The organism is Pseudomonas sp. 8 R 14, assembly GCF_900005955.1.
Classification (GTDB): Bacteria; Pseudomonadota; Gammaproteobacteria; order Pseudomonadales; family Pseudomonadaceae; genus Aquipseudomonas; species Aquipseudomonas marginalis.
Genome location: NZ_CVTH01000027.1, coordinates 55532 through 168637, shown reverse-complemented (window position 1 = coordinate 168637; position 113106 = coordinate 55532). Strand labels below are relative to the sequence as shown.

Sequence of the window (113106 nt, the reverse complement as noted above, 5' to 3'; positions counted from 1 at the left end):
ACTGGGCCAGAAGGTCACGCCCCTGGACCGTGCCGGCTTGTACGTGCCGGGTGGTAAGGCCTCGTACCCCTCGTCGGTGTTGATGAACGCGATTCCCGCCAAGGTGGCCGGCGTCACCGAAGTGGTCATGGTGGTACCGACCCCGCGCGGTGAAATCAACGAACTGGTACTGGCTGCCGCCTGCATTGCCGGTGTCGACCGCGTGTTCACCATCGGCGGTGCCCAAGCGGTTGCCGCCCTGGCTTATGGCACCGAAAGCGTGCCGAAGGTCGACAAGGTGGTCGGCCCCGGCAACATCTACGTGGCCACTGCCAAGCGCCACGTGTTCGGCCAGGTCGGTATCGACATGATCGCTGGCCCTTCGGAAATCCTCGTGGTGTGCGACGGCCAGACCGACCCGGACTGGATCGCCATGGACCTGTTCTCCCAGGCCGAGCACGATGAGGACGCCCAGGCGATCCTGGTCAGCCCGGACGCCGAGTTCCTCGACAAGGTCGCCGCCAGCATCAATAAGCTGCTGCCGACCATGGACCGTGCCGAGATCATCGAGAAATCGATCAATGGCCGTGGCGCGCTGATCCTGGTGCGTGACATGGAGCAGGCTATCGAAGTGGCCAACCGTATCGCGCCGGAGCACCTGGAGCTGTCCGTGGCCGATCCACAGGCCTGGCTGCCGTCGATTCGCCATGCGGGTGCGATCTTCATGGGCCGCCACACCAGCGAAGCCCTGGGCGACTACTGCGCCGGCCCCAACCACGTCTTGCCAACCTCTGGCACCGCGCGCTTCTCGTCGCCGCTGGGGGTGTATGACTTCCAGAAGCGTTCGTCGATCATCTTCTGCTCGCCACAAGGCGCGTCCGAGTTGGGCAAGACCGCCTCGGTGCTGGCCCGTGGTGAATCCCTGAGCGCCCACGCCCGTAGCGCTGAGTATCGAATCCTGGAAGAGGGGAAATAACACATGAGCAAATTCTGGAGCCCCTTCGTCAAGGACCTCGTGCCTTACGTGCCCGGCGAGCAACCGAAGCTGACCAGGCTGGTCAAGCTCAACACCAATGAAAACCCCTACGGCCCGTCGCCCAAGGCGCTGGCTGCGATGCAGGCCGAGTTGAACGACAACCTGCGCCTGTACCCGGACCCCAACAGCGACCTGCTCAAGCAGGCCGTGGCCAAGTACTACGGGATAGACGCCGGCAAGGTGTTCCTCGGTAACGGCTCCGATGAAGTCCTGGCACACATCTTCCACGGCCTGTTCCAGCACGAGCTGCCGTTGCTGTTCCCGGATATCAGCTACAGCTTCTATCCGGTGTACTGCGGCCTCTACGGCATCAAGTCCGACCCGGTGCCGTTGGACGAGCAGTTCCAGATCCGCGTAGCGGACTACACCAGGCCCAACGGCGGGATCATCTTCCCCAACCCGAACGCGCCCACCGGCTGTGTGCTGGCGCTGGACGCCGTGGAGCAGATTCTCAAGGCCAGCCCGGATTCGGTGGTGGTGGTCGATGAAGCCTATATCGACTTTGGCGGCGAAACAGCCATCAGCCTGGTGGACCGCTACCCGAACCTGCTGGTGACCCAGACCCTGTCCAAATCGCGCTCACTGGCCGGTTTGCGCGTGGGCCTGGCCGTGGGCCACCCGGACCTCATCGAGGCGCTGGAGCGGGTCAAGAACAGCTTCAACTCCTATCCGCTGGATCGCCTGGCGATTGTCGGCGCGGCGGCGGCGTTCGAGGACCGGGAGTACTTCGAGAAGACGTGCCGGTTGGTCATCGACAGTCGCGACCAATTGGTCGCGCAACTGGAAGGCAAGGGCTTTGAAGTGCTGCCGTCAGCAGCCAACTTCATCTTTGCCCGCCACCCACGGCACGACGCAGCCGGCCTGGCGGCCAAGCTGCGTGAGCAAGGGGTGATCGTGCGGCACTTCAAACAGGAGCGGATTGCCCAGTTCCTGCGGATCAGCATCGGTACGCCGGAGCAGAACCAGGCGCTGATCGATGGGTTGGGTGAGCTCTAAGCCACACTGAAGATCAAAAAATGTGGGAGGGGGCTTGCCCTAATGCCAGTCAGTTAAGCGTACATCGCCTCCTGTAGGAGCGAGCTTGCTCGCGAAAAACGTCAACGATAACGCGTGCTTCCTGAATGAACGCGGCGCCTGTGAGTTTTTCGCGAGCAAGCTCGCTCCTACAAAAAGCCTTAACTGACTGGCATTAGGGCTTGCCCCCTCCCACATTAGGTTCTGCCATATGTGTTAGATCAGCGGCTCATCCGGCTTCTTGTTCTTCCAGCCATCATTGCCCGGCAGCAACAGGTTCAGGCCAATCGCTACCACCGCACACAGGGCAATGCCTTTCAGGCCGAAGTCATCCGGACCGGTCCCGGTTCCCACCAGCACCCCACCAATCCCGAACACCAGGGTCACCGACACAATCACCAGATTGCGCGCTTCACCCAGGTCGATCCTGTGGCGGATCAAGGTGTTCATCCCCACCGCGGCAATCGAGCCGAACAGCAGGCACAGGATCCCGCCCATCACCGGCACCGGGATGCTTTGCAGCAGTGCGCCGAATTTGCCGATGAACGCCAGGCTGATGGCAAACACTGCCGCCCAGGTCATGATCTTTGGGTTGTAGTTCTTGGTCAGCATCACCGCGCCCGTCACTTCGGCGTAGGTGGTGTTCGGCGGGCCGCCAAACAGGCCGGCGGCCGTGGTGGCGATCCCGTCACCGAGCAGGGTGCGGTGAAGGCCAGGCTTCTTCAGGTAGTCGCGACCGGTCACGCTGCCCACCGCAATCACGCCGCCGATGTGTTCGATCGCCGGGGCCAGGGCCACTGGGACGATAAACAGGATCGCCTGCCAGTTGAACTCCGGCGCGGTGAAGTGGGGCAGGGCGAACCACGGGGCGGCGGCGATCTTCGCCGTGTCGACCACGCCGAAGTAGAACGCCATGGCAAAGCCCACCAGCACGCCGGAGATGATCGGCACCAGGCGGAAGATACCCTTGCCGAACACCGCGACGATCAACGTGGTCAGCAGCGCCGGCATCGAGATCATCATCGCCGTCTGGTAATGAATCAACTCGGCGCCATCGCCGGATTTACCCATCGCCATGTTCGCGGCAATCGGTGCCATGGCCAGGCCGATGGAAATGATCACCGGGCCGATCACCACGGGTGGCAGCAGGCGGTCGATGAAACCGGTGCCTTTGATCTTCACGGCCAGGCCGAGGAAGGTATAGACAAAACCGGCCGCCATCACCCCGCCCATGGTCGCTGCGAGGCCGAACTGGCCCTTGGCAAGAATGATCGGGGTAATGAAGGCAAAGCTCGACGCCAGGAAGACCGGCACCTGCCGCCCTGTCACCAGTTGGAACAACAGCGTGCCCAGGCCGGCGGTGAACAGGGCGACGTTTGGATCAAGACCTGTGATCAGTGGCATCAACACCAGCGCGCCAAATGCTACGAAGAGCATCTGTGCGCCAGACAGGATCTGGCGCCAAAGCGGGTCGTTGAATTCATCCTGCATGCTCACGCGTCCTTCTGCTTGGTGCCGAAGATCTTGTCACCGGCATCGCCCAGGCCTGGGATGATGTAACCGTGTTCGTTCAGGCGCTCATCGATGGAAGCGGTGTAGATCTGCACGTCCGGGTGGGCTTTCTCGACGGCGGCGATGCCTTCGGGCGCGGCCACCAGCACCATGGCGCGGATGTCCCGGCAACCGGCTTTTTTCAGCAGGTCGATGGTGGCAACCATGGAGCTGCCGGTAGCGAGCATCGGGTCGATGATCATGGCCAGGCGCTCGTTGATTTCCGGTACGAGTTTTTCCAGATAAGTGTGGGCCTGCAGGGTTTCTTCGTTGCGGGCGACGCCGACGGCGCTGACCTTGGCGCCCGGGATCAGGCTGAGCACGCCTTCGAGCATGCCGATACCGGCACGCAGGATCGGCACCACGGTAATTTTCTTACCGGCGATTTTCTCGACCTGGACAGTGCCTGCCCAACCTTCGATGTCGTAGGTTTCCAGGGGCAAATCTTTGGTGGCTTCGTAAGTGAGCAGCGCTCCAACTTCCTGAGCAAGCTCACGGAAATTCTTCGTGCTGATGTCGGCACGGCGCATAAGGCCGAGTTTGTGTCGGATCAGCGGGTGGCGGATCTCGCGAGTGGGCATGGGAAAGGCTCCGGCGGCGGGCAAAAAAACCGGCCTAGATTAATCTATCCGAGGGTGTTGTCCTATAGACATCTAGTACGTTAGTCCATTAAGGCTTGCTCGGAGCGCATGAGAAGCGTACCTTCGCCCGCTTTTCTTGCCACAGCACCCCTTGGAGAGCGCCATGTCCGCTGATCTCGAGCATATCCGTCAAATCATGCGCGAGGCTGACTGCCTGTACACCGAAGCGCAAGTCGAAGCAGCGATCGCTAAGGTTGGCGCACACATCACCCGCGAAATGGCCGACACCAACCCGGTGGTCTTCTGCGTGATGAACGGTGGCCTGATCTTCGCCGGCAAATTGCTGACTCACCTGCAGTTCCCGTTGGAAGCGTCCTACCTGCACGCCACCCGCTATCGCAACGAAACCAGCGGCGGTGACCTGTTCTGGAAAGCCAAGCCGGAAGTTTCGTTCATCGACCGCGATGTGCTGATCATCGACGACATCCTCGATGAGGGCCACACCCTGGGCGCGATCATCGACTTCTGCAAACACGCTGGCGCACGTAAGGTGCACACCGCCGTGCTGATCGACAAAGACCACGACCGCAAGGCCCGTCCCGAGTTGAAAGCCGATTTCGTCGGCCTGCCGTGCATCGATCGCTACATCTTCGGTTACGGTATGGATTACAAGGGCTACTGGCGCAACGCCAATGGAATCTACGCCGTCAAAGGTATGTAACCTATGACTCGCTTTCTTGATCAGACGCTGTTTGCCGAGTTGGCCGAGAAAGCGGGCGCCAGCCCCCGTGGCCGGCATCATCACAACTTTCATCAGATGGAAGAACCGTGCCATCGCCTGGCCGTGGGCCTGCAGCCCAGCACGTATGTGCCGCCACATCGGCACTTGAGCGCGGATAAGGCGGAAACCTTGCTGGTCCTCCAGGGTCGCTTGGGCTTGCTGGTGTTCAGCGACACCGGCGAGGTGCTCGCCAAGCGCGTGATGCAGGCCGGCGGCGAATGCTCGGGCGTCGACCTGCCGCCCGGCGTGTTCCATGGCCTGGTGGTGCTCGCCCCCGACACGGTGATGTTCGAGTGCAAGGCCGGGCCTTATCGGCCGGTGGGCGAAGGCGAACTGGCCGATTGGGCGCCCCGTGAAGGCGACGCCAATGTGGCCGAGTATCAACGCTGGATGCTTGCCCAGTTCGATTGAGCTACAGTGCTGGGCCACCTCTTGCGGAGCGGCCCATGAGCCTGTTGATACGCACCTGCGCCGCCCTGGCGTTGACCCTCAGTCTGCCGCTGGCTGCGGCGCCTGCGCCGATGCATGCGCAGTTCCTGCCGCCGGACGATCTGACCCTGCGCGCCGAAACCCCTGACCAGCAGCAACTGCTGCAAGTCACCGAGTATGCGGTGGTGGTGGGCAACCAGCGTCAATCCACGCAACAACCGATCCCGGTGACCTCGCCGCTGATGATCCGTCTCAAGGGCAAGTCCCTGAACAAAGGCGCGACTATCAGCCAGGTGGTGCTCAACTTCGATGCCGAAAGCAAAAGCTTGAAAAAGCCGGTCTACGATGACAAGAGCAAAACCTTGACCCTGTCCTACCCGGTGGCCCAGTACCGAGTGATTGTCGACCTGCTGCGCAATGACGCGGTGTATGTGCAGTTCCTCAGTTACGCCAACGGGCATGTCTGGGCGGATTTGCATACCGGTGCTGTTCGTAGCAAATAGCAAAAACACTGAAGAACCAATGTGGGAAGGGCTTGCCCCCGTCCACATTGGTTCTTCACCGCTTTCGAAGCCTGCGCCTCGCAGGTAGACTTCAAACCCCGTGTAAATGTCTGCTGGCTGGAGTCGGTAATGCGTAAAGATAAGAAACAGGTGATTGGTGACGAGATCGGCGACGACCAGATCAAGTTGTTCCTGGACTTCGAGCCGGTTGACGCGACTTCCCCGTCCCTGCACAAACTGATCAAGGCCTACCGTGGCCTGCGTATCGACGACTTCGAACGCTTCCTGGTTTTCTTCAAGGCGGCCGGTTTGGACCTGGATGGCAAGGATGAGCACGGCCAGACCTTTGTCGACCTGATCAAGGACCAGCGCAACGCCGCCGACTATATCGAGCTGATCGACAACGCCCGCGGCTGATTATTCCCGGCCACAAAAAGCGCCCCGTTCTCATCGCGAGAACGGGGCGTTTTTGCTTTTTACTGTAGGAGCGAGCTTGCTCGCGAAAAAACAGAGAACGCCGCGTTAAACCAGATGCGCTGCGTTATCGTTAACGATCTTCGCGAGCAAGCTCGCTCCTACCGGTCTCGGCGGCAGATTCAACCAGTTCGAGGCTGATGTTGTTCTGCGTATTGATCTTGCGATACAGCTCGGCATCAGTCTCCAGGACCTTCTCCCGTGCCGGGAAGATCTCGTGCAGCTTGGTCGCCCACTCACCGGCAGTTTTCTGCGGGAAGCACCGCTCGATCAGTTCCAGCATGATCGACACGGTCACCGAAGCGCCTGGGGACGCACCCAGCAGTGCTGCCAGTGAGCCATCTTTAGCCGCGACCAGCTCGGTGCCAAATTGCAGCACGCCGCCTTTCTTCGGGTCTTTCTTGATGATCTGCACCCGTTGGCCGGCCACTTCCAGGCGCCAGTCTTCGGCTTTCGCTTCAGGGTAGAAGCGACGCAGGGATTCCAGGCGCTGCTCCATGGACTGCATCACTTCGCTGACCAGGTACTTGGTCAGGTCCATGTTGTCGCGGGCCACGGCCAGCATCGGGCCAATGTTGCCGGCGCGAACCGACAGCGGCAGGTCGAGGAACGAGCCGTGCTTGAGGAACTTGGTGGTGAAGCCGGCGTAGGGCCCGAACAGCAGGGATTTCTTGCCGTCGACTACGCGGGTGTCCAGGTGCGGCACGGACATCGGCGGCGAGCCCACAGCGGCCTGGCTGTAGACCTTGGCCTGGTGGTGCTTGACCACTTCCGGGTTGTCGCAACGCAGCCACTGGCCGCTGACCGGGAAACCGCCAAACCCTTTGCTTTCTTCGATACCCGAGGCCTGCAGCAGCGGCAGGGCCGCGCCACCGGCGCCGAGGAACACGAACTTGGCGTCCACTTCGCGGCTGTTGCCGCTGTTGACGTCCTTGATGCTCACGGTCCAGCCTGCGCCGTTACGCTTGAGGCCGGTCACGCGCTTGCTGTACTTGACCTGAGCGCCCGGGGAGCTGGTCAGGTGAGTGAGCAACTGGTTGGTCAGGGCGCCGAAGTTGACGTCGGTGCCGTTCATCACACGGGTGGCCGCGATTTTTTCGTCGAGCGGGCGCCCCGGCATCATCAGCGGCATCCACTCGGCCATTTCGCTGCGGTCTTCGGTGTAGTGCATGTCCGAGAACGCATGGTGCTGGCTGAGGGTTTCAAAGCGCTTCCTGAGGAACTCCACGCCTTTTTCGCCCTGCACGAAGCTCAGGTGCGGCACCGGGCTGATAAAGGACTTGGACGAGCCAAAGGTGCCCTTCCTGGTCAGGTAGGCCCAGAACTGCTTCGACACCTCGAACTGGGTGTTGATGTGCACGGCTTTCTTTATGTCGATGGAGCCATCGGCGGCCTGGGGCGTGTAGTTCAGCTCACACAGCCCGGCGTGGCCGGTACCGGCGTTGTTCCACGGGTTGGAACTTTCCGCGGCACCCGAGTCCATCAGCTCAACGACTTCCAGCTTGAGGCCGGGGTCGAGCTCTTTGAGCAGTACGGCCAGGGTGGCACTCATGATGCCGGCCCCTACCAGTACTACGTCGACTGCTTCGTTATGCGCCATTTAACGCGTCTCCAAAATCTGCAGCACCAAATTGACGGCATGGCTGCCAGGAGTGACGGGGCGTTTCACGTGTTGCCCCAGGTTACCCATGGCCAGGATCGCCATGTCCGTTTCGCAATTCCTTGCACATTCAGCACACGCTTCCTGCCCGGCCTGATCTGCCTATGAACGCATTCATGGGCGCCTGTGGCAATTCGACTTATGGTCAAAGCGTGCGATTCGTGCAATCAATCCGTAGCGGACAGGCTCAAGCTCCGGTGTTTGCGGAGTACTCGGGCCTGTGTGGTTGGGCTGTTCCAGACGCTGATGGTGCTTGTACAAACGCCAAACTATTCATTTGCTCGCCACACTCTTGTGAAGTTGTGAAAACCCGTTTTTTTCACGCTCTTTTGAAGACGTGAACCTCAAAAAAGGGCTGCCCCGGCCTGGCACCTGGCCCGCAAACCTCTGCCGACACGCGGCAAAACGGGCAAACAACTCAAGTGGCCGAGCGCAATGGCAGCTCTGGCAGATTCGGTAAAGGCGGGTGGATTGCAAAGGAAACAGCAAGCGCGCCAGCTTCACAGGATCTGTGTGGGCGGCTCTCTGTGGGCGATTCTTGGGGTTAATACCGAGGCATTAACGATGCTGCGAGGCCCGATCAGGAGACGTCCTTATAATCGGGGGGAGATTGTAGCGAAGAACGCCGGGGAAATGGGCGGGTTTTATGACTTTTATTAGGCGTTCGGTCAGGCGGCCAACGCCTGGTGACGTAGCGACCGCGCAGGGCGTGGGCTTACACGGGCGCGAGCCGGCAACGGATGATGCATCCAGCTCAGGCGAATTTCTTCGATTTCCACCCAGCCTTCGCCGACGGGAGGCTGGCAGCACGCTTTGAACGCCTGGCAACGGCCTTGCGCATCGAGCAGGGCGAACTGGCGAAGGGCGGGCTTGCGCGTAAACAGCGACCAGAGAAAATGCATGGCGATCAACCTCCTGAGATTGAGGCCAAGCATGCCAGCCCGGGATGACGAGCCCATGTAACGGCTATGACATATCGGTGACATCGAACCGCAGGCGAAGCCCCGGGTCACAGGTTGTAACTGACGCTAGTTCCCTGCAGGGGCGCCCCGCTATACTGCCGGCCTGTCGGTACCTGATTTCTGGAGAGAAGCGCATGTTGCAACGCCTGTTGTTCGGTTTGATCACTGTGACCAGCTTGACCCTGGTTGGCTGCGCCAACAGCCCGCAGCAACTGACCCCGGAACCGAAAATCACCACGCAGCTGGCCCCGGTGGGCCATGGCCAGCCGGTGTCGGTACGGGTGGTGGACGGTCGTCCGTCGCCGACACTCGGTTCGCGCGGTGGCCTGTACCCGGAAACCGCCCTGGTGTCGGTGAACGCTCAAGACGTGCTGCCCAAGCTGCAAGCCCAGGCGGAAGCGGCCGTGCGCCTGCTGGGTTTCACCCCCAGCCCCAACGCGCCGGGCGCTCCGCAGTTGACGATCACCCTGGCCGAGTTGAAGTATCAGTCGCCTAAAGACGGTCTTTACGTGACCGAGGCGTCCATTGGCGCCACCTTCAAGTCCGACGTCACCGCCGGCACCCGTCGCTACAGCGGCCGTTACGGTGCGTCGCTGAACCAGCGCTTCGGCATGTCGCCTAACCAGGAAACCAACACCAGGCTGGTCAGCGACGTCCTGAGCGATGCCTTGACCCGCCTGTTCAAGGACCCAAGCATCGGTTCATTGCTCAGCTCGCAGTAATCGCTCAAACAAAAAAACCGGGCTCAGCGATGAGTCCGGTTTTTTTATGCCTTCAGTTTCACGCGGCCGTGTCGATACAAAAGTCCAGCATGCTCACCCCCGTCAACAGATCGGCCTCGGGCAAGTCCGCATGCTGGTGCCCGCCAAGGGCGCAATACACCAGCCAGTGGCGGTCCTGCACGTTGAACGCCAGGCCGCCGATCAGCGCCTCCTGCTCGTCGCTTTGGGCAATCAGATACAGCCGATCCTGGTTGTGCGCGTGCAGCATGACAAGCTCCTGAATGTTCGAAGGGCAACAGAGTGGCTTGTTAAGGTGACGTTCAGGTGACGGCGTAAATTACTGGATACATTAGCCGTCCATGGGAGATGGAGCGGTTTTGGTGCTCGAGGCCACTACCGTCAAGGTTTGTATCTGAACCGATACCCACAGACTGTTTCATCGAGGTTTGCGATGGCGCTGCCCGCACTATTGATCAATGCCGTGGCTTTATCAGTGGCCTGCCCAGGCGCTGCGCTGCTGTTCATCACCCGCCTGCGCGAGCAACGCGCCATGGCTGAACTGACGGCGCAAAGTGAAGATCGCGCAATCGACCAGCCCATGCTGTTCCTGGATGTGCGCACCGAGCGGGCGCACCGTGTGGCTTACCGCATCGGGTTCGCCTGCCTTGGACTGGCGCTGGCTACTTCCTGGCTCAGCACCCGAATCTAAAAAAACGCAGAACCAATGTGGGAGGGGGCTTGCCTCCTCCCATATTTTCTTGATCGGTGGTTACAGCGGGATTCCAGCCTTGACCCGATACTGATTGCGCACTGGCGTCGCGTATTGCACCACCAGGAAAGGCCGGTGCTCGGCCGGGCATTCGTTCAAGCGCCGCTCCCACTCCGCCTTCGCCTTGGCCAGTTCATCCGCCGGGAACACGTCGGCCGCCTTCGGCACCTGCAACTGCGGGTCGGCATCGCTCCACTGGGCGTACGCCAGGTAGTGCACCGGGAACAGCCGGTAGCCGCCGAGAATCTGCCGATCCATTTCCACGGCCAGGACCTTGGTGTCTTCGAAACGCTCGGTAATCGGCGGCGCGAAGTTGATATGTACGCGGCCTTTGTAGCCGGTGATGCCCAGGGCAATGCTGACGTCATCCTCGCCTTGCGCCTTGACGTAGGTGCCGGTGGTGGCGCGGATATACAGTTCGCGGGCCTTGGCGGCATCGCACGGGTCGTACTCGTAGCTGATGGACACCGGCGTCAGGTTGAGTGACTGGATCACTTCGGCAAACGGCTCGTCCTTGCGGCTGACATGGAACATCTTGAGGATCGCCGACTCGGTGCGGTCATCCCCGTCCTTGGCGCGGCCTTCGGCCTGGGCGATCCAGATCGACTGGCAGTCGTTGCGGATCGAATGGTTGATATAGGCCGACAGCAGGTTGAACGCCGCCATCTTCTCCTTTCGCCCGGTGATCGAACGGTGCACGATGAAGCTCTTGTTCAGGCGCATCAGGTCACTGACAAACGGCTTTTGCAGCAGGTTATCGCCGATGGCGATGCGTGGCGTCGGCAGGCCGGCGTGGTAGACGGCATAGTTGACGAAGGCCGGGTCCATCACGATGTCGCGGTGGTTGGCCAGGAACAGGTAGGCGGTGCCGGATTTGAGCTGTTCGACGCCGGTGTAGGTCACGCCGTCGGTCGCCCGGTCAATGGTGTGGTCGACGTAATACTCGACTTTGTCCTGAAGCGTGGCCACGGTGGTGACACCGGCGAACTCGCGGCGCAGTTTGCGCGCGATCATCGGCTTGAGCAGCCAGCCCAGGGCGCCGGCAAAGCGCGGGAAGCGGAAGTGGGTCAGGATGTCCAGAAAGGCCTTGTCACTGAACAGCCGGGCCAGCACTGCCGGGACTTCGCTGTCGTTGTAAGGTCGGATGGTATCGAATTCGCCCATCATGCTCTCTTGTTAGAAACGGCTAGGGTAAGTAAAGGAAATACCAGGGAGCGTCCGGGCAATTGGCCCGGCCGGAAAATAGCCCTGTAAATAGACCGGCGATTATACGCACAAGTCACCTGGGAGACTGCGATGCTGGAAACTGCTCTGTACGATTGTCCTTATTGTGGTGAGGCGGTAGAGACCGCGGTGGATTTATCCGGCGGTGATCAGACATACATCGAGGACTGTCAGGTGTGTTGCCGACCGATCATTTTCAACCTGCAGGTCCATGGTGAAGAGTGGATGCTCGAAACCCGCAGTGAAAACGAATAACAGGTACGCCCATGCAGCGAATCTACGAACCGGAAAACCTGATGGAAGGCGAGTTGCTGCAGCAAATGCTCGCCAGCGAGGGCATCGAGGCGCACCTGGTAGGGCGCCATTTGCTCGGCGGCACGGGGGAGTTGCCGATCTTCGGCCTGCTGGGGCTGGAAGTGGACAACGACCTGGCGGCTGAAGCCCGCGAGCTGATTACCGCCTATATCGGTGCGCAACCCCTGCCCGGCGACGAACCCGACAGCTTCCCCGACGTATTGGTCTGTTAGGCTGTCGGTCGGTTTACCCAAGAGTCGTGTTGCCCCATGTGTGGACGTTATGCCCTGTTTCGCTGGAACCCTACCTTTGCTGCCCTGCCGGGCTTTCCGACCGACCAGCAGGCCCAGTGGAACATCTCCCCGAATGATTCGGTGCTGATCCAGCGCCTAAATGACGGCCAGCGCACCCTGGCACGGGCGCGCTGGGGCCTGACGCCGCCCTGGCTGACTGACCTTTCCCGCACCCCGGCCCATTCCCGTGCCGAAACCCTGGCCGAGCAACCGATGTTTCGCGAAGCATTTCGCCAGCGCCGTTGCCTGCTGCCCGCCAACGGCTTTTACGAATGGCGCGGCACCCAGCGCAAGCGTCCGTACTGGCTGACGCCGGGGGAGGGCTCGACCCTGTTTTTTGCAGCGATCTGGGAGGCGTACCCGGTGCAGGAGCAGGTGTGGCTGAGTACGGCAGTGGTGACCCAGGCCGCCCAGAATCAGCGCCGGCCGTTGATTCTGGACGCGGCGGGTCAGGCCGCCTGGCTCGATCCCGAGACGCCCTTGCATGTGTTGCAAGGCTTGCTGGCCAGTGAGCCGGTCCCATTGCGTGAGCGAGTCCTGGCCAACATGGTCAATGATCCCAAGCTCAACGGGCCGGAGTGCCTGACCCCGGCCTGAGCCTGAGGCCGGTTGCTCACTGAAGTTGCCGGGCGTGTGAGATGTGTCCGAAATTCATCGGTTACACGTCTGTTGTATCTGGCGCCGATACAAATGAGCGCCTACGATACGCGCCATGTTTTCAGGGCGTCTTTTCAGGGAGAGTGTATTGATGAAGAAATCATTGGCCGTAAGTGTATTGGCGGCAGGCGTGTTGCTGGCCGGGTGTCAGTCGGTCAACACCACCAGCGGCGGCGCGGTCGGGGTTGAGCGCAAGCAATATATGTTCAGCATGCTGTCGAGCCAGGAAGTCGACCAGATGTATGCCCAGTCCTACCAGCAGACCCTGGGCGAGGCCAGCAGCAAAGGCCAGTTGGACAAGACCAGCGCCAATGCCAAGCGCGTGCAGGCGATCGCCAATCGCCTGATCGCCCAGGCGCCGACCTTCCGCCCGGATGCGGCGCAGTGGAAGTGGGAAGTGAACCTGATCAAGAGCGATGAGATGAACGCCAACTGCGGGCCTGGCGGCAAGATCTTCGTGTACAGCGCGTTGATCGACAACCTCAAGCTCACCGACGATGAACTGGCCGCGGTGATGGGCCATGAAATCGCCCACGCCTTGCGTGAGCATGGCCGCGAAGCCATGTCCAAGGCCTACGGCATCGAGATGGCCAAGCAGGGCGCCGGTGCGTTGTTCGGCCTGGGCCAGGACAGCCTGGCGCTGGCCGATACCGTGGCCAACTACGGCATGACCTTGCCCAACAGCCGCAGCAATGAAAACGAAGCGGACCTGATCGGCCTGGAACTGGCGGCCCGTGCCGGCTACAACCCGAACGCGGCGATCACGCTGTGGAACAAGATGGCCAAGGCTTCGGAAGGCGCACCGCCGGAGTTCATGAGCACTCACCCGGCTTCCGACAGCCGGATCGCCTCGTTGCAGGCAGCGATTCCGAAGGTGATGCCGCTCTACCAGCAGGCCAAGAAGTCCTGATCGACGCCGTGTAGGAGCGAGCTTGCTCGCGAAAAACGTCAACGATAACGCGTGTTGCCTGAATAAACGCGGCGCCGGTGAGTTTTTCGCGAGCAAGCTCGCTCCTACAGGCATCAGGGTAAACCATCTTCCGTGTTTGGCTTAGATCCAGCCACTGCTCTGCATGGCCTTGTACACCGCCACAATCGCCAGGACAAAGAACGCTGTAGCCGCCAATCGGCGAATCAATGTCAGCGGCAGTTTCTCCGCCGCAAAATTCCCCGCCAGAACCACCGGCACGTTGGCAATCAACATGCCCAGGGTGGTGCCGATAATCACCAGCCACAGTTCCGGGTACTGCGCCGCGAGCATCACCGTGGCGATCTGGGTCTTGTCCCCGATTTCCGCCAGGAAGAATGCAATCAGCGTGGTCAGGAACGGCCCGAACTTGCGCGTGGTGCTGGCTTCGTCGTCGTCGAGTTTGTCTGGCACCAGGGTCCACAGCGCGGTGGCGCAGAAGCTGGCCGCGAGAATCCAGTGCAATACCGCATCCGAGAAGAAACTCCCGAACCAGGCCCCCACGGCACCGGCGGCCGCATGGTTGGCCAGGGTTGCAGCGACGATGCCGGCGATGATCGGCCAGGGCTTGCGAAAGCGTGCAGCAAGGATGAGCGCGAGCAGTTGCGTCTTGTCGCCGATTTCGGCCAAGGCAACGATTGCGGTAGGAACGAGCAATGAATCCAGCATCAGGTAGGTTTCCAGGGGCGGGTCGACACGGCTATGACACGTACAGCCTTCCCGCCCCGGGTAAGGTGTGCGTGTCATAGGTCTTGTCAAACCCCGGTCCGTCTGTGCGGACTCCTGGGTCGCATACGCCATGGCCTGTTGACCAAGTATGTTGACGTATGCCGGACGAGCGTGGCGCTCGTGGGAGACTACTCCCCTAGGACGGAGCGGATTCTGCCTAGGCAAAATCCATTCGGCAAGCGTTCTTTTTCAAACCGCCATCAGCCGCGCTTGGCACGGTAGATGCGAAAACCATTGCCTTCGGCCTTGACCGCACACACGCCCAGATGCTCTTCGATCAACGGCTGGTACTTCAGGAAGCTGTTAGCCACCAGGCGAAGTTCGCCACCTTTTGCCAGGTGTTTCGCCGCTTTTCGCAGCAGGTTCTCCGTGGCGAAATAGTCGGTGTGCACGCCGACATGAAACGGTGGGTTGCTCAAGATTGCATTCAACCCCATCGGCGCAGCGTCAATGCCATCACCGGTCAGCACATCGGCTTCCAGGCCGTTGGCGGCCAGGGTCAGGCGACTGCTGGCGGCGGCGAAAGCATCCACATCCAGCATCGTTACGCTGTTGTGCGGGTAGCGACGTTTGACCGCCGCCCCCAACACGCCGGCGCCGCAACCGAAGTCGAGCAAATGGCCGCTCGGCAGTTTGTCCAAGTGTTCCAGCAACAGCTCGGTGCCGCGATCCAGACGGCCGTGGCTGAATACACCCGGCAGGCTCACCACCTTGAGCGGGCCTTCGGCCAGCGGCACATCGAACACCTGCGCCAGGCTTTCCAGCTCGACCGCTTGCGGGGCGTTGGCCACGGTGATTTGCCACAGCTGGCAATGCCGCGCGCTGTCGAGCTTGCGCGGTTTGCCATACGGGGCCATTTGCCTGGCGGCGCTTTCGATACCGCCTTTTTTCTCGCCTACCAGGAACAGCTCGGCGCCGGGCAGTCGCGCTGCCACTGCGTTGAGCAGGTAATCGGTGAGGTCCTTGGACTTGGGCAGGAAGATCACCGCCGCATCGAACCCGCGCTCGGGCGCATTCACCCCAAACTGGCTGCGCTCCGGGAAGCGCGCGTCGAGCGCCGCCTGGTCGCCGGCATGCCAGCACCAGCCGTGGGCGTTGGGCAGGCGACCCAGCAGGTCGTCGGCGGGCAAACCCACCAGCAGCAGGTTGCCTTGAAAAAGTTCGGCCTGACGAAGCAGTACTTCACTGCGCGGATCCATGGTCTGCTCCTTGAAAAGGAGCGCAGTTTATCAACTGACGACACGCAGCGGGGCGCCGCTGAAAAAGCCCCGGGCGTTTTCCGCCAGTTGGCCGACGATACGCTGCCGCGCTTCACGGCTGCCCCAGGCGTTGTGGGGTGTGACGATCAGTCGAGGAATATTGCCGGCCAGCAGCGGGTTGCCATTGACCGGTGGCTCAACACTCAGCACGTCGGTCGCTGCGCCGCCCAGGTGGCCGCCGCGCAACGCGTCAGCCAGGGCCTGCTCGTTGATCAAGCCACCGCGCGCGGTGTTAACGATGAACGCGCCGGGCTTGAGCAGCGCCAGTTCACGGGCGCCGATAAAGTCGCGGGTGTGTTCATTGAGCGGGCAGTGCAAGGTGAGTGCGTCCACCTGCGCGAGCAATTCATCCAGCGGCACGCGGTCGGCACGGGCGGGGCGCCCGGGAATCGCGCCGAGTAGCACGCGCATCCCGAAGGCTTCGGCCAGGCGCGCCACGGCACTGCCCAATTCGCCATGGCCCAGCAGGCCGAGGGTTTTGCCTTCCAGCTCGACAATCGGGTGGTCCAGCAGGCAGAACTGCTTGGCCTCTTGCCATTTGCCGGCGCTCACATCGCGTTGATAGTCCTTCAGGCGCGTCGCCAGGTTGAGCAACAGCATGATCGTGTGCTGCGCCACCGACGGTGTGCCGTAGCCCTGGCAGTTGCTCACGGTGATGCCATGGGCGCGGGCGGCTTCCAGGTCGATGTTGTTGGTGCCGGTGGCCGATACCAGGATCAACTTGAGTTCCGGGCAGGCCCCCAGGGTCTCGCTGTTGAGCGGGATTTTGTTACTGATCGCCACCTGCGCGCCTTGCAGGCGCTCGACCACATTCTGCGGCGTGGTGCCTGTCAACAACTGCAAGTCGCTGAAACTGTCTCGCAACTCGCTGAGATCGAGGTCGCCCAGATCCAGGGACGGGTGATCAAGGAAGACGGCGCGGCGATTGTTCGTCATCAACTGTACCTTTTGCGACAGGGTTCGAAGGCGTAATCTGCCGAGCCTACCAGATGAAATAATCCGTTACTTAATGGAGTGAGTATGTACGCCGCCGAGTTTTTGACCGTAGCCCTGATTCACCTGTTGGCGGTGGCCAGCCCCGGCCCGGATTTCGCGGTGGTGGTGCGTGAGAGCGTGACCCACGGCCGCCGCGCCGGAACCTGGACTGCGTTGGGCGTGGGCTCGGCGATTTTCCTGCACGTGGGCTATTCGTTGCTTGGCATCGGCCTGATCGTGTCCCAGTCCATCGTGTTGTTCAACGCACTGAAATGGGCCGCCGCCGCCTACCTGCTGTACATCGGCTTCAAGGCCCTGCGCGCCAAACCGGCCAAGCCTGCCGTCGAGGGCGAGTTGCACCGCGAAGCGGGCGAGCGTACCCCGCGTGGCGCGTTTACCGCAGGCTTCGTCACCAACGGCCTGAACCCCAAGGCGACGTTGTTCTTCCTGTCGCTGTTCACCGTGGTGATCAACCCGCACACACCGCTGGCGATCCAGGCCGGCTACGGCGTGTACCTGGCGGTGGCGACGGCGTTGTGGTTCTGCCTGGTGGCGATGTTGTTCAGCCAGCAGCGCGTGCGCGCCGGGTTTGCACGGATGGGGCATTGGTTTGATCGGACCATGGGAGCAGTGTTGATTGCGATTGGGGTGAAGTTGGCGTTTACCAGCGCGAAATAAACGCTGTTCTCAAGTAAACACAATCCAGTGTGGGAGGGAGCAAGCCCCCTCCCACATTTGACCTCCATTGTCCCTGAATAATGGCTCAAAGCTAGCATTCCCCAGCCTCTGCAAATCATTCCTTTGGCTGATTTAGCTGAAACATAACCTCTCTACAGTGCAGGTCTTCAAGCCAAGACCGTGCAGTCATAAAAGGGATTCGTATGTTGCAGACCCGTGTTATTCCGCCCGCCGAAGGTGCGTATCAATACCCGCTGTTGATCAAGCGCCTGTTGATGTCCGGTACCCGTTACGAGAAGACCCGGGAAATTGTCTATCGCGACAAGCTGCGCTACACCTACCCGACCTTGATCGAGCGCGTCGCGCGCCTGGCCAACGTGCTCACCGAAGCCGGGGTCAAGGCCGGTGACACTGTGGCGGTGATGGATTGGGACAGTCATCGTTACCTGGAATGCATGTTCGCCATCCCGATGATCGGCGCGGTGATCCACACCATCAATGTGCGCCTGTCGCCGGAACAGATTCTCTACACCATGAACCACGCCGAGGACCGCTTCGTGCTGGTCAACAGCGAGTTCGTGGGGCTCTACCAGGCCGTTGCCGAGCAGCTCACCACCGTGGACAAGACGCTGCTGCTCACCGACGGCGAAGCCAAGACCGCCGAGTTGCCCAACCTGGTCGGTGAGTATGAAACCCTGCTGGCCGCCGCCAGCCCGAAGTACGATTTCCAGGACTTCGACGAACACTCCGTCGCCACCACCTTCTACACCACCGGCACCACCGGCAACCCCAAGGGCGTGTACTTCACCCATCGCCAACTGGTGCTGCACACCATCGGCGTGGCGACCATCATGGGCAGCGTCGACAGCGTGCGCCTGCTGGGCACCAACGACGTGTACATGCCGATCACGCCGATGTTCCACGTGCATGCCTGGGGCCTGCCGTATGTGGCGACCATGCTTGGCCTGAAGCAGGTCTACCCCGGCCGCTACGACCCGGAATACCTGGTAGAGCTGTGGCGCAAGGAGAAGGTCACCTTTTCCCACTGCGTGCCGACCATCCTGCAAATGGTGCTCAACGCCAAGGCTGCCCAAGGCATCGATTTTGGCGGCTGGAAAATCGTCATCGGCGGCAGTGCGCTCAACCGCACGCTGTATGAGGCGGCAAAGGCCCGTGGGATTCAGCTCACCGCGGCGTACGGCATGTCCGAGACCGGCCCGCTGGTGTCCTGCGCCCACCTCAACGAAGAACTGATGGCCGGCACCGAGGACGAGCGCATCAGCTACCGCATCAAGGCCGGCGTGCCCGGGCCGTTGGTGGAAGCGGCGATCATGGACGCCGAGGGGAATTTCCTGCCCGCCGACGGCGAGTCCCAGGGTGAGTTGGTGCTGCGCGCGCCGTGGCTGACCGAGGGGTATTACAACGAGCCGCAGAAGGGCGCCGAGCTGTGGGCGGGTGGCTGGATGCACACCGGCGACGTGGCCACCCTCGATGCATTTGGGGTGATCGATATTCGCGACCGCATCAAGGATGTGATCAAGACCGGCGGCGAGTGGATCTCCTCCCTGGCCCTCGAAGATCTGGTCAGCCGTCACCCGGCGGTACGCGAAGTAGCGGTGGTGGGCATTGCCGACCCGCAGTGGGGCGAGCGCCCGTTTGCGTTGTTGGTGGTGCGTGATGGCCATGAGATTGGCGCCCGCGAGCTCAAGGAACACCTCAAGCCTTTTGTCGAACTGGGCCATCTGAGCAAGTGGGCGATTCCGAGCCAGATCGCCGTTGTTACGGAAATTCCCAAGACCAGTGTCGGCAAGCTCGACAAAAAACGTATCCGTATTGACATCATTGAATGGCAGGCCAACAACAGCACCTTCCTGTCCACCCTCTGAGCTGATTTGCCGTGCCCTCGTGGCACGGCGATGCTCTATCTCGCGCCTTCACTTGTGATTTGCCAATTTTCAGCCATCCTTGCCGCGTCGGCCTTCGCCGACATGGCGAAAGGGCTGTGGCAGACGGGTTGGTGATGCAAATCACACTTTAGAGGGATCAAGCGGTACCCCCTGCTGGCTATAGTCCCACCCAGAGTTTTTCAAGGATGCATCGCTTCGGGCCATGGAGGTTCAGTTGCCAGGCGGCATTGGAATCGTTGTATTCCGGCCGTTACAAGCATCACAGAACAAACTCACTGCCATAACAATAATGCACATGGAGTAGCGTCGATGACCTCAGTAAACCAGTTCTGGCGCCGGGCAAGACTGCCCCTGGCCGTCAGTCTCGCCTCTACGCTCGCCGGGCCCGCATTCGGCGTCAGTTTCAATATCGGTGAAATCGAAGGTAGTTTTGACTCGTCGCTTTCGGTGGGGGCGAGCTGGTCGACAGCCAAGCCCAACCAGGACCTGATCGGTGCCAACAACGGCGGCAACGGTCTGTCCCAGACCTCCGATGACGGCCACTTGAACTTCAAGCGTGGCGAAACGTTCTCGAAGATTTTCAAGGGCATTCATGACCTGGAGTTGAAATACGGCGACACCGGCGTGTTTGTGCGCGGCAAGTACTGGTATGACTTCGAACTGCAGGATGAGAGCCGCGAGTTCAAGGACATCAGCAACAACAACCGCAAAGAGGGCGCCAAGTCTTCTGGCGGGCAGATTCTCGATGCGTTTATCTACCACAACTACTCCATTGCCGATCAGCCCGGCAACGTGCGGTTCGGTAAGCAGGTAGTGAGCTGGGGTGAAAGTACTTTCATCGGTGGTGGCATCAACTCCATTAACCCGATCGATGTGTCTGCATTCCGTCGTCCGGGCGCCGAAATCAAGGAAGGTTTGATTCCGGTCAACATGTTCTACGTGTCGCAGACCCTGACCGATAACTTGTCGGCGGAAGCCTTTTATCAGTTGGAATGGGACCAGACCGTTACCGATAACTGCGGCACTTTCTTCTCTCAGCCTGATGTTATTTCCGATGGCTGCAGTGACAATTTGCGAGTATTGAACAGCCGTCGCTTCCTACCCGCCGGAGTACTGCCAGGGCTCGCCGCAAATGGCGTCGACGTTAACAACGAGGGCGTATTGGTGCGTCGCGGCCCGGATCGTGATGCGCGCGACAGTGGTCAGTTCGGTGTCGCGTTCCATTACAACTACGAGCCTCTGGATACAGAGTTCGGCGCTTACTTCATGAACTACCACAGCCGCGCTCCGATCTTCAGTGCCCAGGGCGCCCCGCAATCGAAATACACCGGCGCAACGCCAGGTGTGCCTGGTCAATTGCGTCCGCTGGTGGTCGCGGGTAACTCCAATTATTTCGTTGAGTACCCAGAGGATATTCGTCTCTATGGCTTGAGTTTCTCCACCACCCTGCCCACGGGGACTGCATGGAGCGGCGAGTTTAGCTACCGTCCTAATGCCCCGGTCCAACTGAGCACCACCGACATCCTGTTTGCCGGTGTGAAACCTATTGGTGGGCCGGTCCTCGGCAATGCGTCGTTGCTCAACGGGGCTCCGGGCCAGGACTTGCATGGTTATCGTCGTAAGGAAATCAGCCAGTTCCAAACGACATTTACCCACTTCTTCGACCAAGTCATGGGCGCTAGCCGTTTGACCCTGGTGGGTGAAGTAGGTGTAACCCATGTGGGTGGTCTGGAGAGCAAGTCGGATGTGCGCTACGGTCGTGACCCTGTCTTCGGCCCTGGTACGCTGCCGAATAATGCCTGTGCGGCGTTGAACACGTCTACGGCTCAAGGCGCCGGCCTGGCAAATGCCAACGGACTGAACACTAACTGCAACAACGATGGCTTCACCACTGCCACTTCCTGGGGGTATCGCGGTCGGGCTATCTGGGAATACCCGGACGTTTTCGCCGGCGTAAACCTCAAGCCAAACGTGGCATGGTCCCATGACGTCAAGGGGTACTCCCCGGGTCCTGGCGCCAACTTCGAAGAGGGCCGCAAAGCCGTCAGTCTGGGCCTGGATGCCGAATACCAGAACACCTACACCGCCAGCCTGAACTACACCAACTTTTTCGGTGGTGATTTCAGCACGGTGAATGACCGCGACTTCGTCGCCCTGAGCTTCGGCGCCAACTTCTAAGCACACTGTATTTTCAGGAAGACCAGAACATGAAAATAACCAAAAGTCTGTTGCACGTGGGTGTGCTTGGGCTGTCGATCCTGGCGAGCAATGTCATGGCGGCAGTGTCGGCGGATGAGGCCGCCAAGCTGGGCACGACCCTGACGCCGATGGGCGCGGAAATGGCCGGTAACGCGGCCGGCACCATCCCGAAATGGTCGCCGATGCCGACCAACGCCGGCGCTGTGGATGCCAAAGGTTTCCTCGCCAACCCGTACGCCAGTGAACAACCGCAATTCACCATCACCGCGCAGAACGTCGAGCAGTACAAAGACAAGCTGGCACCGGGGCAGTACGCGATGTTCAAGCGTTACCCGGAAACCTTCAAGATGCCGGTCTACCCGACCCATCGCGGCGCTACCGTACCGGCCGATGTGTTCGCCTCCATCAAGAAGAACGCCACCACCACCAACCTCGTGTCTGGCGGCAACGGCCTGGAAAACTTCGAAACCGCCATACCGTTCCCGATCCCGAAAAGCGGCGTGGAAGTCATCTGGAACCACATCACCCGTTATCGCGGTGGCAGCGTGACCCGCCTGGTGACCCAGGCCACGCCGCAAACCAACGGCTCCTACAGCCTGGTGTACTTCCGCGACCAGTTCGTGTTCCGCGACAAGATGAAGGACTTCGACCCGAAGAACCCGGGTAACGTGCTGTTCTACTTCAAGCAGCAAGTGACCGCCCCGGCACGTCTGGCCGGTGGTGTGCTGCTGGTGCACGAAACCCTGGACCAGGTGAAGGAGCCGCGTTCGGCGTGGGTCTACAACGCCGGCCAGCGCCGCGTGCGCCGGGCGCCGCAAGTGTCCTATGACGGGCCGGGTACCGCCGCCGACGGCCTGCGTACCTCCGACAACCTCGACATGTACAACGGTGCGCCGGACCGCTACGACTGGAAACTGGAAGGCAAGAAGGAAATCTACATCGCCTCCAACAGCTACAAGATCGATGATCCGAAGCTCAAGTACGCCGACATCATCAAGGCCGGCCACATCAACCAGGACCTGGCACGCTACGAGCTGCGCCGTGTCTGGCACGTGGTCGCGACCTTGAAGGAAGGCCAGCGCCACATCTACGCCAAGCGTGACTTCTACATCGACGAAGACACCTGGCAAGCCGCAGTGATCGACCACTACGACGGCCGTGGCCAACTGTGGCGTGTCGCCGAAGCCCATGCCGAGAACTACTACGACAAGCAAGTGCCGTGGTACGCCCTGGAAACCCTCTACGACCTGCAGTCCGGCCGCTACCTGGCCCTGGGCATGAAGAACGAAGAGAAGCAGGCCTATGACTTCGGCTTCACCGCCACCACCAGCGACTTCACCCCGGCGGCCCTGCGCCAGGACGGTGTTCGCTAAGTTGCACGAGTAACTCAAGGTGGGAGGGGGCTTGCCCCCGATAGCGATGTGACAGTCAGCGCAGCATTGACTGATCCGCCTCTATCGGGAGCAAGCCCCCTTCCACTTTTTGTTTGCGGCGATATTTCTTGTCTCAGTTCTTTTTCAGGCAAATGTTGCAAAGATCTACAAACCCGCCGCTTTTACCGCTAGTCTGCGGACATCTGCAATGCCGACAACAGCCTTCTACAAGAGCCCGGCGATGACTGATCTGTCCCGAATCCAAGGGCCTGCCAGCCGGGTAATCCCGACCCTGGAAGGTCGCTTCTACAGGCCCCCGCTGCCTGATGGCTACGTGCTGCGCCCGCGCCTGTGTGAACGGCTGGGCGCCGGCCTGGAGGGGCGGTTGCTGCTGGTCTGCGCACCGGCCGGGTTCGGCAAGAGTTCGTTGGCGGTGGAGTTCTGCCAGGGCCTGCCGGCTCAGTGGCACAGCCTGTGGCTGGGCCTGAGCCCACGGGACAACGACCCAGGGCGTTTTCTTGAGCGCCTTCTCGAAGGGTTGCAGCACTACTTCCCGGCACTCGGCACCCAATCCCTGGGCTTGCTGAAAATGCGCCAGCGCCATCAACCCTTTGCGTTTGAAGAGTGGCTCGACGGCCTGCTCGATGAGCTGACCGTTCACCTGTCCACCCGTGCGCCATTGTTGCTGGTGCTGGATGACTACCATCTGGCCCAGGGGCCGGTGCTGGACCGTTGCCTGCAATTCTTCCTCAACCATTTGCCCGATGGCCTGGTGGTGCTGGTCACCAGCCGCCAGCGCCCGGACTGGCATCTGGCGCGCTTGCGGTTGTCACGGCATTTGCTGGAGTTGCACGAGCAAGACCTGCGCCTGACCCATGCCGAATCCCAGGCGTTGCTGGATCGCCACAGCAGTTCCTTGAGTGGTGAAGCCCTCGACAACCTCATCCGCCGTAGCGAAGGCTGGGTGGCCGGCCTGCGCTTTTGGCTGCTGGCGGCTTCCGAAGCCGGCAGCGAGGACGCCTTGCCGCAAAGCCTGCACGGTGGGGAAGGGCTGATCCGCGACTACCTGCTGGAAGAAGTGATCGACTGCCTGCCACCCGAAGTGCAGGCGTTCCTGTTCGACACCGCGCCCCAGGAGCGTTTTTGCAGCGAGCTGTGCGATGCCGTGCGCGAAGCCCATGACAGCGCCGAGATCCTGCGCTACCTGCAAGCCCACCAAGTGTTCCTGGTGCCCCTGGACGAGCAGGGGCACTGGTACCGTTATCACCATTTGTTCTCCGACCTGCTGCGCACCCGCCGCGCGAGCAGCAATGTCTTGCCGGCCGCCAGCCTGCATCTGCGCGCGTGCCGCTGGTTCAACGCCCGGGGCTTGATCGACGAGGCGGTGGAGCAGGCATTGCGCGCCGGGCACCTCGACGTGGCGGCCAACCTGGTGCAGAACCTGTCCGAAGAACAACTGCTGGCCGAGCAGAATGTCGACATGTTGCTGCGCTGGAAAATGGACTTGCCCGACAGCCTGCTGATCAGCACGCCGCGCCTGATTGTGCTGTACAGCTGGGCGTTGGCACTGGCCTGCCAGTTGGATGCGGCGCAGGAGCTGTCCGCGTACCTCAGTCGCTTCCTGCCGGCGCCCTCGGCCACCGCACAGCGCTCGATGCTGGCCCAGTGGCTGGCGCTGAGCGGGATTATCGCCCGCGGTCGCGGCGACCGTGAATTGACGCAGCGCTATTGCAGCGAGGCGTTGGACAGCCTGCCGCAACGGCGTTACGGCCAGCGCCTGGTGTGCCTGTCGACCCTGTCCAACCTGGCCATTGCCGATGGCGATTTGTGGCGCGCCCGTGGCCTGAACCGCGAATCCCTGGAACTGGCGCAGCGGGTCGGCAACCCGCTGTTCGAAGCCCTGGCCCATTACGACCGTGCACGGGTGCTGCAGGCCCGTGGCGAAATCCTGCGCGCGCTCGATGAGGTGCGCCAGGGCCTGCAGCGCCTGCACGGCCTGGCACCGCAGCGACTGTATGCGGTGCGTGCGCGGCTGTCGCTTTACGAAGGCTATTTGCTGTTGATGCGCAACCAGCCCGAAACCGGCATTGCCCTCCTGCGCGCAGGCCTGGCCGAGGCGCGAGCCTGTCGCGATATCAGCGTGCTGATCGGCCATTGCGTGATCGCCAGCTTCGAAGGGCGGCGCCATGACTTTCCCAAAGCCTTCGCCGAACTCGCCGAAGCCGAGCGCCTGATGCATATCTGGGATGTGCCGCCGATCTACTACCTGGCGATGATTACCCTGATCAAATGCGAACTGTGGCTGGCCCAGGGTCGCACCGACCTGGCGGATGCCTGGCTGATGCGCCTGGGGCAGACTTACCACGGCGAACAGGCCGCTGCTGCACCGGAATTCCACCCGCACTTGCCGCAACATGTCGGGCTGCAACAAGCCGCCCTCGATGCCGTGCGCCATCAGCCCCAGGCGGCGCTGGAGCGGCTCGAAGCACTGGCGCAACAGGCCCACGACAGCGGGCGCCAGATGATTGCCCTGATGGCGCTGACCCAGCAGGCCCAGTTGCTGCTTGAGTGCGGTCAGGAAGCCAGGGCGCGGCCGGTGCTGGCCCAGGCGCTTGAGGCGGGCGCCGGGGGCGCGTTACAGCCGTTCCAGCGCTTGTTGGACGGGCATCCGGACTGGATGCGTGAGCAATTGGGCAAGGACCCGCAAGGTGTGTTGCACCAGAGCCTGCTCGCGCTTCTCCCGGCGGTCGTGACGCCCGAGGTCACGACTGGCCACGAAACCCTGAGCACGCGCGAGCTGGCGGTCCTGCAACTGATCGCCCAAGGCTGCTCCAACCAGGAAATCAGCAACCAGCTGTTTATCTCCCTGCACACCGTCAAGACCCACGCCAGCCACATCAACAGCAAACTTGGGGTCGAGCGACGCACCCAGGCCGTGGCGCGAGCCAAGGCGATGGGCTTGCTGGCGTAAGTGCCGGGCGGTTTACGGTGCCGGCGGGCACTGGCCGGTTGACCTGTCGACCGCCTGGCTGACCTGCGCGGCAAAGCGCTTGAGATTGTTTTGATGGGCGAGCACCACGTTGTCGATGCTCGGCCCGGCGGGCGACTGCAACGTGGTCCGGCAGGTCAGCGGTGGGCGCTCGGTGCCCCCGGCCGGGCGCAGGCGCCATTTGACGTCGAGCAGCGCGTACTGGCCGGGTACGGAGTCAAAGCGCTGCACTTCAAGACGCAACAACATCGATTGTCGAGGGTTGCTGTTGGCCAGTTGGTCCACCAGCGCACTCCTCAGCTCATCCGCGAGGCTCGCTGCCCACCACTGGGTTTCCAGGATCGCCACGCCACTGTCGCCCTGGCGGATCACAATCTGCGGTCGGTCGACCTGGGGGGGAACGGTGATGCTTTCAATCCGGATGCTGCCCGCGTCGGCCCCAGTGGCCGTATTCCAGTGCGCCGGTGTCAGCGTATGAAAGGTAATCGGAGTACTGCTGCACGCCGCCAGCAACAGCAGCATGCCGACCACTGTGATCTTCAACGGAAACGTCATGGCGTTTGCTCCAGGGGTCATTTGCGCGGTGGTCCTTGCAGGTCCAGGGGCGCGGCGTTGTCGGGACGGCCGCGAATCAGCGATTCCGGGTGACGGCCCAGGTAGTCCGACAGTTCGCGCAGGGAGCGCGACATGCGCCCCAGTTCATCCAGGGTCTGGGTCAACTGCTCGCGCTGCGGTGAATCCTCGGCCAGGGTGGAACTGGCCGATTGCAGGGTCTTGCTCACGTCAGCCAGGGTGTTCTGCACGCCGGGCAGGGTCTTGGCATTGAATTGGGTCAGGCCTTTGCGCAGCTCGACCAGGTTGCTGTCGAGGTTGCCGGCAATACGTTCGATCGGCAGTTGGTTGATCTTGTTGACGATGCTCTCGAGTTTTTCCTGCAGTTGCTCGAGGTTGCCGGGAATGGTTGGAATGCTGACCGGGCGCAGGCTGGGGTCAAATTTGACCTTCTCGGCTTTCGGGTAGAAGTCCAGCGCGATGTATAACTGGCCGGTCAACAGGTTGCCGCTGCGTGCCTGGGCGCGCAGGCCATTTTCGATGAACGAGCCGATCAGCCGTACGCCGGCGGCCTCATCGTTGGGGTCATGGTTCATGACCTTGAGCAGTTTGGTGTGGGCCTGTCCGAGCAACTGTGGATAGATCACGATACCGACGTTGAGTGGGAAGCTGCGTTTATTGGCATCGAAGTCGAGGTTGATCGATACCACTTTGCCAAACTCGACGCCGAGGAACTCCACCGGCGCCCCGACCTTGAGCCCGCGCAATGCCTGGTCGAAGCGCAGGGCCATGTATTGCCCCTCGCCATTGGGTGGGGCGAGGGCGCTGTCCTGGTCGTCGAAGAGCTCAAAGGTACGTGCCTCGTCGGCCGGTTTGTCGTTGGGGCTGTACGGCGGCGCCCGAAAGGCGATACCACCGACCAGCATGGACGAAAGCGATTCGGTCTTCAGCGCGAAGCCATTGGCGCCGACGCTCAGGTCAACCCCGCTGGCATTCCAGAAACGCGTGTTTTCGGTGACATAGGCATCATTGGGCGCATGCACGAACACCTCGACGTTGACACCCTTGCCTTCGGCATCCAACTCGTAGGCCACCACCTGGCCGACCTCGATTTTGCGGTAGTACACCGGTGAGCCGATATCCAGCGAACCGAGGGTCTGCGTGTGCAGCGTGAAACGCTTGCCCGGTTCGCCGTAGGTGATGGGCGGCGGGTTTTCCAGGCCTTTGAACTGCTTGGCACGGGTCTCCGATTGGCCGATGTCGGCACCTATGTAGTCGCCGGAGAGCAGGGTGTCGATGCCGGATACGCCGCCGGCGCCGATACGCGGGCGTACCACCCAGAACTGCGAATCGGCGCGGGTGAAGCTTTCGGCCTGCTTGGCCAGTTGAACCGTGGCGTTGACGCTTTTCTGGTCGTCGCTCAAGGCGACGTCGGTCACCTGGCCGATCACCACGTTGCGGTACTTGACCTCGGTTTTGTTCGCGATCAGACCGCTGCCGGTCTTGAAATTGAGGGTGATGGTCGGGCCCTGTTGGAGGACGCTGTGTACCACCAGCGAAATCCCCACCAGCACCGCGACGATCGGCACGATCCACACCAGCGAAACGCTGAAGCGCCGTGTCTTGATTGCAGGCGATCCTGGGGCTTGCGGGGTGTCAGTGGGATGTGACGTCATCCGCGGTCTCCTTGTTGTGTGGGGTTTCCCAGATCAGCCTCGGGTCGAAGCTCATGGCGGCCAGCATGGTAAACACCACCACCAGGCCGAAAAACAGGATACCCAGGCGCGGCTCGATGGTGCCCAGGGCCTGGAACTTCACCAGTGCGGCCACCAGCGCGACCACGATGACATCCAGCATCGACCAGTAGCCAATCAGTTCGACGAAGCGGAACAGCTTCGAACGTTCCTTGCGTGCCCAAAGGCTATTGCGCTGCACGGTGACCAGCAGCAGGGCCAGGGACACAAACTTGATGCCGGGCACTGCGATGCTGGCGATGAAAATAATCAGCGCAATGTCCCACGCGCCGTGCTGCCAGAACTCCAACACCCCACTCATGATAGTACTGTCCGCCCCCGAGCCGAGCATGGTGGTGTTCATCACCGGCAGGAGATTGGCCGGCACATAGAACGCCAGCGCGGTGAGCATGTAGGCCCAGGTGCGCGTCAGGGAACTGACCTTGCGCCGGTGCAAGGGCGCGCCGCAACGCTCGCATTCGTTCGGCCCGTCGCGCATGTCGCAGGACAATCCGCAGCTGTGACAGAGGCACAGGCCGAGCTCGCTGGCCGTCGGCGGTGTGCTCATACGCTGTCCCACAGGTCGCGCACATCACGCCCGGCAATGCGGATCAGCAACAGGCTGAGTACGGCCAGGGCAAACAGGCCGGTGCCGGGGATCACATCAAGCATGCCGGCCAGCTTGAACACCGCCACCATTGCCCCGAGCAGACACACCTCCAGCATGCTCCAGGGCCTGAGTGCCTCCAGCCAACGCATGCACAATCGGAACGCCGGTGAGCGCTTGCCCGCGAGGGCGAAGCTCAAGACCCACATCAGCAGCAGTAACTGGAACACTGGCGCGATGATGATGGAAATGGCCGCCACCAACGCGATAAACGTGATCGGCCCCAGGCTCAGCGCTACCACCGAGTCCCATAGCGTGGCGCTGCTTTTCAGGCCTTGCAGGCTGATACTCATCACGGGATAGAAATTGGCGAACGTCCACAGCACCGCAGCCGTCAGCGTCAGGGCGAGACGCTGTTGCACGGTCAGGCCGTTGTAGCGCTGGAGCACGCCTGCGCAACGTATGCAGTGGGCTTTTTGATGTTTGGCGAGCGTGACTTTTTCGTACACACAGTCGCAGTGCTCGCAGATGATCAGTTGATTCGCCATGGGGATCGCTCCAACGCGGCACGGTGGCGGGGGCCTGGGTTGTTTTTCGATGGCGTGGGCAAGCTTAGCAGTCGCTGCTCTTCAGGTCTGGCACCGCGTCAACCATACTGTGCGGAATATGCCATAGCGCCCGCAGGAGCATCGATGAATATTGAAAAAGCCGCGCTGATCCGCGAAACCTTCCCGGTCGGCCCGTTGCAGTGCAACTGCAATGACGAGTGACTGGCCCTCACGTTGATCTACAGAGGACCGGGTGGGTAATCCTCCTGCCGTGTTAACCACTTTTTTGACTTGTTAATCGCCATAGTTTACGGTGTAAAAAAGTGGTTAACAAGGTGGCGTGAAATGCCGGTTTTACTGGATGATATCAAGGGTTACCTCGAATCCACTGTGGGCTTGGAAGCGCACCTTCAAGCAGCCTCAGGCCTGAAGGTTCCCTTTCATATCAAGGATGCCTACAAACTCGTCTATCTGGCCCTTATGGTCGGGCCGAAGGCGAAACAAACGCTACCGATGCTCCTACTGCTTCCAGTGGAAAATAAGTACCCGGGAGCCGTAACGCTTGGGAAGCACATCGCTCAGGTACAAAAAACCACGGACAAGGTGGTTGTGTACGTATGCCAGTCACTGTCGGTGCCGGAGCGGCGTAGCCTGATCGCCAACAACATCAATTTCATCCAGCCTGGCTATCAGATGTTCATCCCAGAGTTGGCGATGGACCTGCGCGAGACCGTTCGGACGCGCCGAAACGAGGAAGACGTTTCAGCCCTTCTTCCTGCTGCACAAGCGATGGTCTTGGCTCGCCTGTATGAGGGATGGGACAGCGATACGATCTTCAACTCCAACGGCATCATGAACGGTTTCAAATACAGCCGCGTCACACTTGCCAAAGTGATCGATCAGTTGCTGAAGCTGGGCATCGTCCATCCTGCACAAAGTCAGGGGTTCAAAAATTGCTATTCGTTCGGTGCACCTCCGGCCAGCGTCTTCAAAAATGCTCGCCCCTTTATGCGCTCTCCCGTTAAACGGAAGGTTGCGATCGACCGAGTGCTTCATACAGGCGGCGGCGTATTTCTCGCGGGCGAGACCGCTCTGGCCAAATGCACGATGCTGGCGGGTCCCATACAACCGGTTTTTGGAATGACCAAAAAGCAGTTCGACGACATGGTCCAGGAACTGGCATTCAAGGTAACCGACTCGGTTGATGAGATCCGGGCATGGGTGGAGATATGGTCTTATCGAAGCCTAAAGGAAGGAAAAAACATCGCAGATGAAGCGTCATTGCTTCTGAGCTTGGAAAACGTCCCGGACGAACGTGTCCAGTTGGCTTTAGATGAACTTAAGGAGGCAGTGACTTGGCTGAAATCAGAGGACTAGACGTATTCGGACAACACTTCAGCGATTTTCGTGATCAGTATGTGCTGATTGGCGGTGTTGCCTCCTGGCTCACGATGGATGCGGCGGGCCAATCGTTCCGCGCAACCAAGGATCTCGATATCGTGCTGGTTATCGAAGCGCTCAATGCCGAGTTTGCCGGGGCGTTCTGGGCCTTCATACGTGCCGGACGGTACGCCATCCGGCAGGTTGGTGGGATTGACGGTCAGCGGCCTGTTTTCTATCGGTTCCAGCACCCCGAGGACGAGGCCTATCCCGTCCAGATCGAATTGTTCTCGCGTGCTCCCGAGGGTGTCGCGCTCCCGGCGGACGCGACGCTGACCCCTATTCCTACAGACGAATCGGTATCAAGCCTGTCCGCCATCTTGCTCGATGACCCCTACTACCATTTCCTCCTTGAGGGCCGGCAGCGCAATGACGTTCTGACCTTCATCGGCGCCGACCGGCTGATCCCACTCAAGGCGCACGCTTGGCTCAATTTGTCAGCGCGAAAGGAGGCTGGCGAACAGGTCGACAGCAAGAACCTCAAAAAACATCGAAATGACGTACTGAATCTGAGCGGCCAATTGACGGATGACCCCATCAACCTGCCGGAAAGCATTCAGACCGACATGAGGGCGTTTCTGGCGCTCTTGGCGAACGAAGAGATCGATCTCAAGTCCATCGGACTGAAAGGCGCCCTGGGGGACTATATCGAGCGTCTTACATTGAGCTTCGGATTACAGCCACCAATCCAATAGGAACACATTCTGAAAAACTGTCAGCCAACGATCATGACCGCGAGCACATGAACGCATTCCTCGGGCATGCGCTCGATGCTTACAAACAAAGCAGGTGACATCACTCGTCATCGCTTTTCACACAGTGCCAAAAATGTGCCGTTAACTTTATAGGAGCACCCATGGAAGCCGAAAAGCCCACGCTGATCCGCGAAACCTTCCCGGTCGGCCCGTTGCAGTGCAACTGCACGATCATTGGCGACCCCATCACCAAGAAGGCCATCGTGGTCGACCCGGGTGGCAATCATGAACTGATCCTGGCGCGCCTCGATGCCCTGGGCCTGAAAGTGGTGAGCATCATCCACACCCATGCCCATCTCGATCACTTCCTGGCCTCGGGGCAATTGAAGGAAAAGACCGGTGCAACCCTGCACCTGCACAAGGAAGACCAGTTTCTCTGGGACAACCTGGAGATGCAGTGCCAGATGTTTGGTGTGCCCTACACGCCGGTGCCGTCGCCGGATCGCTGGCTGGCCGATGATGAGGCGTTGGCTTGTGGGTGCGGTGTGGCGCTGCATACACCGGGGCACACGCCAGGCTCGATGAGCTTCTGGTTTGCCGATGCCAGGCTGCTGATTGCCGGGGACACGCTGTTTCGGCGCGGTGTTGGGCGTACGGATTTGTGGGGTGGGGACCAGGCGACGATCGTGCGTTCGATCAAGCAACGGCTCTACACGCTGGATGAAGGCGCGACGGTGGTGACCGGCCATGGCCCGGACACGCGCCTGGGTGACGAGATGCGTGAGAACCCATTTGTGCGGGCGTGAAGCAATGGTTCGAACGGCAACCCGCTGTAGCAAAAACTCAGGCCGCGTTCAGCATGTGTCTGCTACGGTTTCTGTAGCAACGCAAGACCCGAATGTTTTGTTACAGCTCTGGGCGCGCCCACGGAATTTTTACCGTTTGTCGCGTTCCAAACTCGGCACGGGTCCATTGCCAATGTCCTTTGCACCACAGAATGCAAAAGTAGGAGCTCCCTTCATGTTCACTCCGCGTCGTCTGCTTGTTGTCGCTACCGCCGTAGCCCTGTTGTCCGGCTGCGCTTCACCTAATCCTTATGGCGGTGGCAGCCAGGGACAGGCGAATAATGAATCCAGCGGTATGAGCAAGACCGCCAAGTACGGTGGCCTGGGTGCCCTGGCCGGTGCATTGGCGGGTGCTGCCATCGACCATAACAACCGTGGCAAGGGCGCGCTAATCGGCGCAGTGGTTGCGGGTGCCGGCGCCGCGGGTTACGGCTACTACGCCGACCAGCAGGAAAAGAAACTGCGTGAGAGCATGGCCAATACCGGGGTTGAAGTTCAGCGCCAGGGCGACCAGATCAAGCTGATCATGCCGGGTAACATCACCTTCGCCACCAACTCGGACGCGATCTCCAGCAGCTTCTACCAGCCGCTGAACAACCTGGCCAACTCCCTCAAGCAGTTCAACCAGAACACCATCCAGATCGTGGGTTACACCGACAGCACCGGCAGCCGCCAACTGAACATGGACCTGTCGCAGCGCCGTGCCCAGAGCGTGGCCAACTACCTGACCTCCCAAGGCGTTAATGGTGCCAACCTCAGCGCACGCGGTGCCGGCCCGGATAACCCGATAGCCAGCAACGCCGACGTGAACGGTCGTGCGCAGAACCGTCGCGTAGAAGTGAACCTCGGCCCGATCCCCGGCCAGCAGTACGGCCAGCCTGGCGCGCAGCAGCAAGCGCCGCAGCAGAACAACCAGTTCCAGGGCAACCCGTACCAGCAATACCAATAAACGCTGGCCACTAAAAAGGGCGCCATGCAGTGAATGCATGGCGCCCTTTTTTATGGCTGCCGCTTACATCAATCGATGTACTCGAACACCTTGACGATCTTCTGCACGCCGGACACGCCCTGCACCAGGTTGGCTGCGCGCGTGGCTTCCGCCTGGGTCAGCAGGCCCATCAGGTAAACGATACCGTTGTCGGTGACGACTTTGATCCGCGAACCGGGAATCGCGTTGTCGGTTAGCATCTGCGCCTTGATCTTGGTCGTCAGCAGGGCATCGTTGCTGATGGCCAGCAGGGTGATCGGGTCCATGACCTGCAATTCGTTGTGGACCTTCTTGACCCGCTGTACGGCCGAGGCTGCCTGTTCGGCCTGGGCCTTGAGGTCGGCGCGTGGCGTTTGGCCTGCGAGCAGTACCACGCCGTTGAAGCTGGTCACGACGATGCGTGAAGCACCGTTGCCCAGGTCCGTGGCGGCTTTGGCAATGTTGACTTCAACCTTGGTTTCGATCAGCGAGTCGTCAATCTTGCTGCCGAAGGTGCGGGTGCCCTTGTCATCCTGAATAGGGGTGTCACGTGTCGCAGTGATTGCCGTGCTGCAGCCGCTGATGCCGAGGCACAACGTAATGGCCAAAAGGCCGAGGCGGTTAACGGTCATTCTTCACTCCCAAACAGTTGGCTGTCGATCAGATCGCACAGGCAGTGGATCGCCAGCAGGTGGACTTCCTGAATACGTGCGGTGACATTGGCCGGGACGCGAATCTCCACATCTTCGGGCAGCAGTAGCGAGGCCATGCCGCCGCCGTCGCGTCCGGTCAATGCTACGACAATCATTTCGCGATCATGTGCGGCCTGGATCGCTTGAATAATATTCGCCGAGTTGCCGCTGGTGGAAATCGCCAGCAGCACATCGCCTGGTTGGCCCAGTGCGCGGATCTGCTTGGAGAAGATTTCGTTGTAGCTGTAGTCGTTGGCGATCGAGGTGATCGTTGACGAATCGGTGGTCAAGGCGATAGCCGGCAGACTCGGGCGCTCACGCTCGAAGCGGTTGAGCAGCTCGGACGAAAAATGCTGGGCATCGCCGGCCGAACCGCCGTTGCCGCACGAAAGCATTTTGCCCTCGTTGAGCAAGGCATTGACCATGACCTGACTGGCTTGCTCGATGTGCGGTGCAAGTACGTCCATCGCCTGTTGCTTGGTGTCGATGCTGGCCTGGAAAAGCTGGCGAATTCGGGATTGCATGTCCATCTGTGTGACCTTAAGTAGCGCGGCTGTTTGGCACAGGAATGTGCAGCCCGCAAAGCAAAGAGCAAAAGTGTGTGATGAAGGTGTCCGGCGAATCAGCTGTCGAAGGCATTTTGCAGCCAGTTCAGATCAACCTGACCAGACGGTGTGCTTTCCATGGCAACCACATCGAAACGGCAGGGGGCGTCGGCCCAGCGATGCTCTTCTTGCAGGAAAAACTGCGCAGCGAGTATCAGCTTCTGACGCTTGCGCCCGTCGATACTGGCGAGCGCGCCACCCCATTGTGCGTGTTTTCTGTAGCGGACTTCGACGAATACTACTGTATCGCCGTCAAGCATGACCAGATCAAGCTCGCCGCGTTTACACAACCAGTTCTGCGCCAGCAGGCGCAGACCCTGTTGTTGCAAGTGTTTCAATGCTTGAAGTTCGGCATCCTTGCCGCTTTGTGCAGTAGACCGCTCCGGCATCAGCGCGGGGTGTCCGGCAGGCGCTGGATCTCGCCACCAACGAACTTCGCCCATGGCATCTGGCGATCGACGCGCTGGTTGGTGCTGATGCCCAGGTTGCCCGAGAGGCCGTCAATGCGTGTATCCGGCAGTGCTTTCAACTGGCCCAGGCGCGGGGCCAGGCGGTAGGCGTCGACGCCCATCGCATACAGGCGGCCAAGGCTGCCATTGGCTTGCGGCCATTGTGCGGCAACCTGGTTACGCAGCGGGTCGGTGGTGTTGAGCAGCCAAGGGGTTTCGCAGAACATCACGTTGGTCATGTCCAGGTATTGGTTCTTGTCACCGCTGGCGCTGAATACGTGGGACGTGGCGTACACCGGCACATCACCGGCGTACTGGAAGTTCAGGGTCGGCTTGATCTGCTGGGCCAGTTGCGGGGTAACGGCCAGGAAGATGAACTCGATGTCCTGGCGACGTGACGGCTGTGCCGCTACGTCTGTGCCCACTGTGCTTTGCAGGCTCTTGGCGCGGCCTTCGCTTTTACGCAGTTGGAACAGGTCGGCAATTTGCTGGGCGAGGGCGACCGGCTGGTCGACATACTCGACACCGACAACCGTGCCACCGTTGGCTTCCCAATCCTGGCGGAAGGCCTTGTAGACACGCTCGCCCCACTCGCCACGGGGCACCATGGCAGCGGCGCGGTGCAGGCCATCGGCACGGGCGCGGCGCGACACTTCGCGGGCTTCGTCTTCAGCGGCCAGGCCGAACTGGAACAATTGCGCCGGGCCCTGATCGGTCTCGCTGTAGTTCAACGCCAGCGTGGTGATCGGTAGCTGAGGGCGCGTGCTGAGCTGCTTGACCAATGGCTTCTCCAGCGGACCAACTACCAATTGCACGCCTGCAGCCTGGGCCTTGGCATAGAAGTCGTCGATGGAGGCCAGGCGCGAGCTGTCATAGAACTCGATGACCGGTGGCTTCTGCCCGGCTTGTTCAGCCTGGTAGTGCGCCGCCATGAAACCTTCGCGCAGGGCCTTGCCGACGGAGGCCAGCGGGCCTTCCTGGGGCAGCAGCAGGGCGATCTTGTTCAAGGGCTGGCTGGCCAGCTCCTTGAGCTTGGTCAGCGGGGTTGGCAGTTGCACGGCGGCCGGGTGGCCCGGGTTCTGTGCGCGCCAGGTGTCTATGGCGGCCTGCTGTTGCTCAAGCGTACCGGCGCCCTTGACCGCTTGGGCCAGGGTAATCCAGCCGTCCAGGGTCGGGTTGCCGCTGGCTTGCAGTTGTTCCGCAGGCAGTGCGGCAATCAAGGTCCAGATGGCTTCGTGATTGCTTTTGGCGGCATCGCCGCTGAGCAGTGGCGCCATGGCGACGCGCTCACGAGCAGCGGCCAGGGTCTGGCCATCGGCTTCATAAGCGCGGGCGTGCACGGTGCCGGTGCGGATCTGCTGTTCGGTCGGCAGCTCCTTCAGGCTTTGCAGGCTCGGATGGTTCAAGGCGGTCAACGCGGCCTTGGGCTGGTTGCGCGTCATGGCCAATTCGGCAGCCAGGGTGCTGGCAAAGACTTGCGCGGCTGGCTTGAGGACATCCAGGGACACTTGCGCAAGAATCTGCGACGAGCGGCCAGGGTTGTTCTGGCGGTAGGCCATGTCTGCCGCACTCAGGCGCAGCAACGCGGCCTTTTCTGGCGTCTTGGCGGTGGTGGCCTGTTCGAGCAGTTGCTCGATACTGGCGTCCGGGGTCCGTGGAAGGTCGCCAAGGCTGGACGAGGGCGAGCTGGCGCAAGCGGCCAGTAAGGCAGCGAGGCAGAGGGCGGAGAGCAGCCGCAGGCAAGCGATCATGTAAGTGTTCCTGATACCGATCAAATTAGCGTGGAATTGTACCCAAGCACTGGCCCAGGCGCGATGTTACTGGCGTGAAACCTTTGATTTAGGTCGTGTAAATGTTGCTGTTGGCAATCGATGGCAGAAAAGGCATCGGCCGTGATGGCATATTTTCAAGGCGCCTACGCGCTACACTATGACTTTTGCCAACCATTGAGGTGTGCGTTTTGACTGCTCCAGGTCCTTTGAATTCCACTGCAGGCTCGCTTTTTGTCGTGGCGACGCCCATTGGCAACCTGGACGACATCAGTGCCCGAGCACTGAAAGTGTTGCGCGAGGTTAAATTGATCGCGGCCGAAGACACCCGGCACTCCCAACGGTTGATGCAGCATTTTGGCATCAGCACGCCATTAGCCGCCTGCCACGAACACAATGAGCGCGAAGAAGGCAGCCGCTTTATTGTCCGCCTGCTGGCCGGTGATGATGTAGCACTGATCTCCGATGCGGGCACGCCGCTGATCTCCGATCCGGGTTACCACCTGGTTCGCCAGGCGCGGGCCGCAGGTATCAATGTAGTACCTGTTCCCGGGGCGTGCGCGCTGATAGCGGCGTTGTCGGCGGCGGGCCTGCCCTCGGATCGCTTTATCTTCGAAGGTTTCCTGCCGGCCAAGGCGGTGGGGCGTCGCGCCCGTCTTCAGGCGGTAAAGGAAGAACCGCGTACCCTGATTTTCTACGAAGCCCCGCACCGTATCCTCGAATGCCTGCAGGACATGGAGCTGGTGTTTGGCGGCGAGCGCCTTGCGTTGCTGGCGCGTGAACTGACCAAGACGTTCGAAACCCTCAAGGGCTTGCCGTTGGAAGAGCTGCGCGCGTTTGTCGAAGGCGACAGCAATCAGCAGCGTGGAGAGTGCGTGGTGCTGGTGGCGGGTTGGACGGCACCGGAGGCGGAAGACGCGGTCGGCAGTGAGGCCATGCGTGTCCTCGACCTGCTGCTCAAGGAGGTGCCCCTCAAGCGCGCGGCGGCGTTGGCGGCGGAAATTACCGGTGTGCGCAAGAACGTGTTGTATCAAGTTGCGCTGGATAAACAGAAAGCTGAATAGTTCCGGGGTTAAACCGGTATTCCGTCCGAACGTGATGGCAATGCTGCACTTTTAATACTTGTCCTGAGGCCGCCGTGCCGTTAACCTGCGCGGCGGAGAGTCGATTGGACAGTCGCTGCCCTCTATGAAAATTAGGGGGGGGAGGAAAGTCCGGGCTCCATAGGGCGAAGTGCCAGGTAATGCCTGGGAGGCGTGAGCCTACGGAAAGTGCCACAGAAAATAACCGCCTAAGCACTTCGGTGCCGGTAAGGGTGAAAAGGTGCGGTAAGAGCGCACCGCACGACTGGCAACAGTTCGTGGCTAGGTAAACCCCACTTGGAGCAAGACCAAATAGGGTCCCAAGGCGTGGCCCGCGCTGGGACCGGGTAGGTTGCTAAAGATGTCCAGTGATGGCCATCGTAGACGAATGACTGTTCAAGACAGAACCCGGCTTACAGATCGACTCTCCACCTTTTTCCTTTTGCCCGAGTCTCGGGCAAAAAACCGGTAGTAACGCAAGAATCCCTCCCTGCCAAATCATTGGCAGATGCATCTTCGTAATACCAAAAAAATCTTACTCTTAACAAATTACTTTAACTTTGAGCTGTAGCTCTTTGAGCTATTTGTGCTTGTCGAGCCAAAAACACCGCCGAACTCTGGTTTCTCCTCCTTTTACGCTCGTAAATCTCCGATCTGTAAGGCTTTTCCTTGAATCCGCGCCTTGACGGTGTGGTGGGCGCATTCCTATAGTGTGCGCAAGTGGCGGAAAGTGGCACAAAGTGGGTTTTTTGAACGTAAAACGCTAAAATTTGGAGAAACGCATCTGTGTTTCGCGGAGCTAACGCTATCAGTCTCGATGCAAAAGGCCGTCTCGCCATGCCGAGCCGGTATCGTGACGAGCTGATTTCGCGAAGTTCCGGGCAACTGATCATCACGATCGATGCCGTTGACCCTTGTTTATGTGTTTACCCCCTCGATGAGTGGGAGTTGATCGAAACCAAATTGCGCGCCCTGCCTTCATTGCGTGAAGAAAACCGCCGCCTGCAGCGTTTGCTGATCGGTAATGCCGTCGACCTCGAGCTCGATGGCAGTGGTCGTTTCCTGGTGCCCCCGCGTTTGCGCGAGTACGCCAAGCTGGATAAGCGCGCAATGCTGGTCGGCCAACTGAACAAGTTCCAATTGTGGGACGAAGATGCCTGGGATGCTGTTTCTGCAGCTGACCTGGCTGCTATTCAACAACCGGGCGCCATGCCTGATGAACTGCGTGATTTGATCCTGTGACTATTGATAGCGGCTTTAACCACATCACCGTACTGCTTGACGAAGCCGTTGAGGCTCTCGCCGTACGCGCGGATGGCTGCTATCTGGACGGTACCTTTGGCAGGGGCGGGCATAGCCGGTTGATCCTCAGCCAGCTCGGGCCCGACGGCAAGCTCCTCGGGTTCGACAAAGACCCCCAAGCGATTGCCACCGGGCAAGCGCTAGCGGCCGAAGACGGCCGCTTTGTCGTTGTGCAGCGCAGCTTTGCCGAGCTCGGTGCCGAAGTCGCCGAGCGCGGCATGGCGGGCAAGGTGGCCGGGGTTTTGCTCGACCTGGGCGTGTCTTCGCCGCAGCTCGATGACCCGGAGCGCGGCTTCAGCTTCATGAACGACGGCCCCCTCGACATGCGCATGGACCCTACCCGTGGTGTCAGTGCCGCGCAGTTCATTGCCACTGCGCCGGTGGAAGAAATCGCCCGTGTGTTCAAGGAATACGGTGAAGAGCGCTTCGCCGGCCGCATGGCCCGTGCCGTGGTGGAGCGTCGCGAAATCCAGCCGTTCGAGCGCACCGCCGACCTGGCCGAAGTGCTGAAAGTCGCCAACCCCGCGTGGGAAAAGGGCAAGAACCCGGCGACCCGCGCGTTCCAGGGCCTGCGTATCCACGTCAACAACGAATTGGGCGACCTGGAGGCTGGCCTCGAGGCTGCCCTCGAGGCGCTGGAAGTAGGCGGTCGCCTGGTGGTGATCAGTTTCCACTCCCTGGAAGACCGCATCGTCAAGCTGTTCATGCGCCGCCTGGTCAAGGGCGAGTCCGACAACCTGCCGCGCAACCTGCCGGTACGTTTCGAAGCCTTTGTGCCGAAAATCAAAATCCATGGCAAAGTGCAGTTCGCTTCCGAAGCCGAACTCAAGGCCAACCCACGTTCCCGTAGCGCCGTCATGCGCGTCGCGGAGAAGCTGCGGTGAGCAAGCTTTTCGCCAAGCCCCTCCCGGGCGGCAGCTTCTTTATGTTGCTGCTGTTTGTCGGCGTGCTGGTGTCCGCAATTGCGGTGTCCTACAGCGCCCATTACAACCGCCAACTGCTCAATACCCTCTATGGGGAATTGAGCGTGCGTGACAAGGCGCAGGCGGAGTGGGGGCGGTTGATCCTCGAGCAAAGCACCTGGACGGCCCATAGCCGTATCGAAGTGCTGGCCACCGAACAGCTGAAAATGCACATCCCGGGCGCGGCCGAAGTGCGCATGGTGGCGCCATGATGAAGCTTGAAGGCGCACTCTACCCATGGCGCTTCCGCCTGATGCTCGGCTTGCTGGCATTGATGGTGGGTGCGATTGCCTGGCGGATCATCGACCTGCAAGTGGTCGACCGTGACTTCCTGATCGGCCAGGGCGATGCCCGTAGCCTGCGTCATATCCAGATCCCTGCGCACCGTGGCCTGATCACTGACCGTAACGGCGAGCCGTTGGCGGTGAGTACGCCGGTGACCACCCTGTGGGCCAACGCCAAGGAATTGCAGGTTGCCAAGGACAAGTGGCCGCAACTGGCTGCCGCCCTGGGCCAGGATCCCAAAGCCTTGGCTGAGCGCCTCGAGGCCCAGGCAAATAAAGAATTTATCTACCTCGTTCGCGGCCTTACCCCCGAACAAGGCCAGCAGGTGCTCGACCTTAAAGTCCCTGGTGTCTACGGCATCGAGGAGTTCCGTCGTTTCTACCCTGCCGGTGAAACCACTGCCCATATGGTCGGCTTTACCGACATTGATGATCATGGTCGTGAAGGTGTGGAACTCGCCTACGATGAATGGCTGGCCGGGGTACCGGGAAAACGACAGGTCATCAAGGATCGGCGCGGCAGGTTGATCAAGGATGTCCAAGTCACTAAAAACGCCAAGGCCGGAAAGCCCTTGGCGTTGTCGATTGACCTGCGCCTGCAATATTTGGCCAACCGTGAGCTGCGTAACGCGATCATCGAGAACGGTGCCAAGGCCGGCAGCCTGGTGATCATGGACGTGAAGACCGGCGAGATCCTCGCCATGGTCAACCAACCGACCTACAACCCGAACAACCGACGCAACCTGCAACCGGCGATGATGCGTAACCGCGCGATGATCGACGTGTTCGAGCCGGGCTCGACCATGAAAGCCATCTCCATGAGTGCCGCCCTGGAAACCGGACGCTGGAAACCCAGCGACAAGGTCGAGGTGTATCCGGGTACGTTGCAACTGGGCAAATACACCATTCGTGACGTGTCCCGTACTGAAGGCCCGGTGCTGGATTTGACAGGTATCCTGATCAACTCCAGTAACGTGGGCATGAGTAAGGTCGCCTTCGATATCGGTGGTGAAACCATCTACCACCTGGCGCAGAAGATCGGCCTGGGGCAACCCACCGGCCTGGATTTCCCGGGTGAGCGCGTCGGCAACCTGCCCAACTACCGCGACTGGAAAAAAGCCGAGACCGCCACGCTTTCCTACGGCTACGGCCTGTCGGTGACCGCCATCCAGCTGGCCCATGCCTTCTCCGTGCTGGCCAATAACGGACGCATGGTGCCGTTGAGCCTGATCCACGTCGATGAAGCGCCGAAAGCCACCCAGGTGATCCCGGAAAACGTCGCCAAGACCATGCAGGGCATGCTGCAACAAGTGATCGAAGCACCGCGCGGCGTATTCCGTGCCCAGGTGCCGGCGTATCACGTGGCGGGCAAGTCCGGTACCGCGCGTAAGACGTCGGTGGGCACCAAGGGCTACGCCGAAAACTCCTACCGCTCGCTGTTCGCCGGCTTCGGCCCAATGAGCGATCCGCGCTACGCCATCGTCGTTGTGATCGATGAGCCGAGCAAGGCCGGTTACTTCGGTGGCCTGGTATCGGCACCGGTGTTCAGCAAAGTAATGTCCGGCACCCTGCGCCTGATGAACATCACCCCGGATAACTTGCCGCCGACCCAACAAGCGAATGCCGGACCACCGGCCGCTGCAGTAAAAGCCAATGGAGGGCGCGGCTGATGTCTCTTAGCCTGAACAAGATTTTTGCCCACGCCGGCCGCGATCTGCTGATTCGCGAGTTGACCCTGGACAGCCGTAACGTGCGCGCTGGCGACCTGTTCCTGGCGGTGCCGGGCGGCAAGTACGATGGCCGTGCGCACATCGCCGACGCGCTGCAGCGCGGCGCGGCTGCCGTGGCCTATGAAGTCGAAGGCGCCACGGTGCTGCCGATCACCGACGTGCCGCTGATCCCGGTCAAGGGACTGGCCAAGCAACTGTCCGATATTGCCGGGCGTTTTTACGGCGATCCGAGCCGCCACCTCAATCTGGTGGGCGTGACGGGTACCAACGGCAAGACCAGCGTGACCCAATTGGTCGCCCAGGCCCTTGACCTGCTGGGCCAGCACTGCGGCATTGTCGGCACCCTGGGTACCGGTTTTTATGGCGCGCTGCAAAGCGGCCTGCACACCACGCCGAACCCCATCGCCGTGCAAGCGACCCTGGCCGACCTGAAAAAGGCCGGTGCCAAGGCGATTGCCATGGAAGTGTCGTCCCACGGTCTGGACCAGGGCCGCGTTACCGCCCTGGCCTTTGATGTGGCAGTGATGACCAACCTGTCCCGCGATCACCTGGATTATCACGGCACCATGGAGGCGTACGCCGCCGCCAAGGCCAAGCTGTTTGCCTGGAATGACCTCAAGTGCCGGGTGATCAACCTGGACGACGCTTTTGGTCGCCAACTGGCGGCCCAAGACAGCGAAGCGCGCCTGATCACCTACAGCCTGGAAGACGCCGGCGCGTACCTGTATTGCCGCGAAGCCCAATTCAATGACGAAGGCGTGCGCGCCACGCTGGTCACGCCTCAGGGCGAGCACCACTTGCGCAGCACCCTGCTCGGGCGTTTCAACCTGAGTAATGTACTTGCCGCCATCGGCGCGCTGCTCGGCCTGGATTACGCACTGGACGAGATTCTCAAGGTCCTGCCGAAGCTCGAAGGCCCGGCCGGTCGCATGCAGCGCCTGGGTGGCGGTACGCAGCCGCTGGTGGTGGTTGACTACGCCCATACCCCGGATGCGCTTGAAAAAGTCCTCGAAGCCTTGCGCCCTCACGCCAAGGGCAAGTTGCTCTGCCTGTTCGGCTGTGGCGGTGATCGTGATCGCGGCAAGCGGCCGTTGATGGCCGAGATCGTCGAACGCCTGGCCGATGGTGTGCTCGTCACCGACGACAACCCGCGCAGCGAAGACCCGAGCCGGATTTTCGATGACATTCGCACCGGCTTCAAAGACGCATCCAAGGCCACCTTCGTCGCCGGTCGCGGCGCGGCAATCGCCCAGTTGATCGCCAGCGCCAGCGCTGACGACGTGGTTGTGCTGGCTGGTAAGGGGCACGAGGATTACCAGGAAATCAACGGCGAGCGTCATGCCTTCTCCGATCTGGTCGAGGCCGATCATGCCTTGACCGCCTGGGAGGTCGCCCATGCTTAAGGCGATGACGTTCAGCGAACTGACCCAGGCCTTGTCGGCACGCGTACTGTCGAGCGATTGCAGCTTCAGGGGTGTGAGCATCGACAGCCGTGCGATCCAGCCGGGGCAACTGTTTGTCGCCCTGGCCGGTCCGCGTTTCGACGGTCACGACTACCTGAACGAAGTCGCCGCCAAAGGCGCCGCAGGTGCCTTGGTGCAGCGCGAAGTGGCTGATTCCACCTTGCCGCAACTGCTGGTCGCCGACACCCGCCTGGCCCTCGGCCAATTGGGGGCGCTGAACCGTGCCGCTTTCGATAAGCCCGTTGCCGCCATCACCGGCTCCAGCGGCAAGACCACGGTCAAGGAACTGCTCGCCGGTATCCTGCGTACGCGCGGTCCCGTGCTGGCCACCCGTGGCAACCTGAACAATGATTTCGGCGCTCCGCTGACCCTGCTCGAACTCGCCCCGGAACACACCGCGGCGGTGATCGAACTGGGTGCATCGCGCATCGGCGAAATCGCCTACACCGTGGCGCTGACCAAGCCCCACGTCGCCATTATCAATAACGCCGGTACGGCCCACGTCGGCGAGTTCGGTGGCCCGGAAAAAATCGTCGAGGCCAAGGGTGAAATCCTTGAGGGCCTTGATGCATCGGGCACCGCAGTCTTGAACCTGGACGACAAGGCCTTCGAGACCTGGCGTCTACGCGCCGCCGGTCGCAAGGTCCTGACGTTTGCCGTGCTTAACGCCGCAGCTGATTTCCATGCCTCCGACATCACCGTCGATGCCCGTGGCTGCCCGTCCTTCACGTTGCATACCCCGCAAGGTAGCGAGCACGTGCAACTGAATTTGCTCGGCAACCATAACGTCGCCAATGCCCTGGCTGCTGCGGCTGCGGCTGGCGCCTTGGGCGTGTCGCTGTTCGGTATCGCCACGGGCCTGGGCGCGGTGCAGCCGGTCAAGGGCCGTACCGTGGCGCAGTTGGCGACAAACGGCATGCGCGTGATTGATGACACCTACAATGCCAACCAGTCCTCGGTGTGCGCTGCCATTGATCTGCTCAAAGGCTTTGACGGTCGCAAGGTGCTGGTGCTGGGCGATATCGCCGAACTGGGCGACTGGGCCGAACAGTCCCATCGTGAAGTCGGCGCCTACGCCATCGGCAAGGCCGACGCGCTCTATGCGGTCGGCCCGAACATGGCCCATGCCGTGGCTGCCTTCGGCCCCGGTGCGCGACATTTCGCCACCCAGGCCGAGTTGATCCAGGCACTGGGCGTGGCAGAACAAGACAAACACACAACCATTTTGATCAAGGGATCGCGCAGCGCGGTGATGGAAAACGTCGTCGCGGCCTTGTGTGGCTCAAGTACGGAGAAACATTAATGCTGCTGCTGCTGGCTGAGTATCTGCAACAGTTCCACAAAGGCTTCGCGGTCTTTCAGTACCTGACCCTGCGCGGGATTCTGGGTGTGCTGACCGCGCTGTCTTTGTCGCTGTTTTTAGGGCCGTGGATGATCCGCACCCTGCAGAACCTGCAAATTGGTCAATCGGTTCGTAATGACGGCCCGCAGTCGCACCTGTCCAAGTCCGGCACCCCGACCATGGGCGGTGCGCTGATCCTGTCGTCCATCGGTATCAGCACCTTGCTGTGGGCCGACCTGCACAACCGCTACGTATGGGTGGTGCTGCTGGTGACCTTGCTGTTCGGCGCCATCGGCTGGGTCGATGACTACCGCAAGGTGATCGAGAAAAACTCCAAGGGGCTGCCAAGCCGCTGGAAGTATTTCTGGCAGTCGGTGTTCGGCCTTGCCGCCGCGATCTTCCTCTACACCACGGCGCCAAGCGCAGTGGAAACCACCTTGATCATCCCGATGCTCAAGGACGCCAGCATCCCGTTGGGCATCGGCTTCGTGGTGCTGACCTACTTCGTGATCGTCGGCTCCAGCAACGCGGTGAACCTGACCGACGGCCTCGACGGCCTGGCGATCATGCCGACGGTGATGGTAGGCGGCGCGCTGGGTATCTTCTGCTACCTGTCGGGTAACGTGAAATTCGCTGAATACCTGCTGATCCCCTACGTACCGGGCGCGGGTGAGCTGATCGTGTTCTGCGGCGCCTTGATCGGTGCCGGCCTGGGGTTCCTGTGGTTCAACACCTACCCCGCACAAGTCTTCATGGGCGACGTCGGCGCACTGGCGCTGGGCGCGGCCCTGGGCACCATCGCGGTGATCGTTCGCCAGGAAATCGTGTTGTTCATCATGGGCGGCGTGTTCGTGATGGAAACCCTGTCGGTGGTCATCCAGGTGGCGTCCTTCAAGTTGACCGGGCGCCGCGTGTTCCGCATGGCGCCGATTCACCACCACTTTGAACTCAAGGGCTGGCCTGAGCCGCGTGTGATTGTCCGTTTCTGGATCATCACCGTGATTCTGGTCCTGGTCGGCCTTGCCACCCTGAAACTGAGGTAGAAACGAGTGTCCCTGATCGCTTCAGACCACTTCCGCATCGTTGTCGGCCTCGGCAAGAGCGGCATGTCCCTGGTTCGCTTCCTGGCGAACCGGGGCACGTCGTTTGCCGTGGCCGATACGCGGGAAAATCCACCGGAGCTGGTCACGCTGCGCCGTGACTACCCGCACGTGGAAGTGCGTTGTGGCGAGCTGGATGTTGAGTTTCTGTGCCGCGCCGATGAGCTCTACGTGAGCCCCGGCCTGGCCCTGGCGACACCGGCCCTGCAAGCCGCAGCGGCCCGTGGCGTGAAGCTGTCCGGCGACATCGACCTGTTTGCACGCAATGCGAAGGCGCCGATCGTGGCCATCAGCGGTTCCAACGCGAAAAGCACCGTGACCACCCTGGTCGGCGAGATGGCGATGGCGGCCGGCAAGCGCGTGGCCGTGGGCGGTAACCTCGGCACGCCGGCGCTGGACCTGCTCAGCGACGACGTCGAGCTGTACGTGATGGAACTGTCGAGCTTCCAGCTGGAAACCACCCACGACCTGGGTGCTGAAGTGGCCACCGTGTTGAACGTCAGCGAAGACCACATGGACCGTTACAGCGGCCTGCCGGCGTACCACCTGGCCAAGCACCGGATCTTCCGCGGCGCCAAGCAATTTGTGGTCAATCGCCAGGATGCGCTGAGCCGTCCGCTGATGGGCGAGGGCATGCCGTGCTGGACCTTCGGCCTGGGCAAACCCGACTTCAAGGCCTTCGGCATTCGTGAAGAGAACGGCGAGAAGTACCTGGCCTTCGAATTCCAGAACCTGATGCCGGTGCGCGAGCTGAAAATCCGTGGCGCCCATAACCAATCCAACGCCTTGGCCGCATTGGCGTTGGGGCACGCCGTGGGCTTGCCGTTCGACGCCATGCTGTCGAGCCTGCGCACCTTCGGCGGCCTTGAGCATCGCTGTCAGTGGGTTCGCGACCTGGACGGCGTCAGCTATTACAACGACTCCAAGGCCACCAACGTGGGGGCCGCATTGGCCGCCATCGAAGGCCTGGGCGCCGATATCGAAGGCAAACTGGTGCTGATCGCCGGTGGCGACGGCAAGGGTGCCGATTTCAAGGACCTCAAGGCACCGGTGGCTGCCCATTGCCGCGCCGTGGTGTTGATGGGCCGCGACGCCGATTTGATCGCTGCCGCGCTGGGCGATGCCGTGCCACAGGTGCGCGCCACCTCCCTGGACGACGCCATTACCCAATGCAAAGCCCTGGCCCAGCCAGGCGATGCGGTGCTGCTGTCGCCGGCGTGCGCCAGTTTCGACATGTTCAAGAACTACGAAGAGCGCGGCCAGTTGTTCGCCCGCACCGTGGAGGGCTTGGCATGAGCATTGACTTCAGAAACATCATCAAGCCGTACCCGTCGCCGATCATTACCGGGCGCGGCATCGACCTTGATTTCCCGATGCTCGCCGGTTGCCTCGCGCTGCTGGGCCTGGGCCTGGTGATGATCACCTCGGCTTCTTCCGAAGTGGCCGCCGTGCAATCGGGCAATACCCTGTACATGATGATCCGTCACCTGGTCTACCTGATCATCGGCCTGGGCGCGTGCATCGTCACCATGATGATTCCCATCGCTACCTGGCAGCGCCTGGGCTGGCTGATGCTGATCGGCGCGTTCGGCTTGCTGATCATGGTGATCCTGCCCGGCATTGGCCGCGAGGTGAACGGCTCGATGCGCTGGATTGGCTTCGGTGCGTTCAACGTGCAGCCGTCGGAAATCGCCAAGGTGTTCGTGGTGATCTACCTGGCCGGTTACCTGGTGCGTCGCCAGAAGGAAGTGCGCGAAAGCTGGATGGGCTTCTTCAAGCCATTCATCGTGCTGCTGCCCATGGCCGGCCTGTTGCTGATGGAGCCTGACTTCGGCGCCACCGTGGTGATGATGGGCGCGGCGGCGGCGATGCTGTTCCTCGGCGGCGTGGGCTTGTTCCGCTTCAGCTTGATGGTGGTGCTGGCAGTGGCTGCGGTGACCATCCTGGTACAGGCGCAACCGTACCGGATGGCGCGTCTGATCACCTTTACCGACCCCTGGTCCGACCAGTTCGGTTCCGGCTACCAATTGACCCAGGCCTTGATCGCCTTCGGTCGCGGCGAATGGTTGGGCGTGGGCCTGGGCAACAGCGTGCAGAAGCAGTTCTACCTGCCGGAAGCGCACACCGACTTCGTGTTCTCCGTACTCGCCGAAGAACTCGGCGTGGTCGGCTCGCTGTGCACCGTCGCCCTGTTCGTGTTCGTGTGTGTACGCGGCATGTACATCGGCCTGTGGGCCGAGAAGGCCAAACAGTATTTCGCCGCCTATGTGGCCTACGGCTTGTCGTTCCTGTGGATCGGCCAGTTCCTGATCAACATCGGGGTGAACGTCGGCCTGCTGCCGACCAAGGGCCTGACCTTGCCGTTCCTCAGTTACGGCGGCAGTTCGTTGGTGATCTGCTGCGCCTGTCTTGGCTTGTTGCTGCGTATCGAGTGGGAGAGTCGAACCCACCTGGGCAGCGAAGAGATGGAGTTCAGCGAAAGCGACTTCGCCGAGGAGCCGACCCATGGGCGCTAACGTGCTGATCATGGCCGGCGGCACCGGGGGCCATGTGTTCCCGGCCCTGGCGTGCGCCCGGGAATTCCAGAACCGTGGCTACACCGTGCACTGGCTGGGTACACCGCGCGGCATCGAAAACGAGTTGGTGCCGAATGCGGGCTTGCCGTTGCACCTGATCAACGTCACGGGCCTGCGCGGCAAGGGCAAGTTGTCCCTGCTCAAGGCACCGTTCGTGTTGCTCAAGGCGGTGTGGCAGGCGCGCAAGGTCATCCGTGAATTGCAGCCGGTGTGTGTGCTCGGCTTCGGTGGTTATGTGACCGGCCCCGGTGGCGTCGCCGCCAGGCTTGCCGGCGTGCCGGTGATCGTGCACGAGCAGAACGCCGTGGCCGGTACCGCCAACCGTCTGCTGGTGCCGTTGGCTGCACGGGTGTGCGAGGCGTTCCCCAACACCTTCAGTGTGTCGGATAAGCGCCGTACCACCGGCAACCCGGTGCGCACCGAGCTGTTTATGGATATCGCCCGCGAAGCACTCGCAGGGCGCAAGGCGCACCTGCTGATCCTGGGCGGAAGCCTGGGGGCCGAGCCGCTGAATAAATTGCTGCCGGAAGCCGTGGCGCAACTCCCTGTGGAATTGCGCCCGGAGATCTTCCACCAGGCCGGCAAGAACCACGATGAAGTCACCGCCACGCGTTATCGCGACGCCGGTGTGGCGGCCAATGTGCAGCCCTTTATCAAAGACATGGCCCATGCCTATGGCTGGGCCGACCTGGTGGTCTGTCGCGCGGGTGCGTTGACCGTCAGTGAACTGGCTGCTGCCGGTCTGCCGTCCTTGCTGGTGCCCTTGCCCCACGCCATCGACGATCACCAGACCCGCAACGCCGAATATTTGGCCGGGGAGGGCGCTGCCTTCCTGCTGCCGCAAAGAACGACTGGCCCCGCCGATTTGGCCGCACGCCTGACCGAGGTTTTGATGCAACCGGAACGACTCAACAACATGGCGAGCACCGCAAGCCGCCTGGCCAAACCTGACGCAACCCGCACCGTGGTCGATATCTGCCTGGAGGTGGCCCATGGTTGAGAATCAGAAAGCCATGCCACAACCGGAAATGCGCCGCATCCGTCGCATCCACTTCGTCGGTATCGGCGGCGTGGGCATGTGCGGCATCGCCGAAGTGTTGCTGAACCTGGGCTACCAGGTGTCCGGCTCGGATTTGAAAGAGTCGCCGGTCACCGAGCGCCTGAAGTCGTTTGGCGCGCAGATCTTTATCGGTCACCGCGCCGAGAACGCTGCCGAGGCTGACGTGCTGGTGGTGTCCAGCGCCGTGAACACCTCCAACCCGGAAGTGGCCACTGCTCTTGAGCGCCGCATTCCCGTGGTGCCACGCGCCGAGATGCTCGCCGAGCTGATGCGCTATCGCCACGGCATCGCCGTCGCCGGTACCCATGGCAAGACCACCACCACCAGCCTGATCGCCTCGGTGTTCGCCGCCGGTGGCCTGGACCCGACCTTCGTCATCGGTGGCCGCCTGAATGCAGCCGGTACCAATGCCCAGCTTGGTACCAGCCGCTACCTGATCGCCGAAGCCGATGAAAGCGACGCCAGTTTCCTGCACCTGCAACCGCTGGTCGCTGTGGTCACCAACATCGACGAAGATCACATGGCCACCTACGACGGTGACTTCAACAAGTTGAAGAAAACCTTCGTCGAGTTCCTGCACAACCTGCCGTTCTACGGTCTGGCCGTGCTCTGCCTGGACGACCCGGTGGTGCGTGAAATCCTGCCCCAGGTCAAGCGTCCGACCGTGACCTACGGCTTCAGCGAAGACGCCGACGTGCGCGCGATCAATGTGCGCCAGGAAGGCATGCAGACCTACTTCACCGTGCTGCGTCCCGACCGCGAGCCGCTGGATGTGTCGGTGAACATGCCGGGCAACCACAACGTATTGAATTCCCTGGCGACCATCTGCATCGCCTCCGACGAGGGCGTCAGCGATGAAGCCATCGTCGAGGGCCTGTCGCGCTTTGCCGGTGTCGGCCGACGCTTCCAGGTCTACGGCCAACTGCCGGTGGAAGGCGGTGACGTGATGCTGGTGGATGACTATGGTCACCACCCGACCGAAGTTGCCGCGGTGATCAAGGCCGTGCGCGGTGGCTGGCCGGAGCGTCGCCTGGTGATGGTCTACCAGCCGCACCGCTACAGCCGCACCCGCGATTTGTACGACGATTTCGTCAATGTGCTGGCCGATGCCAACGTGCTGCTGTTGATGGAGGTCTACCCGGCCGGTGAAGAACCGATCCCGGGCGCCGACAGCCGCAAGCTGTGCAACAGCATCCGCCAGCGCGGCCAGTTGGACCCTATCTACATCGAGCGCGGTGTGGACCTGGCGCCGATCGTCAAGCCGCTGCTGCGTGCCGGCGATATCCTGCTGTGCCAGGGCGCCGGTGATATCGGCGGCCTTGCGCCTAAGTTGCTGGCGAGCCCGCTGTTTGCGGCCGCCAAGAAGGGGGCGTCGAAATGACCGCTGACTACGGCTCCCTGTTCTCCACCATCACGCCAGCCGACTTCGGCCGCGTGGCCGTGCTGTTCGGCGGCAAGAGCGCCGAGCGCGAAGTGTCGCTCAAGTCCGGCAACGCCGTGCTCGAAGCGCTGCAAAGTGCCGGCGTGAATGCGTTCGGGATCGACGTGGGCGATGACTTCCTCGCCCGCCTGCAGGCCGAGAAGATCGACCGTGCCTTCATCATCCTGCACGGCCGTGGCGGTGAAGACGGCAGCATGCAGGGCCTGTTGGAGTGTGCCGGTATCCCTTACACCGGCAGCGGCATCCTCGCTTCGGCACTGGCCATGGACAAGTTGCGCACCAAGCAGGTGTGGCACAGCCTGGGTATTCCCACCCCGCGTCACAGCGTTCTGTGCAGCGAAGACGATTGTATTTCTGCAGCCAAGGAACTGGGCCTGCCTTTGATCGTCAAACCTGCCCATGAAGGCTCCAGTATCGGCATGGCTAAAGTGAACTCGGCCGCCGAATTGATCGACGCATGGAAAGCGGCAAGTACCTACGATTCGCAAGTGTTGGTGGAACAGTGGATCCAGGGTCCCGAGTACACCATCGCCACCCTGCGTGGCCAGGTATTGCCGCCCATCGCATTGGGCACGCCCCACACCTTTTACGACTACGACGCCAAGTACCTGGCCTCCGATACCCAGTACCGGATCCCGTGCGGCCTTGACGCAACCAAAGAACAGGAATTGATGGACCTCACGGCGAAAGCCTGTGAGGCGTTGGGTATTGCCGGTTGGGCACGGGCAGACGTGATGCAGGATGACCAAGGGGATTTCTGGTTCCTGGAAGTCAACACCGCACCGGGCATGACCGACCACAGCCTGGTACCGATGGCCGCTCGCGCAGCCGGCCTGGATTTCCAGCAATTGGTGCTGGCGATTCTGGCCGCCAGCATCGAGCCAAGAGGCTAAGGACATGAAAGGCGCATCGCTTCGTCATCAGCCCCCACAAGCACCGAGCCGCAAGCCGGTGCCACGGGGTGCCAGTCGAATGGTGGCTAAAGAGCCGATGTCGGCGCGCCTGCCGAAAGCCAACTTTGGTTTCCTCAAGGCGCTGTTCTGGCCGGTGATGCTGGTGGTGCTGGGCTTCGGCACTTACGAGGGCGCGCAGCGTCTATTGCCCTATGCCGACCGGCCGATCACCAAGATCAGCGTACAGGGCGATTTGAGCTACATCAGCCAGCAAGCGGTGCAGCAGCGTATCGGCCCGTTCCTGGCGGCGAGCTTCTTCACCATTGACCTGGCGGGTATGCGCCGGGAGCTGGAACAGATGCCGTGGATCGCCCACGCCGAAGTCCGCCGCGTATGGCCGGACCAGGTAACGATCCGCCTGGAAGAACAACTGCCCGTGGCCCGTTGGGGCGATGAGGCACTGTTGAACAACCAGGGCCAGGCGTTCACTCCGCGTGAGCTGGCCAATTACGAGCACCTGCCGCAGCTGTTCGGGCCGCAGCGGGCGCAGCAGCAAGTGATGCAGCAGTACCAGGCCTTGAGCCAGATGCTGCGGCCAATGGGCTTCTCCATTGCACGCCTGGAATTGCGTGAACGGGGTAGCTGGTTTTTGACGACCGGGGCAGGCAGTTCCGGCCCGGGCATCCAGTTGTTGCTGGGACGCGACCGCTTGGTGGAAAAGATGCGCCGCTTCATCGCCATCTATGACAAGACCTTGAAAGAACAGATTACGAACATTGCGAGCGTCGACCTGCGTTACGCCAACGGCCTTGCCGTCGGCTGGCGTGAACCGGCTGCGCCCACGGCAGCGCAACCCGCTGTCGCGAAGAATTAAGAAGAGGCAGGACCCATGGCAAACGTGCAAAGCGGCAAAATGATCGTCGGTCTCGATATCGGCACCTCCAAGGTGGTGGCGCTGGTGGGCGAGGTCGGGGAAGACGGCACGATCGAAATCGTCGGTATTGGCACGCATCCGTCCCGTGGCCTGAAGAAGGGCGTGGTGGTCAACATCGAGTCCACCGTGCAATCGATCCAGCGCGCCATCGAAGAAGCGCAGCTGATGGCCGGTTGCCGGATTCACTCGGCGTTCGTCGGCGTGGCGGGCAACCATATCCGCAGCCTGAACTCCCACGGCATCGTGGCGATTCGCGACCGCGAAGTCAGCGCCGCCGACCTTGAGCGCGTCCTCGACGCCGCCCAGGCCGTGGCGATCCCGGCTGACCAGCGCGTGCTGCACACCCTGCCGCAGGACTACGTGATCGATAACCAGGAAGGCGTCCGCGAGCCCCTGGGCATGTCGGGCGTGCGTCTGGAAGCCAAGGTCCACGTGGTGACCTGTGCCGTCAACGCCGCGCAGAACATTGAAAAATGCGTGCGCCGCTGCGGCCTGGAAATCGACGACATCATTCTCGAGCAGCTTGCCTCCGCGTATTCGGTACTGACCGACGACGAAAAAGAACTGGGCGTATGCCTGGTGGACATCGGCGGCGGCACCACCGACATCGCGATCTTCACCGAGGGTGCTATTCGTCACACCGCCGTGATCCCGATTGCCGGCGACCAGGTGACCAACGACATCGCCATGGCGCTGCGTACGCCGACCCAGTACGCCGAAGAAATCAAGATCCGCTACGCCTGCGCCCTGGCCAAGCTGGCCGGTGCCGGTGAAACCATCAAGGTGCCAAGCGTGGGCGACCGTCCACCGCGTGAGCTGTCGCGCCAGGCCCTGGCCGAAGTGGTCGAGCCGCGCTACGACGAGCTGTTCACCCTGATCCAGGCTGAACTGCGTCGCAGCGGCTACGAAGATTTGATCCCGGCCGGCATCGTGCTGACCGGTGGCACCTCGAAGATGGAAGGCGCGGTCGAACTGGCAGAGGAAATCTTCCACATGCCGGTCCGCCTGGGTGTTCCCCATGGCGTCAAAGGCCTGGGCGACGTGGTGCGCAACCCGATTTATTCCACCGGTGTGGGCTTGCTGTTGTACGGGCTGCAAAAGCAGACCGACGGCATTTCCCTGTCGGGCCCGAGCAACCGTGACAGCTACCGCAGCGACGACGAGGCCAAGGCGCCGTTGTTCGAGCGGCTGCAGGCGTGGGTCAAAGGCAATTTCTAAAGATTTACCGCAACACCGTTTCAAGTAGTAGGCGAAAAAACTAGAGAAAACGAAAGGAGAGGGAACATGTTCGAACTCGTAGACAACATCCCCGCCAGCCCGGTCATCAAAGTGATCGGTGTCGGCGGTGGCGGCGGCAACGCTGTCAACCATATGGTCAAGAGCAACATTGAAGGCGTTGAATTCATCTGCGCCAACACTGACGCCCAGGCGCTGAAAAGCATCGGCGCGCGGACCATCCTGCAATTGGGTACAGCCGTGACCAAGGGCCTCGGCGCCGGCGCCAATCCGGAAGTCGGCCGTCAAGCCGCCCTGGAAGACCGCGAGCGTATTGCCGAAGTGCTGCAGGGCACCAACATGGTGTTCATCACCACGGGCATGGGTGGCGGTACCGGTACCGGTGCAGCGCCGATCATTGCCGAAGTGGCCAAGGAAATGGGGATTCTGACGGTTGCGGTCGTGACCCGTCCGTTCCCGTTCGAAGGCCGCAAGCGCATGCAGATCGCCGACGAAGGTATCCGTCTGCTGTCTGAAAGCGTCGACTCGTTGATCACCATTCCCAACGAGAAGCTGCTGACCATCCTGGGCAAGGACGCGAGCCTGCTGTCCGCGTTCGCCAAGGCTGACGATGTACTGGCCGGTGCCGTTCGCGGTATCTCCGACATCATCAAGCGCCCGGGCATGATCAACGTCGACTTTGCCGACGTCCGTACTGTCATGAGCGAAATGGGCATGGCGATGATGGGCACTGGCTGCGCCAGCGGTCCGAACCGTGCACGCGAAGCCACTGAAGCGGCCATCCGCAACCCGTTGCTGGAAGACGTGAACCTGCAAGGCGCACGCGGCATCCTGGTGAATATCACCGCCGGTCCTGACCTGTCCCTGGGTGAGTACTCCGACGTGGGTAGCATCATCGAAGCCTTCGCTTCCGAGCACGCCATGGTCAAGGTCGGTACCGTTATCGACCCGGACATGCGCGACGAGCTGCACGTGACCGTGGTTGCCACCGGCCTGGGCGCGAAAATCGAGAAGCCTGTGAAGGTCATCGACAACACCCTGCATAACAGCCAGGCCAGCCACGCGAGCCAAGCGGCTGCCGCTCCAGCGCCTTCGCGCCAGGAACTGCCGTCGGTGAACTACCGTGACCTGGATCGTCCGACCGTGATGCGCAACCAGGCTCAGGCCGGTGCTGCGGCGTCCCGTAGCCCGAATCCGCAAGATGATCTGGACTACCTGGACATCCCGGCATTCCTGCGTCGTCAGGCCGATTAATGGAATGTATCAGGGCTATGAAGGTGATTGGTGTTCAGCAAAGGTCTGGTCTGCTATTATCGCCAGCCTTTGTTGATACCAGTTCGCAATTTGCGCTGAAGCGGTCCAAGCCATGATTAAACAACGCACCCTGAAGAATATTATTCGTGCCACAGGTGTAGGTCTGCACTCCGGGGAGAAGGTATACCTGACCCTCAAGCCTGCACCTGTCGACACCGGCATCGTGTTTGTGCGTGCCGACCTGGACCCTGTGGTGCAGATTCCTGCTCGCGCGGAAAATGTTGGCGAAACCACGATGTCGACCACGTTGGTCAACGGTGACGTCAAAGTGGACACGGTGGAGCACTTGCTCTCGGCCATGGCCGGTTTGGGCATCGATAACGCCTACGTCGAGCTCTCCGCGTCCGAAGTCCCGATCATGGATGGCAGCGCTGGACCCTTCGTATTCTTGATTCAATCTGCCGGCCTGGAAGAACAGGACGCAGCCAAGAAGTTCATACGCATTCTGCGGGAAGTGACAGTAGAAGACGGCGACAAGCGCGCCACCTTCGTCCCGTTCGAAGGCTTTAAAGTGAGCTTTGAGATCGATTTCGATCACCCGGTATTCCGTGACCGCACCCAGAGTGCAAGCGTGGATTTTTCCAGCACTTCGTTCGTAAAAGAAGTCAGCCGCGCCCGTACCTTTGGTTTCATGAGTGACATCGAGTACCTGCGCAAGCACAACCTCGCACTCGGCGGCAGCGTTGAAAATGCCATTGTGGTCGACGCGGATGGTGTACTGAACGAAGACGGCCTTCGCTATGAAGACGAATTCGTGAAGCACAAGATCCTCGATGCAATCGGTGACCTCTACCTGCTGGGCAATAGCCTGATAGGCGAGTTCAAAGGCTTCAAGTCGGGCCACGCCCTTAACAACCAGCTGCTGCGCAAGTTGATTGAGCAGACAGACGCTTGGGAAGTCGTGACCTTCGAAGATGCCAGCACCGCACCGATCTCTTACATGCGTCCCGTTGCGGCGGTGTAAGTAACAACTCTCTTTCTTTAGTTTTTAAAGGCTGCCTTCGGGTGGCCTTTTTTTATGTGTCTGTGACGCGCCTCCCTCGTTCCCATGCGCAGCGTGGGGGCGATCATCACCCCTCACTGGCATCCACAATCCGATTGCGCCCCGTGTGCTTGGCCTCATACAACGCCCTGTCCGCACTGAGCAGCAAAGCCTCCAGGGACATCCGGCTGCGCTTGTCCCGGGTGCTCATGCCGATGCTCGCCGTGATCGGCTGCTCATCCCCCGCTACCCGTGGTAAATGTTCGATGCTGCTGCGGATATGCTCGGCGATGACCCACGCGCCCTTGGCGTCCGTATTGGGCAGTACAACCGCGAACTCCTCGCCGCCGTAACGCGCCGCGAGGTCGGCAGGACGGCGGATATTGCTGTTGATCACCTGGGCCACCGTACGCAGTGCTGCATCGCCACCATGATGGCCGTGGCGGTCGTTGAAGGCCTTGAAGTGGTCCACGTCGATCATCAGCACGGTCAGTGGTTCGAGCGAACGTTGCGCGCGGTCCCATTCAAGGCGCAGGCGTTCGTCGAGGATGCGGCGGTTGGCCAGGCCGGTCAGGGCGTCGGTGGCTGCCAGTTCTGACAGTACGCGCTCTGCGCGATAACGGCGGCGCAGTTCCCGGCGCAGCATCCAGGTCAGCCATAACAAGCCGATACACAGGATGCCCGTGGCGCCACTGGTCAGCAGTGCGGCGCGCTTCCAGGGGGCGAATACATCTTCACTGGACAGGGCTACTACCACGATCAGCGGCAGGTCTCCGACATTGGTGAAGGTGTACAGGCGCTCCTTGCCGCTGATGGCAGAGATGGCCTGGAAGCTGCCACTGCCTTCGCGCAGCATGCGCTTGAAGTTAGGACGTTCGCTCAGGTCCTTGTCGATCATGTCGCGCTCCAGCAGCGGTTGCTGGGCGAGCAAAATGCCTCGGTTGCTCAGCAGGTTGACGCTGCTGCCGTTGCCGATGGTGAGCGTACTGAAAAGCTGATCGAAGTACGCCAGGCGCATGGTTGCGACGGCAACGCCGGCAAATTCACCATTGGGGCCTGATACGCGCCGACTGAACGCCATGCGCCAGACCTGATCGCAGTCGCAATGAATCTTGAACGGCCGGCTGATATACAAGCCGGCCTGGGCGTCCTTGGTATGCACCTGGAAGTAATCGCGATTGGCAAAATTGCGCGGGGTGGGCTGCAGGGTGGAAGAATCGGCGATCACCGCACCATTGGCGTCCAATAACAGCACTTCACCCTTGAAAGGTGCGGCAGTGGACAAGTCAAACTGCACCAGGTGCTGGATATTCGCCGCAACCTGGGCCAGGTCTTCGCGTTGTTTGGCGGCAATCAACCCTTTGAGTGCCAGGTCGTAGAGTTCGACGTTGCGCAGCACGTCGGCATTGATCAACTGCGCAATATTGGTGGTTGAGCGCGTCGCGGCCTGCAGGGTGCTGGCGTGTTCGCGGATCAGCAACGCTGCGACGATGACCACGATCAAGACAACAGTGATACCGCTGCCCAAAACCATTAACAGTTCTGGGCGTGCGGGCAGGGTACGGACATGGCGTTGGCTCATCGGGCAGACTTCAGCGATGTGGATGCTGGCAGTTTAGTTCTACCCGATGAAAATTAAATACTCGGTTAAAAAGAAAGATCTACGCGTTAGAACACGTTGATCGGGTAGTCGACGATCACCCGGTATTCATCCACATCCCGGTCTACCGCCGAGTAGCCATGACTGCCGCGATTGGTCGCCCATTGCAGGCGCACGGCCAAATCCTTGGCCTTGCCACCCTGCACCACATACTTCAAATCGATATCCCGTTCCCAGTGCTTGGCGTCCTTGCCGTCAGCGCTGTACCAGGCACTGTAGCCACGGCTTTGCGGGTCGACTTTGGTCAGATCGGTCTTACCGCTGATGTAGGACACCGCCGAGGTAAGGCCAGGCATGCCGAGGCCCGCGAAGTCGTAGGCGTACTTGAGCTTCCATGAGCGCTCATTGGGACCGTTGAAGTCCGAGTATTGCTGGGAGTTGTCCAGGTACACGCTGTCGCCCTGGCTGATGTAGTCGAACGGCGTGTTGCCGTTGACCCGCTGGTAGGCGGCGGTGACGCTGTGGTGACCCACGCCGACGGTGAAGTGCAGGCTGTAGGTGTTGTTGTCGATATCCCCGAGCAGCGACTGGCCGGTGTCCTGGCTGTGGTAGTAGTGCAGGCCCGGGTTGAGGCTGACCAGGTCGTTCAGCGCGTAGGTGTAGTCCAGGTCGTAGTAGTACTGGTGCCACACGTCCTTGAGTTCGGAAGCGTACAGGTTGCTGGTCACTCCCGGGATGCCGCTGAACGACACGCCCGCCCAATTCATGTGCTGGCTGTCAGCGTTGCTCGGCAATGCGCCATAGCTGGTGCCGATGCGTCGGTGGCCGCTCTGGTTGTAGAGCTTGGTGAAGCTGGCCTGGCCGCCTTCGAGCATCCAGCCGTCGAAACTGTGGTTGCTCAGGCTCACGCCACGGAAAGTCTGCGGCAGCATGCGCGTCATGCCGCCGGCGATCACCGGGTTGTTGAGGAACAGGTCGCCGGCCTTCAACTCGGTATCGAAGGCGCGCATCTTCAAGGTGCCCCCTGCGGTGGAAAACGAACCGGGCGCTTTGCCGCTGCCGTCAGTGCTGCCGTAGGGAAGGATGCTGGAACCGTCGGTGCCGCCACCGCCGTCGAGCTTGAGGCCGAGCATGGCGTGGGCGTCCAGGCCGAAGCCGACGGTGCCCTGTGTGTAGCCGGATTCGAAGGTGCCTATAAAACCCTGGCCCCATTCCTTGCTGTCATCGATGTGGATGTCGCGACGGTCGCGGTTCATGTAGTAGTTGCGGGTGTTGATGTTGAGGTGCGAGCCTTCGACGAATCCGTCGGCGGCGGTAGTGTCTGCCGCGTGGGCAAGGGGAACGATCGTTGCTGCAATCGCGAGGAATAACGGGGTGAACGTCAGCGAGTTCTTCACCGGTGGAGCTCCTTTGGTCAATCGAAAACGGCCAGTGTCGTGGGGGTGTGCCTGGCCTTTTTTTAGCGCAAAAAAAAGCCGCTGAAGTCAGCGGCTTTAAGACAGATTCCCAGTGTAGAGCCCTGGAAATAAGTCGAGGGAAATTCGGGTAAGCGGGTCAGCTGCCTTTGCCGTCGCGCATCATCGATGCGTCAAATTAACGCAGGCGAGCGCTGCGATACAGAGTGTAACAAGATAATGACTGTTGCCAAAACAGCAACAGTGATGCTGGGGCCATGGGGGAGATGTCTAGACCGGCAGAGTGATGCCAAAGGTATTGCCGCTGACATCGCTGCGCACGAACACATCACCGCCGTGCATCAAGGCAATCGCCTTGACGATGGCCAGCCCCAAACCGTGATTCGCCCCGCTGTTGCTGCGCGACGCATCCACCCGATAGAAACGTTCGAACAGCCGGGGCAGGTGTTCGCTGGCAATCACGTCACCAGGGTTGGTCACGCCGATTGCTACCTGATGCTCCAGCACGTCGATGTTCACGTCGATCACCTGCCCGGGCGCGGTGTGCTGCACCGCATTGCTCAGCAGGTTGATCAGGGCGCGGCGCAGGTGGGCTTTTTCGATCTGCACCCGGGCGTCGCCATGCACGCGTACCTGAACCTGGGCGTCTTCAAGGATGAAGTCCAGGTAGTCGAGAGTGGTCGCCACTTCATCGGCCAGGGAGCTTTCGCTCAGCTTGGTGGCCTTGCTGCCCTGGTCGGCGCTGGCGAGGAACAACATGTCGTTGATGATCGAGCGCAGGCGTTCCAATTCCTCGAGGTTGGATTGCAGCACCTCGAAATAATGCTCGGCCGAACGCCCGCGCGTCAGGGCGACCTGGGTCTGGCCGATCAGGTTGGTGAGTGGCGAGCGCAGTTCGTGGGCGACGTCGGCGTTGAACGACTCCAGGCGCGAGTAGGCCTGCTCCACGCGGTCCAGGGTGGAGTTGAACGAGTTGACGAACTGGCTCAGCTCCGGCGGCAGCGGTGACAGTTGCAGGCGCCCGGAGAGCTTCGGCGGCGCCAGCTTCTGTGCTTCATCCGAGAGTTTGCCCAGCGGCTTGAGGCCAATGCGCGACACCCAGAACCCCAGCAGCGCCGCCAGCGCCACGCCGACCAGCGCCAGGCTGACCAGTGCCACCAGCAGATGGTGCTGGGTCGCGCGGAAGTTCTCAGTGTCGATGGCGATCATGAAACGCAGCGGCGGGCGTTGGTCCTTGGCCGGGAACTGGCTCACCAGCACTTTGAACGGGTATTCGCGCCCCGGCAGGTGCAGGTCGCGCTTGCCCGTCGGGCCTTCGGCGAAGGTGCGGATCCGCGCATCGGGGTTGCCGTACTCGTAGTTCGGATCGCTGCTGACGACCCAGAAGCGGATACGCTTGTCTTCCTCACCCAATAATTTGAGCTTGGCTTGAATCTTCACCCAATGGTCCGGCGTGCCGAAGCGGTTCACAGAGGATTCCAACACGCTGTAGCGCGCATCCAGCTCCGCCCCTGGCAGCAAGCCCAGGCTGCGATCCACCTGCTGATACAGCGCGCCGCCGATCAACAGGAATATCAGCGCCGCCACCAGGGTGAACATGCTGCTGAGGCGCAGCGCAATGGAATTAGCCGACACTGCGATTCTCCAGCACATAACCCATGCCGCGAATGGTGTGCAGCAGCTTGTGTTCGAACGGCCCGTCAAGCTTGGCGCGCAGGCGCTTGATCGCCACTTCCACGACGTTGGCGTCACTGTCGAAATTGATGTCCCAGACCATTTCTGCAATCGAGGTCTTGGAGAGGATCTCGCCCTGGCGCCGCGCCAATACGCTGAGCAGCGAGAACTCCTTGGCGGTCAGGTCCAGGCGCACGCCATTGCGGCTGGCCTTGCGGCTGATCAGGTCGATCCACAGGTCGGCAACGGTCACTTGCACCGGCTCGTGGCCGCCGCTGCGGCGGGTCAGGGCTTGCAGGCGCGCCACCAGTTCGAGGAAGGAAAACGGTTTGCCAAGATAATCGTCGGCGCCTTCGCGCAGGCCGCGGATACGGTCTTCCACGCGCTCGCGGGCGGTCAGCATGATCACCGGTGTCTGTTTGCGCGCACGCAACGCCCTCAGCACGCCAAAGCCATCGAGGCCGGGCAGCATCACGTCGAGCACGATCACCGCGTAATCGTTCTCCAGCGCCAGGTGCAGGCCCTCGACGCCCTCGCGCGCCACATCGACGGCGTAGCCTTGCTCCGTCAGGCCTCGGTGCAGGTAATCGGCGGTTTTTTCTTCATCTTCAACAATCAGTACGCGCATGAGCCTTTTGCTCCAGGGCGGTGCCTTGGCCTCAATGTGTGGTTGCCAGCTCAGCCGCTGGTTTGGGCCGGTGGAAAAATTTCTCAAGGTACAAGTATATGACCGGTGTGGTGAACAGCGTCAGCGCCTGGCTCACCAGCAAGCCGCCGACCACCGCGATGCCCAGGGGCTGGCGCATTTCCGCGCCAGGGCCAGCGCCGAGCATCAACGGTACCGCGCCCAGCAGGGCGGCGAGGGTGGTCATGATGATCGGCCGGAACCGCGTGATGCAGGCTTCATAGATTGCCTCTTCCGGCGGCAGCCCGCGTACCCGCTGGGCGTCCAGGGCGAAGTCGATCATCAGGATGCCGTTCTTCTTCACGATGCCGATCAGCAGCACCAGGCCGATCAGCGCCATGATCGAAAAGTCCTGGCCCATCAGCGACAGCATGATCAGCGCGCCCAGCCCCGCCGAGGGCAAGGTGGAGATAATCGTCAGCGGGTGCACGAAGCTCTCATACAACACACCCAGAATGATGTAGACAGCCACCAGCGCCGCGAGGATCAGCCAGGGCTGGCTGGCCAGCGAACTCTGGAACGCCTGGGCCGCGCCCTGGAAGTTGCCGATGATGGTGGTTGGCATGCCGATTTCATTCTTGGCCTGGTTGAGCATGATCACCGCGTCACCCAGCGCCACACCGGGTGCCAGGTTGAACGACAGGTTGGCGGCGGGGAACATGCCGTCATGGCTGATGGACAAGGGCCCCACGGTCGGCGCGTCGACCTTGGCCACTGCCGACAACGGCACCATCTCATTGGTCAGTGGCGAGCGCAGGTAGAAGTAGTTCAGGCTTTCGGCCTTGCCGCGCTGTTGACTGTCCAGCTCCAGCACCACCTGGTATTGGTTGATCTCGGTCTGGAACTCGTTGATCTGGCGCTGGCCGAAGGCGTCGTAGAGCGCCTGGTCGACATCGGTGGCGGTCAGCCCAAAGCGCGCGGCGGCCTGGCGGTCGATGCTGATATGGGTGATGCTGCCGCCCAGTTGCAGATCGTTGGACAGGTCGCGAAACGCCGGGTTGGCGCGCAGTTTTTCGGTCAGGCGCTGGGTCCAGGTGTTGAGTGTCGGGCCGTCGTTGCTCTTGAGTACGTACTGGTACTGGGCGCGGCTGGGGCCGGAGCTGAGGTTGATGTCCTGCCCCGCGCGCAGGTACAGCACGATGCCCGGCACTTTCGCCAGCTTGGGCCGGATGCGGTCGATGAACTGGCTGGCGGACACGTCGCGATCACCGCGGTCTTTCAAGGCGATCCAGAAGCGCCCGTTGGCGATGGTCTGGTTGCTGCCGGTCACGCCCACCGAGTGGGAAAACGCCTGCACCGCCGGGTCATCCTTGACGATCTCAGCCAGGGCCTTGTGCTTGGCGACCATGTCCGGGTATGACACATCGGCCGCCGCTTCGCTGGTGCCGAGCACAAAACCGGTGTCCTGTACCGGAAAGAAGCCCTTGGGGATAAACACGTAGCCGGCCACGGCCAGGGCCAGGGTCACTACGAATAGCGCGGCCATGCTGCGCTGATGGGCCAGCGCGCGGCGCAGGTTGCGCGCATAGCCGGCCAGCAGGCGTTCGCTGAAGCCGGGTTTGTCGTGGGCCGGATGGGTCGGGGCGCGCATGAACAGCGCGGCCAATGTCGGTGCCAGGGTCAAGGAGACCACCACCGAAATCAGGATGGTCGAAGTGGCCGTCAGCGCGAATTCCTTGAACAGCCGTCCGACCACACCGCCCATGAACAGCAGCGGAATAAACGCCGCCACCAGCGAGAAGCTGATGGACACCACGGTAAAGCCAATCTCGCCGGCGCCCTTGATCGCCGCTTCGCGCTTGTCGAGCCCGGCTTCGAGGTGGCGGTGAATGTTTTCCACCACCACGATGGCATCGTCGACCACAAAGCCCACGGCGATCACGATCGCCACCAGGGTCAGGTTGTTCAGGCTGAAGCCCATCAGGTACATCAGGGCAAAACTGGCGACCAGCGACACGCCGAGCACGCTGGACACAATCAGCGTCGCCGACAACTGGCGCAGGAACAGCGCCATCACCGCCACCACCAGCAGGATGGCGATCAGCAGGGTGACTTCCACTTCATGCAGGGACGCGCGGATGGTCTTGGTGCGGTCAGACAATACGCTGACCTGCACCGAGGCCGGCAGCATGCCTTGCAGGCGCGGCAGTTCGGCCTGGATGCGGTCTACGGTCTCGACAATGTTGGCGCCGGGCTGGCGCGAGATCACCAGGTTGACGCCCGGCGTGTCGCCGGACCAGGCCTGCACGTAGGCGTTTTCCGAACCGTTGATGACTTTGGCGATATCGCGCAGTTGAACGGGGGCGCCATCCTTGTAGGACACGATCAGTTGGGCGTAGTCCTCCGGGTGAAACAGTTGGTCGTTGGTCGACAGGGTCGACACGCTGTTCTCGCCGTAGATCGCACCCTTGGCCAGGTTGAGGCTCGATTGCTGGATGGCCAGGCGGATATCGGCCAGGGTCAGGCCGATGGCCGCGAGTTTGTCGGGGGAAGCCTGCACGCGGATCGCCGGGCGCTGCTGGCCGGTAATGTTGATCTGGCCGACCCCGTCGATCTGGCTGATCTGCCGCGCCAGCAGGGTTTCCACATAGTCGCTCAACTCGGTGCTGGGCATGCTGTCGGAGCTGACACTGAGGATCAGCACCGGGCTGTCCGCCGGGTTGACCTTCTTCCAGGTGGGCAGGCTCGGCATGTCGCTGGGCAGCTTGCCGGATGCGGTGTTGATCGCTGCCTGCACTTCCTGCGCGGCGGTGTCGATGCTCTTGTCGAGGGTGAATTGCAGGGTCAACAGGCTTGAGCCCAAGGCACTGCTGGAGGTCATCTGGGTCATGCCGGGAATGGCACTGAACTGCACTTCCAGCGGCGTCGCCACCGAGGACGCCATGGTGTCCGGGCTGGCGCCAGGCAGTTGTGCCGTGACCTGGATCGTCGGAAATTCCGCCTCCGGCAGTGGCGCGATGGCCAGGCGCGGGAAGGCAATGATCCCGAGCAGCACCAGGGCAAACGTCAGCAGCAGGGTGGCGACCGGGTGGTCGACGCACCAGGCCGAGGGCGACCGGCTGCCGTTCATGGCTGCACCTTGGCGTCGACGGTCTGGATCACCTGCGGTGGCTCCTTGAGCACCTCCACCTGGGCACCGGCCTTGAGCCGCGACTGGCCATCACTGACCAGTACATCACCGGCCTGCACGCCCTTGATAATGTTGACGTCGCTGTTCTGATAGGTGACTTGCACCGGCACCACATCGACCTTGTCACCGTTGACCCGGTACACGAAGTGCGAATCCAGGCCGCGTTGCACCACGGTCGGCGGCACCACCAAGGCATTTTTGTCGAGGGCGGTCTGGATCTTGATGGTCACCAGTTGCCCCGGCCACAGGCGTTGCGAGGCGTTGTTGAACTCGGCCTTGGCGCGCAGGGTGCCGGTAGTGGAGCTGATCTGGTTATCGATCAGGCTCAAGTGGCCTTCGCCGAGCAGGTCACCGGTCTGGCCGTCGGTGTCGGCACCCAGGTAGGCGTCGACGCTGGCCTTGGCAGGCGCGGCGATCAGGCCTTGCAGGGTCGGCAGCATCTGTTGCGGCAAAGAGAACTCAACGGCAATCGGGTCGATCTGGGTCACGGAGAACAGGCCCTGGGTATCGCTGGTGCGCAGGAAGTTGCCTTCATCCACATTGCGAATACCGACGCGGCCACTGACCGGTGAGCGAATCTGGGTGTAGGACAGCTGGACCTGGGCTGCATCGATGTTGGCCTGGTTACCTTGGACGGTGGCCTTGAGTTGGTTGACCAGGGCTTGTTGCTGGTCGTAGGTCTGCTTGGACACGCCGTCGTCGACGCTCAATTCCTTGTAGCGCTTGAGGTTGACCAGCGCCACCTGCAACTGCGCCTGGCTCTCGCCCAGTTGCGCCCTGGCCTGGTCGAGGCTGGCGCGGATCGAGCGATCATCGATTCTGGCCAGCAAGTCGCCGGCCTTGACCCACTGGCCTTCCTTGACCGGCAATTGGGTGAGAATGCCGTCGACCTGCGGGCGAATGACCACACTGTGCAGGGACAGCACCGTGCCGATGCCGCTGACAAAGCGTGGAATGTCCTGCTGCGCTACGCTCACCACCCGCACCGGGATCGCGGTGGGTGCCGTCAGTCTGGCCTTGGCTGGCCGGGTCAGCGCCCAGGCTGCAACCGCCACGACCACGAGGACACCCACGATCAGGGCAGTTTTTCGTTGAATGTGCATGGGTGAGGCGCCGGGGCAAAGGATGGGGAGAGTGAGCGGTCGTTATAGCCCTTCAACCCGGTCAGCACGGTGACGGCTAACTGACAGCGCTGTCAGCAAACTCCGACCATTCGTACCGGTGGTGGTTAAAGATCCGAAGCTCGCAGGTATACTGCGCGCCAGTGTGGCCCGCAAGCCGGCCCCGCATCATTTTTTGCACGCCCCGGAGCTTTCATGACTTCCCCGACACAACCCCCTGTTGAAGCGACCGACATCGTCGATCCGGCCAGCGCCGAAGGCGTTGAAAAAGCCGAGATCCCGGCGTTCAAGTTTCCGTTCAAGCCGGGTGAGTTGGCTGGGGCCAGGAATGCGGCCCAACCGTGGTACAAAAACGGCGCCAAGAACGGCCATACCAAGTCGCCAGGCATGGCACCGCCGGGTACTCGTCGTTCGATGGGTAAACGCTGAGATTAACAAGTCGCACATCGTGTCGATTATTGCCTACAGCCTCTGCTGAAATTTCTGATTGTAGGCCTACGACCGTTTCTTGAAAGCTTGCACAGCCTTTGCTCTGCCCCTGTGATTTCAGGGGGAAGCAGGGCGATGCTGGTCTTTCCGGAAAAGGACGTCTCCCTTGGCTCTGATACACATCTGTGTAGTGTTTGCCCTGTTGCTTGCGGCGGATGTCTCTGCGGCCGATGATCCACCGCTGCGTGAAATCCGTTTCGCCGTTGCTGCACAGTTCCCCCCGTTCCAGAGCCGCGACCCGCAAGGGCAGTTGGTCGGCTTGAATATCGAGTTGGGCAACGCCCTGTGCGTGCAGTTGAATGCACGCTGCATCTGGGTCGACCAGGTGCTTGCCGAAGATTTCATCTCCCTTGAAGCCAGGAAATTCGACGCGATCATGGGGATGGCGCCGACGTCGCAACGGCAACGCTGGGTGGGCTTCACCGATAACCTCTACCCCTTCACCACGCGCCTGGTGGCCCGTCGCATGTCCAACTTGCAGCCGCGGGTAAAGTCGCTCAAGGGCAAGCGTGTCGGCGTGTTGCTGGGAAGTAACCGTGAGGCTTTTGCCCGCTCGATGTGGGCGCCAAATGGCGTCATCGTCAAGAGCTTCTGGCTCAACAATGAATTAGTCAGCAGCCTTAAAGCCGGCGAGATTGATGCGACCCTGCAAGGCACGGTAGAAATTCGTGAAGCCTTGCTCGACACCGAAGACGGCCACGATTTCGACTTCGTCGGCCCTGCCATTTCGTCCGAGCTTTTGGGCGATGGTGTGGCCATCGCAGTGCGCAAACCTGACACCGCATTGCGCAACGAACTCAACTGCGCCCTTGAACAACTGAAGCAGAGCGGCGAGTACCAGCGGATCATCCAGCCCTACCGCCTTGACGCCGTTCCTGCCGAGCACTGATCGACCGCCGCACGAGGCGGCCTTTAAGGTCTACGCCGCCCGCAGCGAGATAAACGCATAGTTGGCCGGCACCTCGGTGGCAATCTGCGCCCCGGCATCCAGCATCTGCTCGGCGATGTCCATCCCCGAGACATGAAACACCCACTCACTGGCCACGGACGGCTGGTCCACCGCCAACTCAATCGCCTGGGCAAACGCGCCCATGTCCGGCAGATACGCGGTAAACCCATCGCCCTTGAGGGCCGTGGTGCGAATGCCGAGCAAGGCGCACACCGCCTCCTTGGTCTGCACGTCGTCTCGGTCGGCCTGGCGCGAGCGTTGGATCAGCTCCACCAGTTCCTGGTCCATCAATTCACCCCCGACGATCAACGCCGGGCCCTGTTCCCAGGATTCCGGCGGGCAATCCTTGGCGGCGGGGTTGAGCGGGATATGGGGGTTGATCTCCATCGGGTAGATGCGGCACACCAACGGGCGGCGCTCGTAGATGCGGCATAGGTTGTCTGCGTCAAGATTCCGGCAGCGCCCGGCGTTGTAGGCGGCAAAGGTGATTGCCACAAACGCCTCGGTGTTGCCGCTGGGCACCACCACCGAACGGCGCTCGGCATGTTCGCGCTGCTGCTGAGGCAGGCCCAGGCCATTGCTCAGGAAACCCTCCACCAGAACGATGACGTTACCGCCGTCAGCCGCCCATTGGCGGGCTTCCTGGAGGGTCAGGGGGACGTGGTGATCGCTGCAGCATTTGCCGCAACCGACGCAGGAAAAATGGGTGTTCATGGCGGATCTGTCACCAGGCTAGGTCAGAGAGCACACAGGAACAGTGACGGGTTTTTACCTCTATCCACCGTTGTGCTGCTCTGGAAGCAAGTTATGCGCCAGCGCCTGTCAGTCCTCGGCGACCACATCCCGCAACACAAAGACCATGCCCGCGCTTTCGTACAGTTGTCGGGCGCGCCGGTTGCTCTCCAGCACCTTGAGGTCGACATAGGGTTCGCCACGCTGCTTGAACACCTGGAAGCAGTGCAGCAGCAATGCGCGGCCCAAGCCTTGGCCTTGAGCGCAAGGATGCACGGACAGGTTCTTGATAAACGCGCTGGTCCAGCACTGCGCCACGCCGAGAATGCCATCGCCATTGCTGGCCACCAGGCACAGCGTGGGATCGAATTCGGCGTCGCTGACAAACAGATGCTGCCAGGCGTGCAGATGAGGAACGCGGCCTCCCCCTTGCTCCTGGGTCATGCGCAGCACCGCATGGATCGCCGGGGCCAGCTCGTCGCGGTAGTGATCCAACTGCGTATGGGCCGGCCATTGAGGTGCAGGCAGGCTGCCGGTGAGGTCGCGGCGCAGCAGTTGGAAATGCTCCGCCACCGGTTACAGCCCCTGTTGCGCCACGGTCTGGGCGGCGACCACCAGGCATTTGGTCAGTTCGGGCGAGGAGAACTTGGTCAGCACCGCGTTGGCACCGGCCAGGCGCGCCTTTTCGCTGTTCATCGCGCTGTCCAGGGAGGTATGCAGCAGCACGTAGAGATCCTGGAAGTCCGGGGTTTCACGCAGGGTGCGGGTCAGGGCATAACCGTCCATTTCGGACATCTCGATGTCCGACACCACCACATTGATCTGCGCGGCGGTGCCTTGCAGCTCCAGCAGCACATCGATGGCTTCCTTGGCGCTGCGCGCGGTGTGGCAGGTCAGGCCGAGGTTGCGCAGGGTGTGCACCGATTGCTGCAGGGCGACCTGGCTGTCATCCACCACCAGGATCCGCGCATTGCCGAGCACTTCCGCCTCTTCCATGGTCAGGTCGGTAGGCGCCGCTTCAATCGGCGCCGGGGCGATGCCGTGGATGACTTTTTCGATGTCCAGCACCTGCACCAGGCCGCCTTCCACTTGGGTTACCCCGGTGATAAACGCGCGGTTGCCGCCGGAACCGTAGGGCGGTGGGCGAATATCGGTGGTCAGGCAGTGCACGATCTTACTGACGGCCTGCACATGCAGGCCCTGCTTGGAACGGCTCACGTCGGTGACGATCAGGCAGCCTCCGTTCGGGTCTTCCAGGGGCATTTCCCCCAGGGCGCGACTCAGGTCGATCACCGCCAACGAATTGCCACGCAGGGTGGCGATGCCTTTGACGTGGGGATGAGACTCCGGCAGCTTGGTCAGCGGCGGGCAAGGGATGATCTCGCTGACTTTCAGCAGGTTGATGGCCATCAGCTTGCCGCTGCGCAAGGTAAAGAGCAGAAGCGAGAGTGAGTCTGCGCGGGCTTTGGTGGTGGACATAAAAACCTTCTGTGGATCAGGGATGACGAACTTCTATTGAGGGTTATCGACTCGGGAGAGCCAGGCTTTAACCCGATTTTGTGTCGGGCCGGGCCCGTGTCAGCCCTTCCACACCTGCGGGTTCACCAGGTCCTGCGGACGCTGGCCCAGCAGGGCGCTGCGCAGGTTGTCCAACGCACGGTTGGCCATGGCTTCGCGGGTTTCATGAGTCGCCGAGCCGATGTGCGGCAGGGTCACCGCATTGCTCAACTGGAACAATGGCGATTCGGCCAACGGCTCCTGCTCATACACATCCAGCCCGGCGCCGCGAATGGTCTGGTTTTGCAGGGCCTGGATCAGCGCCGGTTCGTCGACCACCGGACCACGGGAGATATTGATCAGAATCGCGCTGGACTTCATCAGACCCAACTCGCGGGTGCTGATCAGGTGGCGGGTCTTGTCGCTCAACGGCACCACCAGGCAGACGAAATCCGCCTCGGCCAGCAACTGGTCGAGGCTGCGCAATTGCGCGCCCAGTTCCTGTTCCAGCTTGGTCTTGCGGCTGTTGCCGCTGTACAGGATCGGCATATTGAAGCCCAGGCGCCCACGCCGGGCCACGGCCGCGCCGATATTGCCCATGCCAACGATACCGAGGGTCTTGCCATGCACGTCACAGCCAAACAGCGGCGCGCCGACGCTGGCTTTCCATTGGCCGGCCTTGGTCCAGGCGTCCAGCTCGGCCACCCGGCGCGCGCTGCTCATCAGCAGGGCGAAGGCCAGGTCGGCAGTGCTTTCGGTCAGTACGTCGGGGGTGTTGGTGAGCATGATCCCGCGCTCGTTGAAGTACGGCACATCGTAGTTGTCGTAGCCCACCGACACGCTGGACACCACCTCCAGCTTGCCCGCGCCTTCGAGCTGCGCGCGGCCCAGCTTGCGACCCACGCCGATCAAACCGTGGGCGTGGGGCAGGGCTTCATTGAATTGAGCGTTGATGTCGCCCAGCTTGGGGTTGGGCGCGATCACGTCGAAATCCTGTTGCAGGCGTTCGATCATTTGCGGGGTGACACGGCTGAAGGCGAGGACGGTCTTTTTCATTGCAGGCGGGCTCATCGACTACGGAAGAATGCCAAGCACGCTAACATTCCTGCCGGCAATTGTCAGGACACCGCCCCTCCCACATTTAAAGGCGTGTATCGCCTGGTAGAAATCAGTTCGCCAGCCGTGCACCGCTGAGGCTGCCGCTCAACTCATACGCCACCAGCTCGGCCTGGTGCGCCGCCAGGATCTCCGGCAACGAACCGCGCAGGTATTCCACCCAGGTCTTGATCTTCGCATCCAGGTACTGGCGAGACGGGTAGATGGCGTACAGGTTCAGCTCCTGGGAGCGATAGGTGGGCATGACCCGCACCAATGTGCCGTTGCGCAGGCCTTCGATGGCCGCATACACCGGCAGCAGGCCGACGCCCATGCCGCTGGTGATCGCGGTTTTCATCGCGTCGGCGGAGTTGACCAGGAACGGCGACGTATTGATTGCCACGCTTTCCTGGCCTTCAGGGCCGTTGAAGGTCCACTTGTCCAACTGGATCACCGGGCTGACCAGGCGCAGGCAGGCGTGGTTGAGCAAATCCTGGGGCCGTTGCGCGCAGCCCTTGGCCTTGACGTAGTCCGGCGAGGCGCAGGCGATGCTGTAGGTGATGCCCAGGCGCTGGGAGACGAAGCCCGAGTCCGGCAGCTCGCTGGCCAGCACGATGGACACGTCGTAGCCCTCGTCCAACAGGTCCGGCACGCGGTTGGCCAGGGTCAGGTCGAAGGTCACGTCCGGGTGGGTGCGGCGGTAGCGGGCGATCGCGTCGATGACGAAGTGCTGGCCGATACCGGTCATGGTGTGCACTTTCAGCTGCCCGGCGGGGCGGGCGTGGGCGTCGCTGGCCTCGGCTTCGGCTTCTTCGACGTAGGCCAGGATCTGCTCGCAGCGCAGCAGGTAGCGTTTACCTGCCTCGGTGAGGGCAATGCGGCGGGTGGTGCGGTTGAGCAAGCGGGTTTGCAGGTGGGCCTCAAGATTGGAGACCGCGCGCGAGACGTTGGCGGTGGTGGTGTCCAGTTGCGCGGCGGCGGCGGTGAAGCTGCCCGCTTCGGCCACGCAACTGAAGGCGCGCATGTTTTGCAAAGTGTCCATGGAGAGTTCTCAGGGGAGATGCCAAATTGTGACAGAAAGTTACGCCGTCCAGTGATCCCTACCAACGGATTATCGCTTGAACGGTAACAAAGATTCACAGGAATGCCAGCTTATCGTCCTCCATGCCGCCGCCTAGAATTGCGCCACCTCCCCCCGCAACACCACCTCAGGAATTCGTTCGCCGTGCCGCGTCGCATCAGCAGAGAGCTGAAGACTCTCATTAACCGAGCGCTGAAGGCTCTCAGTGTTTGCGCTTTATCGTTAGCAATCAGCGGCTGCATCGGAACCGGAGGAATCGCCCCCCAAGGCCAGGCCCTCAATGCCACTACCCTGGCCACCGACGAAGCGATCCGCAGCGCCGCCCAGGATGCCCATTGGCCCATCGCACAATGGTGGCAGGCCTACGGCGACCCCCAGCTCAACCGCTGGGTCGAACTCGCCACCCAAAACAGCCCGAGCATGGCGATGGCCGCCGCGCGGGTGCGGGAAGCGCGGGCCATGGCCGGGGTTGCCGAGTCGGCCGAGTCGCTGCAGATCAACGCTGATACCACCCTCAAACGCCACAATTGGCCGAAGGATCAGTTCTACGGCCCGGGGGAATTGAGCGGCGCCAACACCTGGGACAACAATGCGTCCCTGGGGTTGAGCTACGCCCTCGACCTGTGGGGCCGCGAAAGCAACGCCACCGAGCGTGCCGTCGACCTGGCCCACATGAGCGCGGCCGAAGCCCGCCAGGCCCAGCTTGAACTGCAGAACAACGTGGTGCGCGCCTATATCCAGCTGTCGTTGCATTACGCCAACCGCGATATCGTCGCGGCGACCCTGGCCCAGCAACAGCAGATCCTCGACCTGGCCAACAAACGCCTGGACGCCGGGATCGGCACCCATTTCGACGTGAGCCAGGCCGAAACGCCGCTGCCGGAAACCCATCGCCAATTGGATGCCCTGGACGAGGAAATCGCCCTGAGCCGTAACCAGCTGGCGGCGCTTGCCGGTAAAGGCCCGGGGGAGGGGGCCACGTTGCAGCGTCCGACGCTGTCCCTTGCCGCACCACTGAAACTGCCCTCGAGCCTGCCCGCGCAATTGCTCGGCCAGCGCCCGGATGTGGTTGCCAGCCGTTGGCAGGTCGCGGCGCAAGCCCGTGGCATCGATGTCGCCCACGCCGGTTTCTACCCCAACGTCGACCTTGTCGGCAGCCTCGGCTACATGGCCACCGGCGGCGGCATGCTGGCGTTTCTCGCCGGCAAGAAATTCAACTACAGCGTCGGCCCGGCGATCAGTTTGCCGATCTTCGACGGCGGCCGCCTGCGTGCCGAGCTGGGGGAAGCCAGCGCCGGCTATGACATCGCCGTGGCGCGCTACAACCAGACCCTGGTCAATGCGCTCAAGGGCATCAGCGACCAGTTGATTCGCCGTGAATCCATGGACAAACAAGCAGCATTTGCGGCGCAGTCGGTGGCCTCGGCGCAGAAGACCTACGACATCGCGATGATCGCCTACCAGCGCGGCCTGACCGATTACCTCAATGTACTCAATGCCCAGACCCTGCTGTTTCGCCAACAACAGGTCGAGCAGCAGGTCCAGGCCGCGCGGCTTGGCGCCCATGCCGAACTGGTGACCGCACTGGGTGGCGGTCTCGACGCCGGCAAAGACCTACCGCAGGACGCCAAGACCCTCCCGAGCAAGACCCCGGCGGCGCTTGCCATGTTTGATCACTGAATAGTTTGGTCACTGAGTAGGATTTAATGACTCCGATGCCTGCACCGCTGCGCTGGCTGCATTCCCTTCAGTGGCGCCGTGGTTTTTTCGACTGGGCACGCAGCGACGGCGTGACCTGGGTGTACATCTTCAAGGTGCTGATCGCCGCGTTCCTCACGCTGTGGCTGGCCATGCGCCTGGAGCTGCCGCAACCACGCACCGCGATGATCACCGTGTTTATCGTGATGCAACCGCAGAGCGGCCAGGTGTTCGCCAAGAGCTTCTATCGCTTCCTCGGCACCCTGGCGGGGTCGGCGGTGATGGTGGTGTTGATCGCGTTGTTTGCGCAGAACACCGAGTTGTTCCTGGGGGCGCTGGCGATCTGGGTCGGCATTTGCACCGCTGGCGCGACACGCAACCGTAACTTTCGCGCCTACGGCTTCGTGCTGGCCGGTTACACGGCAGCGATGGTCGGCCTGCCGGCCCTGGCCCATCCGGACGGCGCCTTTATGGCGGCGGTGTGGCGGGTGCTGGAAATCTCCCTGGGGATCCTGTGTTCCACCCTGGTCAGCGCGGCGATCCTGCCGCAGACCTCCAGTGCAGCGATGCGCAACGCGCTCTATCAGCGCTTTGGCGTGTTCGCGCTGTTCGTCACCGACGGCCTGCGCGGGCGCAGCCAACGTGAAGGGTTCGAGGCCAGCAACGTGCGCTTTATCGCCGAGGCCGTGGGCCTGGAAGGGCTGCGCAGCCTCACGGTGTTCGAAGACCCGCATATGCGCCGGCGCAACGGTCGGCTCAGTCGCCTCAACAGCGAGTTCATGAGCATCACCACGCGCTTCAATGCCTTGCACCAGTTGCTCGAACGCCTGCGCACGGATTCCGCGGATCATGTGGTGGCGGCGATCAAACCGGGCCTGCAGGACCTCGCCGAAGTCCTCGACGGCTTCTCCGGCCGTGCCCTCACCAGCCCCGATGCCGCGCGCCTGGTCAACCAGCTCAGTGCCTACAAGGACAGCCTGCCTGCCAAAGTCCGCAGCCTGCGTGCGACCTTCCAGGAGGGCAACCCGAGTGAGGCCGAACAGCTGGATTTTCACACCGCTTATGAACTGCTCTACCGCTTCGTCGATGACCTGCACAACTACGCGCAAACCCATGCCTCCCTGGCCGATCACAGCCATGCACGGGAGCAATGGGACGAAACCTTCAGCCCGAAAACCAACTGGCTGGCCTGCGCCGCCTCGGGGATTCGCGCGTCGTTCATCCTGATTGTGCTGGGCAGTTACTGGGTGGCCACGGCCTGGCCCAGCGGTGCCACCATGACCTTGATCGCCGCTGCCACCGTCGGCCTGTCCGCCGCCACGCCCAACCCCAAGCGCATGGCGTTCCAGATGGCCTGCGGCACCTTGATCGGCGCGTTGGTGGGCTTTGTGGAAATGTTCTTCGTGTTCCCGTGGATCGACGGCTTCCCGCTGCTGTGCGTGATGCTCGCCCCGGTGATCATCCTCGGCGCGTTCCTCGCCTCACGCCCGCAATATGCCGGTGTGGGCGTAGGCCTGCTGATTTTCTTCAGCACCGGTTCGGTGCCGGACAACCTCACGGTCTACAACCCCTACATCTTTATCAACGACTACATCGCCATGATCATTGGCATGCTGGTATGCGCGGCGGCGGGGGCGATCATCCTGCCGCCCAACAGCCGCTGGCTGTGGCGGCGCCTGGAGCAGGACCTGCGCGAACAGGTGGTGTATGCCATCAGCGGCAAGCTCAAGGGGTTGGCGTCGAGTTTCGAAAGCCGCACCCGAGACCTCCTGCACCAGGCCTACGGCCTCGCTGTCGGCCAGCCGCAAGTGCAACGCGACCTGCTGCGCTGGATGTTCGTGGTGCTGGAAGTCGGCCACGCGATCATCGAGTTGCGCAAGGAACAGGCGATCCTGCCGGTACACCCGGCCTATGCCGAATCCCAGCCGTGGCGCCAGGCGATCCGGGTCATGGGGCGTTCGTTGGTGCGCCTGTTCCTGCAACCCAGCGCCAGCAACCTGGAGCGTGGCCTGATCGCCGTCGACCACGCGATCAGCCGCGTGCAGGCCACCGACGAACCCTTCGCCCCGCACTTCGATACCTCGGCCCTGCGCCGGGTGAAAAGCTACCTGCACTTTATCCGCACCTCGTTGCTGGACCCGCAATCACCGCTGGCGGCCCTCAAAGGAACCCCGAATGCCTCGTGAAATCGCATTCCACGGCATCTATATGCCGACCATGACCCTGATGTTCCTGATCGCGGCCGCGTTGGCCTGGGCCCTGGACCGCCTCCTGGCCGGCTTCGACCTGTACCGGTTTTTCTGGCACCCGGCGCTGCTGCGCCTGAGCCTGTTCGTTTGCCTGTTCGGCGCCCTGGCGCTGACCGTCTACCGTTGAGAATGCCCCGATGAAAAAGTTTTTCAGCCTGCTCGCGACCTTGCTGGTACTGGCTTTGGCGATCTGGATTGGCCGCACGTTGTGGGTGCACTACATGCAAACGCCGTGGACCCGCGACGGCCGCGTGCGTGCCGACATCATCAACGTCGCCGCCGACGTCACCGGCGAAGTGGTCGACGTGCCGGTGCGCGATAACCAGTTGGTGAAAAAGGGCGACCTGTTGATGCAGATCGACCCCGAGCACTACCGCATCGCGGTCAAGCAGGCGCAGTCCCTGGTCGCCTCGCGCAAGGCCACCTGGGAAATGCGCAAGGTCAACGCCCACCGCCGCGCCGACCTCGACGCCCTGGTGATCTCCAGGGAAAACCGCGACGACGCCAGCAACATCGCTGACTCGGCCCTGGCGGATTACCAGCACGCACTGGCACAACTCGAGGCGGCCGAACTCAACTTGAAACGCACCCAGGTCGTGGCAGCGGTGGACGGCTACGTCACCAACCTCAACGTGCATCGCGGCGACTACGCGCGCATCGGCGAAGCCAAGATGGCCGTGGTGGATATGAACTCGTTCTGGGTCTATGGCTTCTTCGAAGAAACCAAGCTGCCCCATGTGAACGTCGGCGACAAAGCTGACATGCAGTTGATGAGCGGCGAGACGTTGAAGGGGCACGTAGAGAGCATCTCCCGCGGCATCTACGACCGCGACAACCCGGAGAGTCGCGAGCTGATCGCCGATGTGAACCCGACCTTCAACTGGGTGCGCCTGGCCCAGCGGGTGCCGGTGCGGATTCACATTGATGAAGTGCCGGAGGGGGTGTTGTTGGCGGCGGGGATTACCTGCACGGTGATTGTCGATAGCGTGCCCTAGCCGAATAAGCACCTTAGCTGGCCTACACCCTTTTCATCGATACCCAAGACGTTCGCACCGGCAATGATTCGCTGGTCACCCCGTTCGGTCAGCAGCACAGGGGGGGATCTGGGTTCGGACTGCATGTCGTTGTAACCCTGGTTGTTGAAGGCCAGATCCAGCACGCCGTGGGTTTTGAATCGAGCGATGAAGATCCAGTTGCCGGTTGACGCCGTCACCAGGTTGCCTGTGCTGGTTTGCATGATGCATTGCCAGCCATTGTCGTGGCTGCCATCAAAATGGCTGATCAGGGGTTTACCGTTATTGAACAGTTGGTGCACCGCGCCGTTTGGGGTAATGGCCTGCATGAGACCTTTTGTTCTTTCGGCGCCGCCCTGCCCAATTTGACCGGCGCCAACAAAGCTGTTGTCCTCCGCGCGTTCGATCAGAGCGTTGAAGGTGGTGTGATCCTTGATACTGTCCATGGGATGAAACCCCGGCGTCTTGGGACTGCCAAAGCCGGCGTCCGGGCTGCCGTCAGGGTTGAGGCGGGCAAACAGAGCGGTCTTGAGGGTGGGGATAAACCGGGCATGTCCAACAAACACTATTTTGTGATCACTGCCCTGGCTGATACACGCGTTGACCGCCGTGGCCACATTGGAGCCGGCGAGTTTGAACTCCAGCCTGCCGGTTTTGTTGAAGCTTTCGTCCAGTGCACCATTGGGCTGCAGGCGAAACAGTACACCCACTGTCTGGTCCGGATTGTCGTGGGCTACATAGTTGGCGCTCACTAAAATACGTCCGTCACTCTGGACGTGTACTGTCGCTGATTCTCCTATGAGTTCTTCGTAGTCCTTGGTGGGCAGAATGCGCCGCCCTTGCTCGGCAAAATTCGTGTCGGGCTTACCTTCGCTGTTGAAACGTGCAATCACCAAGTTCGCCCAGCCGTTGGATGCACTGCGCCATGTCCAGCCCAGCATCAGGATGTTGCCGGCCGATTGTACGGTCAGCCTTGAACCACCGGCCGGTAGCGAGGGTAAAAAATCACCGGTGACCAGCCCGTTCGTTCCAAACGATTTATCCAGGCTGCCGTCGGTGTTCAGGCGGCCTAAGCCGAATAGGTACTGGTCGTCGTGGTTTCTATACACGCTGGCGCTGAACAAGAGCTTGCCATCCTTCGCGGTTGCAAGTCCTCCGAAGCGAAAGCGAACGTTCAGATCACCATGATCTTCGAGGATTTTTTCCAGGGCTTGCACCCCTCCAATACCGAAGTCGGGATCCAGCGTGCCGGGTTGCGTCTGTGAGGTTTTTTTGGACGTACGCATCAACGCATCCTTTCTTTGGTTGGAGAGGAAAGTCTGCCGCGTGGATACCTCGTGTGTTCAAGCCGGGCGACGTTTTCAGTCTGGTCTTGGTGTGATACCGCGTCTACTGTCAGATCTGACAGGTGCTAGTTGGCCATTATTGGCTGCGCGCCTGAGGCACAAAAGTCTCATGCAGATGACGCCACAGCAGTGCACCACTGGCCTGTTTCTCAAACACCACGGTCGCACGGCGATCCGTCTGTGTGCCGCTGGCATCGATCTGATGTTCGCGATAAGTCACCGTTGCGCCGCGCGCATGCCGGTCAATCCCAGCCATTTCACTCAAGGTGATTTTCAAGCCCGGGCGCATGCCGCCCAGGCGCGTGAACAGCGCGTTGACCCCGGCTGCATTGACGCGTGTGCCGGTGGCGGGGGCGATCATGCTGAACTCGGGCGAGAAGCGCGCAAGCAGGCTTTGCAGGGTGCCTTCTGGCGCAACCCCGGCAAACCATTGCTCGATCTCGACGTGGGTCTGGATCACTTCTTCAAAAAAATCGCTGTAGTCGATCATTTACAAACTCCCATTCAAACCAAAGCGTTTTTTCAACACGGCTTCCAATAATCCCTTGGGCAACAACGCGGCCATCAACGGCAACGCCCGGCTGCCATTGCCCGAGCGTAACAGGCGCGGCGGCTGTGGTTGTTGCACGGCCTTGAGCACATCCGCTGCAAACACGCCGGCCGGGGTGGGCTTGTCCTGAGAGGCCTGGCTGCGTGCGCGAATGCCCTCGCGCAACGGCCACCACGGCGATTTTTCGTTGATTAACAGCTCGGCCTGGGCGCCGGCGTTTTTGGCAAAACTCGTATTGATGGCGCCGGGCTGGACCTCCATCACTCGGATGCCAAACGGCGCCAGCTCCATGCGCAGTGCATCACTCAACGCATGCACCGCCGCCTTGGACGCGCAGTAGGCGCCGGCAAACGGCGTGACCAGCACGCCGGAAACGCTGCCGATATTCACCACCAGCCCTTTGCGCTTGCGCAGGGCAGGGAACAGCGCCTGGGTCACGCCGACGATGGAAAATACGTTGGTCTCGAACTGGCGCTGCATCGCCTCGGTGCCGCCATCGAGCAGCGGGCCCATGGCGCCGTAGCCGGCGTTGTTGATCAGTACATCCAGCTCTCCCAGTTGTTCGGCCAGGCGCTGTAAAGCGGCACTGTCATTGACGTCGAGTTCGACGGCATTGAAACCCGCGGCGGCGAGGGCGGTGACGTCTTCCGGGCGGCGGGCGCTGGCCCACACGTTGAAACCGGCGGATTTGAAGGCCTCGGCCAGGGCGCGGCCAATACCGCTGGAGCAACCGGTGATGAGTACGTTGGGCATGGATCAGTCCTTTGTCAGTCCGAGAAGCTGCCTTGCAGGTGCTCGGCGCGAAATTCCAGGGTTTGCGCGCGGTAGCCGGGGCGCAGGGGCGGGGTCGGCAGGCAGTCGTCCCAAGTGGCGCCGGCCTGCAACTCGCCGGGGCCGCGATAGCGCGGGGCAGCATAGACGTTGTCGGCCAGGTTGACCGTATCGCCCGGCGCATAGGCGGCGACGCGCCAGCGCAGTTCGGTGAGGGGGACGTCGTTGCCGTTGTTCAGGGTCAGCTTGAGTGGTCGGTCGGCCGGGCATTCCTGCGGGGCGTAGGTGATGCGCAGTTCCAGGCGCGCCAGTTGCGAGGCTTCGCGGTTGTCCAGCCACACCACCCACACCGCGACAAGACCCAGGCCGACGGCAGCGGCCAACGATACCGGCAATGCCTTGGCCGGGTAGCGCAGCAGGAGGATCAGCCAGGTGATGATCAGTAGAACGCCGAAGAACATGGAGACCACCTCGAGTAGGGAACGAGCATCCTAACTTAAGCGTAGGTGGGATTGGCTACCTTGAGTGCTGTGGTGGGCTTGCCCCCGATGAGCATAGGTATCTACACAACTCTTAAAGGCTGACACATAACTCTGTGGTGAGCGGGCTTGCCCCGCGCTGGGCTGCGCAGCAGCCCCAATAAGGTCACCGCAGAGTGCCAGAATCAGTCGAGGTGAACGTTTTAGGGGCCGCTTCGCAGCCCAGCGCGGGGCAAGCCCGCTCACCACAGAAGCCTGATTGCCATAGATTCCGTATTCACTGGAAGTTGTGTAGATACCCATGCCCCGATGAGGCCCTGATAGCCAGCGCAAATCCCAAACAAAAAGCCCCCACCCAACCCACTGCGGATAGGGGACGCAATGGGCTGGGTGAGGGCTTCTTGTACGACTGTTTTACTGCGCGATAGTTTTCACCGAAACGCCGCGTTCAACCGGCGTCGAGCGCCCGTAGATATCTTCAAACCGCTCGATATCGTCTTCGCCCAGGTAGCTGCCCGATTGCACTTCGATGATCTCCAACGGGATCTTGCCGGGGTTGCGCAGGCGGTGCACCGAGGCGATCGGGATGTAGGTGGACTGGTTCTCGCAGAGCAGGAACACGTTCTCGTCACAGGTGACTTCGGCGGTGCCGCTGACCACGATCCAGTGTTCGGCGCGGTGGTGGTGCATCTGCAGCGACAGGCACGCGCCCGGCTTGACCGAGATGTGCTTGACCTGGAAGCGGCCGCCCATGTCCACCGAGTCGTAGGAGCCCCACGGACGATAGACTTCGCAGTGGTTCTGGGTTTCGCTGCGGCCCTGTTCGTTGAGGGTGTTGACCATCTGCTTGACACCCTGGACCTTGTCCTTGTGGGCAATCATCATCGCGTCCTTGGTTTCCACCACGACGATGTTTTCCAGGCCGATCACCGATACCAGCTTGCCGTTGCCGTGGATCATGCAGTTCTTGCTGTCCTGAATCACCACGTCGCCCTTGGTGACGTTGCCGTTGGCGTCTTTATCGTTGACCGCCCACAGCGAAGCCCAGCAACCCACGTCGCTCCAGCCGGCGCTCAACGGCACCACGCAGGCGCGCTGGGTTTTTTCCATCACGGCGTAGTCGATGGAGTTGTCCGGGCAGCAGGCGAAGGTGGCTTCGTCGAAGGTCACGGTGTCGGCGTCTTGCTGGCTGCGCTCCAGGGTCAGCACGCAGGTGTCGTAGATGTCCGGATCGTGCTTTTTCAGCTCTTCCAGGAAGCGGCTGGCGCGGAACAGGAACATGCCGCTGTTCCAGAAGTAACCACCGCTTTTGACGAACTCGACGGCGCGTTTTTCATCGGGTTTTTCCACGAATTGCTGTACGCGGCTCACGCCTTCGGGCAGCAGCGAATCGTTGGTGGACTTGATGTAGCCGTAGCCGGTTTCCGGACGGGTCGCCGGCACGCCGAACAGCACCATCTCGCCACGCTCGGCGGCCACGGTGGCCAGGGCCAGGGCGCGTTGCAGGGCTTTCTGGTCGTCGATCACGTGGTCGGCCGGCAGGACCAGCATCAGTTCATCACGGCCTTCGTTGACCAGCATCATCGCGGTGAGGGCCACGGCCGGCGCGGTGTTGCGGCCGAAGGGTTCCATCAGGATGCGTTGGCACTCCAGTTTACGGTTGGCCAGTTGCTCGTTGACGATGAAGCGATGGTCCTTGTTGCAGACCACGATCGGGGCGTCCATGCCTTCGAACACCAGGCGTTCCAGGGTTTGCTGGAACAGCGTGTGCTCGCCGGTCAGGGCCAGGAATTGTTTTGGGAACTGTTTACGGGAAAGCGGCCAAAGACGTGAGCCGCTACCACCGGAAAGGATTACTGGGATCATGTGTTTCTCCTTGAATCAATTTGGGTCAGAGCTACGAAGGTTTGTCGTTTCACTCTTGTTTTTGTCTCGTGTCCGGGCCGGCCGAAGCCGACCCGGAAAATTCATTCAGCGGGTCGACACCGGGCGTTTTACCCAGACTGGCGAAATGCTCGAACCCGAACCGGTGACGTACAGCACCGCTGCCTCACCACGCTCCAGGGCCACTGGCTTCACGTCGCCGACTTTCTTGTCGCCGTCATACAACGCCAGGCTCACCTTCACCGGGTTGATTTCACGTTCGCCACGGCCTTTGGCAGCCACCGACTTGACCACGTCGGTCTTGCCGTCGGCGGTCTTCAGGGTCAGGGCCTTGTCGCTGAGGTTCTGCACGCGCACCAGGGATTTCTGCTTGTTCTTGAACGGCGGTTCTTCGATCAGCTGTGGCTGGCCGCTGTTGTTGTTGACCAGGGTGTAGTAGTGGTCCGGGGCGAGCTTGACCGGCACGGTCTGGCTGCCGACCTTGGCGCTGTAGTCGCCGCCGGGCATGAAGCTGAAGTCGCTGCTGGCCAGCGGGGCCACGTCGCTGAGGTTGGTGCTGCCGACAGTGGCGCTGACTTCCTGGTTGGAGGCGTTGTAGACACGCACGAAGCTTGAGCCTTTCGGTGCGACTGGGCCGTACAAGGCAGCGTCACCGGCGAAGGCGGACAGGGATACCAAGCTCATACCGGCAGCCAGGGCCAGAGTCTTAGCGAGACGACGCGGAGTAGTAGTGAAAGTCATGTGAGTTACCTCTCTTTCAGTTTTGCGCCCGGTCGGGCGTCTCGGATTTTGGGTTTTTAGCTGGGGTGTTCAGTGCCATGTTTTGTTGGCGCGAACCGGCTTGTTTAAGTTGCGCAACCCACGATGGGTCGGCATCACCGATTTCGTTGTTCACGGGCAGATAACGTTCAGGAAACTCCCAGATCAGCACCTGTGGCGGGCTGTTCTTGAAGTCGTCACTTTTCAGGTAGCTGAGCATCGGCAGGATCGGGCCGTGGCCGTCTTCGGCGTAGCTGACCACGTCGCTGCCCAGGGCTTGCTTGAGGGCGCCGACGAAGTTCCAGTTGGGGTTGGCGCTGTAGCTGGTGCCCACCAGCGCCACCGGGGTTTCGCTGTCGCTGAACAGCGCGTCGTCGCCTTTGGTTTCGGCCAGGTGCGTGACGCGTTTTTCCAGCGGCTCTTTCGGTGGCATCAGGTTTTCGAACAGCGGGTCCAGGGGCAGGAACAGACGCAGGTCGCCTTTATGCGGCTCGGTCTTCTCGGCCTCGGTGACAAAACGCTGCGGCTCGCCGTGGAGCGGGGTCTTGTCGGCGATGGTTTTAGCCAACTGCTTGGCGGCGATTTCGGCGCCGTCCGGGGTCCAGTGGGTGTCGGTGCGCAGGAACACCTGCTTGCCACTCAGCTTGGCCTGTTGCAGCGGGCCGAGCAGGTCCGGGGCGATGATCTTGTCGGCGGCCACACGGGCGTGGAAGTCCTGGTACAGGTTGGCGTGGATGCTCGCCGGTTTCACTTCACCCAGGTGTTCCGGGTACAGGCGCACCTTGGCCGGCACGATCGCCATCACCAGTTGGATGCCCTGGGCCTTGAGCTTCTGGCGCACGCCTTCGACCAGCGCGTAGTTGCCTTGAAGGTTCTGGTCTTCGTTGACGGCGGGGTTGAACTCCTCGTCGCTGTACAACCAGTGATCGCGGCCCAGCACCACCCCAGGGCGGCCTTCATTGAACAGCTTGTAGTCCAGCGCGGCCCAGAGGTTGGTGCCCAATCGCTTGATCGGGAACTCCTCGTCGTAATGGGTCTCGACGGCCTTGGTCCAGCGACCGTTGAGCACGGTCGCGTCGGCGTTGGTGCGAAAGTCCAGGAAGCTGCGCAGCGACCAGGCGCCCAGGGCCAGCAGCAGCACCAGGAACAGGCCGATATAGAGGACGCGTAATGAACGGGTCATGGTCGGCTCCCTCAGAATTGGAAGTAAAGGAACGGCGAGAAACTCTGCGCCGACAGTTTGAGAATCGACGCCACGAACAGCAGCAGCACTGCAGCGCGCATGGCGTAGCGTGGCCAGTCAGCAGTCCAGTAGGCCGGTTGCACGGCAGCGTCACGGCCAACGGTGAAACCTGGCTCGTGGATGCTGCCCGGGTTGTCGCCCGGCACGGCCTTGATCAGGCTCGGGTCGGCCGGCTTGGTTTTCTCGGCAGGGCGGTTGGTGTAGAAGTCGCGCAGGCCGAAGAACGCCAATGTTGCGTACGCCACCACCAGGGTCGCGACTTGCAGGCCGGTGAGGTTGGCGCGGTTGAGTTCCGACAGCGACCACTCGCCGAAGCTGAACATCGCACCGTACATACGGCCGGCGACGTGGAGGTTTTCGGCGCGGAAGATCACCCAGCCCATCACCACCAGCAGGAAGGTGAAGGCCCAGCGCAGGACATTGAAACTGCGCGGTGCGGTGTTGAGGCCGATGGCTTTTTCAATCGCCAGCCACATGCCGTGCCAGGCACCCCACACGATGTAGGTGATGTTCGCACCGTGCCACAGGCCACCGAGCAGCATGGTCAGGAACAGGTTGCGGTAGGTGGTCAGCGTGCCTTTACGGTTGCCGCCCAAGGTGATGTACAGGTAGTCACGCAGCCAGGTGGACAGGCTGATGTGCCAGCGCCGCCAGAACTCGGTGATCGACTGGCTGATGTACGGCTGCTTGAAGTTTTCCATGAAGCGGAAACCCATCATCAAGCCCAGGCCGATGGCCATGTCGCTGTAGCCGGAGAAGTCGAAGTACAACTGCGCGGTGTAGGCCAGTGCGCCGAGCCAGGCATCGCCGGTGGTGGGGTTTTGCAGGGCGAAGCAGTGGTCGGCCACCACCGCCAGGGTGTCGGCGATGAAGACCTTCTTGATGAAGCCCTGCATGAACCGCGTGCAGCCCTCGGAGAATTTGTCGAGGGTGTGGGTGCGATTGTTGAACTGGTCGGCCAGGTCGCGGAAACGCAGGACCGGGCCGGCGATCAGGTGCGGGAAGATCGCCACGAACGCCGCGAAGTCGATGAGATTGCGGGTCGCCGGGGTATCGCCACGGTACACGTCGATGATGTAGCTGATGGACTCGAAGATGTAGAACGAGATCCCGATCGGCAGCAGCACGTGGGTGAGGATGAACGGCTCCAGGCCGGCCGACTTCATCATGACGTTGATGCTGTCGACGCCGAAGTTGGCGTACTTGAAGTAGCCGAGGATGCACAGGTCGACCGCCACGCCCAGCAGCAGCCAGCGTTGGGCCGGCTTGGTGCGCACGCCGGCGGCACCGACCTTGAGGCCGATCCAGTAGTTCCACAGCGTGACGGCGGCGAACAGCGCCAGGAAGTCCACTCGCCACCAGGCGTAGAACACGTAGCTGGCCAACAGCAGCAGCAGGTTGCGATAGCGTTGCCCGCTCAAGTAGTACAAGCCGAGAAAGATCGGCAAGAACAGAAACAGGAACACATTGGACGAGAAAACCATCCCGATCTCTCCATGTTTAACCAACAGTCAAGGGCCGCAGCCCCCCCAAACCCCCCACAACTTCATGGGCGGCGATGCAGCTTTTGTAGTGAGCGGGCTTGCCCCGCGCTGGGTGGCGAAGCCGCCCCAAAACCCTACACCGCGGTATGCCTGGCACACGGCGGCGGATCGATTAGGACTGCTTCGCAGCCCAGCGCGGGGCAAGCCCGCTCACTACAGGTAATCCATTCAGCCTTAGCTACCTTTGTTGCCTTTTTCATGCGTCGGGTCGTAGACCTTGGTCAGGTCACCCCCCAGGCGGAAGGTCTTGAACGGTTGCATCCCGTGCTTGCGCTCGATCACATCCGGTGCGCAGGTGTAGAGGGTGCAGAAGGGTTCGAGCCAGGCGAATTTCATGTCCTGCTTCAGGTCCTTCATGTCCTGCTCCTTGCCGTTCTTCTGTTCGAAGATCTCCGGGTCCTTGACCCCGGCCAGCACTTTGTCGCCCAGGCGCTTGAGTGCGCTGTTGTTTTCCTGGCGCAGGTCAACACCGTTGACCAGGGCAAAACTGGCGATCATCGCCAGCGGCGGCAGGGCGTAGTTGTGGTACGACAAGGCGCGTTGCTGACGCTTCAATTCGTTGGGCAGGAAGCCTTGGTCGTCGACCTGGTTCACGCCGACCTTGTATTCCTTCACGGCCCAGTCAAACAGGTCGCGACGGTTGGTGGCGATGGAGGTTGCCATCACCGACCAGGCGGCCCAGTAGGAGTGGTTGTTGGTTTTTTCCAGCGGCAGGTTGTCCCAGTCGCTGACCACCTGATCGGCCAGTTTGTTGAACCAGGCTTCGATCAGTTGCGATTCCTGCGGGTGGTTGGCCAACGGGTGCGAGTCGGAGAACTTCAGGCGTACATAGGCCGACGCCATGCTGCCCAAGGCCCATTTGCGCATGGACTTGCCGGTGTGGTTGAAGTCCTTGGACATCAACGCATCGGCCTTGGCCCACGACACCAGCCAGTTCAGGGTGCATTCGAGCTGCTCCGGGCGACCGTCGCGCATGAATTGCATCACGCGCTTGCTGGTGTCTTTTTCCAGCTTGGTGATGTCGGCGGTGCTGTCGCGAAAGGCTTTTTCCGACTGAACATTCAGCGTGGAACGGGCCTTGTCGGAGCCTTCGTACTTGCTGCGAAATTGCAGAGGCCCGGTGTAGGGCGTCGGCATGGTGTCGCAGTTTTCCTTGAAGTCGCCGGTCTTGAACGCTTCAATCGGTGCGAAGTAGCCCTGGGGCGGACGCAGCGGGGCGGCGGCGTTGGCTGCACCGGCGAAGATCGCCAGGCCCAGCAACGATGGAATCCATAACTTCTGCATAAGTAACCTCATTGCACGCTTATTTCACGGCGTCGAGGCGGTCTGTTGACCGCCCGCTGGGAATACGTTGCGTGTGCAAATTTTCGCTTCGACCTTCTGCGCGGCAGCGCCCGCTTCGGGGCCCTGCACTTCCACGGCCAGCAAGTTCTGCGAGGCCCAGTCTTCATCGGTGCGCAGTTCAAAGGCGAAACGCCCGTCTGTATCGGATGTTTCGGGTTTCTCGATCTTGATGTCCTCGTGGCGCCCGTTCATGTACCAGAGGGTGGCTTGCAAGGTTTTCACCGAGGGGTCGGCGAAGCGGATATCAACCTGATGGTTGGCGTTGCGCAGGTCTTTATTCGAACTGTTAACCATCAATTCGTTCTTGCCGGGTTTCAACGTGGTGCTGGCGCTCATCTGCGCGCTCTTGCCTTCGCAGCCGTTGTCGAGCAGCGCCATCATCTGGCGGTAGATGGTCTCCTGGTCCAGGCGATACAGCGGCGAGAATTCCCAGATCAGGATTTTCGGCGGGCTCTTCTGGAATTCGTCGCTGCCCAGGTACTGGATCATCGAGCCTTCCAGGCCGCCGCCGGGGAAGGCGACGTTGAGGATGTCAGCACCGATTTCCTGTTCCAGGAAGCCGGCGAAGTTGTAGTTCTTGCCGCTGTGGCTGGTGCCCACCAGGGTGATCTGCGGGTTGCCCGAATCGCCGAACAGGTCGCCGTCACCGGCTTCGCCTTTCGGCTCGGTGGTGAACTGGTCCATGTACTGGATCGCGTAGCTGGTGCCACACAATTGCCCGGCCATGTTGTGCAGGGTGCCGGTCTTGCCCATGCGCCCGGAGCGTTTGGTCTCGAATTCGCGCTTGGGAATATCGGCGAACTCAGGCATTGCACGCACCTTGGCACCGACGATTTTCGCCGTGCGCTGGGCGCCGTACGGGGTCCAGTGCTGGTCACCGCGGAAGTAGAAGTCGTGGGCCGGCAGTTCGTCCGGCAGTTGCTCATTGGTCAACGGTGACAGGTCCGGCACCACGTAGCCCATCTTGGCGAAACGGCCGAGCATGGTCTTGTAGTTGCCCAGGGCCTTGTCGAAATCGAACGAGGCTTTTTCCGCGGGGTTGAGCTTGTTGCGGTTCACCAGGCCACGGGTCGGCTGGTAGACCACCACCAGTTCCACGCCCTTGGCCTTGAACGCGTCGTGCAGTTGTTGCATGCGCTTGTAGCCGGCCGGGCTGGTGTCGAATTCGGTGCGTAGGTCTTCCTGGGTACGGAACAGCCAGTCGCCCTGGGCTTGCACCAGGGTGGTGAAGTTCTGCTGGTAGCGCGTGGTGTAGTTTTTCGCGTCATGGGCGGCCGGGCACAGGCTGCAGCAGGGTTCGGCGGTGAAGGTCGGGGCCTTGATTTCGTCGGCGCGCACGCCCTGGCTGGCTGCGAGCAGGCCGAGGGTCAGACCCGAGAGGCTCAGCAGTTTGATCATGTGTGGGTGCATAAGGGTCATCCTCAGTCCTGCATTTCGGTCTGGCGTTCGACAGGGTCGATCAGCACGGCTTTCTGCTGGCGCACCAGCAGGTCGAGAATTTCTTCCTGACGATCGCCCAGCACGCCGGAGAAACTGATGCCGCTGGATTTGGTCGGCGCCAGCATCGATACGCGGTACAGCTCGATACTCAGTGGCGAGTCGATGGACAGCGGCCCGCTGCCGTTACCCGCCAGTTCACCGCCGACCACGATCAGCGAGACCTTGGCGTCGAACGGGTCGAGGGCGATGTCGCGGTCGGTGTCGGTCAAATCCTTGATGTGGCCGTACACGCCGGTCAGGCCGTTGGCCATCGAGGTGTTTTCGTACAGCTTGATGTTCACGCTGTTACGCACGCGGATGCCGTGGCGACGGTTGCTGATCACTTTGTTGCCCCACAGCAGGTTGTCGCCGCTCTCATAGAGGGTGATGCCGTCGGTGTGGTTGCGGTAGATCTCGTTGTCGGCGATCAGGTTGTTCACGCTGTTACGGTCGATCACCAGGCCCGAAAGCTTGTTGTCGTAGCTGCGGTTGTTGAAGATGAAGCTGTCGTTCACCTCACGGGAAATGATGATGCCGTGCTTCTTCTTGGTGCCGTAGACGGTGTTGTCCGCGATGATCAGGCCGTGGGAACGGTCATGGGGGTCAATGCCGTAGACGATGTTGTCTTTGTAGGTATTGCCCTTGATCACGAAGCCCGTGGTCTCGTAGCAGTAGAAGCCGTACCACATGTCCGAGAACTCGGAATCGATGATCCAGCCGGTCGGCTCAGGGCGCTTGAGCACCTTGGCCATGTTCGGCGTGTACTGGGAAATACTCACCCCATACGACTTACTGTTGGCATAGCCGAAACTTGCCATCTTGGTCTTGGAAACGTAGGTCTCGGTGCCGCCCCAGGCCAGCAGGAACGGGCGGAACTCCTTGGGCGACTTGAACAGCGCCGGGCCATTGGCTTTTTCGTCCCAACCGGTGATCCTGGTGTCACGCACAAACAACTGGCCGTCGTTGATCAGGAACGAACCGGCCTGCTGGGACAGGCGCAGCTCCTGGGTGTTTTTATCGATGTCCAGGATGCCCTTGCGCCCGACCACGATCGGCAACTTGGCCAGGAACACGCCCGGCGAAGTTTCGCTGAAGTACTGCTTGGGCACTTTGCCCAGCAGGTCCTTGAGGTTCATGTAGCCGTCGTCGACAAAGATCGCCTGGGGAATGCCGTGCTGGCGCACCACCCATTCGGCCATCTTGTTGTCGCCGCCGATAAAGTCCTTGAGGGCGTCTTCCTGCATCATGCGACGGATGCTGATCTTGCCGGGCCTGGTGCGTACGATCTTCTTTTCCATCGCTGCGGCGGTATAACCCGACAGGTCAGGCAGGGCCGGCTTGGCCATTTCCAGCGGCGCGGTCGGCGGGCTGGAAATGGTGTAGGTCTTGGCCTGTTGCAGTTCCTTGGCGATGGTCGGCGCCTTGGCCGCCGTATCGGCAAACGCTGTGGCGCTGGCCATCAGCATTGCCGCGACGAGTAGGCTTTGAGCATTCATTGCGCAGGCTCCCATCAGAATTTCCAGATCACGTCGACAAACGCGCGATGCATGTACGAGTCGACCTGGCTGCCATAGGCATCACCTGGCTTGAACACACCGGCACGGAACCGCACCAGGGCCGACGGCTCGTCGATTGACTGGCTGAGCGCGGCGGGCAGCAGGCCGGTCTTGAAGTACTTGGTGACGACCAGGTCCATCTCTTGGCCCAGGTCTTTCTTGCCGTCTTCAAGGGGCAGGGAAGTGCTGGACAGGATCGCGCCGGTGACGTCATCGGTGTTGTTCTGCACGGCGTCAATGCCATTGCTGCCCACCGGCTTGTTGCCGTCGACGCGCCAGAACTTGTGGTACACCAGGCTGGCGTCGTAGTCCTCACGCAGCTGCCAGGAACCGAACAGGCTCATGGACTGCATGTTGTTCATCTCGCCACGAAACGCTTCGCCGAAACGGTGCACGCGGGACTGGGTACCGGTCCAGTTCGAACGGTTGCTTTGCAGGCCGTTCTGCTCGTACTCGGCACTGGCGCGGGCATAGGCCGCACCCACTTGCCATTGCGGGTCCAGACGCAGGCGAATACCCAGATCGGTCGCCCAGCCACTCACGTCATCGCTGCGCTTGGCCTCTGTCGGACGGGTGCCGTCGGCGTTCAAGGCATTGACCGAGTCGCGGTCGCCTTTCATGCCGGTGATGCTGGCCCAGTAGTTGACGGTGTTGGTGTTGCGCCAGTTGTAGGCGTCGCTGTTGGCTTCGATACCGAGCCAGGTCAGGTCGCCGTTCTCGCGCTTGTCCAGGGAGTCGGTGGCGACGCCCGGTTCCGGGTAGTCGAGCTTGCCGTTGTCATGGGTGTGGTGGCCACGCAGGCCGATCCACTGGCCCGGCGTCCACTGGTAGGACGCGTCGGCGTAGAGGTGCTGACGGTCCTTATCCTTGGGCGACAGTTCCTTGAGGTCGGTACGGTATTCGCTGAAACGTTCGGCGGCGCCGACGTTGGCCTTGAGCAGGGTGGTGTCGAAGGTCCAGTTCAGCGCTTCGATGTTGGTGTCGCGCCATTGGCCGTCGTCATTGCGCAGGCGTTGGCGACCGAGCTTGAGGATCTCGCCGGGGTAGGGCGTGAAGCCGCTGTAGCCGACCCAGAACTCGCGCATGGCCAGGTAGTTTTTCTTGGTCTTGCGGTCGTTGTTGGTGGTTTGCTGGTTTTCGTCATCCGCCGACTGTTGAAGGGTGTCGGTCTCGATGATGTCGCTCGAAGCCACCGCCTGGCCCATGGCATAGGCGCTCCAGTTGCCGCTTTCGCCGTAGATCCACGGGCGCAGGTCGAGGCCGATGCCGTTGACGTCGCCGCCTTTCTGGGTGCCGAGGTCGCGGTCATCTTCGGACTGCGCGGTGGCTTTGACTTCCAGGCCGAAGTTCTTGGCTTCGGTCAGCGCGGCCAGGGTCGGGCACGACCACAGCAGGGCGAAGGTCAGGCCGATGCCGGCCTGCACGAATGGATTGAGCTTCATAGGGATTCCTCGCCGTCTTCTTCTTCCAGGGCGTGCAGTTGCAGCGTGCTCTGGGCCAGGGTGCCGCGGGCGGCCAGTTCCTGTTGCACCAGGCGTTGGCCTTGGGCGCGTTGTTCTGGTGTGAGCGGGGCTTCGAGCTGCGTGGCCAGGTCATTGGCCTCTGGCGTGCCCTGGGCTTTGGCCAATTGGCTGAAGACATAGGCATTCAATGGGTCGGGCTTGGTGCCCTTGCCTTGGGAAAACAATTGGGCGATGGCGAAGTCGGCGCTGTTCTGGCCGTTGCGCGCAGCGGTCAGCAGGTGGTCCAGGGCCTTCTGGGAATAGACCTGGCCCAGGTAACCACGGCGGTAGATCTGGCCGAGGTAGTAGTCGGCAGCCACTTCGCGGCCCACGGCTTTCTGGAAGTGCGCTTCAGCCGCCTTGGCGTCCGCCGGCACCCACTTGCCTTCGTAGTAGAGCTTGCCCAGCAACAGCTCGGCGCGCGGCTGGTCGGCGGCGCGGCCGTTGTCCAGGTATTTCATCATCTGGTCGACGTCGCCCAGTTCGGGGAAGTCGTAGAGCAGTTGCGCCAGGCTGACCCAGGAAGCCGGGTAGCCGGGGGCGATTTTTTCCAGCAGGGCCTGGGCGGTTTTCTCGTCGGTCTTGCCCAGCGTGGCGTCGCCCAATACGCGGGCGACGCTGTCGACGCGTTGTGCGGTGACGGTGCCGCGGCTGTAGCCGGCTTCCATCTGCTTGAGCAGTTCGGCCTGTTTTTCCGGCTGGGCTTTTTTCTGGTAGACCGTGGCCAGCTCGACATAGCAGATATCGGTGGTGTTCAGCGCGGCCTTGCAGATGCGCTCCACATCATCCAGATGCTGGTCGTAGGTGTCCTGGGTGCGATACAGCAGGACCTGGGCCAGGCCGGCTTCCGGGTAACCGGCGGCCTGCCACTTGCTGATCTGCTGCTGGGCATTCACGTTGGGGAAGCTGTGGGGGTATTGCAGGTACAGCATCGCCAGCGGGATCAGGGTGTTGCCTTCGCCATTGGCAAAGGCTTTTTTCAACAGGCCTTCGGCTTCATGATGTTCGGCTTCGGTGGAGCCCGGCTTGGCCACCAGCAGGCGACCGAGGCGGGCCTGGGCGCGCGGCGAGGTATCCGCCGCGGCACGGTAAGTGGCCTCGGCCTGTTTGATTTGCGCCGGATCGCGGGTGCCTACCTGGATATCGGCCAGGCCCACCTGGGCCTCGCTGTAACCCAGTTCTGCCAGTTGCTGGTAATTCTGCTGCGCGGTGACGGTGTCGCCACGCTTGAGCGCTTCATTGGCCAGGCGTTGGTCGGGCAGGCCGGCACAACCGGCGAGGGCGATGGCCAGCGCCAGGGGCACCGGCAGGGTTCGAAGGGCGCTCATGATTAAAGACCCGCAGCCATGGCTTTATCGATCAGCCAGTTCAGGGATGGGCCACGGTCGCTGGTCACTTCCACCGGGCGGCCGGCGTAGGCGCTGTCCAGCGGGGCGTCAGGCTTGATCTGGACGCGGATGTCGGAGGACAGGTCGGCGCTGTTCAGGCTGGTGCTGCTGACGATGGTGCCGGTGCGGGTCTGTTCTTCGTCGGCCACCTGGAAGCTCACCGGGGTGCCTGGGCGCACGTCACCGAACTGGCGGTAGGTAAAGCGAGCTTCGACGTTAGCCTGGCTGCCGCGTGGCACCAGTTGGAAGATCACGTCGCCTTTGCTGGCGTACTGGCCGTCGGCGACCAGTTGCTGGGCGACCACGCAATCGCACGGCGAGGTGAGGGTGCCGGTCATTTGCTTGCCGAACAGCTCTTCGACCTTGGCCGGCTGCAGCTGGTCTTCGTCCAGGTGGCCTTTGAGCACATCCAGCATGCTGGTGCTGAAGGTCGCCAGTGGTGCACCTTTGGCCGCCACCGCGTCACCTTTGAGCAGGCTTTGCACGGTGCCGTCGCGGGGCATGGTCACGTTCATGCCGGGCACGCTGACCAGGCCCGCCTGGGCGTGGCTGACGAAGTACATGCCGTACACCGATTTGAACACGAAGCCGAAGGCTGCCAGGCCGACGAGGAAGATCGCCAGGCTGAACGTCACGGCGCGCAGGCGACCGAAGGCGCTCATGTTGCTGCCGCTGTCCTTGACCTTGCGCGCCTTGGTGAAGTTGTCGCGTTGCAGGGTTGCCAGCACGTCACCCATGGTCACGATGTCGCCCGACAGGTGCGAGGTGATCAGGTGGCGCAGGGTGGAAATATCCTGGGCGTCGAGGTTCTGGAACTGGCAACCGGTGCGGCCGCTCTGGCGGTCGTAGGAGCGGATCTGCAGCTCCACATCCATGGCCAGGCCGAGGTTATCGATGACGAATTGCAGGCGACCCTTGTGCACTTCACCCACGGTCAACGGCTGGGTGGCGGTGAACGCCAGGCCGCCGGCCGAGAGGTCGATCACCCGTGCTTCGGTCTGGGTGCGGTCGGTGTTGAAGAAGCGCAGCTTGGCCGGGATTTTGACCCGGGCATGTTGGCGCTGGGCTTCGGATTCGTGGACAACGTTGGCGTTTACTTGGCTGTTCATGACGGTGTAATTCCTTGGTTAATTCAGGCTTGGCAGGGTCAGACCATCATCAGCAACACGGCAACGAAGATGCTGCCGGCGGAGAAGGTCATGGTCCGAGACGACCAGGTGTTGAACCAACGTTGAAAGCTGGCCAAATCGCGGGTCAGTTTGGTGTCCTGGCGGGTCCAGGACTGTTGATCAAGGCGGAAGAACACGTAGATCTTCACCAACGCGCCCATGATCTGGTTGTAATAGAGAATCGCCGGGTAAGCCGGGCCGATCTTGTGGCCGGAGCACGACAGCAGCAGGGTCAGGATCAGGCGGGTGATGCCGATCCACAGCAGGTACGCGAGGATGAACGCGCCGCCGTACTTGAAGGTGGCGATGATTGCCACGGTCAGGCCGAGCAGGGAGGTCCACATCGACACGCGCTGGTCGAACAACACGATGCTGGTGAACAGGCCCAGCCGGCGTACACCCAGGCCCAGGGCGCGGGAGTTCTGGCGCAGGTTGTTGCCGTACCAGCGGAACATCAGCTTGCGGCTGGCTTTGATAAAGCTCTTTTCCGGCGGGTGTTCCACGGTGTGGATCGCGGCGTCCGGCACGTAGAAGGTGTCGTAGCCCAGGCGCATCAGGCTGAACCAGCTGGACTTGTCGTCACCGGTGAGAAACTTGAAGCGGCCCAGGCGCCAGTGCTGCAGCGAGTCGCTTTCCACGTCGGCGATAAAGCCCGGGTCAGTCACGACGTTGGCGCGGAACACCGACATGCGGCCGGTCATGGTCAGCACGCGCTTGGACAGGGCCATGGAGCACATGTTGATGTGGCGCTGGGCGAAGCGCAGTTTGTGCCACTCGCTCATGATGTAGCCGCCGCGCACTTCGCAGAATTCGTTGGTGGTCAGGCCGCCGACGTTGCCGAACAGCTGGAACCACGGCACGGTCTTGCGCACCACGCCTTCGGCGAGCACGGTGTCGCCATCGATCACGGCAACCACCGCGCGGTCGTCCGGCAGGTGGCGGGAGATGGCGCGGAAACCGAAGGCCAGGCCGTCGCGCTTGCCGGTACCGGCGATCCGCACGAAGTCGAGCTTGACGTGGTCCGGCGGGTTCATGCGTTCCCAGAGGCTCTTGACCAGCAGCTCATCGGACATTTCCACCAGCGAGCAGACCACGGTGGTGGGGAAGCCGCATTCGATGGCCTCACGAATCACCGAGCTGTAGACCTGCGCGGTGGTCAGCGCATCGATACGGAAGCTGGTGACCATCAGGAACACGTGGGACGGGTCGGCAGCCTTGCCCAGCTTGCGCACTTTACGGCGCAGATGCGGGTAGACCACATACAGGAACAGCATGCCGCGAAAGAAATGCGTAGCACCCATCGAGTAGCGCCAGATACCGACGGCGCCAATCAGGAAAATAAAATTCTTCGACTCGGAGTCGAACGTACTCGCCGGCAACAGCAGGGCGAGACCCATCAGCAGGCTCAGAAAGAACAGCCAGCCGGCGGATTGGAGCAGTACGTGTTTTAACTTGGACATAAGCGTCATCCGAAGGTGAAGAAGGCTTCGAGCTGCAAGCGCTGGGGATTGGTACGCCTGCAGCTCGAAACTTACCGTTGCTGTTACCAGCAAATGCCTTCGGTACGGCCTGTCGTACTGGTGGCCTTGGACATGAAGCCCACCAGGTCGATCACTTGCTTGCCGTGCGGTGCGTTCTGCGCCAGGGCACGGAACTTCTCGTCGCGGTTACCAAGGATGATCACGTCGGAGTTGTTGATCACATCATCGAAGTCCGAGTTGAGCAGGGACGACACGTGGGGGATCTTGCCTTCGATGTAGTCCTTGTTTGCACCGTGGACACGGGCGTACTCGACGTTGCTGTCGTAGATGCTCAGGTCGTAGCCCTTGCCGATCAGCATTTCCGCCAGCTCGACCAGTGGGCTTTCGCGCAGGTCGTCGGTACCGGCCTTGAAGCTCAGGCCCAGCAGGGCGACTTTGCGTTTGTCGTGGCCGGCGACGATGTCGAAGGCGTTCTGCACCTGGGATTCGTTGCTGCGCATCAGCGAGTTGAGCAGCGGCGCTTCCACGTCCAGGGAGCCGGCGCGGTAGGTCAGGGCGCGCACGTCTTTAGGCAGGCAGGAGCCGCCGAACGCGAAGCCTGGGCGCATGTAGTACTGGGACAGGTTGAGGGTCTTGTCCTGGCAGACCACTTCCATCACTTCGCGACCGTCGACGCCGACCGCCTTGGCGATGTTGCCGATCTCGTTGGCGAAGGTGACCTTGGTGGCGTGCCACACGTTGCAGGTGTACTTGATCATCTCGGCTACGGCGATGTCCTTGCGGATGATCGGTGCGTCGAGTTCTTCGTACAGTGACTGCAGGACATCGCCGGAGGCTTTGTCGAATTCGCCGATGACGGTCATCGGTGGCAGGTCGTAGTCGGCGATGGCGGTGGATTCGCGCAGGAATTCCGGGTTGACCGCAACACCGAAGTCGACGCCGGCTTTCTTGCCGGAGCAGTCTTCGAGGATTGGGATCACCACGTTGGCGACGGTGCCCGGCAACACGGTGCTGCGTACCACGATGGTGTGGCGGGTGGTCTTGTCACGCAGGACAAAACCGATCTCGCGGCATACCGATTCGATGTAGTTGAGTTCCAGGTCGCCGTTCTTCTTGCTCGGCGTACCGACGCAAATCATCGACAGGTCAGTATCACGGATGGCTTCGGCGAAGTTGGTGGTGCCGCGCAGTCGACCGTTTGCGATGCCCTGGCTCAACAGTTCGCCCAGACCCGGCTCGACGATCGGCGATTTGCCGGCGTTGATCAGGTCGATCTTTTCCTTGGAGATGTCTACGCCGACCACTTCGTGGCCACGGGCAGACAGGCAACCGGCACACACTGCGCCAACGTAACCCAAACCAAATATGCTGATGCGCATCGCAATTACCTCTGTATTTAAATCATGCCATTAGATGGCCGGAGTTCATGTTTGCAAACGTCACAAATGCCGCGAAAGTTGGGCGAATAGACGCCGACTTGCCGCGTACAGGCATGTTGAATAACGAGTGACTAACTATTGCACTCAAGTTGTGCGCAACTTGGCCTTGTTATTGGGGCCTGCCCTGAAATGCAGCCAGCCTTCCTGGGAGAAGGGCCTGGCGCCAGTGCCGCAGGGCCTTGATAGAGGCTATAAGCCTTTACATATCAATGCCTTGGGTTGTCTCACTGACCCATTAGGGTAAGCACAGCCTTGGCCTTATAGTTCGTGGCAATGGATCCTTATCGCCGCTCTCAACTAATCGGTTGGTAATGTGACCACTGAGTCAAAGTTGAATATGACAACTTCGCTACTTCCGTTGGTCCGCCTTGTAAGTCATCTCCTACAGAAACAGAGAATTTCGTTACCGGTGGTATGAGCGGCGCTTCAGGACGAAGTTCCTGGCCGCTCATCCTGTTTCCCGAAATTTCTTGAAATATAGGTAAAGATGGCACTGGTACTATATTGATAGCACTTGCTATTTGGGCCAGTAGTTACGGGTAGTTGGCGCGAAGGGATAGTTTTGTGCCACTAGTGTTTTAAAAAAGTGGTGCCACTACGAAAAAAAATCGCAAATGTCGAGTGAAAGAAATGTTAGGGATGTGTCGGGATATTTTTTGACGTCAAATAAATGACGATTCTTGGCGTGAAGCGCGGATAAAAATGTGGAAGGGGGCTTGCCCCCGATGGCAGTGCATCAGTCGATAGATTCGTGACTGAACCACCGCAATCGGGGGCAAGCCCCCTCTCACATTTGGATTTCATTGTCTGAAAGAGGCGGGTACGGCCTTATTCCGGTGCACGATCGCGCAGGAACACCAGATTGTCCGGCTTGGACTGCTCCGCATTGAAGCGGTAACCCTGCACATCGAACTGCTTGAGCCTGGTCGGATCGTTGATGCGCTCTTCGATCACGAAGCGGCTCATCATGCCCCGGGCCTTTTTCGCGTAAAAGCTGATGATCTTGTACTGGCCGTTCTTCAGGTCCTTGAACTCGGTGTTGATGATCCGCGCGTTCAGGGCTGTGCGCTTGACCGCCGAGAAGTACTCGTTGGAGGCCAGGTTGAGCAGTACGTCGTCGCCTTGTTCGGCCAGGGCTTCGTTCAGCCACTCACTGATGCGCGTGCCCCAGAAGGCGTACAGGTCCTTGCCACGGGCGTTGGCGAGTTTGGTACCCATCTCCAGGCGATACGGCATCATCAGGTCCAGGGGGCGCAGCAGGCCGTACAGGCCCGAGAGCATGCGCAGGTGGTCCTGGGCGTAGCTGAAGTCGGCATCACTGAAGGTCTCGGCGTTGAGGCCGGTGTACACGTCGCCCTTGAACGCCAGCAAGGCCTGCTTGGCATTCTCCGGGGTGAAGGCCGGGTTCCAGCTGCCGAAGCGGGCGGCATTGAGGCCACCGATCTTGTCGGACACGTGCATCAATTCGCTGATCTGCGCCGGGCTCAGTTCGCGCAGTTGCTCGATCAGCGCCTGGGAATGGTCCAGGTACTGTGGCTGGGTAAAGCGCTGGGTCACCGCTGGGGTCTCGAAATCGAGGGTCTTGGCGGGGGAAATCACCATCAGCATGAAGTCGTCTCCTGTAAATCGTGCGGGGATTCTAGGGGCTGGGGCGATTTGACTCCACCTATGATGGCGATAGACGCGATCCGCTATGATGGCCGGTGACTCTGGAGAGGGAGACCCTGTGTGCGAATAGCGCTTTTGTTGTCGGCGTGCCTGCTGTGCCTGAATGCCCAGGCGGCGCCGGTGGATGTAGCCAGCCTGGACCGTGGCACCTGGCCGGAAAAACTCAGCAGCCCGGCGCTGTTCGATGTGGCCTCGCGTGCGGAAATCCTGATGTTCGCCCACAGCCTGCTGGCCAGTGAATCCCAGGATGAAACCGCACTCAAGCAGCGCCTGGGCTTGAAGATCATCAACTTGGCGGCCATCGACGACCTGCGCCGCGAGCTGTGGCAGCGCCTGCTGGAGAACTACACGTTCGCCCAGCAGAGCTGCGAAGTCGACGCCTCGTTCTGCTACCTGGTGGAGAGCATGGACGACCTGCGGGAGCAGGCCGGCAAGCTGGCGATCAGCGAAGACTCTTTCTATATAGGCTGGGCTGCACCCAGCCATGCCTTCCATGAGCGTTATCTGGACGAACTGCTGCGCAAGGCCGCGCTGTTTCCGCAGATCAGCAGCGAAGTCGCGCGCTTTGGCGACCATGAACGCAACGGCGACGAGTTCAACGACCGCCTGTTCCTGCTGACCTTCGACGGCGGTCCGGCACCGGTCAGCGGCAATACCGACTGGCTCGCCGACTACCTGCGCAAGCAGAAGATGAACGCCACCTTCTTTGTCCTCGGCAGCAGCCTGCAAACCCGTGTGGAGCGCAGTTCCGCCGCGCAGGTGGAGGCGTTGTACCAAGGCCAGTGCGTCGGCACCCAGGGCTGGCAATACCGTTCCCACAGCCATTGGGTGGACTGGCAAGGCTCCATCACCCGCAGCGCGCAGTTGGTGCAGAACCTGATGCCGGAAAACTACGTGCCGCTGTTCCGCCCGCCTTACGGACAGCGGCGCGCGGACAGCCAGGGGTTCTTCCAGTCCCAGGGCTTGCAGGTGGCGTTATGGGACATCGATTCCCAGGACGAGCCGGGCAAGCTCAAGGCCGATGAGTCGGCGCAACGGGTGCTGACGTTGATGCTGTTGTGGCGCAAAGGCGTGATTGTGTTTCACGACACCCAGGACAAGGCGCGGGTAGCACTGCCGATGTTGCTGCAGGCAACGGCGCAGAGTGGGCTGGGTTGGCAGGACTGCCGGGAGGCGTTTCGTTAAAAGGATGAAGTGCCCGGCCCTGTTGGGTGCGAGGCATTTTTACGCTGATTTTGTGCGACATTTCGATGCAGGCGGACTTCCGACTTTAACGGTGCATGGGGCACTCGGCTAGTGCTATTCGTCATCCTGAAAAATAAACTTCAAAAAAGCGTCAAAGTACTTTTTCCTGTCATGGGTTTTGCGGTATTACGAAGTCAGATCGCCGAAACCTGCAACACAGGTGGCGTCTTCCAAGACTCCTCATGTGGGCACTGCGCTTGACGTCACTCAGGTGCAGTCGGTGGTCGAATCGAGGCGCAGCACTGTTGTGGTATTGCGTCGACTGGCTCCCACAAAGGTGACCGAGTATGGATGATCATGGACGTAACCCTTCTTCCGACCAGCCAATCCTTTATGTGCTTGATACCAATGTACTGATCCACGATCCAAACGCACTGCTTAACTTCGAAGAACACCACGTCGCCATCCCGATGATCGTGCTTGAGGAGCTCGACAAACTCAAAAGCGGGCACCACAGCGTGGCTGCCGAATGCCGCCAGGCCATCCGCCTGATCGACAAGACCCTGGGCGAAGCGTCACCCGAGGACGTTGAGGTCGGCGTGCCGATCCAGCGCGGCAAAAGCGGGCCCAAGGGCTTGCTGTCGATCCTGATGAGCAAGCGCAGCGAGCCCAACAGCCTGCTGCCCGAAAACCTGAACGACAACAAAATCATCAACCAATTGATCGACCTGCACGCTCGCGACAAGGACCTGCGCGTGGTGCTGGTGACCAAAGACATCAATATGCGCCTCAAGGCACGAGCGTGTGGGATCGCTGCCGAGGACTACAGTACCGACCAACTGGTCGACGACGTGTCGATGCTGTCCCGTGGTTATCACATGATGACCGGCTCGTTCTGGGACCGTGTCAGCAAGGTCGAAACCCGTCAGGACCATGGCCGTACCTGGCACCAGGTACAACTGATCGACAATCTGCCGGCCGTGCATATCAATGAATTTATCGTCGACGAACAGGGCTTCGTGGGCTGGATCAAAGAGATCCAGGTCGACAAGCTGCTGATCCTCGACCTGCATCAGGAACCCCTGTTGCACCAGGAAGCCTGGGGCCTGAAACCGCGTGACATCTACCAGAGCCTGGCGCTGTATGCGCTGCTCGACCCGGACATCCACCTGGTCAACCTGACGGGCGCTGCCGGTTCCGGTAAAACCATCCTTGCCCTGGCTGCCGCCATCGAGCAGACCATGGTGACCAAGCGCTATCGCCGCATCATCGCCACTCGCTCCGTGCAGGGCCTGGACCAGGAAATCGGCTTTTTGCCCGGTACCGAGGCGGAAAAAATGGAGCCGTGGCTGGGGGCGATCACCGACAACCTCGAAGCCTTGCACATGGATGACGAAAACACCCATGGCAGCGTCGACTACATCCTCAGCAAAGTGCCGTTGCAGTTCAAATCCCTCAACTACATCCGAGGTCGCAGCTTCCAGCAGAGCCTGATTTTGATCGATGAATGCCAGAACCTGACCCCGCACCAGATGAAAACCATCATCACCCGTGCCGGCGCCGGTTCCAAAGTGGTGTGCCTGGGTAACCTGGCACAGATCGACACTCCTTACCTGTCCGCGACCAGCTCCGGGCTGACCTACCTGACGGAACGCTTCAAGGACTTCCCGAACGGCGTGCATATCGCGCTGCAAGGGGTTCCTCGCTCGATTCTGGCTGAATACGCAGAGTCGCATCTCTGAGTAGCAAGCTTTAAGCTACAAGCTGCAAGTGCGTCCTGTGAGCTTTTCACTTGCCGCTTGCAGCTTGTAGCTTTTTTGCTGCCTCAAGGAGGCCTCGTGCTAACTCATCTCGATTCCCAAGGTCGCGCCCATATGGTCGACGTCACCGACAAGTCCGTGACGTTCCGGGAGGCGGTGGCCGAAGCGCGGGTGCGCATGCTGCCCGAGACCCTGCAAATGATTGTCGACGGCGCCCATCCCAAGGGCGACGTGTTTGCCGTGGCCCGCATCGCCGGGATCCAGGCGGCGAAAAAAACCAGTGATTTGATCCCCCTGTGTCACCCGCTGATGTTGACCGGTGTCAAGGTCGAACTGAGTGCCGATGGCGCAGACTCGGTGCACATCGTCGCGCGCTGCAAGCTGTCCGGGCAGACCGGCGTAGAGATGGAAGCGTTGACGGCGGCCAGCGTCGCGGCGCTGACGATCTACGACATGTGCAAGGCCGTGGATCGCGGCATGACCATCGAAAACATTCGCCTGCTGGAAAAGCTTGGCGGTAAGAGCGGGCATTTCAAGGCGGATGGACAATGAGCATCAACGTACTGTTTTTCGCGCGTTACAGCGAAAAAATAGGCCTGGATTCACTTGAGATGGAAGGCGAATTCGCCACGGTCGATGCCGTGCGCCAGGCGCTGGCCGCTGATCCGGGCTTTGAAGTGCTCAACGAAACCAGCTTGATGTGTGCTCGCAACCAGGAGTTGTGCGCTCTCGACGAGCCGTTGCAGGCCGGTGATGAAGTCGCGTTCTTCCCGCCCGTGACCGGAGGCTGAACATGGCCATTCGTGTACAGGTCGAACCGTTTGACCCCGGTGCCGAGGTCAACGCGATGCACGCGGCGAATGTGGGCGTGGGCGCGGTGGTGAGTTTTGTCGGCTATGTGCGCGACTTCAACGAGGGGCGCGAGGTGTCTGGCATGTTCCTCGAACACTATCCGGGCATGACTGAAAAAGCCTTGGCCAAGATCGCCGTCGAAGCCGAGCAACGCTGGCCGCTGCTCAAGCTCGAAGTGCTGCATCGTATCGGTGCGCTGGAGCCCGGCGAGCCGATTGTGTTCGTGGCCGCCGCCAGTGCCCATCGCCAGGCCGCGTTCGATGCCTGTGCGTTTGTGATGGATTACCTGAAAACCCGTGCGCCGTTCTGGAAGAAGGAAAATACCAGCGAAGGCGCGCGCTGGGTGGAAGGGCGAGACAGCGACCACGCTGCGGCGGATCGCTGGAAATAGCCAGCCGAACACAGAACCAAATGTGGGAGGGGGCTTGCTCCCGATGGCGGTGGATCAGTCAACAGAGATGTTGAATGTGCCACTGCCATCGGGAGCAAGCCCCCTCCCACATTTTTTATCGCATTTCAGCTTACGGGCGTTTGCGTTCTACAGCCCGCAGCAAGTGCGTCGGCGGTGTCTCGCAACTGATCTTGCGCCCCAGCAACGTCTCGATCGACGGCAGCTGATACGAGTCATCCTCCCCGGCAAAGCTGATCGACACGCCCGCAGCCCCCGCCCGGCCGGTACGGCCGATGCGGTGCACGTAGTCGTCCGGCACTTCCGGCAGGGTGAAGTTGATCACGTGGCTGATGCCGTCGATGTGAATCCCGCGCCCGGCCACGTCGGTGGCCACCAGCACGCGGATCTTGCCTTCGCGGAAGCCTTCCAGGGTCTTGATGCGCTTGTGTTGCGGCACATCGCCGGACAGCTGCGCGGCATTCACGCCATCGCGCACCAGGCGTTCTTCGATGCGGCGCACTTCGTCCTTGCGGTTGGCGAACACCATCACGCGTTCCCAGCCGTTGTCGTTGACCAGGTTGTAGAGCAGCTTGTACTTGTCGGCACCGGCCACGGCATAGATGTGCTGTTCGACGTTTTCGCTGGCGACGTTCAGCGCTTCGATCTCGACGATCGACGGCTCGGTCGTCCACTGCTTGGCGAGGTTCATCACGTCTTCGGTAAAGGTCGCGGAGAACAGCAGGGTCTGACGCTCGGCCTTTGGCGGGGTCTGGCGAATGATCTGACGCACTTGTGGGATGAAACCCATGTCGAGCATGCGGTCGGCTTCGTCCAGCACCATCACTTCGACCATGTCCAGGTGCACGTCGCCGCGCTGGTTGAAGTCCAGCAGGCGGCCGGGGGTCGCCACCAGGATGTCGCAGTGGCGGGCTTCGAGGTGCTTGAGCTGCTTGTCGAAGTCCATGCCGCCGACGAACGTCATGACGTTGAGACCGGTGTACTTGGTCAGGTCGGCGGCGTCCTTGGCGATCTGCACCACCAGTTCACGGGTAGGCGCGATGATCAGCGCACGCGGTTCACCCATGTAGCGTTCTTTCGGCGGCGGCGTTTGCAGCAGCTGGGTGATGATCGAGATCAGGAACGCGGCGGTCTTGCCGGTACCGGTCTGGGCACGGCCGATGGCATCTTTGCCGGCGAGGGTGAAGCCCAGGACCTGCGCCTGGATCGGCGTGCAGTACGGGAAACCCAGGTCCTGGATGGCGTGCATCAGTTCCGGGGCGAGTTTGAAATCGTGGAAGCGGGTCTTGCCTTCCTGGGGCTCGACGACGAAGTCTTCGAGTTTCCACGGGATCACCGGCGGTTTGGGCGCGCGTTCCCGGCGAGGCTTGGGGGCGGGTGCGGCTTGCGTCTCGAGTTTTGCCTGTTCGGGCGGTGTCACCGTCGGCGTCTTCGGCTGGGCGACAGGTGCAGTCCGGCCTGGCTGTTGACCGTCATTGCGGCTGCCGGAGGTGGGGACAGGAGCACTGGGAACAGGCGCGAGCGGCTCAGCCTCGCTTTTGCCGAACATCTTCTTGAGTGCTTTGAGCACGGTGATCTCATTAATTGGTTAAGGAATGTACGCCGGCCAGTGTAATGCAAGAATCGGGCGCGGCGTAGTGCGTCTGTCATACGGCTACATAAACGTGGGGTTCAGCCCAGGCGAGCGGTCAACCAAGTCCCTATATCGTGTATCTCCTGGGGTAACACTTCGTGGCCCATTGGGTATTCCTGCCATGTCACGGTGACACCACGGGTTTTCAGATGCTCGTAGGCGCTGCGGCCCATGGCGTTCTGTACCACCTCGTCGTACTGGCCGTGCAGGCATAGCGTTGGAATGCGTTGTTGGCTGGCCGACAATTCAAGCTCATCGCTGAAGGTGGGCGCGTAGGTGGAGAGGGCGATGACGCCGCCCAATGGCCCCTCCCAATTCAGGAACGCGGTGTGGAATACCACGGCGCCACCTTGGGAAAAGCCCGCGAGGAAAATCCGCGAAGCGTCTATTCCGGTTCTCTTCTGTGCTTCGATCAGATCGGTCAGCATTTTTGCCGACACTTCCAGCTCTTCCAGGCTGATCGAGCGGGCCGGGCTCATGGCCTTGATGTCGTACCAACTGGGCATCTCGTAGCCACCATTGATCGTCACCGGACGGGTCGGTGCCTGGGGCAATACAAAGCGGGTGGACAGCAAGCTTTCCTGCAGCGCCTCGGCCACCGGCAGGAAGTCGTAGCGATCGGCACCCAGGCCATGCAACCAGATTACGCAGGCGTCTGCGGGCTTGGCGGGCTGAAGAATCAAGGGTTCGGTCATGTCTGCTCCATATATGTGCGTGCGCTCCGATTGGGTGCGTCGGAACGGTGCGCGACAGGTTGATCTGTTAAGAGAATGTCGCAAGGTTGAATCTTTTTCTATTGACCAGGGGCTGAAACGACTCAGCCGCCACTCTGGTACGCGCCTTGCTATGTGTAGGTCGATGTCAGAACTTTCCTGGGACGGTAACACTATCAGTGACTGCCGCTTTCAGGATAGCCGCTGGAATTACCGCGAAAGCCTCATGCCGCTTGACCCTAAAAAAAGCCAACACGGGTCGATATCGCCTCATAAGGGTGCGCTGAGGTTGGAGCTTCGACACAACAAGAGCAACTGGAGGTTTGAATGAAGGTATTGAAATCCACCCTGGCCATCGTTAGCGCGGCGGCTGTACTGGGTGTCAGTGGTTTCGCCCAGGCTGGCGCCACTCTGGACGCCGTGCAGAAGAAAGGCTTTGTGCAATGTGGCGTGAGTGACGGCTTGCCGGGCTTCTCGGTACCGGATGCCAGCGGCAAGATCCTCGGGATCGATGCTGACGTTTGCCGCGCCGTGGCCGCTGCCGTTTTCGGCGACGCCACCAAGGTCAAATTCAGCCAGTTGAACGCCAAGGAGCGTTTCACCGCGCTTCAATCCGGCGAAGTCGACATCCTGTCGCGCAACACCACCATGACCAGCTCCCGCGATGCGGGCATGGGCCTGAAATTCCCGGGCTTCATCACTTACTACGACGGCATCGGCTTCCTGGTTAACAACAAGCTGGGTGTCAAAAGTGCCAAGGAACTGGACGGTGCAACCATCTGCATCCAGGCCGGTACCACCACTGAGCTGAACGTTTCCGACTACTTCCGTGGCAACAACCTCAAATACACCCCGATCACCTTCGACACCTCCGATGAAAGCGCCAAGTCGCTGGAATCCGGTCGTTGCGACGTACTGACCTCCGACAAGTCCCAACTGTTCGCCCAGCGCAGCAAGCTGGCCGCGCCGAAGGACTACGTGGTTCTGCCGGAAACCATTTCCAAGGAACCGCTGGGCCCGGTCGTGCGTAACGGCGATGACGAGTGGCTGGCCATCGTGCGCTGGGTGGGCTACGCCATGCTCAACGCTGAAGAAGCCGGCATCACGTCCAAAAACGTTGAAGCTGAAGCCAAGTCCACCAAGAACCCGGACGTTGCGCGTCTGCTCGGTGCTGACGGCGAATACGGCAAAGACCTGAAAGTGAAGAAGGATTGGGTCGTACAGATCGTCAAGCAAGTCGGTAACTACGGTGAAGTGTTCGAGCGCAACCTGGGCAAGAGCACCCCGCTGGAAATCGACCGTGGCCTGAACGCGCTGTGGAACGCTGGCGGCATTCAATACGCACCCCCTGTGCGCTGATCGCTGATGGTTCTGTCACCCGGTGGGCCAACCGCCGGGTGATGTTCTGTTCCATTCTTTCCGGGGCACTTCATGCAAAATCAAATCGGCGCACCAAAGCAGAAGCTCAGCTTCAGCGATCCCAAAGTGCGTGCGTGGCTCTTCCAGATCATCACGATTGTGGCGGTGGTCTCGCTGGGCTGGTACCTCTTCGACAATACCCAGACCAACCTTCAGCACCGGGGCATTACCTCGGGTTTCGACTTTCTTGAGCGCAGTGCCGGCTTCGGCATCGCGCAGCATCTGATCGACTACACCGAATCGGACAGTTATGCCCGCGTCTTTGTGATCGGGCTGCTCAACACTTTGCTGGTGACCTTTATCGGGGTGATCCTGGCGACCCTGCTGGGCTTCATCATCGGTGTGGCGCGCCTGTCACCGAACTGGATGATCAACAAGCTGGCGACCGTGTATGTGGAAGTGTTCCGCAACATTCCGCCGCTGCTGCAGATCCTGTTCTGGTACTTCGCGGTGTTCCTGACCATGCCGGGACCGCGCAACAGCCATAACTTCGGTGACACCTTCTTTGTCAGCAGCCGTGGCCTGAACATGCCGGCAGCGCTGGCCGCTGACGGGTTCTGGCCGTTTGTGGCCAGTATCGTGGTTGCCATCGTGGCCATCGTGCTGATGGTGCGTTGGGCCAACAAGCGTTTTGAAGCGACCGGCGTACCCTTCCATAAGTTCTGGGCGGGCCTGGCGCTGTTTATCGTGATCCCGGCGCTGTGTGCCTTGATCTTCGGCGCGCCGCTGCACTGGGAAATACCAAAGCTTTCAGGTTTCAACTTTGTCGGCGGTTGGGTACTGATCCCTGAACTGCTGGCGCTGACCCTGGCGCTTACCGTGTACACGGCAGCGTTTATCGCCGAGATCGTGCGTTCGGGCATCAAGTCCGTCAGCCACGGCCAGACCGAAGCTGCGCGCTCCCTGGGCCTGCGCCCTGGGCCGACGCTGCGCAAGGTCATCATCCCGCAAGCCCTGCGGGTGATCATTCCGCCGCTGACCAGCCAGTACCTGAACCTGGCGAAGAACTCGTCGCTGGCCGCCGGTATCGGTTACCCGGAAATGGTTTCGCTGTTTGCCGGCACGGTGCTCAACCAGACCGGCCAGGCCATCGAGGTTATTGCCATCACCATGAGCGTGTACCTGGCGATCAGCATCAGCATTTCCCTGCTGATGAACTGGTACAACAAGCGCATTGCGCTGATCGAGCGGTGAGGAAACGCACATGAGTTCGCATACTTTCAAACCTGATATGCCGCCGCCGAGCAAAGTCTTCGGACCGATGGCCTGGATGCGCGCCAACCTGTTCTCCAGTTGGCTCAATACCCTGCTGACGCTGTTGGCGTTCTACCTGATCTACCTGGTGGTGCCGCCGATCCTGCAGTGGGCCATTCTCGATGCCAACTGGGTCGGTACTACCCGCGCTGACTGCACTAAGGAAGGCGCGTGCTGGGTGTTTATCCAACAGCGCTTCGGGCAGTTCATGTACGGCTATTACCCCGGCGACCTGCGCTGGCGTGTGGACCTGACCGTGTGGCTGGCCATCGTCGGCGTGGCGCCGTTGTTCATCTCGCGTTTCCCACGCAAGGCGGTCTATGGCCTGAGCTTCCTGGTGCTGTACCCGATCATCGCCTACTTCCTGCTGCACGGCGGGATCTTCGGGCTCACCAACGTGGCCACCAGCCAATGGGGCGGCCTGATGCTGACCCTGGTCATCGCCACTGTCGGCATCGCCGGTGCCTTGCCGCTGGGGATTGTGCTGGCCTTGGGGCGGCGCTCGAACATGCCGGCGATTCGTGTGGTCTGCGTGACCTTCATCGAGTTCTGGCGCGGCGTGCCGTTGATCACCGTGCTGTTCATGTCCTCGGTGATGCTGCCCTTGTTCCTGCCCGAAGGCATGGGCATCGACAAGCTGCTGCGGGCGTTGATCGGCGTGATCCTGTTCCAGTCGGCCTACGTGGCCGAAGTGGTGCGCGGTGGCTTGCAGGCGATTCCCAAAGGTCAGTACGAAGCGGCCGCGGCGATGGGCCTGGGTTACTGGCGCAGCATGGGCCTGGTGATCCTGCCGCAAGCCCTGAAGATGGTGATCCCGGGCATCGTCAACACGTTTATCGCGTTGTTCAAGGACACCAGCCTCGTGATCATCATCGGCCTGTTCGACCTGCTCAACAGCGTCAAGCAAGCCGCCGCCGACCCTAAATGGTTGGGTATGGCCACCGAAGGCTATGTGTTTGCCGCCCTGGTGTTCTGGATTTTCTGTTTTGGTATGTCGCGCTATTCCATTCATTTGGAACACAAGCTCGACACAGGCCACAAGCGTTAGGAGTTGATGTTATGAGCGAAGCGATCAAACAGCCTGTGAGCCCTGAAGGCATTATCCAGATGCAGGGCGTCAACAAGTGGTACGGCCAGTTCCATGTGTTGAAAGACATCAACCTCAACGTCAAGCAGGGCGAGCGTATCGTGCTGTGCGGCCCGTCGGGTTCGGGCAAGTCCACCACCATCCGTTGCCTCAACCGCCTGGAAGAGCACCAGCAGGGCCGCATCGTGGTCGATGGCGTGGAGCTGACCAACGACCTCAAGCAGATCGAAGCGATCCGCCGTGAAGTCGGCATGGTGTTCCAGCACTTCAATCTGTTCCCGCACCTGACCATCCTGCAGAACTGCACGCTGGCGCCGATGTGGGTGCGCAAGATGCCCAAGCGCAAGGCCGAGGAAATCGCCATGCACTACCTGGAGCGTGTGCGCATCCCGGAGCAGGCTCACAAGTTTCCGGGGCAACTGTCCGGCGGCCAGCAACAGCGCGTGGCGATTGCCCGTGCCCTGTGCATGAAGCCGAAAATCATGCTGTTCGACGAGCCGACCTCGGCCCTCGACCCGGAAATGGTCAAGGAAGTACTCGACACCATGATCGGCCTGGCCGAAGACGGCATGACCATGTTGTGCGTAACCCACGAAATGGGCTTCGCGCGCACCGTGGCCAACCGCGTGATCTTCATGGACAAGGGCGAGATCGTCGAACAGGCGGCGCCGAATGACTTCTTCGACAACCCGCAGAATGACCGGACCAAGCTGTTCTTGAGCCAGATCCTGCATTGATCGATGCCTGAAAAAATAAACCCGGCCTGGCCGGGTTTATTTTTGTCTGTTCAGGAGGCCTTGAGCGCCTCCTGCCCTGTGTTCGCGGTATGGGTGAAGCCCCGCAGGTCAGCGCCTTCGGCCAATACCCTGGCGTCGGCGAGGAGGTGAGGGTAACGGTCCAACAATCGCATCAATAGAACCAGTGGCTTCGGTGGCAGAAGCTCACCGCGTTCATAACGTGAAAAAGCGTTGTGACCGCCACCGGACAACAGTTGCACGGCTTCTTTCTGCGTAAGGTGCAGCTTGCGACGGATGCGTTTCATCTCGTTGCCGATCATTGTCCGCGCGGTACGGACCAGTTCATCGCTGGCGGCGCTATAGCGGTCGGAGCTGTCAGGGTCATGCATGCCGTCGCCGCACAGTTGGCATTCCCAGCCAGACAGGTCATCGACACGCCGTTCCATGCCGTTGACACGGAGGGTTTCGCTGCGGCTTTCGAAGCGCGTCATGGCGTCGGGTGCACCGCAAATGAAGCAATGTTGAGTGTTCATGAGCTCTTCTTCTTGAAGGAGATCACTGGAGGGTTACCGGCTGTGCAGTAAGTGACCTTGATGTAAATCTCCAGACCGTGTGAATTGATGTGGTACACGTCCTGCCACACCCGGTGATCGGCATACGTGGTCATCGATTTGTACAACATCCTGTTTTGTAGTTCGAAAACGACCTCTTGCATCTCGTTGATATTCAGGCCGAGCCGCGCGCCTGTTTGCTTTGCTGCGAGCGTAAATGCCCGGCCTCCAAGCCGCCTGACATCCGCCTTGATCACCGCCAGATCGTAATGAGGTGTGTACTTTTCCATAAGACACCTGAGCTGAATAATTACCCTTTGAGGGTAATTTTACCAATCGAAAATACTGCTCCTTTTGCTGCCTAAGAACCGTGGTGCGTTGCCTTTGTAGGCAACTCTGAATAGGCTGTAGGAAAATTCATCCTATGATTGGACGAAAGCCTGCATCCCATGACAGACATCGCCCCCTTGATCAAACGCTCCCTGGTGGACCAGGCCCTTGAGCAATTGCGCTGGCGTATCAGCGAAGGCCGGTGGGCCATCGGCGAACGCCTGCCCACCGAGCCGGAGCTGGCCGCCGAGCTGGGCATCAGCCGCAATACCGTGCGCGAGGCCATGCGCGTGCTGGCGTTTTCCGGGTTGATCGAGATCCGCCAGGGCGACGGCAGTTACCTGCGCTCCATGACCGACCCGCTGGGGGCCATGCGCGCGTTATCCCACTGCACCTTGGAGCAGGCGCAGGAGACGCGGCAGATACTGGAAGTGGAGGCCGTCGGGCTCGCGGCGGTGCGCCGTACCGAAGCCGACCTCACCGCTTTGCATGAGGCACTCAAGGCCAGCGCGGTGCTGTACCACGGTGACCTCGAGGCCTATATCAGCGCCGACCTGCTGTTCCACAAACGCCTGGTGGACGCCGCGCACAACCCGGCATTGAGCGAGCTGTACCAGTACTTTTCCGCCATCGTCGGCGCGCAGTTGCGCCAGACCCTGAACATTTCGCCGCGTCGCCAGGCGGTGTTCGACCTGCATATCGCCCTGCTCGAAGCCGTGGAACACCAGGACCCGGAACGCGCCAAATCCCTTTGCCGGCAGTTGATCAATGAACCCTGAAACCAAACGTACGAGCGAGTTGGACGAACTGTTGATCGACGCCGAGGCCGACGACGAAGTGGTGCAAAGCAGCCACCCGGTGGTGAGTCGCCCCTGGTTGCTGCTGCTGGGCCTGATTCTGGTGGCCTTGAACCTGCGTCCGGCGCTGTCGAGCGTGGCGCCATTGCTGGCCGACGTCTCCAGCAGCCTGGGGTTGTCGGCGGCCAAGGCCGGTTTGCTCACCACCCTGCCGGTGTTGTGCCTCGGCCTGTTCGCACCCACGGCGCCGATCCTGGCCCGGCGGTTTGGCGCCGAGCGGGTGGTGTTGGGGATTTTGCTGACCCTGGCCGCCGGCATCCTCCTGCGCAGCGCTTTTGGCGAAGTGGGCTTGTTCGCCGGCAGCCTGATCGCCGGTGCGAGCATCGGCATCATCGGCGTCTTGCTGCCGGGCCTGATCAAGCGTGATTTCGCCAGGCAGGCCGGTGCCATGACCGGGGTCTACACCATGGCCCTGTGCCTGGGCGCGGCGTTGGCCGCCGGTGCCACGGTGCCGCTGAGTCATTACTTCGGTGACCGCTGGACCATTGGCCTGGGCTTCTGGATTCTGCCGGCGTTGGCGGCGGCGTTGTTCTGGTTACCGCAGGTCGGCCGCAAACACGCTACCCACCAGGTCGCCTATCGAGTGAAGGGCCTGCTGCGTGATCCGTTGGCCTGGCAGGTCACCTTGTACATGGGCCTGCAATCGTCCCTGTCGTACATCGTGTTTGGCTGGCTGCCATCGATCCTTATCGGCCGTGGCCTGAGCGCCACCGAAGCCGGGTTGGCACTGTCGGGCTCCATCATTGTGCAGCTGTTGAGCTCCCTGGCCGCACCCTGGCTGGCGACACGCGGCAAGGATCAACGCGTGGCCATCGTCGTGGTGATGCTGTTGACCCTGGGCGGCCTGTTCGGTTGCCTGTATGCGCCGCTGGACGGTCTGTGGGGCTGGTCAATTGTGCTGGGCCTGGGGCAAGGCGGCACGTTCAGTCTGGCACTGACCCTGATTGTGCTGCGCTCGCGTGATGCCCATGTGGCGGCCAACCTGTCGAGCATGGCCCAGGGGATTGGTTACACCTTGGCCTCCCTCGGCCCTTTGGCGGTGGGGCTATTGCACGATTGGACCGGCGGCTGGGCCGCCACCGGCTGGATTTTTGCGCTGCTGGGCGTGGGCGCGATCACCGCCGGCCTGGGCGCCGGGCGTGCACGGTATGTGCAGGTCAGCAGTGAGAAGCTTTAGAGATACACCACTTCAAGCGTCGCCGAGCCATCGAGTGGGGTATCGCGGCTCAGGTCAAGGTTCTGCCGGGCATTGATCACGGCTTCGACCTTGACCGTGCTGATCAGCTCCTGGATCGCCGAGGGCCCGGCGGTGCTGCCTTCGGCGGTGGTGAACCCCAGGTAACTGTTGGCCCCGATATCGATAGGGTTGAGGTTGGCGGTGCGCCAGGCCAGGCCACCGGTGGTGGACTCGGTGCCGTACAGGGGGGTGGCGCTGTCTGCCTGGGTGCTACGCGGGTCGAAGCTCATGGAATAGAGGCCGATGCGATTGCCACTGTGGTCCAGCCCCAACCCGTAGTAAATCTCGCTATTGACCGTGGCCGTGCCATCGCGATTGTCACGCATGCGCAAGGCAAAGCGGCTCGGCGCGTTGCAGCCAATGCTGACTTGCAGATGTTTGATCGGCAGTCGTGTGCCTCTGTCGAGGTTCAGGTCCTGCTGGGAAATCTTGCCGTAGTCGATC

General features: G+C 61.2%; 105 protein-coding genes, 1 other RNA gene and 1 riboswitch (2 of these 107 only partly in view). Of the genes, 56 read left to right on the top strand and 50 right to left on the bottom strand.

Annotation, left to right across the window (positions count from 1 at the left end):
- Positions 1 to 955 carry the 3' portion of a histidinol dehydrogenase gene (hisD, locus tag BFQ01_RS03830; protein WP_065924286.1) on the top strand. Its footprint begins 365 nt before the window's first position, so 955 of the gene's 1320 nt are visible here — the last part of the coding sequence; its start codon lies beyond the left edge, outside the window; the stop codon is at positions 953 to 955.
- Positions 956 to 958: 3 nt separating this feature from the next.
- Entirely contained in the window at positions 959 to 2011 is a 1053-nt protein-coding gene (gene hisC, locus BFQ01_RS03825; RefSeq protein ID WP_065924285.1) for a histidinol-phosphate transaminase, read from the top strand.
- A 234-nt stretch (positions 2012 to 2245) separates the two neighbouring features.
- Here the strand turns inward: hisC and BFQ01_RS03820 are convergent, their stop codons facing one another.
- On the bottom strand, positions 2246 to 3520 hold the full coding sequence (locus BFQ01_RS03820) for a uracil-xanthine permease family protein (protein ID WP_027604799.1): 1275 nt from the start codon (positions 3518 to 3520) through the stop codon (positions 2246 to 2248).
- A 2-nt stretch (positions 3521 to 3522) separates the two neighbouring features.
- Positions 3523 to 4161 carry a uracil phosphoribosyltransferase gene (upp, locus tag BFQ01_RS03815; protein WP_027604798.1) on the bottom strand — a complete coding sequence of 213 codons (639 nt, stop codon included), beginning with the start codon at positions 4159 to 4161 and terminating at the stop codon, positions 3523 to 3525.
- A 163-nt stretch (positions 4162 to 4324) separates the two neighbouring features.
- On the opposite strand from upp, the gene BFQ01_RS03810 reads away from it, so the two are divergent.
- The 4 genes from BFQ01_RS03810 to BFQ01_RS03795 all read left to right on the top strand — a co-directional run bounded on the left by BFQ01_RS03810 (position 4325) and on the right by BFQ01_RS03795 (position 6291).
- A complete protein-coding gene (locus BFQ01_RS03810) occupies positions 4325 to 4882 on the top strand; it encodes a hypoxanthine-guanine phosphoribosyltransferase (RefSeq protein WP_027604797.1) in 558 nt (185 codons plus the stop codon).
- Between the two features lie 3 nt (positions 4883 to 4885).
- Entirely contained in the window at positions 4886 to 5353 is a 468-nt protein-coding gene (locus tag BFQ01_RS03805) for a WbuC family cupin fold metalloprotein (RefSeq protein WP_065924284.1), read from the top strand.
- A 35-nt stretch (positions 5354 to 5388) separates the two neighbouring features.
- Entirely contained in the window at positions 5389 to 5874 is a 486-nt protein-coding gene (locus tag BFQ01_RS03800) for a hypothetical protein (protein ID WP_065924283.1), read from the top strand.
- A gap of 129 nt (positions 5875 to 6003) precedes the next feature.
- The gene (locus BFQ01_RS03795) at positions 6004 to 6291 is read left to right on the top strand and encodes a PA4642 family protein (RefSeq protein WP_027604794.1); all 288 of its coding nucleotides are present in this window, start codon (positions 6004 to 6006) and stop codon (positions 6289 to 6291) included.
- Between the two features lie 130 nt (positions 6292 to 6421).
- Here the strand turns inward: BFQ01_RS03795 and mqo are convergent, their stop codons facing one another.
- Together mqo and BFQ01_RS03785 are read right to left on the bottom strand one after the other, a co-directional pair.
- The gene (gene mqo / locus BFQ01_RS03790; RefSeq protein WP_065924282.1) at positions 6422 to 7948 is read right to left on the bottom strand and encodes a malate dehydrogenase (quinone); all 1527 of its coding nucleotides are present in this window, start codon (positions 7946 to 7948) and stop codon (positions 6422 to 6424) included.
- Positions 7949 to 8676: 728 nt separating this feature from the next.
- Positions 8677 to 8910 (bottom strand): hypothetical protein, encoded by a 234-nt coding sequence (locus tag BFQ01_RS03785; protein ID WP_065924281.1) that lies wholly within the window; start codon positions 8908 to 8910, stop codon positions 8677 to 8679.
- Positions 8911 to 9104: 194 nt separating this feature from the next.
- On the opposite strand from BFQ01_RS03785, the gene BFQ01_RS03780 reads away from it, so the two are divergent.
- A complete protein-coding gene (locus tag BFQ01_RS03780; RefSeq protein ID WP_065924280.1) occupies positions 9105 to 9692 on the top strand; it encodes a YajG family lipoprotein in 588 nt (195 codons plus the stop codon).
- A 58-nt stretch (positions 9693 to 9750) separates the two neighbouring features.
- Here the strand turns inward: BFQ01_RS03780 and BFQ01_RS03775 are convergent, their stop codons facing one another.
- The gene (locus BFQ01_RS03775; RefSeq protein ID WP_027604790.1) at positions 9751 to 9960 is read right to left on the bottom strand and encodes a hypothetical protein; all 210 of its coding nucleotides are present in this window, start codon (positions 9958 to 9960) and stop codon (positions 9751 to 9753) included.
- Positions 9961 to 10143: 183 nt separating this feature from the next.
- On the opposite strand from BFQ01_RS03775, the gene BFQ01_RS03770 reads away from it, so the two are divergent.
- Positions 10144 to 10401 carry a hypothetical protein gene (locus BFQ01_RS03770; protein WP_065924279.1) on the top strand — a complete coding sequence of 86 codons (258 nt, stop codon included), beginning with the start codon at positions 10144 to 10146 and terminating at the stop codon, positions 10399 to 10401.
- Positions 10402 to 10461: 60 nt separating this feature from the next.
- Here the strand turns inward: BFQ01_RS03770 and BFQ01_RS03765 are convergent, their stop codons facing one another.
- Positions 10462 to 11625 (bottom strand): 1-acyl-sn-glycerol-3-phosphate acyltransferase, encoded by a 1164-nt coding sequence (locus BFQ01_RS03765; protein ID WP_174556991.1) that lies wholly within the window; start codon positions 11623 to 11625, stop codon positions 10462 to 10464.
- Positions 11626 to 11757: 132 nt separating this feature from the next.
- Here BFQ01_RS03765 and BFQ01_RS03760 point away from each other — a divergent pair, with 132 nt between their 5' ends.
- The 4 genes from BFQ01_RS03760 to BFQ01_RS03745 all read left to right on the top strand — a co-directional run bounded on the left by BFQ01_RS03760 (position 11758) and on the right by BFQ01_RS03745 (position 13839).
- Positions 11758 to 11940, top strand: a complete 183-nt coding sequence (locus tag BFQ01_RS03760; RefSeq protein ID WP_027604787.1) for a CPXCG motif-containing cysteine-rich protein — start codon at positions 11758 to 11760, stop codon at positions 11938 to 11940.
- Positions 11941 to 11951: 11 nt separating this feature from the next.
- Entirely contained in the window at positions 11952 to 12212 is a 261-nt protein-coding gene (locus BFQ01_RS03755) for a putative signal transducing protein (RefSeq protein ID WP_065924277.1), read from the top strand.
- Positions 12213 to 12248: 36 nt separating this feature from the next.
- Positions 12249 to 12869, top strand: coding sequence for an SOS response-associated peptidase (locus BFQ01_RS03750; protein WP_065924276.1), 621 nt, complete (start codon positions 12249 to 12251; stop codon positions 12867 to 12869).
- A gap of 151 nt (positions 12870 to 13020) precedes the next feature.
- Positions 13021 to 13839 carry a M48 family metallopeptidase gene (locus BFQ01_RS03745; protein ID WP_027604784.1) on the top strand — a complete coding sequence of 273 codons (819 nt, stop codon included), beginning with the start codon at positions 13021 to 13023 and terminating at the stop codon, positions 13837 to 13839.
- Positions 13840 to 13980: 141 nt separating this feature from the next.
- Here the strand turns inward: BFQ01_RS03745 and BFQ01_RS03740 are convergent, their stop codons facing one another.
- The 3 genes from BFQ01_RS03740 to BFQ01_RS03730 form a co-directional block, all read right to left on the bottom strand.
- Positions 13981 to 14565 (bottom strand): TMEM165/GDT1 family protein, encoded by a 585-nt coding sequence (locus BFQ01_RS03740; RefSeq protein WP_005784895.1) that lies wholly within the window; start codon positions 14563 to 14565, stop codon positions 13981 to 13983.
- Between the two features lie 89 nt (positions 14566 to 14654).
- A riboswitch (yybP-ykoY riboswitch) is annotated at positions 14655 to 14774 on the bottom strand.
- Between the two features lie 51 nt (positions 14775 to 14825).
- Entirely contained in the window at positions 14826 to 15824 is a 999-nt protein-coding gene (locus BFQ01_RS03735; protein WP_065924275.1) for a class I SAM-dependent methyltransferase, read from the bottom strand.
- Between the two features lie 30 nt (positions 15825 to 15854).
- Positions 15855 to 16820, bottom strand: coding sequence for a 2-hydroxyacid dehydrogenase (locus BFQ01_RS03730; RefSeq protein ID WP_065924274.1), 966 nt, complete (start codon positions 16818 to 16820; stop codon positions 15855 to 15857).
- Positions 16821 to 16904: 84 nt separating this feature from the next.
- On the opposite strand from BFQ01_RS03730, the gene BFQ01_RS03725 reads away from it, so the two are divergent.
- The 5 genes from BFQ01_RS03725 to BFQ01_RS03705 all read left to right on the top strand — a co-directional run bounded on the left by BFQ01_RS03725 (position 16905) and on the right by BFQ01_RS03705 (position 25987).
- On the top strand, positions 16905 to 17537 hold the full coding sequence (locus BFQ01_RS03725) for a LysE family translocator (RefSeq protein ID WP_065924273.1): 633 nt from the start codon (positions 16905 to 16907) through the stop codon (positions 17535 to 17537).
- 203 nt (positions 17538 to 17740) lie between these two features.
- Positions 17741 to 19423 (top strand): fatty acid--CoA ligase, encoded by a 1683-nt coding sequence (locus BFQ01_RS03720; protein ID WP_065924272.1) that lies wholly within the window; start codon positions 17741 to 17743, stop codon positions 19421 to 19423.
- Between the two features lie 330 nt (positions 19424 to 19753).
- Positions 19754 to 21622, top strand: coding sequence for a DUF1302 domain-containing protein (locus BFQ01_RS03715; protein ID WP_065924271.1), 1869 nt, complete (start codon positions 19754 to 19756; stop codon positions 21620 to 21622).
- 29 nt (positions 21623 to 21651) lie between these two features.
- Positions 21652 to 23016, top strand: coding sequence for a DUF1329 domain-containing protein (locus BFQ01_RS03710; RefSeq protein WP_065924270.1), 1365 nt, complete (start codon positions 21652 to 21654; stop codon positions 23014 to 23016).
- A gap of 241 nt (positions 23017 to 23257) precedes the next feature.
- The gene (locus BFQ01_RS03705; RefSeq protein ID WP_065924269.1) at positions 23258 to 25987 is read left to right on the top strand and encodes a LuxR C-terminal-related transcriptional regulator; all 2730 of its coding nucleotides are present in this window, start codon (positions 23258 to 23260) and stop codon (positions 25985 to 25987) included.
- Between the two features lie 12 nt (positions 25988 to 25999).
- Here BFQ01_RS03705 and BFQ01_RS03700 read toward each other — a convergent pair whose 3' ends face one another.
- From BFQ01_RS03700 to BFQ01_RS03685, 4 genes are read right to left on the bottom strand one after another with little or no spacing between them, the layout of a single operon-like run.
- Positions 26000 to 26560 carry a PqiC family protein gene (locus BFQ01_RS03700; protein WP_065924268.1) on the bottom strand — a complete coding sequence of 187 codons (561 nt, stop codon included), beginning with the start codon at positions 26558 to 26560 and terminating at the stop codon, positions 26000 to 26002.
- Between the two features lie 17 nt (positions 26561 to 26577).
- Positions 26578 to 28233: a PqiB family protein gene (locus BFQ01_RS03695; RefSeq protein ID WP_065924267.1), complete on the bottom strand. Its 1656-nt coding sequence runs from the start codon at positions 28231 to 28233 to the stop codon at positions 26578 to 26580.
- Positions 28214 to 28858 carry a paraquat-inducible protein A gene (locus tag BFQ01_RS03690; protein WP_065924266.1) on the bottom strand — a complete coding sequence of 215 codons (645 nt, stop codon included), beginning with the start codon at positions 28856 to 28858 and terminating at the stop codon, positions 28214 to 28216. The genes BFQ01_RS03695 and BFQ01_RS03690 overlap by 20 nt, the downstream gene beginning before the upstream one ends.
- Entirely contained in the window at positions 28855 to 29445 is a 591-nt protein-coding gene (locus BFQ01_RS03685) for a paraquat-inducible protein A (RefSeq protein ID WP_027604773.1), read from the bottom strand. The genes BFQ01_RS03690 and BFQ01_RS03685 overlap by 4 nt, the downstream gene beginning before the upstream one ends.
- Before the next feature lie 345 nt (positions 29446 to 29790).
- Here BFQ01_RS03685 and BFQ01_RS03680 point away from each other — a divergent pair, with 345 nt between their 5' ends.
- The 4 genes from BFQ01_RS03680 (at position 29791) to BFQ01_RS03665 (ending at position 33374) form a co-directional block, all read left to right on the top strand.
- Entirely contained in the window at positions 29791 to 30822 is a 1032-nt protein-coding gene (locus tag BFQ01_RS03680; protein ID WP_065924265.1) for a hypothetical protein, read from the top strand.
- Positions 30801 to 31580, top strand: coding sequence for a hypothetical protein (locus tag BFQ01_RS03675; protein WP_065924264.1), 780 nt, complete (start codon positions 30801 to 30803; stop codon positions 31578 to 31580). The genes BFQ01_RS03680 and BFQ01_RS03675 overlap by 22 nt, the downstream gene beginning before the upstream one ends.
- A gap of 161 nt (positions 31581 to 31741) precedes the next feature.
- Positions 31742 to 32386, top strand: coding sequence for an MBL fold metallo-hydrolase (locus tag BFQ01_RS03670; protein WP_065924263.1), 645 nt, complete (start codon positions 31742 to 31744; stop codon positions 32384 to 32386).
- 214 nt (positions 32387 to 32600) lie between these two features.
- Positions 32601 to 33374, top strand: coding sequence for an OmpA family lipoprotein (locus tag BFQ01_RS03665; protein ID WP_027604771.1), 774 nt, complete (start codon positions 32601 to 32603; stop codon positions 33372 to 33374).
- A gap of 68 nt (positions 33375 to 33442) precedes the next feature.
- Here BFQ01_RS03665 and BFQ01_RS03660 read toward each other — a convergent pair whose 3' ends face one another.
- The 4 genes from BFQ01_RS03660 to BFQ01_RS03645 all read right to left on the bottom strand — a co-directional run bounded on the left by BFQ01_RS03660 (position 33443) and on the right by BFQ01_RS03645 (position 36889).
- Positions 33443 to 34024, bottom strand: coding sequence for a BON domain-containing protein (locus BFQ01_RS03660; RefSeq protein WP_027604770.1), 582 nt, complete (start codon positions 34022 to 34024; stop codon positions 33443 to 33445).
- Positions 34021 to 34614: a phosphoheptose isomerase gene (locus BFQ01_RS03655; protein WP_007904374.1), complete on the bottom strand. Its 594-nt coding sequence runs from the start codon at positions 34612 to 34614 to the stop codon at positions 34021 to 34023. Before BFQ01_RS03655 ends, BFQ01_RS03660 begins: the two co-directional genes overlap by 4 nt.
- Before the next feature lie 92 nt (positions 34615 to 34706).
- Positions 34707 to 35078 carry a YraN family protein gene (locus BFQ01_RS03650; protein ID WP_065924262.1) on the bottom strand — a complete coding sequence of 124 codons (372 nt, stop codon included), beginning with the start codon at positions 35076 to 35078 and terminating at the stop codon, positions 34707 to 34709.
- Complete coding sequence (locus BFQ01_RS03645) at positions 35078 to 36889, bottom strand: penicillin-binding protein activator (protein ID WP_027604768.1); 1812 nt, start codon at positions 36887 to 36889, stop codon at positions 35078 to 35080. The genes BFQ01_RS03650 and BFQ01_RS03645 overlap by 1 nt, the downstream gene beginning before the upstream one ends.
- Before the next feature lie 209 nt (positions 36890 to 37098).
- Here BFQ01_RS03645 and rsmI point away from each other — a divergent pair, with 209 nt between their 5' ends.
- The 18 genes from rsmI (at position 37099) to lpxC (ending at position 56590) form a co-directional block, all read left to right on the top strand.
- Positions 37099 to 37971, top strand: a complete 873-nt coding sequence (gene rsmI, locus BFQ01_RS03640) for a 16S rRNA (cytidine(1402)-2'-O)-methyltransferase (RefSeq protein WP_065924261.1) — start codon at positions 37099 to 37101, stop codon at positions 37969 to 37971.
- A 96-nt stretch (positions 37972 to 38067) separates the two neighbouring features.
- Positions 38068 to 38421: RNase P RNA component class A (gene rnpB / locus BFQ01_RS03635), an RNA gene on the top strand.
- A 354-nt stretch (positions 38422 to 38775) separates the two neighbouring features.
- On the top strand, positions 38776 to 39231 hold the full coding sequence (mraZ, locus tag BFQ01_RS03630; protein ID WP_003171868.1) for a division/cell wall cluster transcriptional repressor MraZ: 456 nt from the start codon (positions 38776 to 38778) through the stop codon (positions 39229 to 39231).
- Complete coding sequence (rsmH, locus tag BFQ01_RS03625) at positions 39228 to 40175, top strand: 16S rRNA (cytosine(1402)-N(4))-methyltransferase RsmH (protein WP_065924260.1); 948 nt, start codon at positions 39228 to 39230, stop codon at positions 40173 to 40175. Before mraZ ends, rsmH begins: the two co-directional genes overlap by 4 nt.
- Complete coding sequence (gene ftsL / locus BFQ01_RS03620) at positions 40172 to 40465, top strand: cell division protein FtsL (RefSeq protein WP_003216203.1); 294 nt, start codon at positions 40172 to 40174, stop codon at positions 40463 to 40465. The genes rsmH and ftsL overlap by 4 nt, the downstream gene beginning before the upstream one ends.
- Complete coding sequence (locus BFQ01_RS03615) at positions 40465 to 42207, top strand: peptidoglycan D,D-transpeptidase FtsI family protein (protein WP_162844256.1); 1743 nt, start codon at positions 40465 to 40467, stop codon at positions 42205 to 42207. The genes ftsL and BFQ01_RS03615 overlap by 1 nt, the downstream gene beginning before the upstream one ends.
- Positions 42207 to 43670, top strand: a complete 1464-nt coding sequence (locus tag BFQ01_RS03610; RefSeq protein WP_065924259.1) for a UDP-N-acetylmuramoyl-L-alanyl-D-glutamate--2,6-diaminopimelate ligase — start codon at positions 42207 to 42209, stop codon at positions 43668 to 43670. Before BFQ01_RS03615 ends, BFQ01_RS03610 begins: the two co-directional genes overlap by 1 nt.
- Positions 43663 to 45033 (top strand): UDP-N-acetylmuramoyl-tripeptide--D-alanyl-D-alanine ligase, encoded by a 1371-nt coding sequence (gene murF, locus BFQ01_RS03605; RefSeq protein WP_065924258.1) that lies wholly within the window; start codon positions 43663 to 43665, stop codon positions 45031 to 45033. Before BFQ01_RS03610 ends, murF begins: the two co-directional genes overlap by 8 nt.
- Complete coding sequence (gene mraY, locus BFQ01_RS03600; RefSeq protein WP_003171875.1) at positions 45033 to 46115, top strand: phospho-N-acetylmuramoyl-pentapeptide-transferase; 1083 nt, start codon at positions 45033 to 45035, stop codon at positions 46113 to 46115. Before murF ends, mraY begins: the two co-directional genes overlap by 1 nt.
- A gap of 6 nt (positions 46116 to 46121) precedes the next feature.
- Positions 46122 to 47468 (top strand): UDP-N-acetylmuramoyl-L-alanine--D-glutamate ligase, encoded by a 1347-nt coding sequence (gene murD / locus BFQ01_RS03595; RefSeq protein WP_065924257.1) that lies wholly within the window; start codon positions 46122 to 46124, stop codon positions 47466 to 47468.
- Positions 47465 to 48688 (top strand): putative lipid II flippase FtsW, encoded by a 1224-nt coding sequence (ftsW, locus tag BFQ01_RS03590; RefSeq protein ID WP_065924256.1) that lies wholly within the window; start codon positions 47465 to 47467, stop codon positions 48686 to 48688. The genes murD and ftsW overlap by 4 nt, the downstream gene beginning before the upstream one ends.
- Positions 48678 to 49748: an undecaprenyldiphospho-muramoylpentapeptide beta-N-acetylglucosaminyltransferase gene (murG, locus tag BFQ01_RS03585; protein WP_065924255.1), complete on the top strand. Its 1071-nt coding sequence runs from the start codon at positions 48678 to 48680 to the stop codon at positions 49746 to 49748. Before ftsW ends, murG begins: the two co-directional genes overlap by 11 nt.
- On the top strand, positions 49741 to 51189 hold the full coding sequence (gene murC / locus BFQ01_RS03580) for a UDP-N-acetylmuramate--L-alanine ligase (protein WP_027604760.1): 1449 nt from the start codon (positions 49741 to 49743) through the stop codon (positions 51187 to 51189). The genes murG and murC overlap by 8 nt, the downstream gene beginning before the upstream one ends.
- A complete protein-coding gene (locus BFQ01_RS03575) occupies positions 51186 to 52142 on the top strand; it encodes a D-alanine--D-alanine ligase (protein ID WP_065924254.1) in 957 nt (318 codons plus the stop codon). Before murC ends, BFQ01_RS03575 begins: the two co-directional genes overlap by 4 nt.
- Before the next feature lie 4 nt (positions 52143 to 52146).
- Positions 52147 to 53016, top strand: coding sequence for a cell division protein FtsQ/DivIB (locus BFQ01_RS03570; protein WP_027604758.1), 870 nt, complete (start codon positions 52147 to 52149; stop codon positions 53014 to 53016).
- Between the two features lie 15 nt (positions 53017 to 53031).
- Positions 53032 to 54294 (top strand): cell division protein FtsA, encoded by a 1263-nt coding sequence (gene ftsA / locus BFQ01_RS03565; RefSeq protein ID WP_027604757.1) that lies wholly within the window; start codon positions 53032 to 53034, stop codon positions 54292 to 54294.
- Positions 54295 to 54360: 66 nt separating this feature from the next.
- Positions 54361 to 55566: a cell division protein FtsZ gene (gene ftsZ / locus BFQ01_RS03560; protein WP_017526184.1), complete on the top strand. Its 1206-nt coding sequence runs from the start codon at positions 54361 to 54363 to the stop codon at positions 55564 to 55566.
- A 112-nt stretch (positions 55567 to 55678) separates the two neighbouring features.
- On the top strand, positions 55679 to 56590 hold the full coding sequence (gene lpxC, locus BFQ01_RS03555) for a UDP-3-O-acyl-N-acetylglucosamine deacetylase (RefSeq protein WP_003171886.1): 912 nt from the start codon (positions 55679 to 55681) through the stop codon (positions 56588 to 56590).
- 106 nt (positions 56591 to 56696) lie between these two features.
- Here the strand turns inward: lpxC and BFQ01_RS03550 are convergent, their stop codons facing one another.
- From BFQ01_RS03550 to BFQ01_RS03525, 6 genes are all read right to left on the bottom strand, one after another.
- Entirely contained in the window at positions 56697 to 58190 is a 1494-nt protein-coding gene (locus BFQ01_RS03550) for a sensor domain-containing diguanylate cyclase (protein ID WP_065924253.1), read from the bottom strand.
- An 86-nt stretch (positions 58191 to 58276) separates the two neighbouring features.
- A complete protein-coding gene (locus BFQ01_RS03545; protein WP_065924252.1) occupies positions 58277 to 59605 on the bottom strand; it encodes an OprD family porin in 1329 nt (442 codons plus the stop codon).
- A 288-nt stretch (positions 59606 to 59893) separates the two neighbouring features.
- Entirely contained in the window at positions 59894 to 61258 is a 1365-nt protein-coding gene (locus BFQ01_RS03540) for a heavy metal sensor histidine kinase (RefSeq protein ID WP_065924251.1), read from the bottom strand.
- Complete coding sequence (locus BFQ01_RS03535; protein ID WP_027604753.1) at positions 61248 to 61925, bottom strand: heavy metal response regulator transcription factor; 678 nt, start codon at positions 61923 to 61925, stop codon at positions 61248 to 61250. The genes BFQ01_RS03540 and BFQ01_RS03535 overlap by 11 nt, the downstream gene beginning before the upstream one ends.
- 31 nt (positions 61926 to 61956) lie before the next feature.
- Positions 61957 to 65052 (bottom strand): multidrug efflux RND transporter permease subunit, encoded by a 3096-nt coding sequence (locus BFQ01_RS03530; protein WP_065924250.1) that lies wholly within the window; start codon positions 65050 to 65052, stop codon positions 61957 to 61959.
- Positions 65049 to 66215, bottom strand: a complete 1167-nt coding sequence (locus BFQ01_RS03525; protein WP_065924249.1) for an efflux RND transporter periplasmic adaptor subunit — start codon at positions 66213 to 66215, stop codon at positions 65049 to 65051. Before BFQ01_RS03525 ends, BFQ01_RS03530 begins: the two co-directional genes overlap by 4 nt.
- 213 nt (positions 66216 to 66428) lie before the next feature.
- Between BFQ01_RS03525 and BFQ01_RS03520 the strand changes: the two genes are divergently transcribed.
- Positions 66429 to 66662 carry a hypothetical protein gene (locus tag BFQ01_RS03520; protein ID WP_027604750.1) on the top strand — a complete coding sequence of 78 codons (234 nt, stop codon included), beginning with the start codon at positions 66429 to 66431 and terminating at the stop codon, positions 66660 to 66662.
- Positions 66663 to 66828: 166 nt separating this feature from the next.
- Positions 66829 to 67611 (top strand): transporter substrate-binding domain-containing protein, encoded by a 783-nt coding sequence (locus tag BFQ01_RS03515; protein ID WP_065924248.1) that lies wholly within the window; start codon positions 66829 to 66831, stop codon positions 67609 to 67611.
- A 30-nt stretch (positions 67612 to 67641) separates the two neighbouring features.
- On the opposite strand, the gene BFQ01_RS03510 is transcribed toward BFQ01_RS03515, so the two are convergent.
- The 5 genes from BFQ01_RS03510 to BFQ01_RS03490 form a co-directional block, all read right to left on the bottom strand.
- Positions 67642 to 68385 carry a YkgJ family cysteine cluster protein gene (locus BFQ01_RS03510; protein WP_065924247.1) on the bottom strand — a complete coding sequence of 248 codons (744 nt, stop codon included), beginning with the start codon at positions 68383 to 68385 and terminating at the stop codon, positions 67642 to 67644.
- Between the two features lie 108 nt (positions 68386 to 68493).
- Complete coding sequence (locus tag BFQ01_RS03505) at positions 68494 to 68976, bottom strand: GNAT family N-acetyltransferase (protein ID WP_065924246.1); 483 nt, start codon at positions 68974 to 68976, stop codon at positions 68494 to 68496.
- Between the two features lie 3 nt (positions 68977 to 68979).
- On the bottom strand, positions 68980 to 69882 hold the full coding sequence (locus tag BFQ01_RS03500; protein ID WP_027604746.1) for a chemotaxis protein CheV: 903 nt from the start codon (positions 69880 to 69882) through the stop codon (positions 68980 to 68982).
- 99 nt (positions 69883 to 69981) lie between these two features.
- Complete coding sequence (locus BFQ01_RS03495) at positions 69982 to 70956, bottom strand: 2-hydroxyacid dehydrogenase (RefSeq protein WP_065924245.1); 975 nt, start codon at positions 70954 to 70956, stop codon at positions 69982 to 69984.
- 112 nt (positions 70957 to 71068) lie between these two features.
- A complete protein-coding gene (locus BFQ01_RS03490; RefSeq protein WP_027604744.1) occupies positions 71069 to 72037 on the bottom strand; it encodes a LysR family transcriptional regulator in 969 nt (322 codons plus the stop codon).
- 183 nt (positions 72038 to 72220) lie between these two features.
- Between BFQ01_RS03490 and BFQ01_RS03485 the strand changes: the two genes are divergently transcribed.
- Genes BFQ01_RS03485 through BFQ01_RS03470 form a run of 4 tightly spaced genes read left to right on the top strand, consistent with a single transcriptional unit; the run spans position 72221 to position 77018 of the window.
- The gene (locus BFQ01_RS03485) at positions 72221 to 73756 is read left to right on the top strand and encodes an efflux transporter outer membrane subunit (protein ID WP_065924244.1); all 1536 of its coding nucleotides are present in this window, start codon (positions 72221 to 72223) and stop codon (positions 73754 to 73756) included.
- 26 nt (positions 73757 to 73782) lie between these two features.
- Positions 73783 to 75960, top strand: coding sequence for an FUSC family protein (locus BFQ01_RS03480; RefSeq protein ID WP_065924243.1), 2178 nt, complete (start codon positions 73783 to 73785; stop codon positions 75958 to 75960).
- Positions 75950 to 76150, top strand: coding sequence for a DUF1656 domain-containing protein (locus BFQ01_RS03475; RefSeq protein ID WP_065924242.1), 201 nt, complete (start codon positions 75950 to 75952; stop codon positions 76148 to 76150). The genes BFQ01_RS03480 and BFQ01_RS03475 overlap by 11 nt, the downstream gene beginning before the upstream one ends.
- A gap of 10 nt (positions 76151 to 76160) precedes the next feature.
- Positions 76161 to 77018, top strand: coding sequence for an efflux RND transporter periplasmic adaptor subunit (locus BFQ01_RS03470; protein ID WP_065924241.1), 858 nt, complete (start codon positions 76161 to 76163; stop codon positions 77016 to 77018).
- Here BFQ01_RS03470 and BFQ01_RS03465 read toward each other — a convergent pair.
- The 17 genes from BFQ01_RS03465 to yaaA form a co-directional block, all read right to left on the bottom strand.
- Complete coding sequence (locus BFQ01_RS03465; protein WP_065924240.1) at positions 77015 to 78322, bottom strand: delta-60 repeat domain-containing protein; 1308 nt, start codon at positions 78320 to 78322, stop codon at positions 77015 to 77017. The two genes, BFQ01_RS03470 and BFQ01_RS03465, sit on opposite strands and share 4 nt — an antisense overlap.
- 136 nt (positions 78323 to 78458) lie before the next feature.
- On the bottom strand, positions 78459 to 78872 hold the full coding sequence (locus BFQ01_RS03460; protein ID WP_065924239.1) for a DUF4440 domain-containing protein: 414 nt from the start codon (positions 78870 to 78872) through the stop codon (positions 78459 to 78461).
- Positions 78873 to 79685: an SDR family oxidoreductase gene (locus BFQ01_RS03455; protein WP_065924238.1), complete on the bottom strand. Its 813-nt coding sequence runs from the start codon at positions 79683 to 79685 to the stop codon at positions 78873 to 78875.
- Positions 79686 to 79699: 14 nt separating this feature from the next.
- Entirely contained in the window at positions 79700 to 80164 is a 465-nt protein-coding gene (locus tag BFQ01_RS03450; protein WP_027604736.1) for a hypothetical protein, read from the bottom strand.
- A 432-nt stretch (positions 80165 to 80596) separates the two neighbouring features.
- Complete coding sequence (locus tag BFQ01_RS03445) at positions 80597 to 82048, bottom strand: mannose-1-phosphate guanylyltransferase/mannose-6-phosphate isomerase (protein WP_065924237.1); 1452 nt, start codon at positions 82046 to 82048, stop codon at positions 80597 to 80599.
- A gap of 105 nt (positions 82049 to 82153) precedes the next feature.
- Positions 82154 to 82807, bottom strand: coding sequence for an alginate O-acetyltransferase AlgF (locus BFQ01_RS03440; RefSeq protein WP_065924236.1), 654 nt, complete (start codon positions 82805 to 82807; stop codon positions 82154 to 82156).
- Positions 82808 to 82823: 16 nt separating this feature from the next.
- Entirely contained in the window at positions 82824 to 84008 is a 1185-nt protein-coding gene (locus BFQ01_RS03435; protein WP_065924235.1) for an alginate O-acetyltransferase, read from the bottom strand.
- A gap of 11 nt (positions 84009 to 84019) precedes the next feature.
- Positions 84020 to 85552: an MBOAT family O-acyltransferase gene (locus BFQ01_RS03430; protein ID WP_065924234.1), complete on the bottom strand. Its 1533-nt coding sequence runs from the start codon at positions 85550 to 85552 to the stop codon at positions 84020 to 84022.
- Positions 85553 to 85786: 234 nt separating this feature from the next.
- Entirely contained in the window at positions 85787 to 86896 is a 1110-nt protein-coding gene (locus BFQ01_RS03425) for a mannuronate-specific alginate lyase (RefSeq protein ID WP_141691240.1), read from the bottom strand.
- A gap of 24 nt (positions 86897 to 86920) precedes the next feature.
- Positions 86921 to 88366, bottom strand: a complete 1446-nt coding sequence (locus BFQ01_RS03420; RefSeq protein WP_065924328.1) for an alginate O-acetyltransferase — start codon at positions 88364 to 88366, stop codon at positions 86921 to 86923.
- 11 nt (positions 88367 to 88377) lie between these two features.
- On the bottom strand, positions 88378 to 89946 hold the full coding sequence (gene algG / locus BFQ01_RS03415; protein ID WP_065924232.1) for a mannuronan 5-epimerase AlgG: 1569 nt from the start codon (positions 89944 to 89946) through the stop codon (positions 88378 to 88380).
- The gene (locus tag BFQ01_RS03410) at positions 89946 to 91433 is read right to left on the bottom strand and encodes an alginate export family protein (protein WP_065924231.1); all 1488 of its coding nucleotides are present in this window, start codon (positions 91431 to 91433) and stop codon (positions 89946 to 89948) included. The genes algG and BFQ01_RS03410 overlap by 1 nt, the downstream gene beginning before the upstream one ends.
- Positions 91430 to 92821 (bottom strand): alginate biosynthesis TPR repeat lipoprotein AlgK, encoded by a 1392-nt coding sequence (gene algK, locus BFQ01_RS03405; protein WP_027604727.1) that lies wholly within the window; start codon positions 92819 to 92821, stop codon positions 91430 to 91432. Before algK ends, BFQ01_RS03410 begins: the two co-directional genes overlap by 4 nt.
- Before the next feature lie 2 nt (positions 92822 to 92823).
- Positions 92824 to 93990, bottom strand: a complete 1167-nt coding sequence (locus BFQ01_RS03400) for an alginate biosynthesis protein Alg44 (protein ID WP_065924230.1) — start codon at positions 93988 to 93990, stop codon at positions 92824 to 92826.
- A gap of 38 nt (positions 93991 to 94028) precedes the next feature.
- Positions 94029 to 95510, bottom strand: coding sequence for a mannuronan synthase (gene alg8, locus BFQ01_RS03395; RefSeq protein WP_161985711.1), 1482 nt, complete (start codon positions 95508 to 95510; stop codon positions 94029 to 94031).
- Between the two features lie 83 nt (positions 95511 to 95593).
- Positions 95594 to 96910, bottom strand: a complete 1317-nt coding sequence (locus BFQ01_RS03390; protein WP_065924229.1) for a nucleotide sugar dehydrogenase — start codon at positions 96908 to 96910, stop codon at positions 95594 to 95596.
- An 888-nt stretch (positions 96911 to 97798) separates the two neighbouring features.
- Positions 97799 to 98578 carry a peroxide stress protein YaaA gene (yaaA, locus tag BFQ01_RS03385; RefSeq protein ID WP_065924228.1) on the bottom strand — a complete coding sequence of 260 codons (780 nt, stop codon included), beginning with the start codon at positions 98576 to 98578 and terminating at the stop codon, positions 97799 to 97801.
- 120 nt (positions 98579 to 98698) lie between these two features.
- Between yaaA and BFQ01_RS03380 the strand changes: the two genes are divergently transcribed.
- From BFQ01_RS03380 to moaE, 5 genes are all read left to right on the top strand, one after another.
- Entirely contained in the window at positions 98699 to 99823 is a 1125-nt protein-coding gene (locus BFQ01_RS03380) for a polysaccharide deacetylase family protein (RefSeq protein WP_065924227.1), read from the top strand.
- Between the two features lie 347 nt (positions 99824 to 100170).
- Complete coding sequence (locus tag BFQ01_RS03375; protein ID WP_005785025.1) at positions 100171 to 101565, top strand: PhoH family protein; 1395 nt, start codon at positions 100171 to 100173, stop codon at positions 101563 to 101565.
- Positions 101566 to 101661: 96 nt separating this feature from the next.
- The gene (gene moaC, locus BFQ01_RS03370) at positions 101662 to 102135 is read left to right on the top strand and encodes a cyclic pyranopterin monophosphate synthase MoaC (RefSeq protein WP_027604721.1); all 474 of its coding nucleotides are present in this window, start codon (positions 101662 to 101664) and stop codon (positions 102133 to 102135) included.
- The gene (gene moaD / locus BFQ01_RS03365; RefSeq protein ID WP_027604720.1) at positions 102132 to 102374 is read left to right on the top strand and encodes a molybdopterin converting factor subunit 1; all 243 of its coding nucleotides are present in this window, start codon (positions 102132 to 102134) and stop codon (positions 102372 to 102374) included. Before moaC ends, moaD begins: the two co-directional genes overlap by 4 nt.
- 2 nt (positions 102375 to 102376) lie before the next feature.
- Positions 102377 to 102826, top strand: a complete 450-nt coding sequence (gene moaE / locus BFQ01_RS03360) for a molybdopterin synthase catalytic subunit MoaE (protein ID WP_065924226.1) — start codon at positions 102377 to 102379, stop codon at positions 102824 to 102826.
- Positions 102827 to 102956: 130 nt separating this feature from the next.
- Here moaE and rhlB read toward each other — a convergent pair whose 3' ends face one another.
- Together rhlB and BFQ01_RS03350 are read right to left on the bottom strand one after the other, a co-directional pair.
- On the bottom strand, positions 102957 to 104420 hold the full coding sequence (gene rhlB, locus BFQ01_RS03355; RefSeq protein ID WP_074843967.1) for an ATP-dependent RNA helicase RhlB: 1464 nt from the start codon (positions 104418 to 104420) through the stop codon (positions 102957 to 102959).
- A gap of 95 nt (positions 104421 to 104515) precedes the next feature.
- Positions 104516 to 105172, bottom strand: a complete 657-nt coding sequence (locus BFQ01_RS03350) for an alpha/beta hydrolase (protein WP_027604717.1) — start codon at positions 105170 to 105172, stop codon at positions 104516 to 104518.
- Positions 105173 to 105517: 345 nt separating this feature from the next.
- Here BFQ01_RS03350 and BFQ01_RS03345 point away from each other — a divergent pair, with 345 nt between their 5' ends.
- The 4 genes from BFQ01_RS03345 (at position 105518) to BFQ01_RS03330 (ending at position 109687) form a co-directional block, all read left to right on the top strand.
- Positions 105518 to 106549 (top strand): amino acid ABC transporter substrate-binding protein, encoded by a 1032-nt coding sequence (locus BFQ01_RS03345; RefSeq protein ID WP_065875000.1) that lies wholly within the window; start codon positions 105518 to 105520, stop codon positions 106547 to 106549.
- A gap of 72 nt (positions 106550 to 106621) precedes the next feature.
- Positions 106622 to 107803, top strand: coding sequence for an amino acid ABC transporter permease (locus BFQ01_RS03340; protein ID WP_065924224.1), 1182 nt, complete (start codon positions 106622 to 106624; stop codon positions 107801 to 107803).
- A 10-nt stretch (positions 107804 to 107813) separates the two neighbouring features.
- On the top strand, positions 107814 to 108911 hold the full coding sequence (locus BFQ01_RS03335) for an amino acid ABC transporter permease (RefSeq protein ID WP_027604714.1): 1098 nt from the start codon (positions 107814 to 107816) through the stop codon (positions 108909 to 108911).
- An 11-nt stretch (positions 108912 to 108922) separates the two neighbouring features.
- A complete protein-coding gene (locus BFQ01_RS03330) occupies positions 108923 to 109687 on the top strand; it encodes an amino acid ABC transporter ATP-binding protein (RefSeq protein ID WP_003171943.1) in 765 nt (254 codons plus the stop codon).
- Between the two features lie 50 nt (positions 109688 to 109737).
- On the opposite strand, the gene BFQ01_RS03325 is transcribed toward BFQ01_RS03330, so the two are convergent.
- Positions 109738 to 110220 (bottom strand): type II toxin-antitoxin system MqsA family antitoxin, encoded by a 483-nt coding sequence (locus BFQ01_RS03325; protein ID WP_065924223.1) that lies wholly within the window; start codon positions 110218 to 110220, stop codon positions 109738 to 109740.
- Positions 110217 to 110528: a type II toxin-antitoxin system MqsR family toxin gene (locus tag BFQ01_RS03320; RefSeq protein ID WP_065924222.1), complete on the bottom strand. Its 312-nt coding sequence runs from the start codon at positions 110526 to 110528 to the stop codon at positions 110217 to 110219. Before BFQ01_RS03320 ends, BFQ01_RS03325 begins: the two co-directional genes overlap by 4 nt.
- Positions 110529 to 110687: 159 nt before the next feature.
- Between BFQ01_RS03320 and BFQ01_RS03315 the strand changes: the two genes are divergently transcribed.
- Entirely contained in the window at positions 110688 to 111347 is a 660-nt protein-coding gene (locus BFQ01_RS03315; protein ID WP_027604711.1) for a FadR/GntR family transcriptional regulator, read from the top strand.
- Positions 111337 to 112602, top strand: coding sequence for a CynX/NimT family MFS transporter (locus BFQ01_RS03310; protein WP_065924221.1), 1266 nt, complete (start codon positions 111337 to 111339; stop codon positions 112600 to 112602). Before BFQ01_RS03315 ends, BFQ01_RS03310 begins: the two co-directional genes overlap by 11 nt.
- Here BFQ01_RS03310 and BFQ01_RS03305 read toward each other — a convergent pair.
- Positions 112599 to 113106, bottom strand: partial view of a DUF1120 domain-containing protein gene (locus BFQ01_RS03305; RefSeq protein ID WP_065924220.1) — the 3' portion only. It continues 143 nt past the right edge of the window; only the last 508 of its 651 coding nucleotides appear in the window; its start codon lies off the right edge, out of view; it ends in the stop codon at positions 112599 to 112601. The genes BFQ01_RS03310 and BFQ01_RS03305 overlap by 4 nt on opposite strands.

What these genes read in the sequence shown, in the direction of transcription:
- hisC (WP_065924285.1), top strand. Translation starts at nt 959, where the DNA reads ATGAGCAAATTCTGGAGCCCCTTCGTCAAGGACCTCGTGCCTTACGTG.
- BFQ01_RS03820 (WP_027604799.1), bottom strand. Translation starts at nt 3,520, where the DNA reads ATGCAGGATGAATTCAACGACCCGCTTTGGCGCCAGATCCTGTCTGGC.
- upp (WP_027604798.1), bottom strand. Translation starts at nt 4,161, where the DNA reads ATGCCCACTCGCGAGATCCGCCACCCGCTGATCCGACACAAACTCGGC.
- BFQ01_RS03810 (WP_027604797.1), top strand. Translation starts at nt 4,325, where the DNA reads ATGTCCGCTGATCTCGAGCATATCCGTCAAATCATGCGCGAGGCTGAC.
- BFQ01_RS03805 (WP_065924284.1), top strand. Translation starts at nt 4,886, where the DNA reads ATGACTCGCTTTCTTGATCAGACGCTGTTTGCCGAGTTGGCCGAGAAA.
- BFQ01_RS03800 (WP_065924283.1), top strand. Translation starts at nt 5,389, where the DNA reads ATGAGCCTGTTGATACGCACCTGCGCCGCCCTGGCGTTGACCCTCAGT.
- BFQ01_RS03795 (WP_027604794.1), top strand. Translation starts at nt 6,004, where the DNA reads ATGCGTAAAGATAAGAAACAGGTGATTGGTGACGAGATCGGCGACGAC.
- mqo (WP_065924282.1), bottom strand. Translation starts at nt 7,948, where the DNA reads ATGGCGCATAACGAAGCAGTCGACGTAGTACTGGTAGGGGCCGGCATC.
- BFQ01_RS03785 (WP_065924281.1), bottom strand. Translation starts at nt 8,910, where the DNA reads ATGCATTTTCTCTGGTCGCTGTTTACGCGCAAGCCCGCCCTTCGCCAG.
- BFQ01_RS03780 (WP_065924280.1), top strand. Translation starts at nt 9,105, where the DNA reads ATGTTGCAACGCCTGTTGTTCGGTTTGATCACTGTGACCAGCTTGACC.
- BFQ01_RS03775 (WP_027604790.1), bottom strand. Translation starts at nt 9,960, where the DNA reads ATGCTGCACGCGCACAACCAGGATCGGCTGTATCTGATTGCCCAAAGC.
- BFQ01_RS03770 (WP_065924279.1), top strand. Translation starts at nt 10,144, where the DNA reads ATGGCGCTGCCCGCACTATTGATCAATGCCGTGGCTTTATCAGTGGCC.
- BFQ01_RS03765 (WP_174556991.1), bottom strand. Translation starts at nt 11,625, where the DNA reads ATGGGCGAATTCGATACCATCCGACCTTACAACGACAGCGAAGTCCCG.
- BFQ01_RS03760 (WP_027604787.1), top strand. Translation starts at nt 11,758, where the DNA reads ATGCTGGAAACTGCTCTGTACGATTGTCCTTATTGTGGTGAGGCGGTA.
- BFQ01_RS03755 (WP_065924277.1), top strand. Translation starts at nt 11,952, where the DNA reads ATGCAGCGAATCTACGAACCGGAAAACCTGATGGAAGGCGAGTTGCTG.
- BFQ01_RS03750 (WP_065924276.1), top strand. Translation starts at nt 12,249, where the DNA reads ATGTGTGGACGTTATGCCCTGTTTCGCTGGAACCCTACCTTTGCTGCC.
- BFQ01_RS03745 (WP_027604784.1), top strand. Translation starts at nt 13,021, where the DNA reads ATGAAGAAATCATTGGCCGTAAGTGTATTGGCGGCAGGCGTGTTGCTG.
- BFQ01_RS03740 (WP_005784895.1), bottom strand. Translation starts at nt 14,565, where the DNA reads ATGCTGGATTCATTGCTCGTTCCTACCGCAATCGTTGCCTTGGCCGAA.
- BFQ01_RS03735 (WP_065924275.1), bottom strand. Translation starts at nt 15,824, where the DNA reads ATGGATCCGCGCAGTGAAGTACTGCTTCGTCAGGCCGAACTTTTTCAA.
- BFQ01_RS03730 (WP_065924274.1), bottom strand. Translation starts at nt 16,820, where the DNA reads ATGACGAACAATCGCCGCGCCGTCTTCCTTGATCACCCGTCCCTGGAT.
- BFQ01_RS03725 (WP_065924273.1), top strand. Translation starts at nt 16,905, where the DNA reads ATGTACGCCGCCGAGTTTTTGACCGTAGCCCTGATTCACCTGTTGGCG.
- BFQ01_RS03720 (WP_065924272.1), top strand. Translation starts at nt 17,741, where the DNA reads ATGTTGCAGACCCGTGTTATTCCGCCCGCCGAAGGTGCGTATCAATAC.
- BFQ01_RS03715 (WP_065924271.1), top strand. Translation starts at nt 19,754, where the DNA reads ATGACCTCAGTAAACCAGTTCTGGCGCCGGGCAAGACTGCCCCTGGCC.
- BFQ01_RS03710 (WP_065924270.1), top strand. Translation starts at nt 21,652, where the DNA reads ATGAAAATAACCAAAAGTCTGTTGCACGTGGGTGTGCTTGGGCTGTCG.
- BFQ01_RS03705 (WP_065924269.1), top strand. Translation starts at nt 23,258, where the DNA reads ATGACTGATCTGTCCCGAATCCAAGGGCCTGCCAGCCGGGTAATCCCG.
- BFQ01_RS03700 (WP_065924268.1), bottom strand. Translation starts at nt 26,560, where the DNA reads ATGACGTTTCCGTTGAAGATCACAGTGGTCGGCATGCTGCTGTTGCTG.
- BFQ01_RS03695 (WP_065924267.1), bottom strand. Translation starts at nt 28,233, where the DNA reads ATGACGTCACATCCCACTGACACCCCGCAAGCCCCAGGATCGCCTGCA.
- BFQ01_RS03690 (WP_065924266.1), bottom strand. Translation starts at nt 28,858, where the DNA reads ATGAGCACACCGCCGACGGCCAGCGAGCTCGGCCTGTGCCTCTGTCAC.
- BFQ01_RS03685 (WP_027604773.1), bottom strand. Translation starts at nt 29,445, where the DNA reads ATGGCGAATCAACTGATCATCTGCGAGCACTGCGACTGTGTGTACGAA.
- BFQ01_RS03680 (WP_065924265.1), top strand. Translation starts at nt 29,791, where the DNA reads ATGCCGGTTTTACTGGATGATATCAAGGGTTACCTCGAATCCACTGTG.
- BFQ01_RS03670 (WP_065924263.1), top strand. Translation starts at nt 31,742, where the DNA reads ATGGAAGCCGAAAAGCCCACGCTGATCCGCGAAACCTTCCCGGTCGGC.
- BFQ01_RS03665 (WP_027604771.1), top strand. Translation starts at nt 32,601, where the DNA reads ATGTTCACTCCGCGTCGTCTGCTTGTTGTCGCTACCGCCGTAGCCCTG.
- BFQ01_RS03660 (WP_027604770.1), bottom strand. Translation starts at nt 34,024, where the DNA reads ATGACCGTTAACCGCCTCGGCCTTTTGGCCATTACGTTGTGCCTCGGC.
- BFQ01_RS03655 (WP_007904374.1), bottom strand. Translation starts at nt 34,614, where the DNA reads ATGGACATGCAATCCCGAATTCGCCAGCTTTTCCAGGCCAGCATCGAC.
- BFQ01_RS03650 (WP_065924262.1), bottom strand. Translation starts at nt 35,078, where the DNA reads ATGCCGGAGCGGTCTACTGCACAAAGCGGCAAGGATGCCGAACTTCAA.
- BFQ01_RS03645 (WP_027604768.1), bottom strand. Translation starts at nt 36,889, where the DNA reads ATGATCGCTTGCCTGCGGCTGCTCTCCGCCCTCTGCCTCGCTGCCTTA.
- BFQ01_RS03615 (WP_162844256.1), top strand. Translation starts at nt 40,465, where the DNA reads ATGAAGCTTGAAGGCGCACTCTACCCATGGCGCTTCCGCCTGATGCTC.
- BFQ01_RS03610 (WP_065924259.1), top strand. Translation starts at nt 42,207, where the DNA reads ATGTCTCTTAGCCTGAACAAGATTTTTGCCCACGCCGGCCGCGATCTG.
- murF (WP_065924258.1), top strand. Translation starts at nt 43,663, where the DNA reads ATGCTTAAGGCGATGACGTTCAGCGAACTGACCCAGGCCTTGTCGGCA.
- mraY (WP_003171875.1), top strand. Translation starts at nt 45,033, where the DNA reads ATGCTGCTGCTGCTGGCTGAGTATCTGCAACAGTTCCACAAAGGCTTC.
- ftsW (WP_065924256.1), top strand. Translation starts at nt 47,465, where the DNA reads ATGAGCATTGACTTCAGAAACATCATCAAGCCGTACCCGTCGCCGATC.
- murG (WP_065924255.1), top strand. Translation starts at nt 48,678, where the DNA reads ATGGGCGCTAACGTGCTGATCATGGCCGGCGGCACCGGGGGCCATGTG.
- murC (WP_027604760.1), top strand. Translation starts at nt 49,741, where the DNA reads ATGGTTGAGAATCAGAAAGCCATGCCACAACCGGAAATGCGCCGCATC.
- BFQ01_RS03575 (WP_065924254.1), top strand. Translation starts at nt 51,186, where the DNA reads ATGACCGCTGACTACGGCTCCCTGTTCTCCACCATCACGCCAGCCGAC.
- BFQ01_RS03570 (WP_027604758.1), top strand. Translation starts at nt 52,147, where the DNA reads ATGAAAGGCGCATCGCTTCGTCATCAGCCCCCACAAGCACCGAGCCGC.
- ftsA (WP_027604757.1), top strand. Translation starts at nt 53,032, where the DNA reads ATGGCAAACGTGCAAAGCGGCAAAATGATCGTCGGTCTCGATATCGGC.
- ftsZ (WP_017526184.1), top strand. Translation starts at nt 54,361, where the DNA reads ATGTTCGAACTCGTAGACAACATCCCCGCCAGCCCGGTCATCAAAGTG.
- lpxC (WP_003171886.1), top strand. Translation starts at nt 55,679, where the DNA reads ATGATTAAACAACGCACCCTGAAGAATATTATTCGTGCCACAGGTGTA.
- BFQ01_RS03550 (WP_065924253.1), bottom strand. Translation starts at nt 58,190, where the DNA reads ATGAGCCAACGCCATGTCCGTACCCTGCCCGCACGCCCAGAACTGTTA.
- BFQ01_RS03535 (WP_027604753.1), bottom strand. Translation starts at nt 61,925, where the DNA reads ATGCGCGTACTGATTGTTGAAGATGAAGAAAAAACCGCCGATTACCTG.
- BFQ01_RS03530 (WP_065924250.1), bottom strand. Translation starts at nt 65,052, where the DNA reads ATGAACGGCAGCCGGTCGCCCTCGGCCTGGTGCGTCGACCACCCGGTC.
- BFQ01_RS03525 (WP_065924249.1), bottom strand. Translation starts at nt 66,215, where the DNA reads ATGCACATTCAACGAAAAACTGCCCTGATCGTGGGTGTCCTCGTGGTC.
- BFQ01_RS03520 (WP_027604750.1), top strand. Translation starts at nt 66,429, where the DNA reads ATGACTTCCCCGACACAACCCCCTGTTGAAGCGACCGACATCGTCGAT.
- BFQ01_RS03510 (WP_065924247.1), bottom strand. Translation starts at nt 68,385, where the DNA reads ATGAACACCCATTTTTCCTGCGTCGGTTGCGGCAAATGCTGCAGCGAT.
- BFQ01_RS03500 (WP_027604746.1), bottom strand. Translation starts at nt 69,882, where the DNA reads ATGTCCACCACCAAAGCCCGCGCAGACTCACTCTCGCTTCTGCTCTTT.
- BFQ01_RS03495 (WP_065924245.1), bottom strand. Translation starts at nt 70,956, where the DNA reads ATGAAAAAGACCGTCCTCGCCTTCAGCCGTGTCACCCCGCAAATGATC.
- BFQ01_RS03490 (WP_027604744.1), bottom strand. Translation starts at nt 72,037, where the DNA reads ATGGACACTTTGCAAAACATGCGCGCCTTCAGTTGCGTGGCCGAAGCG.
- BFQ01_RS03480 (WP_065924243.1), top strand. Translation starts at nt 73,783, where the DNA reads ATGACTCCGATGCCTGCACCGCTGCGCTGGCTGCATTCCCTTCAGTGG.
- BFQ01_RS03475 (WP_065924242.1), top strand. Translation starts at nt 75,950, where the DNA reads ATGCCTCGTGAAATCGCATTCCACGGCATCTATATGCCGACCATGACC.
- BFQ01_RS03470 (WP_065924241.1), top strand. Translation starts at nt 76,161, where the DNA reads ATGAAAAAGTTTTTCAGCCTGCTCGCGACCTTGCTGGTACTGGCTTTG.
- BFQ01_RS03465 (WP_065924240.1), bottom strand. Translation starts at nt 78,322, where the DNA reads ATGCGTACGTCCAAAAAAACCTCACAGACGCAACCCGGCACGCTGGAT.
- BFQ01_RS03460 (WP_065924239.1), bottom strand. Translation starts at nt 78,872, where the DNA reads ATGATCGACTACAGCGATTTTTTTGAAGAAGTGATCCAGACCCACGTC.
- BFQ01_RS03455 (WP_065924238.1), bottom strand. Translation starts at nt 79,685, where the DNA reads ATGCCCAACGTACTCATCACCGGTTGCTCCAGCGGTATTGGCCGCGCC.
- BFQ01_RS03450 (WP_027604736.1), bottom strand. Translation starts at nt 80,164, where the DNA reads ATGTTCTTCGGCGTTCTACTGATCATCACCTGGCTGATCCTCCTGCTG.
- BFQ01_RS03445 (WP_065924237.1), bottom strand. Translation starts at nt 82,048, where the DNA reads ATGATCCCAGTAATCCTTTCCGGTGGTAGCGGCTCACGTCTTTGGCCG.
- BFQ01_RS03440 (WP_065924236.1), bottom strand. Translation starts at nt 82,807, where the DNA reads ATGACTTTCACTACTACTCCGCGTCGTCTCGCTAAGACTCTGGCCCTG.
- BFQ01_RS03435 (WP_065924235.1), bottom strand. Translation starts at nt 84,008, where the DNA reads ATGACCCGTTCATTACGCGTCCTCTATATCGGCCTGTTCCTGGTGCTG.
- BFQ01_RS03430 (WP_065924234.1), bottom strand. Translation starts at nt 85,552, where the DNA reads ATGGTTTTCTCGTCCAATGTGTTCCTGTTTCTGTTCTTGCCGATCTTT.
- BFQ01_RS03425 (WP_141691240.1), bottom strand. Translation starts at nt 86,896, where the DNA reads ATGCAGAAGTTATGGATTCCATCGTTGCTGGGCCTGGCGATCTTCGCC.
- BFQ01_RS03420 (WP_065924328.1), bottom strand. Translation starts at nt 88,366, where the DNA reads ATGCACCCACACATGATCAAACTGCTGAGCCTCTCGGGTCTGACCCTC.
- algG (WP_065924232.1), bottom strand. Translation starts at nt 89,946, where the DNA reads ATGGGAGCCTGCGCAATGAATGCTCAAAGCCTACTCGTCGCGGCAATG.
- BFQ01_RS03410 (WP_065924231.1), bottom strand. Translation starts at nt 91,433, where the DNA reads ATGAAGCTCAATCCATTCGTGCAGGCCGGCATCGGCCTGACCTTCGCC.
- algK (WP_027604727.1), bottom strand. Translation starts at nt 92,821, where the DNA reads ATGAGCGCCCTTCGAACCCTGCCGGTGCCCCTGGCGCTGGCCATCGCC.
- BFQ01_RS03400 (WP_065924230.1), bottom strand. Translation starts at nt 93,990, where the DNA reads ATGAACAGCCAAGTAAACGCCAACGTTGTCCACGAATCCGAAGCCCAG.
- alg8 (WP_161985711.1), bottom strand. Translation starts at nt 95,510, where the DNA reads ATGTCCAAGTTAAAACACGTACTGCTCCAATCCGCCGGCTGGCTGTTC.
- BFQ01_RS03390 (WP_065924229.1), bottom strand. Translation starts at nt 96,910, where the DNA reads ATGCGCATCAGCATATTTGGTTTGGGTTACGTTGGCGCAGTGTGTGCC.
- yaaA (WP_065924228.1), bottom strand. Translation starts at nt 98,578, where the DNA reads ATGCTGATGGTGATTTCCCCCGCCAAGACCCTCGATTTCGAGACCCCA.
- BFQ01_RS03375 (WP_005785025.1), top strand. Translation starts at nt 100,171, where the DNA reads ATGGATGATCATGGACGTAACCCTTCTTCCGACCAGCCAATCCTTTAT.
- moaD (WP_027604720.1), top strand. Translation starts at nt 102,132, where the DNA reads ATGAGCATCAACGTACTGTTTTTCGCGCGTTACAGCGAAAAAATAGGC.
- moaE (WP_065924226.1), top strand. Translation starts at nt 102,377, where the DNA reads ATGGCCATTCGTGTACAGGTCGAACCGTTTGACCCCGGTGCCGAGGTC.
- BFQ01_RS03350 (WP_027604717.1), bottom strand. Translation starts at nt 105,172, where the DNA reads ATGACCGAACCCTTGATTCTTCAGCCCGCCAAGCCCGCAGACGCCTGC.
- BFQ01_RS03345 (WP_065875000.1), top strand. Translation starts at nt 105,518, where the DNA reads ATGAAGGTATTGAAATCCACCCTGGCCATCGTTAGCGCGGCGGCTGTA.
- BFQ01_RS03340 (WP_065924224.1), top strand. Translation starts at nt 106,622, where the DNA reads ATGCAAAATCAAATCGGCGCACCAAAGCAGAAGCTCAGCTTCAGCGAT.
- BFQ01_RS03335 (WP_027604714.1), top strand. Translation starts at nt 107,814, where the DNA reads ATGAGTTCGCATACTTTCAAACCTGATATGCCGCCGCCGAGCAAAGTC.
- BFQ01_RS03330 (WP_003171943.1), top strand. Translation starts at nt 108,923, where the DNA reads ATGAGCGAAGCGATCAAACAGCCTGTGAGCCCTGAAGGCATTATCCAG.
- BFQ01_RS03325 (WP_065924223.1), bottom strand. Translation starts at nt 110,220, where the DNA reads ATGAACACTCAACATTGCTTCATTTGCGGTGCACCCGACGCCATGACG.
- BFQ01_RS03320 (WP_065924222.1), bottom strand. Translation starts at nt 110,528, where the DNA reads ATGGAAAAGTACACACCTCATTACGATCTGGCGGTGATCAAGGCGGAT.
- BFQ01_RS03315 (WP_027604711.1), top strand. Translation starts at nt 110,688, where the DNA reads ATGACAGACATCGCCCCCTTGATCAAACGCTCCCTGGTGGACCAGGCC.
- BFQ01_RS03310 (WP_065924221.1), top strand. Translation starts at nt 111,337, where the DNA reads ATGAACCCTGAAACCAAACGTACGAGCGAGTTGGACGAACTGTTGATC.